The 113603-nt window shown below is 72.7% G+C and carries 100 protein-coding genes (1 of these 100 only partly in view); 35 read left to right on the top strand and 65 right to left on the bottom strand.

Going from position 1 to position 113603, the window contains the following annotated elements:
• The 3 genes from ACIBIW_RS13715 to ACIBIW_RS13705 all read left to right on the top strand — a co-directional run.
• Positions 1–167, top strand: the 3' portion of a protein-coding gene (locus ACIBIW_RS13715) for a lysylphosphatidylglycerol synthase domain-containing protein (RefSeq protein WP_399335439.1). The gene continues 2929 nt to the left of window position 1, outside the view; 167 of the gene's 3096 nt are visible here — the last part of the coding sequence; the start codon falls outside the window, past its left edge; its stop codon occupies positions 165–167.
• Positions 168–383: 216 nt separating this feature from the next.
• Positions 384–1934, top strand: a complete 1551-nt coding sequence (locus tag ACIBIW_RS13710) for an alpha/beta hydrolase (protein WP_399335437.1) — start codon at positions 384–386, stop codon at positions 1932–1934.
• Between the two features lie 149 nt (positions 1935–2083).
• Entirely contained in the window at positions 2084–3631 is a 1548-nt protein-coding gene (locus ACIBIW_RS13705; protein ID WP_399335435.1) for an alpha/beta hydrolase, read from the top strand.
• A gap of 94 nt (positions 3632–3725) precedes the next feature.
• Here ACIBIW_RS13705 and moeZ read toward each other — a convergent pair whose 3' ends face one another.
• From moeZ to ACIBIW_RS13670, 7 genes are all read right to left on the bottom strand, one after another.
• Positions 3726–4904, bottom strand: a complete 1179-nt coding sequence (moeZ, locus tag ACIBIW_RS13700) for an adenylyltransferase/sulfurtransferase MoeZ (protein WP_399335433.1) — start codon at positions 4902–4904, stop codon at positions 3726–3728.
• Positions 4905–4976: 72 nt separating this feature from the next.
• Positions 4977–5723, bottom strand: a complete 747-nt coding sequence (locus tag ACIBIW_RS13695; protein ID WP_399335431.1) for a spherulation-specific family 4 protein — start codon at positions 5721–5723, stop codon at positions 4977–4979.
• Complete coding sequence (locus tag ACIBIW_RS13690) at positions 5711–6670, bottom strand: NAD-dependent epimerase/dehydratase family protein (protein ID WP_399335429.1); 960 nt, start codon at positions 6668–6670, stop codon at positions 5711–5713. Before ACIBIW_RS13690 ends, ACIBIW_RS13695 begins: the two co-directional genes overlap by 13 nt.
• Positions 6671–6767: 97 nt before the next feature.
• Positions 6768–7874 (bottom strand): hypothetical protein, encoded by a 1107-nt coding sequence (locus ACIBIW_RS13685; RefSeq protein ID WP_399335428.1) that lies wholly within the window; start codon positions 7872–7874, stop codon positions 6768–6770.
• The gene (pelF, locus tag ACIBIW_RS13680) at positions 7871–9490 is read right to left on the bottom strand and encodes a GT4 family glycosyltransferase PelF (protein WP_399335426.1); all 1620 of its coding nucleotides are present in this window, start codon (positions 9488–9490) and stop codon (positions 7871–7873) included. The genes ACIBIW_RS13685 and pelF overlap by 4 nt, the downstream gene beginning before the upstream one ends.
• A gap of 314 nt (positions 9491–9804) precedes the next feature.
• Positions 9805–11226: a DUF3152 domain-containing protein gene (locus tag ACIBIW_RS13675; RefSeq protein ID WP_399335424.1), complete on the bottom strand. Its 1422-nt coding sequence runs from the start codon at positions 11224–11226 to the stop codon at positions 9805–9807.
• An 8-nt stretch (positions 11227–11234) separates the two neighbouring features.
• Positions 11235–12212: an alpha/beta fold hydrolase gene (locus ACIBIW_RS13670; protein ID WP_399335422.1), complete on the bottom strand. Its 978-nt coding sequence runs from the start codon at positions 12210–12212 to the stop codon at positions 11235–11237.
• A gap of 400 nt (positions 12213–12612) precedes the next feature.
• Between ACIBIW_RS13670 and ACIBIW_RS13665 the strand changes: the two genes are divergently transcribed.
• The 4 genes from ACIBIW_RS13665 to ACIBIW_RS13650 all read left to right on the top strand — a co-directional run bounded on the left by ACIBIW_RS13665 (position 12613) and on the right by ACIBIW_RS13650 (position 14682).
• Complete coding sequence (locus tag ACIBIW_RS13665; RefSeq protein ID WP_399335420.1) at positions 12613–12921, top strand: hypothetical protein; 309 nt, start codon at positions 12613–12615, stop codon at positions 12919–12921.
• A gap of 249 nt (positions 12922–13170) precedes the next feature.
• Complete coding sequence (locus ACIBIW_RS13660; RefSeq protein WP_399335418.1) at positions 13171–13818, top strand: TetR/AcrR family transcriptional regulator; 648 nt, start codon at positions 13171–13173, stop codon at positions 13816–13818.
• Between the two features lie 140 nt (positions 13819–13958).
• Positions 13959–14186: a DUF3107 domain-containing protein gene (locus ACIBIW_RS13655; RefSeq protein WP_399335416.1), complete on the top strand. Its 228-nt coding sequence runs from the start codon at positions 13959–13961 to the stop codon at positions 14184–14186.
• Positions 14187–14424: 238 nt separating this feature from the next.
• Positions 14425–14682 (top strand): hypothetical protein, encoded by a 258-nt coding sequence (locus ACIBIW_RS13650; protein WP_399335414.1) that lies wholly within the window; start codon positions 14425–14427, stop codon positions 14680–14682.
• Between the two features lie 65 nt (positions 14683–14747).
• Here the strand turns inward: ACIBIW_RS13650 and ACIBIW_RS13645 are convergent, their stop codons facing one another.
• Complete coding sequence (locus tag ACIBIW_RS13645) at positions 14748–15485, bottom strand: ferritin-like fold-containing protein (RefSeq protein ID WP_399335412.1); 738 nt, start codon at positions 15483–15485, stop codon at positions 14748–14750.
• A gap of 489 nt (positions 15486–15974) precedes the next feature.
• On the opposite strand from ACIBIW_RS13645, the gene ACIBIW_RS13640 reads away from it, so the two are divergent.
• The gene (locus ACIBIW_RS13640) at positions 15975–17510 is read left to right on the top strand and encodes a DEAD/DEAH box helicase (protein WP_399335410.1); all 1536 of its coding nucleotides are present in this window, start codon (positions 15975–15977) and stop codon (positions 17508–17510) included.
• Positions 17511–17821: 311 nt separating this feature from the next.
• Positions 17822–18718, top strand: coding sequence for an alpha/beta fold hydrolase (locus ACIBIW_RS13635; protein WP_399335408.1), 897 nt, complete (start codon positions 17822–17824; stop codon positions 18716–18718).
• A gap of 111 nt (positions 18719–18829) precedes the next feature.
• Here the strand turns inward: ACIBIW_RS13635 and ACIBIW_RS13630 are convergent, their stop codons facing one another.
• The gene (locus ACIBIW_RS13630; protein WP_399335406.1) at positions 18830–19741 is read right to left on the bottom strand and encodes an NYN domain-containing protein; all 912 of its coding nucleotides are present in this window, start codon (positions 19739–19741) and stop codon (positions 18830–18832) included.
• 299 nt (positions 19742–20040) lie between these two features.
• Here ACIBIW_RS13630 and ACIBIW_RS13625 point away from each other — a divergent pair, with 299 nt between their 5' ends.
• A complete protein-coding gene (locus ACIBIW_RS13625; protein WP_399335404.1) occupies positions 20041–20193 on the top strand; it encodes a hypothetical protein in 153 nt (50 codons plus the stop codon).
• A gap of 60 nt (positions 20194–20253) precedes the next feature.
• On the opposite strand, the gene ACIBIW_RS13620 is transcribed toward ACIBIW_RS13625, so the two are convergent.
• The 3 genes from ACIBIW_RS13620 to ACIBIW_RS13610 form a co-directional block, all read right to left on the bottom strand.
• Positions 20254–21111 (bottom strand): PHP domain-containing protein, encoded by an 858-nt coding sequence (locus tag ACIBIW_RS13620; RefSeq protein ID WP_399335402.1) that lies wholly within the window; start codon positions 21109–21111, stop codon positions 20254–20256.
• 156 nt (positions 21112–21267) lie between these two features.
• The gene (locus tag ACIBIW_RS13615; protein WP_399335400.1) at positions 21268–21909 is read right to left on the bottom strand and encodes a DUF6758 family protein; all 642 of its coding nucleotides are present in this window, start codon (positions 21907–21909) and stop codon (positions 21268–21270) included.
• 110 nt (positions 21910–22019) lie between these two features.
• A complete protein-coding gene (locus ACIBIW_RS13610) occupies positions 22020–22622 on the bottom strand; it encodes a suppressor of fused domain protein (RefSeq protein WP_399335398.1) in 603 nt (200 codons plus the stop codon).
• Between the two features lie 625 nt (positions 22623–23247).
• Here ACIBIW_RS13610 and ACIBIW_RS13605 point away from each other — a divergent pair.
• Both ACIBIW_RS13605 and ACIBIW_RS13600 read left to right on the top strand, forming a co-directional pair.
• Complete coding sequence (locus ACIBIW_RS13605; RefSeq protein WP_399335396.1) at positions 23248–24384, top strand: magnesium and cobalt transport protein CorA; 1137 nt, start codon at positions 23248–23250, stop codon at positions 24382–24384.
• A gap of 78 nt (positions 24385–24462) precedes the next feature.
• A complete protein-coding gene (locus tag ACIBIW_RS13600; RefSeq protein ID WP_399335395.1) occupies positions 24463–24963 on the top strand; it encodes a hypothetical protein in 501 nt (166 codons plus the stop codon).
• A 33-nt stretch (positions 24964–24996) separates the two neighbouring features.
• On the opposite strand, the gene ACIBIW_RS13595 is transcribed toward ACIBIW_RS13600, so the two are convergent.
• Positions 24997–25743, bottom strand: coding sequence for a hypothetical protein (locus tag ACIBIW_RS13595; protein ID WP_399335393.1), 747 nt, complete (start codon positions 25741–25743; stop codon positions 24997–24999).
• Between the two features lie 483 nt (positions 25744–26226).
• Here ACIBIW_RS13595 and ACIBIW_RS13590 point away from each other — a divergent pair, with 483 nt between their 5' ends.
• The 3 genes from ACIBIW_RS13590 (at position 26227) to ACIBIW_RS13580 (ending at position 29392) form a co-directional block, all read left to right on the top strand.
• Positions 26227–27564, top strand: coding sequence for a magnesium transporter MgtE N-terminal domain-containing protein (locus tag ACIBIW_RS13590; protein ID WP_399335391.1), 1338 nt, complete (start codon positions 26227–26229; stop codon positions 27562–27564).
• Positions 27548–28141, top strand: a complete 594-nt coding sequence (locus ACIBIW_RS13585; RefSeq protein ID WP_399335390.1) for a DUF1003 domain-containing protein — start codon at positions 27548–27550, stop codon at positions 28139–28141. Before ACIBIW_RS13590 ends, ACIBIW_RS13585 begins: the two co-directional genes overlap by 17 nt.
• 117 nt (positions 28142–28258) lie before the next feature.
• A complete protein-coding gene (locus ACIBIW_RS13580) occupies positions 28259–29392 on the top strand; it encodes an Mrp/NBP35 family ATP-binding protein (protein ID WP_399335388.1) in 1134 nt (377 codons plus the stop codon).
• Positions 29393–29497: 105 nt separating this feature from the next.
• Here ACIBIW_RS13580 and ACIBIW_RS13575 read toward each other — a convergent pair whose 3' ends face one another.
• From ACIBIW_RS13575 to sigE, 5 genes are all read right to left on the bottom strand, one after another.
• Entirely contained in the window at positions 29498–30160 is a 663-nt protein-coding gene (locus ACIBIW_RS13575; RefSeq protein ID WP_399335386.1) for a hypothetical protein, read from the bottom strand.
• A gap of 226 nt (positions 30161–30386) precedes the next feature.
• Positions 30387–30824, bottom strand: a complete 438-nt coding sequence (locus tag ACIBIW_RS13570; RefSeq protein ID WP_399335384.1) for a sec-independent translocase — start codon at positions 30822–30824, stop codon at positions 30387–30389.
• Between the two features lie 159 nt (positions 30825–30983).
• Complete coding sequence (locus ACIBIW_RS13565) at positions 30984–33404, bottom strand: trypsin-like peptidase domain-containing protein (RefSeq protein ID WP_399335382.1); 2421 nt, start codon at positions 33402–33404, stop codon at positions 30984–30986.
• A gap of 129 nt (positions 33405–33533) precedes the next feature.
• Positions 33534–34394: an anti-sigma factor family protein gene (locus ACIBIW_RS13560; RefSeq protein WP_399335380.1), complete on the bottom strand. Its 861-nt coding sequence runs from the start codon at positions 34392–34394 to the stop codon at positions 33534–33536.
• The gene (sigE, locus tag ACIBIW_RS13555; RefSeq protein ID WP_399335378.1) at positions 34391–35086 is read right to left on the bottom strand and encodes an RNA polymerase sigma factor SigE; all 696 of its coding nucleotides are present in this window, start codon (positions 35084–35086) and stop codon (positions 34391–34393) included. The genes ACIBIW_RS13560 and sigE overlap by 4 nt, the downstream gene beginning before the upstream one ends.
• A gap of 395 nt (positions 35087–35481) precedes the next feature.
• Between sigE and ACIBIW_RS13550 the strand changes: the two genes are divergently transcribed.
• Complete coding sequence (locus ACIBIW_RS13550; protein ID WP_399335849.1) at positions 35482–36114, top strand: O-methyltransferase; 633 nt, start codon at positions 35482–35484, stop codon at positions 36112–36114.
• Between the two features lie 272 nt (positions 36115–36386).
• Here the strand turns inward: ACIBIW_RS13550 and ACIBIW_RS13545 are convergent, their stop codons facing one another.
• The gene (locus tag ACIBIW_RS13545) at positions 36387–36554 is read right to left on the bottom strand and encodes a DUF3117 domain-containing protein (protein WP_003966491.1); all 168 of its coding nucleotides are present in this window, start codon (positions 36552–36554) and stop codon (positions 36387–36389) included.
• Between the two features lie 336 nt (positions 36555–36890).
• Here ACIBIW_RS13545 and ACIBIW_RS13540 point away from each other — a divergent pair, with 336 nt between their 5' ends.
• The gene (locus ACIBIW_RS13540) at positions 36891–37694 is read left to right on the top strand and encodes an enoyl-CoA hydratase/isomerase family protein (protein WP_399335376.1); all 804 of its coding nucleotides are present in this window, start codon (positions 36891–36893) and stop codon (positions 37692–37694) included.
• 79 nt (positions 37695–37773) lie between these two features.
• Here the strand turns inward: ACIBIW_RS13540 and ACIBIW_RS13535 are convergent, their stop codons facing one another.
• Positions 37774–38352, bottom strand: a complete 579-nt coding sequence (locus ACIBIW_RS13535; RefSeq protein WP_399335374.1) for a DNA-3-methyladenine glycosylase I — start codon at positions 38350–38352, stop codon at positions 37774–37776.
• Entirely contained in the window at positions 38349–38705 is a 357-nt protein-coding gene (locus ACIBIW_RS13530; RefSeq protein WP_399335372.1) for a DivIVA domain-containing protein, read from the bottom strand. Before ACIBIW_RS13530 ends, ACIBIW_RS13535 begins: the two co-directional genes overlap by 4 nt.
• A gap of 181 nt (positions 38706–38886) precedes the next feature.
• Here ACIBIW_RS13530 and folP point away from each other — a divergent pair, with 181 nt between their 5' ends.
• Positions 38887–39747, top strand: coding sequence for a dihydropteroate synthase (folP, locus tag ACIBIW_RS13525; RefSeq protein ID WP_399335370.1), 861 nt, complete (start codon positions 38887–38889; stop codon positions 39745–39747).
• A 79-nt stretch (positions 39748–39826) separates the two neighbouring features.
• Here folP and ACIBIW_RS13520 read toward each other — a convergent pair whose 3' ends face one another.
• Positions 39827–40402 (bottom strand): MarR family winged helix-turn-helix transcriptional regulator, encoded by a 576-nt coding sequence (locus ACIBIW_RS13520; protein WP_399335368.1) that lies wholly within the window; start codon positions 40400–40402, stop codon positions 39827–39829.
• Positions 40403–40531: 129 nt separating this feature from the next.
• Here ACIBIW_RS13520 and ACIBIW_RS13515 point away from each other — a divergent pair, with 129 nt between their 5' ends.
• Positions 40532–41728, top strand: coding sequence for an FAD-dependent monooxygenase (locus ACIBIW_RS13515; RefSeq protein ID WP_399335366.1), 1197 nt, complete (start codon positions 40532–40534; stop codon positions 41726–41728).
• A gap of 77 nt (positions 41729–41805) precedes the next feature.
• Here the strand turns inward: ACIBIW_RS13515 and ACIBIW_RS13510 are convergent, their stop codons facing one another.
• Together ACIBIW_RS13510 and dapE are read right to left on the bottom strand one after the other, a co-directional pair.
• Complete coding sequence (locus ACIBIW_RS13510; protein ID WP_399335364.1) at positions 41806–42558, bottom strand: TIGR00730 family Rossman fold protein; 753 nt, start codon at positions 42556–42558, stop codon at positions 41806–41808.
• Positions 42559–42724: 166 nt separating this feature from the next.
• Positions 42725–43816 (bottom strand): succinyl-diaminopimelate desuccinylase, encoded by a 1092-nt coding sequence (dapE, locus tag ACIBIW_RS13505; RefSeq protein WP_399335362.1) that lies wholly within the window; start codon positions 43814–43816, stop codon positions 42725–42727.
• A gap of 100 nt (positions 43817–43916) precedes the next feature.
• Between dapE and ACIBIW_RS13500 the strand changes: the two genes are divergently transcribed.
• Positions 43917–44933, top strand: coding sequence for a heavy metal transporter (locus tag ACIBIW_RS13500; protein WP_399335360.1), 1017 nt, complete (start codon positions 43917–43919; stop codon positions 44931–44933).
• A gap of 521 nt (positions 44934–45454) precedes the next feature.
• Positions 45455–45904, top strand: coding sequence for an ATP-binding protein (locus tag ACIBIW_RS13495; RefSeq protein WP_399335359.1), 450 nt, complete (start codon positions 45455–45457; stop codon positions 45902–45904).
• 144 nt (positions 45905–46048) lie between these two features.
• Here ACIBIW_RS13495 and dapC read toward each other — a convergent pair whose 3' ends face one another.
• Both dapC and fdxA read right to left on the bottom strand, forming a co-directional pair.
• Positions 46049–47143, bottom strand: coding sequence for a succinyldiaminopimelate transaminase (gene dapC / locus ACIBIW_RS13490; protein WP_399335357.1), 1095 nt, complete (start codon positions 47141–47143; stop codon positions 46049–46051).
• A gap of 136 nt (positions 47144–47279) precedes the next feature.
• The gene (gene fdxA, locus ACIBIW_RS13485; protein WP_399335355.1) at positions 47280–47600 is read right to left on the bottom strand and encodes a ferredoxin; all 321 of its coding nucleotides are present in this window, start codon (positions 47598–47600) and stop codon (positions 47280–47282) included.
• Positions 47601–47740: 140 nt separating this feature from the next.
• On the opposite strand from fdxA, the gene ACIBIW_RS13480 reads away from it, so the two are divergent.
• Entirely contained in the window at positions 47741–48772 is a 1032-nt protein-coding gene (locus ACIBIW_RS13480; protein WP_399335847.1) for a GNAT family N-acetyltransferase, read from the top strand.
• A 306-nt stretch (positions 48773–49078) separates the two neighbouring features.
• Here ACIBIW_RS13480 and ACIBIW_RS13475 read toward each other — a convergent pair whose 3' ends face one another.
• Positions 49079–49948 (bottom strand): IclR family transcriptional regulator, encoded by an 870-nt coding sequence (locus tag ACIBIW_RS13475; protein WP_399335353.1) that lies wholly within the window; start codon positions 49946–49948, stop codon positions 49079–49081.
• Between the two features lie 380 nt (positions 49949–50328).
• Here ACIBIW_RS13475 and ACIBIW_RS13470 point away from each other — a divergent pair, with 380 nt between their 5' ends.
• Entirely contained in the window at positions 50329–51195 is an 867-nt protein-coding gene (locus ACIBIW_RS13470) for a tetratricopeptide repeat protein (protein WP_399335351.1), read from the top strand.
• 115 nt (positions 51196–51310) lie between these two features.
• On the opposite strand, the gene ACIBIW_RS13465 is transcribed toward ACIBIW_RS13470, so the two are convergent.
• The 8 genes from ACIBIW_RS13465 to ACIBIW_RS13430 form a co-directional block, all read right to left on the bottom strand.
• Positions 51311–51925, bottom strand: coding sequence for a DNA-binding response regulator (locus ACIBIW_RS13465; RefSeq protein ID WP_399335350.1), 615 nt, complete (start codon positions 51923–51925; stop codon positions 51311–51313).
• A complete protein-coding gene (locus ACIBIW_RS13460) occupies positions 51922–53091 on the bottom strand; it encodes a sensor histidine kinase (protein ID WP_399335845.1) in 1170 nt (389 codons plus the stop codon). The genes ACIBIW_RS13465 and ACIBIW_RS13460 overlap by 4 nt, the downstream gene beginning before the upstream one ends.
• A 44-nt stretch (positions 53092–53135) precedes the next feature.
• A complete protein-coding gene (locus tag ACIBIW_RS13455; RefSeq protein WP_399335348.1) occupies positions 53136–53873 on the bottom strand; it encodes an ABC transporter permease in 738 nt (245 codons plus the stop codon).
• The gene (locus ACIBIW_RS13450) at positions 53870–54847 is read right to left on the bottom strand and encodes an ABC transporter ATP-binding protein (RefSeq protein ID WP_399335346.1); all 978 of its coding nucleotides are present in this window, start codon (positions 54845–54847) and stop codon (positions 53870–53872) included. Before ACIBIW_RS13450 ends, ACIBIW_RS13455 begins: the two co-directional genes overlap by 4 nt.
• 189 nt (positions 54848–55036) lie before the next feature.
• Positions 55037–57409: a hypothetical protein gene (locus ACIBIW_RS13445; protein ID WP_399335344.1), complete on the bottom strand. Its 2373-nt coding sequence runs from the start codon at positions 57407–57409 to the stop codon at positions 55037–55039.
• A gap of 190 nt (positions 57410–57599) precedes the next feature.
• Positions 57600–58064 carry a DUF6113 family protein gene (locus ACIBIW_RS13440; RefSeq protein WP_399335342.1) on the bottom strand — a complete coding sequence of 155 codons (465 nt, stop codon included), beginning with the start codon at positions 58062–58064 and terminating at the stop codon, positions 57600–57602.
• Positions 58065–58217: 153 nt separating this feature from the next.
• A complete protein-coding gene (gene mshB, locus ACIBIW_RS13435; protein WP_399335340.1) occupies positions 58218–59168 on the bottom strand; it encodes an N-acetyl-1-D-myo-inositol-2-amino-2-deoxy-alpha-D-glucopyranoside deacetylase in 951 nt (316 codons plus the stop codon).
• A gap of 110 nt (positions 59169–59278) precedes the next feature.
• On the bottom strand, positions 59279–59473 hold the full coding sequence (locus ACIBIW_RS13430; protein WP_399335338.1) for a hypothetical protein: 195 nt from the start codon (positions 59471–59473) through the stop codon (positions 59279–59281).
• Positions 59474–60039: 566 nt separating this feature from the next.
• Between ACIBIW_RS13430 and ACIBIW_RS13425 the strand changes: the two genes are divergently transcribed.
• On the top strand, positions 60040–62202 hold the full coding sequence (locus tag ACIBIW_RS13425; protein WP_399335336.1) for a prolyl oligopeptidase family serine peptidase: 2163 nt from the start codon (positions 60040–60042) through the stop codon (positions 62200–62202).
• Positions 62203–62675: 473 nt separating this feature from the next.
• Here the strand turns inward: ACIBIW_RS13425 and ACIBIW_RS13420 are convergent, their stop codons facing one another.
• The 15 genes from ACIBIW_RS13420 to ACIBIW_RS13350 all read right to left on the bottom strand — a co-directional run bounded on the left by ACIBIW_RS13420 (position 62676) and on the right by ACIBIW_RS13350 (position 81348).
• The gene (locus tag ACIBIW_RS13420) at positions 62676–63740 is read right to left on the bottom strand and encodes an ABC transporter ATP-binding protein (RefSeq protein WP_399335334.1); all 1065 of its coding nucleotides are present in this window, start codon (positions 63738–63740) and stop codon (positions 62676–62678) included.
• Positions 63733–64704 carry an ABC transporter ATP-binding protein gene (locus tag ACIBIW_RS13415; RefSeq protein WP_399335844.1) on the bottom strand — a complete coding sequence of 324 codons (972 nt, stop codon included), beginning with the start codon at positions 64702–64704 and terminating at the stop codon, positions 63733–63735. Before ACIBIW_RS13415 ends, ACIBIW_RS13420 begins: the two co-directional genes overlap by 8 nt.
• Before the next feature lie 75 nt (positions 64705–64779).
• A complete protein-coding gene (locus ACIBIW_RS13410) occupies positions 64780–65766 on the bottom strand; it encodes an ABC transporter permease (RefSeq protein WP_399335333.1) in 987 nt (328 codons plus the stop codon).
• Entirely contained in the window at positions 65759–66682 is a 924-nt protein-coding gene (locus ACIBIW_RS13405; RefSeq protein ID WP_399335331.1) for an ABC transporter permease, read from the bottom strand. The genes ACIBIW_RS13410 and ACIBIW_RS13405 overlap by 8 nt, the downstream gene beginning before the upstream one ends.
• A gap of 108 nt (positions 66683–66790) precedes the next feature.
• The gene (locus ACIBIW_RS13400; RefSeq protein WP_399335329.1) at positions 66791–68431 is read right to left on the bottom strand and encodes an ABC transporter substrate-binding protein; all 1641 of its coding nucleotides are present in this window, start codon (positions 68429–68431) and stop codon (positions 66791–66793) included.
• Positions 68432–68539: 108 nt separating this feature from the next.
• The gene (locus ACIBIW_RS13395; RefSeq protein ID WP_399335327.1) at positions 68540–68935 is read right to left on the bottom strand and encodes a hypothetical protein; all 396 of its coding nucleotides are present in this window, start codon (positions 68933–68935) and stop codon (positions 68540–68542) included.
• A gap of 2 nt (positions 68936–68937) precedes the next feature.
• Positions 68938–69522 carry a GNAT family N-acetyltransferase gene (locus tag ACIBIW_RS13390; RefSeq protein WP_399335325.1) on the bottom strand — a complete coding sequence of 195 codons (585 nt, stop codon included), beginning with the start codon at positions 69520–69522 and terminating at the stop codon, positions 68938–68940.
• A complete protein-coding gene (locus tag ACIBIW_RS13385; RefSeq protein ID WP_399335323.1) occupies positions 69519–69917 on the bottom strand; it encodes a VOC family protein in 399 nt (132 codons plus the stop codon). The genes ACIBIW_RS13390 and ACIBIW_RS13385 overlap by 4 nt, the downstream gene beginning before the upstream one ends.
• A 113-nt stretch (positions 69918–70030) precedes the next feature.
• On the bottom strand, positions 70031–71188 hold the full coding sequence (locus tag ACIBIW_RS13380; protein ID WP_399335321.1) for an ABC transporter ATP-binding protein: 1158 nt from the start codon (positions 71186–71188) through the stop codon (positions 70031–70033).
• On the bottom strand, positions 71181–72251 hold the full coding sequence (locus tag ACIBIW_RS13375; protein WP_399335319.1) for an ABC transporter ATP-binding protein: 1071 nt from the start codon (positions 72249–72251) through the stop codon (positions 71181–71183). The genes ACIBIW_RS13380 and ACIBIW_RS13375 overlap by 8 nt, the downstream gene beginning before the upstream one ends.
• Before the next feature lie 69 nt (positions 72252–72320).
• Positions 72321–73247: an ABC transporter permease gene (locus tag ACIBIW_RS13370; RefSeq protein ID WP_399335317.1), complete on the bottom strand. Its 927-nt coding sequence runs from the start codon at positions 73245–73247 to the stop codon at positions 72321–72323.
• 34 nt (positions 73248–73281) lie between these two features.
• The gene (locus ACIBIW_RS13365; RefSeq protein ID WP_399335315.1) at positions 73282–74208 is read right to left on the bottom strand and encodes an ABC transporter permease; all 927 of its coding nucleotides are present in this window, start codon (positions 74206–74208) and stop codon (positions 73282–73284) included.
• A gap of 189 nt (positions 74209–74397) precedes the next feature.
• Positions 74398–76050, bottom strand: coding sequence for an ABC transporter substrate-binding protein (locus tag ACIBIW_RS13360; RefSeq protein ID WP_399335313.1), 1653 nt, complete (start codon positions 76048–76050; stop codon positions 74398–74400).
• Positions 76051–76757: 707 nt separating this feature from the next.
• The gene (gene typA / locus ACIBIW_RS13355) at positions 76758–78674 is read right to left on the bottom strand and encodes a translational GTPase TypA (protein ID WP_399335311.1); all 1917 of its coding nucleotides are present in this window, start codon (positions 78672–78674) and stop codon (positions 76758–76760) included.
• 304 nt (positions 78675–78978) lie between these two features.
• A complete protein-coding gene (locus ACIBIW_RS13350; RefSeq protein WP_399335309.1) occupies positions 78979–81348 on the bottom strand; it encodes an ABC transporter family substrate-binding protein in 2370 nt (789 codons plus the stop codon).
• Between the two features lie 218 nt (positions 81349–81566).
• Here ACIBIW_RS13350 and ACIBIW_RS13345 point away from each other — a divergent pair, with 218 nt between their 5' ends.
• From ACIBIW_RS13345 to ACIBIW_RS13325, 5 genes are all read left to right on the top strand, one after another.
• Positions 81567–82064: a hypothetical protein gene (locus tag ACIBIW_RS13345; RefSeq protein ID WP_399335308.1), complete on the top strand. Its 498-nt coding sequence runs from the start codon at positions 81567–81569 to the stop codon at positions 82062–82064.
• 484 nt (positions 82065–82548) lie between these two features.
• On the top strand, positions 82549–83370 hold the full coding sequence (locus ACIBIW_RS13340) for a hypothetical protein (RefSeq protein WP_399335306.1): 822 nt from the start codon (positions 82549–82551) through the stop codon (positions 83368–83370).
• 75 nt (positions 83371–83445) lie between these two features.
• Entirely contained in the window at positions 83446–85404 is a 1959-nt protein-coding gene (locus ACIBIW_RS13335; protein ID WP_399335304.1) for a fumarate reductase/succinate dehydrogenase flavoprotein subunit, read from the top strand.
• On the top strand, positions 85401–86231 hold the full coding sequence (locus ACIBIW_RS13330; RefSeq protein ID WP_399335302.1) for a succinate dehydrogenase/fumarate reductase iron-sulfur subunit: 831 nt from the start codon (positions 85401–85403) through the stop codon (positions 86229–86231). Before ACIBIW_RS13335 ends, ACIBIW_RS13330 begins: the two co-directional genes overlap by 4 nt.
• 76 nt (positions 86232–86307) lie before the next feature.
• Positions 86308–87243 carry a hypothetical protein gene (locus tag ACIBIW_RS13325; RefSeq protein ID WP_399335301.1) on the top strand — a complete coding sequence of 312 codons (936 nt, stop codon included), beginning with the start codon at positions 86308–86310 and terminating at the stop codon, positions 87241–87243.
• Positions 87244–87277: 34 nt separating this feature from the next.
• On the opposite strand, the gene ACIBIW_RS13320 is transcribed toward ACIBIW_RS13325, so the two are convergent.
• The 7 genes from ACIBIW_RS13320 to ACIBIW_RS13290 form a co-directional block, all read right to left on the bottom strand.
• Positions 87278–88378 carry a hypothetical protein gene (locus tag ACIBIW_RS13320; protein ID WP_399335300.1) on the bottom strand — a complete coding sequence of 367 codons (1101 nt, stop codon included), beginning with the start codon at positions 88376–88378 and terminating at the stop codon, positions 87278–87280.
• A 46-nt stretch (positions 88379–88424) separates the two neighbouring features.
• Complete coding sequence (locus ACIBIW_RS13315; RefSeq protein WP_399335298.1) at positions 88425–91373, bottom strand: SpoIIE family protein phosphatase; 2949 nt, start codon at positions 91371–91373, stop codon at positions 88425–88427.
• 153 nt (positions 91374–91526) lie between these two features.
• On the bottom strand, positions 91527–91928 hold the full coding sequence (locus ACIBIW_RS13310; RefSeq protein WP_399335296.1) for an ATP-binding protein: 402 nt from the start codon (positions 91926–91928) through the stop codon (positions 91527–91529).
• Between the two features lie 177 nt (positions 91929–92105).
• Positions 92106–92606: a (deoxy)nucleoside triphosphate pyrophosphohydrolase gene (locus ACIBIW_RS13305; protein ID WP_399335294.1), complete on the bottom strand. Its 501-nt coding sequence runs from the start codon at positions 92604–92606 to the stop codon at positions 92106–92108.
• 87 nt (positions 92607–92693) lie between these two features.
• Positions 92694–92867, bottom strand: a complete 174-nt coding sequence (locus tag ACIBIW_RS13300; protein WP_399335292.1) for an SPOR domain-containing protein — start codon at positions 92865–92867, stop codon at positions 92694–92696.
• Positions 92868–93248: 381 nt separating this feature from the next.
• Positions 93249–94109: a SigB/SigF/SigG family RNA polymerase sigma factor gene (locus tag ACIBIW_RS13295; RefSeq protein ID WP_399335290.1), complete on the bottom strand. Its 861-nt coding sequence runs from the start codon at positions 94107–94109 to the stop codon at positions 93249–93251.
• Positions 94110–94355: 246 nt separating this feature from the next.
• Entirely contained in the window at positions 94356–95108 is a 753-nt protein-coding gene (locus ACIBIW_RS13290) for a GntR family transcriptional regulator (protein ID WP_399335288.1), read from the bottom strand.
• Positions 95109–95352: 244 nt separating this feature from the next.
• Here ACIBIW_RS13290 and ACIBIW_RS13285 point away from each other — a divergent pair, with 244 nt between their 5' ends.
• Positions 95353–95547, top strand: a complete 195-nt coding sequence (locus ACIBIW_RS13285; RefSeq protein ID WP_399335286.1) for a hypothetical protein — start codon at positions 95353–95355, stop codon at positions 95545–95547.
• A gap of 56 nt (positions 95548–95603) precedes the next feature.
• The gene (locus ACIBIW_RS13280; RefSeq protein ID WP_399335284.1) at positions 95604–96743 is read left to right on the top strand and encodes a pyridoxal-phosphate dependent enzyme; all 1140 of its coding nucleotides are present in this window, start codon (positions 95604–95606) and stop codon (positions 96741–96743) included.
• A gap of 165 nt (positions 96744–96908) precedes the next feature.
• Here ACIBIW_RS13280 and ACIBIW_RS13275 read toward each other — a convergent pair whose 3' ends face one another.
• On the bottom strand, positions 96909–97496 hold the full coding sequence (locus tag ACIBIW_RS13275) for a hypothetical protein (protein WP_399335282.1): 588 nt from the start codon (positions 97494–97496) through the stop codon (positions 96909–96911).
• Positions 97497–97729: 233 nt separating this feature from the next.
• Here ACIBIW_RS13275 and ACIBIW_RS13270 point away from each other — a divergent pair, with 233 nt between their 5' ends.
• Complete coding sequence (locus ACIBIW_RS13270) at positions 97730–98698, top strand: hypothetical protein (RefSeq protein ID WP_399335280.1); 969 nt, start codon at positions 97730–97732, stop codon at positions 98696–98698.
• A 94-nt stretch (positions 98699–98792) separates the two neighbouring features.
• Positions 98793–100118 (top strand): hypothetical protein, encoded by a 1326-nt coding sequence (locus ACIBIW_RS13265; RefSeq protein WP_399335278.1) that lies wholly within the window; start codon positions 98793–98795, stop codon positions 100116–100118.
• Here ACIBIW_RS13265 and ACIBIW_RS13260 read toward each other — a convergent pair.
• The 3 genes from ACIBIW_RS13260 to ACIBIW_RS13250 form a co-directional block, all read right to left on the bottom strand.
• Complete coding sequence (locus ACIBIW_RS13260) at positions 100108–102342, bottom strand: DEAD/DEAH box helicase (protein WP_399335276.1); 2235 nt, start codon at positions 102340–102342, stop codon at positions 100108–100110. The genes ACIBIW_RS13265 and ACIBIW_RS13260 overlap by 11 nt on opposite strands.
• A gap of 143 nt (positions 102343–102485) precedes the next feature.
• On the bottom strand, positions 102486–102881 hold the full coding sequence (locus ACIBIW_RS13255) for a hypothetical protein (protein ID WP_399335274.1): 396 nt from the start codon (positions 102879–102881) through the stop codon (positions 102486–102488).
• A gap of 431 nt (positions 102882–103312) precedes the next feature.
• Entirely contained in the window at positions 103313–106453 is a 3141-nt protein-coding gene (locus ACIBIW_RS13250; protein ID WP_399335272.1) for an AfsR/SARP family transcriptional regulator, read from the bottom strand.
• Positions 106454–107003: 550 nt separating this feature from the next.
• On the opposite strand from ACIBIW_RS13250, the gene ACIBIW_RS13245 reads away from it, so the two are divergent.
• A complete protein-coding gene (locus ACIBIW_RS13245) occupies positions 107004–108425 on the top strand; it encodes a multicopper oxidase family protein (protein ID WP_399335270.1) in 1422 nt (473 codons plus the stop codon).
• A gap of 73 nt (positions 108426–108498) precedes the next feature.
• Here the strand turns inward: ACIBIW_RS13245 and ACIBIW_RS13240 are convergent, their stop codons facing one another.
• The 4 genes from ACIBIW_RS13240 to ACIBIW_RS13225 form a co-directional block, all read right to left on the bottom strand.
• Positions 108499–109194, bottom strand: coding sequence for a response regulator transcription factor (locus ACIBIW_RS13240; RefSeq protein ID WP_399335268.1), 696 nt, complete (start codon positions 109192–109194; stop codon positions 108499–108501).
• A gap of 229 nt (positions 109195–109423) precedes the next feature.
• Entirely contained in the window at positions 109424–110665 is a 1242-nt protein-coding gene (locus tag ACIBIW_RS13235) for a ketosynthase chain-length factor (RefSeq protein ID WP_399335266.1), read from the bottom strand.
• The gene (locus tag ACIBIW_RS13230; protein WP_399335264.1) at positions 110662–111930 is read right to left on the bottom strand and encodes a beta-ketoacyl-[acyl-carrier-protein] synthase family protein; all 1269 of its coding nucleotides are present in this window, start codon (positions 111928–111930) and stop codon (positions 110662–110664) included. Before ACIBIW_RS13230 ends, ACIBIW_RS13235 begins: the two co-directional genes overlap by 4 nt.
• A gap of 64 nt (positions 111931–111994) precedes the next feature.
• Positions 111995–112966 (bottom strand): aldo/keto reductase, encoded by a 972-nt coding sequence (locus ACIBIW_RS13225; RefSeq protein ID WP_399335262.1) that lies wholly within the window; start codon positions 112964–112966, stop codon positions 111995–111997.
• Positions 112967–113249: 283 nt separating this feature from the next.
• Between ACIBIW_RS13225 and ACIBIW_RS13220 the strand changes: the two genes are divergently transcribed.
• Positions 113250–113510, top strand: a complete 261-nt coding sequence (locus ACIBIW_RS13220; protein WP_399335260.1) for an acyl carrier protein — start codon at positions 113250–113252, stop codon at positions 113508–113510.
• The last annotated feature ends 93 nt before the right edge of the window (positions 113511–113603 follow it).

Here is a 113603-nt window from a genome sequence, read left to right as displayed (position 1 = left end):
GGGTGGGCGCCGTGGAGGCCACGCTGACGGTCGGTCTGATCGCGGTCGGGCTGCCGAAGGAGGTCGCGGCGCCCTCGGTGCTGCTGTTCCGGCTGCTGACGCTCTGGCTGCCGGTGCTGCCCGGGTGGCTGTTCTTCAACCACCTGACCCGCAAGGGCGTCCTGTGACCCGCCGCCGGACCGCGCGGCACGCGCGCGTGGAGCCCCACCGGCACTTCACGCGCGCGTGCGGGTCCCGCCGAGGAGCACGCGCGCGTACGGCGCCGCGTTCCGTACGCGCGGGAAGGCGTCCCGGGCACACGTGTGGAGCAGCGGCCGGGGCGCCGGTCACTCGCGCGGACCACGCCCCGAGCGCGCCGGGTGGTGGCGCCGCAGGATGGGGGCATGCCGAACCCGCTGTCGCTGCGCACCGCCGCCCTGGCCGCCACCGCCCTGCTGACCGCCCCCCTCGCGGCCTGCGGCACCGAGGCGGGGGCCACGGCCGCGGCCGACCCCGCGGACCAGAAGCTGAGCTGGAAGAGCTGCCCCGCGCCCTCGCAGGCCCAGGGCGGCGGGAGCACGCCCTCCCCGCTGCCGGGCGGCGCCGAGTGGCAGTGCGCCACCATGCGCGCGCCGCTCGACTGGCACGAGCCGCGCGGCGCCACCATCGGGATCGCCCTGATCAGGGCCAAGGCGAGCGGCTCCGCGAAGAAGCGGATCGGTTCGCTCGTCTTCAACTTCGGCGGCCCCGGCGGCTCCGGCGTGGTGACCCTCCCGTCGTTCGGCAACGAGTACGCCAAGCTGCGCACCCGCTACGACCTGGTCAGCTTCGACCCGCGCGGGGTGGGCCGCAGCGCCGGCGTGAAGTGCGAGGACGACAGGCAGCTCGACACGTACTTCCAGCAGGACTCCACCCCTGACACCGCCGCGGAACGCGCCAAACTGCTCGGCAACACCAAGAAGTTCAACGGCGCCTGCGAGAAGAACTCGGGCAAGGTGCTTCCCCACGTGGGCACCGCGGACGCCGCGCGCGACATGGACCTGATGCGCCAGGTGCTCGGCGACGACAAGCTGCACTACTTCGGCATCTCGTACGGCACGGAACTCGGCGGCGTCTACGCGCGCCTGTTCCCGAAGCGGGTGGGCCGTGCCGTGTTCGACGCCGTCGTCGACCCCACGGAGAGCGGCGAGCAGAGCGCGCTCGGGCAGGCCAGGGGCTTCCAGCGGGCGCTCGACAACTTCGCGAAGGACTGCACGTCCAAGGAGGACCCCTGCCCGGTCGGCGACTCCCCCGCCGATGTCAAGAACCGCATCGCGAAGCTCCTCAAGCGCCTCGACTCCAAGCCGCTGCCGGGCCTCGCCCCGCGCAAGCTCACCCAGACCGCCGCGACCAACGGCATCGCGCAGTCGCTGTACTCGAAGGACTTCTGGGAGTACCTCACCGAGGGCCTTGAGGAGGCGTACCACGGCGACGGGCGGATTCTGATGGCGCTGTCGGACTCCATGAACGGCCGCAACGAGGACGGCCGCTACAGCAACCTCCAGGCCGCCAACGTCTCCGTCAACTGCGCCGACGACAAGGCCCGCTACAGCGAGTCCGACGTGCGCGCCAAGCTGCCCGAGTTCCGCAAGGCGTCGCCGCTGTTCGGCGACTTCCTGGCGTGGGGCATGCTCAGTTGCTCCGACTGGGCGGTGCCGGGCGCCGCCGCGCACCCCGACGTGCACGCGCCGGGCGCTCCGCCGATCCTCGTCGTCGGCAACACCGGCGACCCGGCGACGCCCTACGAGGGCGCGGGCCGTATGGCGCGGGCGCTCGGCAAGGGTGTCGGCGTGGAGATCACGTACAAGGGCCAGGGGCACGGCTCGTACGACAGCGGGAACTCCTGCGTGAAGAAGAACGTGGACGGCTATCTGCTGAACGGCACGGTGCCGAAGGCCGGGACCGTCTGTTCCTGAGCCGGTCTGCTTCTGAGCGGGCGCTCCTGAGCGGGCCCGAGGCCGGAACCGGACATCGTACGGGGCGCTGTCGGTGGCGCCGCCTACGATGACGCCGTGGCCTCCCGCATCGGTGGTGGGGCCCGGGGGACGGGGAGATCGGGGGCGCCATGGGGGGTTTCGCACGCCGGGCGGCGGCGGCCGCTGCCGTGCTGCTGCTGGCCGCCTGCTCCGCCGCCCCGAAGCAGGCCGCGGGGCCCGACGGCACCCCCGCGCGCCCCTCGGCGGCGACGTCCTCGCCCGCCGCATCCGACGGTGGTGGCGCGCGCGTTCCCGCGTCCCTCACCGGGCAGCGGCTGCGCTGGCACGGCTGCGCGGACACCGCAGGCGCCGACGGCACCTGGCAGTGCGCCACCATGAAGACCCCGCTGGACTGGCGGCACCCGGGGGGCGACACGATCGGGGTCGCGCTGATCCGCCGGCGTTCCTCGGGCCCCGCGGGACGGCGCATCGGCTCCCTGGTGTTCAACTTCGGCGGCCCTGGCGGCTCCGGGGTCTCCTCGCTGCCCGCGTTCGCGGCGTCGTACGCGAAGCTGGCCGCGCGCTATGACCTGGTGAGCTTCGACCCGCGCGGGGCGGGCGCGAGCGAGGGGGTGCGCTGCCGCTCCGACAAGGAGACCGCGGCGGCCGAGTCGCTGGACCTCACCCCGGACACGGCGGCCGAGCGCGACGCGTACTTCCGCGACGCCGCCGCCGTCGCCGCGGGCTGCGAGCGCTCCGCGGGCCGCCTCCTCGCGCATCTGTCGACCGAGGACACCGCCCGCGACATGGAGCTGATGCGCCAGGTGCTCGGCGACGACACGCTGCACTACTTCGGCATCTCCTACGGCACAGAACTCGGCGGCACCTACGCGCACCTGTTCCCGCGCCGGGTCGGCCGCATGGTGCTCGACGCGGTGGTCGACCCCGCGGCCGACTCCGTGGGCCACGCGGAGAACCAGGCACGCGGCTTCCAGCGCGCCCTGGACGACTACCTCAAGTCCCGCGGCCAGGACCCGAAGCGGGGCACGGCCGACATCGCCGCCCTGCTCGACCGCCTCGACGCCACACCGCTGCCGACCCGCTCGGGCCGCAAACTCACCGAGTCCCTTGCGGTCACCGGGATCACCGTCTCGCTGTACAGCGAGGCGACCTGGCCCACCCTCACCAGGGCGCTGGCCGCCGCGCGCGACGGCGACGGCACGGCGCTGCTCGCGCTCGCCGACGTCTACGACGAACGGGACTCCTCGGGGCACTACGGCACCACGTCCCAGGCCCAGCGCGCCATATCGTGCCGCGACGACCGCCAGCGGCCCACGCCCGCCCAGGCGCGGCGCCAACTCGCCCACTTCCGGGACATATCGCCCGTCTTCGGCCCGTTCCTCGGCTGGGACACCGCGGGCTGGTGCCATGACTGGCCGGTGCCGGGGCTGCACGACACACCCCAGGTGAGCGCGCCGGGCGCGCCCCCGGTCCTCGTCGTCGGCAACAGGGGCGACCCGGCGACACCGTACGAGGGCGCGGGGCGCATGGCCGAGGCGCTGGGCAGCGGGGTGCTGCTGACCTGGGACGGCGAGGGCCACGGGGCATACGGCGGCGGCAGCGCGTGCGTGGACGGCGACGTGAACACGTATCTGCTGACGGGCAGGGCGCCGAAGAGCGGCACCGAGTGCGCCTGAGCGCACACGCGTGAAGGGGCCCCGGACACTCCGGGACCCCTTCTCCTCTGCACGCGCGCGTGCCGCCCGCCGGGAGCGCCCCCGGCGGCGCGGGTCAGTACACGGGCTTCTCGGGCTCGATCTGGTTGACCCAGCCGATGACACCGCCGCCGACGTGGACGGCGTCGGAGAAGCCTGCCGACTTCAGCACCGCGAGTACTTCCGCACTGCGGACACCCGTCTTGCAGTGCAAGACGATCTTCTTGTCCTGCGGCAGGGACTCCAGCGCGGTCCCCATCAGGAACTCGTTCTTCGGGATGAGCTTGGCGCCCGGGATGGACACGATCTCGTACTCGTTGGGCTCGCGGACATCGATGATCTCGATGTTCTCCTTGTCGTCGATCCACTCCTTGAGCTGCTTGGGAGTGATCGTGGAGCCCGCGGCGGCCTCCTGGGCCTCCTCGGAGACGACACCGCAGAACGCCTCGTAGTCGATCAGCTCGGTGACCGTGGGGTTCTCGCCGCAGACCGCGCAGTCGGGGTCCTTGCGGACCTTCACCTGGCGGTACTGCATCTCCAGCGCGTCATAGATCATCAGCCGGCCGACCAGCGGCTCGCCGATGCCGGTGAGGACCTTGATGGCCTCGTTGACCTGGATGGAGCCGATCGAGGCGCACAGCACGCCGAGGACGCCGCCCTCGGCGCAGGAGGGGACCATGCCCGGCGGCGGGGGCTCGGGGTAGAGGCAGCGGTAGCAGGGGCCGTGCTCGGACCAGAACACGGACGCCTGGCCGTCGAAGCGGTAGATGGAGCCCCAGATGTACGGCTTGTTCAGCAGCACGCAGGCGTCGTTGACCAGGTAACGGGTGGCGAAGTTGTCCGTGCCGTCGATGATCAGGTCGTACTGGCTGAAGATGTCCATCACGTTGTCGGCTTCCAGCCGCTCTTCGTGGAGGACCACCGTGGTGTACGGGTTGATGCCGTTCACGGTGTCACGGGCCGACTCGGCCTTGGAGCGGCCGATGTCCGCCTGGCTGTGGATGATCTGACGCTGGAGGTTCGACTCGTCGACCTCGTCGAACTCCACGATGCCGAGGGTGCCGACACCCGCGGCGGCGAGGTACATCAGCGCGGGGGAGCCGAGGCCGCCGGCGCCCACACAGAGCACCTTCGCGTTCTTGAGCCGTTTCTGCCCGTCCATCCCGACATCCGGGATGATCAGGTGGCGTGAGTACCTGCGGACCTCGTCCACGGTCAGTTCAGGGGCTGGCTCTACCAGGGGTGGTAGCGACACGGTCACCTCGATTGCGGGACTGATGGTTCACATCAAATGTTGACTCTGCGAGTAACAGTGCCACGCGCTTCTTCATTCCGAGACTCCCGTTCCGATGCGCGAGACGAAGTCGTCCCAGTAACCGGGCAGCCGCGACCAGGGCGAACGGCTGTCCCGGGTGACCGTGTGGTCGGTGAGGAAGACGGAGCCCGCGCCCTGCCAGCGCGCGATCCGCAGCGCCTCGTCGAGGTGCCCCCGCGGCACCCCGTACACCAGGTGGCAGAAGCGGCGTACCGGATAGTCGGCGGTCCACGGCTCCACCTGCGACCAGCGGTACGCGCTCCAGGCCCCGGCGAAGGTGACGAGCTGGTCGGCGGTCTCGACGTAGCCGGGGTGCGGGTGGGTGCCCTGCCCGAGGACGAGATGGGCGCCGGAGCGCAGCGCGCGCAGCGTGGTGGTGAGGCGGCGCACCTCGGGCAGGGCGGCGCGGTCGGTGGGGCAGCGCACGAGCAGGAACCCGTCGACCCCGTACCACTCCAGATGGCGGTGCGCGTCGGAAAGGAGCGCGCCGAAGGAGCGGGTGCCCGCGGCGAGGTCGAGCCTGCCGAGGACGAGCCCCCCGGCCCCGGCGACCCTGGCCGCGGCGGCGGCCCGTACGGCGTCGGGTCCGCGGCCAGGACCCGAGCCCGTGCCGAGCGCCGCCCAGTGCAGCGGGACGCCGGGGCGGCAGACGGCGTCCCAGGTGGCGAGGGCGGTCTCGGCGGCGAGCCCGGGCACGGCGGCGCCGAGGTGCACGGTGGTGCCCGCGTCCGTGCAGGCGGGGGCGCTCACATGCGGCATGCGGCCTCCATCCAGATGTCGGCGAGCGACTCCTCCAGGTTGATACGGGGGCGCCAGCCGAGCCGGTCGCGCGCGGTGCGCACATCGGCCTGCTGCCAGCCGCCGCAGCCATCCGGATAGGGGAACGGCGTGGGCACCATGTGGTCGCTGTCGCCGCGCTGGTGGCCGAGGACGGGGCGCACGGGCCCGGGAGGCGCGTCGAGTTCGTGGAGCGCGCCGCCGTATCCGGCGACCCTGGCGAGCACCGCGGCCGCGTCACGCAGCCGTACGGCGCGCCCCGAGCCGATGTTGACGATGCCCTGCGCGGCGGAGAGCGAGGCCGCGTGGACGGCCCTGGCGACGTCGCGGACGTCGACGAAGTCGCGCTGGGCGGCGAGTCCCGCGAGCTTCAGCTCGCCGTCACCCGACTGCATGGCGCGGCGCATGGCCTCGGCGAGACGGCCGAGCGGCGCACCCGCGGGCGTGCCGGGCCCCGTGGGCGAGAACACCCGCAGCACCACGGCGTCGAGCCCGGAGCCCAGCACGAGTTCGGTGGCGGCGAGCTTGCTGACGCCGTAGGGGCCGCCGGGGCGCGGCACTGCGTCCTCCGCGGTGGACGAGCCCTGCTGGCTCGGTCCGTACTCGGCGCCGCAGCCGATGTGGACGAGGCGGGCGCCGCAGTGGCTGCGCCGCAGCGCCTCGCAGATGGTGGCGACGGCGACGGTGTTGTGCCGGATCAGGTCGCGGGCGCCGCCGCGGGTGGAGCCGGCGCAGTTGATGACCACGCCCGGGTGGACCGCGTCCAGGAAGCGGGCGAGGGCGCCGGGGCTGCCGGTCGTGAGGTCGAACCGTACGTCCGCGCCGTCACCCCGGCCGAGCGCGGTGAGCTGGACTGCGGGGTCGGCGAGCAGCCGGTCGGCGACGAAGCGGCCGAGGTATCCACCGGCCCCGATGAGCAGCGCCCTCATGCGGCGGCTCCCGGGGCGTGGCGGGTGGGGGTGGTGATCATGTACGGGTTCTCCTTCGGGTGGTGCGGGGGGCGTGGCGGTCGCGGGGCGAGACGGGTCACGCCGGGTCTCGCGGGGTGTGGGCCGACGCGCGCGGCAGGGTGCGTATGGCGTGTCCGAGCAGGACGAGGGCGGCGGCGCCGCAGACGGCGCCGGGCAGCGCGGCGGTGCCCGCGGCGGCCACGGCCCGCTCGACGGGGGCGTCGAGGGCGTGGCAGCCGGGCAGCCGCGCCGCGAAGACGAGGGCGAGGGCGAGGACTTCCGCGGCGCCGGCGGCGTTGATCATCAGCCCGGGCGCGCGGGTGAAGCCGTGTGCCATGAGCAGCCTGGCGAGCATCAGCAGCGTCCCGAGGGCACCGGCGCCGAGCAGCGGCCGCGGCGCGTGGTAGACGGAGCCCGCGAGGGCGAGCAGGGCCGCGAGGGCGGCGAGGAACAGCGCGCAGACGCAGCAGAGCAGGGGCCGCACCGTGGACGCGAACTCGGCGAGCCCGCGGCCCCCTCCGATACGGCGGGCGGCGAGCCGGTCGAAGAGACGGGCGCAGAGCGCGGCGGGCAGGACGGCGAACGCGAGGCCGACGACGGGGGCCGGGGCCAGCGGCCAGGTGGTGTCGGGCCCGCCGCCGAGCGCGGCGTCCAGGAAGGCGTCACCGAGGGCCGCGTACGCGATGAGCCAGCACGTCCACACGCGCGTGGCGGTCGTCGCGGGCCGCCGGGTGGCGAGCGGCCCGCGCCGCACCGCGGCCCGCAGCGCGAGCGCGGCGGCGACGGGCGCCGCGACGGCGAGCGCCAGGTGGGCACGGCCGTCTGCGGCGCGCAGCGCGGTGACGGCGAGGGCGCACACCAGCCCTGGCGCGAGCGCCCGCAGCGGCCAGTGGGCGCCGGGGCCCGCGAGCGGCGCGGTGGGCGGGGCGGGGGCCACGGGGTGCGGGTGGTCGTGGGACACGCGCGCGTACAGCTCCTCGGCGAGGGAGAAGACGGTGCGGTGCCGGAAGCGGCCTGCGGCGCGGTCGGTGAGGCCCCTGGCCTCAAGTGCGGCCGCGATCTCCAGCGGGTCGACGGCGCCCGCGCACAGGTCGCGGTGGCGCTGGAGCAGGGCCTTGACGGGGTCGCCGACGGCGGCGCGCGTACGGGGCGCGTGGGCGGCGGCGGGGCGGGTGTCGGTCATCGCTGCGCTCCTACGGCCGCCGCGGGGGCCTGGTACGCGCCCGCGGCGGCGAGCGGCGGGCCCGGAGTCCAGTCGACCGGGACGCGTGCCTCCGCGGGCCTGGCGAAGGGGGTGGGCGCGGGCGCGGCGGGGCAGTGCGAGACGAGGTCGAGGTAGAGGGCGTGGAAGGCGGCGACGTTCTGCTCGACGGTGAACAGTTCGAGCGCACGCGCGCGTGCCGCCGCGCCGAGCAGGGCGCGGCGCTCGGGGTCGCCGAGCAGGCCGGCGCAGGCGTCGGCGAGGGCGGCGGGGTCGCGGGGCGGCACCACGAGCCCGGTGCCGCCGATGATCTCGGGGACGGCGCCGGTGTCGGTGGAGACGGTGGCGCAGCCGCAGAACATCGCCTCGACGAGGCTGATGGGGAAGCCCTCGACGGTGCTGGAGAGCACGACGACGGCGCCCGCGGTGTAGGCGTCGGCCAGCTCCGGGGTGGCGGGGTCGTGGATGTCCTCGAAGGTGACGGCGCCCGCGGGGAGGATGCGGGCGGCCAGGGCGCGGCAGTGCGCGAGGTAGCCGTCGGAGGCGCCGTTCGCGCCGTTCGCGCCGTTCGCGCCGTTCGCGCCGATCAGCCTGAGGCGGGCGGCGGGGCGGCGCGCGCGCAGCAGGGCGAAGGCGCGCAGCAGGGTGTCGAGGTCCTTCGCGGGGGCGATCCTGCCGACCCAGACGAGGGTGTCGGGGTCGCCGCCGCTGCCGTTCTCCGCGGCCTCGTCGAAGCGGGCGGCGTCGAGGCCGGGGTGGACGGTGCGGAGCCTGCGGGGGTCGGCCCCGCAGCGCCGCTGCCAGCGCTCGGCGTGCGCGGTGCCCGAGGTGACGAGGGACGCGGTGCGGTACGTCTCGGTGGCGAGGCGGCCGTGGAGGGCGGCGAGCAGGGCGCGCACCGCGGGGGTGCCCGTGTCCCTGCGCAGGTAGTGGGCGCGGAGCTGGACGCCGTACTCGCTGACGAGGAGGGGCACGCCGAAGTAGTGCCGGGCGAGCACGCCGGGGAGGGCCGCGGGCCCGCCCGAGGCGGCGTGGCAGACGTCGGCGGCTGCGAGGGCGTGGTCGTCGTACCAGTCGAGCGAGAGCGGCCGCAGCGCGCGCTCGGTCGCGGCGGCGACCGTGAGCAGGTCGGCGACGTCGGCGCCGCGGGCCGCGCGGGGCGCGCCATGGCGGTGGCAGGCGCGCTCGAGCACCCGCACGGCGGTCTCGGAGCGGAGCAGCCCCGTGAGGACGCCGTGGTCCCAGGCGAGGTCGGCGAGGCCGCGCAGGGCGGCGCCGAAACGGTCCGCCAGGGTGGCTTCGCCCTCAGGTTCCGTGAGGCAGGTGGCCAGTTCGCCGTAGTGCTCCCTGAAGCGGCGGCGCGCGCGCCTGCCGCGGGCCTCGGGGCCCTCGGGCGGCGCCCACAGCGGGCTGGCGAACGTCCGGCGCACCTGGTCGGGCACGGCCATGAGGCCCGCGCGCTGCTGCTCGGGGGTGCGCCCGAGCGCGTAGAGGTCGAACTCGTGCTGGGCGAGGCCGTGCACGAGACGGTCACACCAGAGGGTCGCCTCACCGGACACATACGGGTAGCCACCCTCGGTGAGCAGTCCGATGCGCACGCCAGTACTCCTGATCTCCCGTTGGTGGAGCCGCCGTTGCCCCGGCGGCTCGCGGCGGGACGAACGTAAGCGGACAGACGGGTGGCGCGACGGACGGTTGTCCATCGCGCCATCAAAAGGGGTGAACGGGAGTAACTTTCCCAGCGCGGCGGCGTTCGGTAGCGCTACGGAGGCGGACGGCGGCGGTGCGTCAGCGGCCGCGTGCGGGACGCGCGGGCGCCGTTCGGGCGCCTGCGCGCGCACCCGCGGCGCGGCCCTCCCACGCGCGGGGCGCGGACCGCCCGTCAGACGTTCGGGCGTCAGTTGTTCGGGCGTCAGGCGTGCGGGAAGGGCCAGGGGTTCGCCTTGCAGGTGATGCCGTCGTGGGAGAGGAACTTGGTCTGCTGCTGCATGACGGGCGCGAGGGAGCCGTTGACGCTGCACAGGACGTGGTTGAAGCCGAGCCGGTGGCCCACCTCGTGGTTGATCAGCATCTGCCGGTACGGGTGGAGGCGGTCGCCGTAGGTCTCGGCGCCCTGCGCCCAGCGGTAGGCGTTGATCATGACGCGGTCGGTGGCGGCCGAGTCGCAGGAGACGTTGTCCTCGGTGATGTCGAGACCGGACTTGCGGCACCACACGTCGGTGGTGCCGGGCGAGGCCAGGGTGATCACGAAGTCGGGCTTGCCCGAGGAGACCCGCTCGAAGGCCCGGTCGTCGTGGGCCCAGCTCCGCTTGTCGTTGAGGGTCAACTGCACGGCCTTCGCGAAGAGCTGCCCGTCGAGCCCGAGGCCGCGCTCGACGTCGACCCGGTAGCGGAAGAGCCTCCCCTTGCCCGGCGCCTTGTCCGCGCCGGGCACCGTGTCGAACGTCCCCGAGCCCTTCGCCTTCGGCGCCAGCGGGTACCGCTTCGCCATCTTCTGGTCGTAGGTGAGCGGTGCCGCGGACGGGGCCGCGGGCGAGGGGCGGTTCTCGGAGCGCGAGGCGCTGCCCGCGGTGCTCCTGTCGCCGTCGGTGGCGCCCGCCGCGCTGTCGCCGCCCGAGCCCCTGGTGACCTGCCCGGCCACGACCACCGCGAGCACCGTGGTCACCGCGGCGGCGGCGATCCCGGTGTAGGTGCGGCCCTTCGGGCCCTTGCGGCGCGGCTGGTCGCCGTCGGCGTCGTCGGTGTCGTCGGTGTCGTCGGTGTCGTCACCGCCCCCGCCGTCGGCCGCTCCGGCCCCGCCCGCCGGGGAGCCGTCCGCGGCGCGGCCCGGGCCCGGCCTGCCGCCGGGGCCGCGGGGCGGGGGGACGGCGGGCGCGAGGCCGCGGCGGGGCGAGAAGACGTCCAGCTCGTCGGTGTCGTCAATGCCGTCGATGCCGTCGGCGCCGCGTGCGGCGCCCCCGGCACCCCTTGCTCCTGAGAGGGCTTCAGGGCCGTCGAAGGCGTCCAGGTACTCCTTGCGGGGGCCGGTGCGCGGGCCGGGCAGCAGCGGGGGGCGCCCGCCCGGGCGTACCGCTCCCTGCCCGGGTCCCGGCCGCGGGCCGCGCGGGGCGCCGTCGAGCAGGCCCCAGCCGCCGCCCTCCTCGCGCTGCTCGGGGTGGCCGCCGCGCACACCGCTCCCGTTCGGCCCCTGGCGCTGCTCGCCGCCGTCCGTGACGGCCCGTGGCGTGCCGTGGGCGGGGGTGTCCTCGACGCCTCTGCGTCTGCGGCGGCCCGTGCCCGGGGCCGCGGGTGTGTCGCCGTTGTCGGCCGGTCCCCTGCGGCTGTGCCGTCCCACGCGATCCGTCAGCTCCCCATGCCGGTACGGCCCGGCTCGTCCATGTCGGCCAGGAACTCCCGGACGCCTCTCGCGACCAGGTGCGGGTATTCCATCATCGCGACGTGTCCGGCCTCCGGCAGGGTCAGCAGCCTGGCGTCGCGGAAGCGGCGCAGCGCCTTGCGTGCCATGCGGTAGCTCACGAGCTGGTCCCGGCCGCCGTAGACGAGGAACGTCGGGGCGAGCACGCGCTCCGCCTGCCGCCACAGGTTGTGCTGGCCGCCGATGGTGTACGCGTCGACGATGCCGCGCGCGGTGCGGGTCATCGCGTCCCAGAAGTACGGCTGCGACAGGCGGCGTTCCATCTCCTTGGCGGCCATCCCCAGGCCCTCGGGGGTGACACGCGCGGGATCGCCGTAGTTCAGCGCGAGGACGCCGCGCACCCGCTGCTCGACCGTCCAGTCCCGGGTGAGCCTGTTGAACAGGGCCGCGGCGCCCGGGATCGCGAGCATGCCGGTCGGCAGCGCCGAGCGCTGCGGGGCCAGTTCGGGCAGCGCGGGCGAGATCAGGACCAGGGTGCGGACCAGGTCGGGGCGGGTCGCGGCCACGCGCGTGGCGATCGCGCCGCCCAGGGAGTTGCCGAAGAGGTGCACGGGTCCGTACCCGCGGCTCTCCAGGTAGCGGGTCACCACCCGGGCCTGGCCTGCGACGGAGTACGCGCCGTCGTCCGGCGGCGGTGAGTCGCCGAAGCCCGGCAGGTCGACGGCCTCGCTCGCCACCACCCCGTCGAGCAGGGGCATCAGCGCCGACCAGTTCTGCGAGGAGCCGCCCATCCCGTGCACGTACAGGGCGGGGGGCAGGCCCGCGGTGGCCGCGGGGCGCGACCGTACACACAGGGTGGCGCCCCGGAGCGCCACCGAGCTGACTTCCTCCCCCGCCGCACCGTCCGCGGGGCCCACGACGGGGGTGGCGGTGGCGGTCACGGGCGATGGTTCGGTCCCAGGCATGCCGCAATGTTACGAGGTGATCACGCCACCGGTCGTGTGTTCGCGGTCACAGGATCGCCTGGCAGACGGAAGCGGCGTCTCCTAGGCTCGATAGGCGGGAACGGAACGGGCGAACCGCCCCGAAGCGACCGGGGCGGCGCCGGACGGCCTCCGGACGGGAGGGGCGGCAATTCGGAGGCAGGGATGCCGCGCCAGCGGGCACCCGCAGGGTCCGCGCCCACGCACGGGAGGGCGGCGGCCGGGGCGGTGGACCGCGACCGGCGGAACCCGACCGCGGGCGACAACCGCCGACAGGAGGTGGCCCCTCTATAGACAGCGAGAACCGACCACTGACGAAAGCAGCCGATCGCGACCGGACACCGGCGAGCGGAATCCGACACCAGCCGAGGGAAGCGAGCAGATGACCACGGAACCCATCAAGCGCGACGCGGACCAGGCCCACGAGCACACCGCACACCGCGGCCTCGACGAGCGCGCCGCGGAGCCCGACGGCTACGCCGACCACGACGACTACGCCGAGCGCGGCGCGCGGGGCGACGACGTCGAGCTGGGCGTGGAGGCGCCGGAGGAGGACACCGCGGAGCAGTACGCGGACGCCGCCCCCGCCCCGGCCGACGAGCTGCCCGAGGGCGACCCCGACAACGCCGCGGAGGCGGACCGGGCCGAGCAGGGCCGCGTCGTCGAACTGGACGAGGACGACTACAGGTGACGGCCGCCGCGGCCCGCCGGTGACGCGCGGGACGGCGGCCATACGCGCGTACCGGCCGGCCGCGGCGGGGCCTCACCACGGACCGGCCCGGCGGGAGCGGGTGCGACCTGCCCGTGTTTGGTCGACTCCATCCCGCTATCTGCACCGTCCGGCCTGTGAAATTCTCCGTCCGCACCGAGCGCGGCACGGTTACCGAAAAGTACGATGGCGGGGCGGTCCCCACCGCGTTGGACAACCCTGGGAGGCGGCGTGACAGCGATGGAGCAGACAGAGGCGGTACGCCCACGTGGCACCCGCCTGCCACGTCGCGCCCGCCGCAACCAGCTCCTGGGCGCCGCGCAGGAGGTCTTCGTCGCGCAGGGCTACCACGCCGCCGCGATGGACGACATCGCCGAGCGGGCGGGCGTCAGCAAGCCGGTGCTGTACCAGCACTTCCCCGGCAAGCTCGACCTCTACCTGGCCCTCCTGGACCAGCACTGCGAGTCGCTGCTGCACGCGGTGCGCTCGGCGCTTGCCTCGACCACGGACAACAAGCAGCGGGTCGCGGCCACCATGGACGCGTACTTCGCCTACGTCCAGGACGAGGGCGGCGCCTTCCGGCTCGTGTTCGAGTCCGACCTGACGAACGAGCCCGCGGTGCGCGAGCGGGTCGACCGGGTGAGCCTCCAGTGCGCCGAGGCCATCTCGGAGGTCATCGCCGAGGACACCGGCCTGCCCAAGGACGAGTCCATGCTGCTCGCCGTGGGGCTCGGCGGCGTCTCCCAGGTGGTGGCCAGGTACTGGCTCTCCAGCGAGCGCGGCATCCCGCGCGAGACCGCGGTCGGCCTGCTGACGTCGCTCGCGTGGCGCGGCATCGCCGGCTTCCCGCTGCACGGCACCGAGCAGCAGAACCGCTGACGCGCCGCCCCCGCGGGGCTGTTCGCTACCGGCGTGCCGACAGGCAGCTCACGGTGATCCCCGGCCGGGCTAGTGTGTGCGGGTACGGCGCGGTCGACCGCGCAACTTCGCACCACACCGACCGTCGGAGGGACAAAGCCGTGGAGGTCAAGATCGGCGTGCAGCACGCGCCCCGCGAGATCGTTCTGGAGAGCGGACAGACCGCCGAGGAGGTCGAGTCCGCCGTCTCCGAGGCGCTCTCGGGCAAGGCGCAACTGCTGAGCCTCGTGGACGACCACGGGCGCAAGGTCCTGGTGCCCGCCGAGCGCCTTGCCTATGTGGAGATCGGCGAGCCGACGGCGCGCAAGGTGGGCTTCAGCGCCCTGTGAGGACCCGCGCCCCAGGGGGGGCGCGAGCATCCGGGTCGCGCGCCCTGCGGCGCTCCCGGACAACGGCAGACAGGTGAACGGCCCCGCGGACCAACCGCCGGGCCGTTCACGTGTGTTGGGGGACCCATCCCGGCGCGGCGGGGCCACGGTTCACCCCGCGGGCAGGGTTGCGCGGCAAAGGACACGGGTAAACCGAACGTGATCGAGACGCCACCGACCGCGTGCGGGGAGGATCACCATGATCGTGGAAGCGCTGGGTTCCCTGCTGCTCGGGCTCGTCCTCGCGTCCCTCGCCGCGCTGTGGCTGCCGCACCGCATGCCGCCCCGGCTCGTGCTGCTGCCGACGGGCGCGGCCGGCGCCCTGCTCGGCGCCTTCGTGACGCACTCGGCGCTCGGCCCGGGACACCCGGGGCTCACCCTGCTCGGCGCCCTCGCGCTGGGCGCCGCGGCGCTCTCGCTGCTGCTGCGCCCCAGCCGCGTACCGGCCGCCGTGTAGCAGCCGTCATGCGGCGTCCCGTGCCAGGCGCTGCGCCGCACGCGCGGCGGCCGGTACGCGAGTGCTCAGGCGGCGAGCCCCAGGGCGGCCATCCGCTTGGTGTGCGCCTCGGTGATCCGGGAGAACATCCGTCCGACCTCCGCCAGGTCGAAGCCGTCGGCGACGCCCCCGACCAGCATCGTCGACAGCGCGTCCCGGTCCGCGACCACCCGCTGGGACTGCGAGAGCGCCTCGCCCATCAGCCGCCGCGCCCACAGCGCGAGCCTGCCGCCGACCCTGGGGTCCGCGTCGATCGCCGCACGCACCTTCTCCACGGCGAAGCTGGCGTGGCCTGTGTCGTCCAGCACCGCCAGCACGAGGTCCCGGGTGTCGGAGTCGAGCCGCACCGCGACCTCGCGGTAGAAGTCGCTCGCGATGGAGTCGCCGACGTACGCCTTCACCAGGCCCTCAAGCCAGTCCGAAGGTGCCGTCTGCCGGTGGAAGCCGTCGAGGGCGGCCACAAAGGGCTCCATGGCCCTGGTGGGCTCCTCCCCGATCCCCTCAAGCCGCTCGGCGAGCCGCGCGAAGTGCTGGAACTCGGCCGACGCCATCTTCGCCAGCGCCGCCTTGTCCGAGAGTGTCGGAGCGAGTTTCGCGTCTTCTGCGAGCCGCTCGAAAGCCGCGAGTTCCCCGTAGGCGAGCGCCCCGAGAAGATCCACCACGGCCGCCCTGTACTGCGGGTCGACCGCCGCCTCGTCCCAGGTCCTGGCGGCGATCGCGGTGGTCGGTGCGGGCGCGTCGGCGGCTTTTCCAGGCGTCGTCATACCGGGCACAATAGCCCGCCCCGCGCGCCCCGGAAGGGCCCGGTCGCCCACGGTCCCGACGGGTACGTGACGCATTCGGCCATGGCGCCTGCGTGAATTAGCGGTATGGTGGTATTGGGCCCGGCCATGGTGTTCGAATTTCTCGTGCGGCACGGTCGGCCCGAGTATGAGGATGCCCGGTCGGAGGCCGATCGGCTCCGACCAGACAGCCCTCCGATGCCGCTCCCCACAGCGAGTGCAGAAGAGGGGCCCTCAGCGGAACGAGTGCTCGAAGCGTCGGCAGTGGTCCCGTGCCACCAGGCCAGCCTCACGGGCGGCCGGTCGTCCCGGCACGGTCACGACCCCCGACGTTCGCCTCGCGCCGCACCTCACAGAAGAGGCAACACCCTGACTACGCAACGTACAACTTTCCGAGATCTCGGAATCCTCTCCGAGACCGCCGAGGCCCTTGAGGCCGTCGGCATCGTCACGCCCTTCCCGATCCAGGAGATGACGCTCCCGGTCGCCCTCTCCGGCACCGACGTGATCGGCCAGGCCAAGACCGGCACCGGCAAGACGCTCGGTTTCGGGCTCCCCCTGCTGGAGTGCGTCACCGTCCCCGCGGACGTCGAGGCGGGGCGCGCCGCGCCCGACCGGCTCACCGACGCGCCGCAGGCCCTCGTCGTCGTGCCCACCCGCGAGCTGTGCACCCAGGTCACCAACGACCTGCTCACGGCGGGCAAGGTACGTAACGTGCGCGTCAGCGCCATCTACGGCGGCCGGGCCTACGAACCCCAGGTCGAGGCGCTCCGCAAGGGCGTGGACGTCGTCGTCGGCACCCCCGGGCGGCTGCTCGACCTGGCGGGCCAGAAGAAGCTCAACCTCGGCCACGTCAGGTGCCTGGTGCTCGACGAGGCCGACGAGATGCTGGATCTCGGCTTCCTGCCCGACGTCGAGAAGATCATTGACATGCTCCCGACGCGCCGACAGACGATGCTGTTCTCGGCCACCATGCCGGGCGCCGTCATCGGCCTCGCGCGCCGCTATATGTCGCAGCCCACGCACATCCGCGCGGCGGCCCCCGACGACACCGGCGCCACCGTGGCCAACACCGCGCAGTTCGTCTACCGCGCGCACTCCATGGACAAGCCGGAGATGGTCGCGCGCATCCTCCAGGCCGAGGGCCGCGGCCTCGCGATGATCTTCTGCCGCACCAAGCGGACCGCCGCCGACATCGCCGAACAGCTCCAGCGCCGCGGGTTCGCCGCGGGCGCGGTCCACGGCGACCTCGGGCAGGGCGCCCGCGAGCAGGCGCTGCGCGCCTTCCGCAACGGCAAGGTGGACGTCCTGGTCTGCACCGACGTCGCCGCCCGCGGCATCGACGTCGAGGGCGTCACCCATGTGATCAACTACCAGTCGCCCGAGGACGAGAAGACCTACCTCCACCGCATCGGCCGCACCGGCCGCGCCGGGGCGTCGGGCAACGCCGTCACCCTGGTGGACTGGGACGACATCCCGCGCTGGCAGCTCATCAACAAGGCGCTCGACCTGGCCTTCAGCGACCCGCCCGAGACGTACTCCACCTCCCCGCACTTCTTCGAGGAGCTGAAGATCCCCGAGGGCACCAAGGGCGTGCTCCCCCGCTCGGAGCGCACCCGCGCGGGTCTCGCGGCCGAGGAGGTCGAGGACCTGGGCGAGACCGGCGGCAGGGGGCCGCGCGGGCGCGCGAAGTCCGCGCCCGCCGAGCGCGAGCGCCCGGCGCGTACGCCAAGGCGCCGCCGCAGGACCCGCGGGGGCGCGCCGCTCGGCGACGTGCCCGAGGCCACGGCCGACGCCGACGCGGCACCCGCCGCGGACGCCGTCGCCGACGCGCCCGTCGCCACCGAGCAGCCGCGCACGGTACGGCGCCGTCGGCGCACCCGCGCAGGAGAGGCCGCCGCGGCGGCCTCCGCCACGGAGACGGGCGGGGAGCCGGCCGAGGCGGCACCCGCGCAGGACAAGCCGCGCCGCCGCCGCACCCGTAGGTCCCCCTCCACCGAGGGCTGACCAGGACGACCGTGGCCCGCCGCCCCAGGGCGGCGGGCCACGGCTCTGTCTCCGGAGGCTCCCGGGGCCCGGGGCTCCCGGCTTCCGGGCTTTCCCGTTTTCCGGTCCTCCGGGCTCACCGGTCTCCGTGCCTCCGTGCCTCCGTGCCTCCGTGCCTCCGTGCCTCCGTGCCTCCGTGCCTCCGAGCCTCCGAGCCTCCGAGCCTCCGAACAGCGGGTTTCCCGGGGCTTTCGCGTTTCTTCAGCGGATCGATCTCGAACGTCTGACCGATCTCAGCTCCCCCGCAAGGTGCCCCCGCTAGTCTCGGCCCCATGAGCCGCCCCCTGACCTTCGCGGTGCCGCCGGGCGCCGCGGCCCTGTCGCTGGCCACCCCCCGTGGCACTTTCGCCGCGATCGAGGCGCCCGCCGCCCCCGGTGCCACGCGCGGGAGCGCCCTGCTGCTGCCCGGCATCATGGGCAGCAAGGAGGACTTCACGGCGCTCCTCGCCCCCCTCGCGGCCCGTGGCTACCGCACGGTCGCGGTCGACGGACGGGGGCAGTACGAGTCCCGTGGGCCCGAGTCCGACGAGGGCCCGTACGCACAGGACGAGCTGGCTCGCGACGCCCTCGCCCAGGCGGCCGCCCTCGGTCCGGGGCCCGTACATCTGGTGGGTCACTCCTTCGGCGGCCTGGTGGCGCGCGCCGCGGCGCTGCTCGACCACCGGCCGCTGTGCTCGCTGACGCTGATGGCCTCGGGGCCCGCCGCGGTGGCGCCCTCCCAGCAGGAGCGGCTGCGGCTGCTGCTCGACGCCCTGCCGGTCATGGGCATGGCGCGGGTGTGGGAGCTGAAGCAGCAGCTCGAAGCCGCCGACTCGGCCGCCGGGGACGGCGCCGCGGGCATCGTGGAGCACGACGCCGAGGATCTGCGCCGCCGCTGGATGGCGGGCAGCCCGGCCGAGTTGCTCGCGGCGGCGCGCCAGCTCCGCGAGGAGCCCGACCGGGTCGCACAGCTCGCGGCCGTACCGCTGCCTGTCCATGTGCTGTCGGGCGAGCGTGACGACGCCTGGCCCGTGCCGCTGCTCGACGAGATGGCGCGGCGCCTCGGGGCGCGCAGGACGGTCGTGGCGGGCGCCGAGCACTCCCCCAACACCGACCGGCCCAAGGAGACCGCCGAGGCACTGGCGGACTTCTGGGACCTATGCGGTCACGCCCCGGCGGCAGGGGACTGACCGGAGGGCCGACGCGCGCGGCTCCGCAGAGCCCGCGCCCGCAGAACCGCGCCGTCCGCAACCGCCCCCGCAGAGCCGCCCCCTCTGAAACCACGCCCTCGAAACGCGCCGTCAGAACTGCGCCCGCAGATGCTCCCAGAAGCCGTCCCGCAGCGCCCGCCGCAGCTCCGACTGGCCGCGCAGCGAGTAGCGCAGCAGGCTCTCGGCCTCGACGAGCAGGTCCTGGTCGATGGAGCCGGGCAGATAAGGGTGCCCGGGCAGCAGCTCCTCCAGGCTGCTCCTGCCGCGCTCGGCCAGCCAGGTCGCCGCGATCCTGGCGCCGGTGAACCACACGTCCTCCCGGCTCGGCCGCGGCCCCGCGCCGCCCTCCGGCGGGGCCCCGGTGCGCCGGGTCACGTACGGCTTGAAGAAGTCCAGGTCGAGGGTGCGCTGGCTGTCGACCTCCCACAGCAGCGGCTCGGCCTGGTTGCGGCCCTCGGGGGCCTCGATGCCCCACAGGTGGACGCGGGCGCCGTAGCCCTGGGCGGCCTCGACGGCGGACACCAGGTCCTCGTCGCCGCCGAGGAGTGCGGCGTCACTGATCGCGCGGTGCCGGGCCAGGGACTCCAGATCGCCCCTGATCAGCGAGTCCACGCCCTTCTGCTGGTTGTTCGCGTTCAGATTGCCCAGGCGCACCTTCACGTCGGGCAGCCCGGCGATGGACTGCTGCTCCGCCGTGTGGATGCGGCGGCGCGCGCCGTCGTACCAGTAGACCCGCAGCAGCCTGCTGTCGGCGAAGACCGTACGGGCCCGGTCGATGAGGGCGTCGATCAGGCCCTCGGCGTCCAAGTCGAAGGAGCGCCGGTCCTCGGTGCCCGCGACGAGCCGTCCCGTGGCCGCGTAGAGGTATCCGGCGTCGACGAAGATCGCGTGGGTCGACGGGGTCTTCGCCACCTCCGCGAGCACCCGTTCCAGCAGGTCGTTCGTACGGTCGAGGCGCTCTCGCAGCACGGCCGCCTGGTCGGGTCGCGTGGTGTCGTCCATATCGGCCCCCATTCTCCGGTGGGTGACGGACCGGGCACAACCCGTGGAGAATCGCGTCAGTAATTACTGACTCTAAGAATTTTCCCTGCGCTCGGAATAGTTGCGTGGGACAATCCGTTGTACAGCGATGGAAGGCGGGGCACGCCGGTCACGCACTCCAGTTGCCGCACTGGACCGGGCGCGCCCTGATCCCGCACGGCAGCAGCCGCTCAGTACGCAGCCTCCGCACCCGATACGCAGTCGGGTGCGGATCAGTTCAGTTCTCCTTCAGGAGGATCACCAGACGAAGGGAGAAGCCTGTGCGCTTCGAGATCATGCGCCTGGACGACGCCGACGGTTCCGCCTTGGACAGCACCGTGGTGGACGCCGCCTCCGTCAACCGGATCGTGCAACAGGCCGCCGCCACCGGGCAGCGCTTGTACATCCGGCCCGCCGAATCTCCCGCCTCATAGCGCCTACGGCGCGACATCGGTTTCGGAAGCCCCCGTACGACACGCCGTACGGGGGCTCCGTCATGCCGTGGCGTGTCCCGGCACGGGGGCGGCGCCGGTGGCGCGGCGCGCCAGCTCCTCGTAGACGCCGGGGTCGGTGGTGTGCTCCCCGAGCACACAGGTCTTGCGGCTGCCGTGGTAGTCGCTCGACCCGGTGGCGAGCACGCCGAGGTCGGCCGCCATGGCGTGCAGCCGGGCGCGCGTCGCCTCGTCGTGGTCCATGTGGTCGGCCTCGATGCCGTCGAGGCCCGCGGCGGCCAGCTCGGCGATGACCTCGTCGGGCACGGTGTGGCCCCGGGTCGCGGCGGCGGGGTGCGCGAAGACGGTGACCCCGCCCGCGCCCTTGACCAGGCGGATCGCGTCGAACGGGTCCAGCTCGTGCTTGGGCGCGTACGCCCGGCCGCCGTCGGCGAGCCACTCCTCGGTGAACGCGTCGGAGACCGTCGCCACCACGCCTAGCTCGACCAGCGCGGAGGCGATATGCGGGCGGCCCACGGAGCCGTCGCCCGCGATCCGCTTCACCTGCTCCCAGGTCACCGGGACACCGAGGTCGGCCAGCTTGGCGATCATCGCGTGCGCGCGGGGCACCCGGTCGTCGCGCACCAGCTCGCGCTCGCGCAGCAGCTCGGGCTCCTCGGGGTCGAAGAGGTACGCCAGCATGTGCATGCTGACGCCGCCGACCTGGCAGGACAGCTCGGCGCCCGGCACCAGCGTCACCCCGCTCGGGAGCGCGGCGGCGGCCTCGGCGTGGCCGCGCGTGGTGTCGTGGTCGGTGAGCGCCACGACGTCGAGACCGCTCGCGGCGGCGTTGCGCACCAGTTCGGCGGGGGTGTCCGTACCGTCGGACGCGGTCGAGTGAGTGTGCAGGTCGATGCGCACGGCACGGCTCCCGGCTTGGACGGCGGACAGGCCCGGCCAGGATAGCGGTCGGGAAACCGGCCTGAAGCAGCCCCTCATGGCGCCCTCTTTCGGCCATACGCGCGTATGGCGCGTGTGCCCCTCAGACCCCGTGCTCCTCCGAGCCCCGCGTACGCGTCAGGGCCCCAGGACGCGGGGCGACAGGGCGCCGCAGGGCAGCAGGTCGACCTCGGCGCCGGCGTCCCGCAGATCGGTCAAAACCATGTCGTCGTACATGAGGAGCCCCGACTGCTCGGGCCAGATGACCGCCCACAGCCAGAGGCCGCACGCCTCGCCCGCGAAGACCGCGCGGTCGCCCGGGGCGCCCGCGACGTGCCACAGCGGCGTGGGGCGGCCCGCGGCGAGCACCTTCGTCTGCGGCGGCCGCTCCATGCTCAGGTGCGCGCCGGGGTCGGGGCCCTTGATGCCCGCGTAGCGCGCGCCGAGGCCGACGCCCAGCTCCTCCGCGACCAGGACGAGTTCGCCCGAGCCGCCCAGCGGTCCCGGGCCCGAGCACGCCACCGCGACGGCTCGCCCGCCGCTCCTGTCGTCCCCCGCCGAGGCCACCCCGGTGAACAGCCAGCCGACCGGCAGCGGCCAGGGCATCCACACCGGCACCTGCGCCCTGTGCACCACCACGCCGAGTCCTTCGACGCTGGGCGGGATCACGGGCTGCAACGGGTGCACCGCCCCGTGCGCGTCACACTGCCAGGAGTCCGAGAACAGTCCAGGAGCCCTGACCCGGCCACCGCACTTAGGGCAACTGGGTTCGCCCCTCATAAGGCCCAACGGTCCTCCCCGGCCGACGCCGCGTCAAGGACGATCACGCCACCGGCCGGTGCCGCCGTCAAGAGCGCATACCGGCGGTTACCGGACCGGGGCCAGGACCGTCAGTCCAGCCGCGCGGCGCCCCGCAGCGGGTCGCGCAGATCCGTCCCCTGGGCGAGCCACAGGTCCTGGAGCGCCGCCGGGCCGTGCACCCGCTTCCACGCGGCCTCGGCGGGCGTCATCGGCAGCAGCGGGAAGAAGCGCACGGGGTCGAGCGGGCCGCCGGGCTCCAGGTCGTCGACGAGGCCCCCAGGCTCGCCCACGAGCACGGAGGTGAACGGCGCGCCCTGCCACAGCGGCTCCCCCACGTCGAGCGAGCCGCCGGGGGCCACGACCACCCCCTCGACCTGCGGGGACGCCGCGAGCACGGCGAGGGGCCGCAGCACCTTCGCGGTGTCGGCGCGGCCCGCGCGCACCGAGAGCAGCAGTTCGGCGCGTGGCCCGCGCACCGGGTCGGCCAGCGTCGCGGCCGGGTCGCCCATGGGCCGCGCGGACATGCCCAGGGTCGCGTACCGCACCAGCGCACCGGAGCCGTCGGGCGCCTCGGACCTGAAGCGCAGCACCTCGACGCGGTCGGTGCCGAGGAAGGTCACGGCGGCGCGCGCGTCGGGCTCGCCGAGCGCCGACTTCAACCGGGCCTCCACCAGGGGCAGCACATCGACCATGCGGCGAGCATAGGCGGCTGTACGGGCGCGTGATGTGGCCGGGCGAAGTGGCACGGGGCGTCGGGAAAGAGCAAAGTGGGGCTTGACACCACGGGCGGCTGTTAAGATTGGCCGCTGGTCGGGGCAGGGCGCGGCAGAGTTGCCCGCCGCCCCTCAGCGGGTCCTCAGTGGCCCCGCGTACGTTGGACATCCCCCACGGGGGACCGGCCGGAGGAGGTGAGGCTGCGTGGATCGAAGTCGACCGTGCAGTATCACCCGCTCTTCCGGCCGCTGAGTTCCGTTCTCCCGCATTCTCCGGGAGCTGTCACTCCGCGTTCGCGTGCCGACGGTGTCGGCGTCCCACGCATCACGGAAGAGCGCTTCGTTTCAACCGGTCACGCTGAACCCAGGGTTCTGGGCGGTGTCCGGCGGCCCGGGTCGCTACCCGGTCCCGCTCGGCGTCCTCCCGCTTCCTGAACTCCGCACCCCGGTTCGCTCTGTGTCCGTTCCGCATCAGTGACGAAGCTGCCACCGCGATGGTGCGGTGCTCCCCGCTTTGTGGACGCGTCAAACCTCCGCGTTCAGAACGTCCTCATTCCGGGAAGTTCCAACCGTCGTCGGCGGCCTGCCGTGAAGGAGCCCGCCCATGTCGATGATCCGTGACCTCCGTGCCGCCGTAAGGCCGTCGCAGCGCAAGGAGCGCGCCTCGGCGCACGAGTACGACGCCACCCGGGACCCGCACGCCGTGTCGGCCGTCGTGGACTGCGCGGTCTACCAGGAGGGCCACCGCGTCGCCTGCCTCGACTCCACCTCCCTGACGCCGCACGAGGCGATGCTCCAGGTGCGCCGCGAGGGCGGCTTCGCCTGGATCGGGCTCCACGAGCCCACGGAGGCCGAGTTCGCCGGTATCGCGGCCGAGTTCGGGCTGCACCCGCTGGCCGTCGAGGACGCCGTCCACGCCCACCAGCGGCCCAAGCTGGAGCGGTACGACGACACCCTCTTCACCGTCTTCAAGACCATCCACTACACCGGCGACGAGCGGGACCCGGGCAGCGGGAGCGGGCAGATCGTGGAGAGCGGCGAGGTGATGTGCTTCACGGGCCGGGACTTCTTCATCACGGTGCGGCACGGCGGCCAGGGGTCGCTGCGCGCGCTGCGGCGCCGCCTCCAGGAGCAGCCGGAACTGCTCGCCAAGGGCCCCTCGTCGGTGCTCCACTCCATCGCCGACCACATCGTGGACAGCTATCTCGCCGTCGCCGACACCATGCAGGACGACATCGACGAGGTGGAGACCGAGGTGTTCTCGGCGCCCGGCAGGCGCGGCAGGGGCACGGCGCGCGGTGTCGACGCGAGTCGTATCTACCAACTCAAGCGGGAAGTGCTGGAGTTCAAGCGTGCGGTGGCGCCGCTCGCGCACCCGTTGCAGAAGCTCAGCGAGCGGCCGATGCGGCTGGTCGACCCCGACATCCAGAAGTACTTCCGGGACGTCGCCGACCATCTGACCCGCGTCCAGGAGCAGGTCATCGGCTTCGACGAGCTGCTGAACTCGATCCTCCAGGCGAACCTCGCCCAGGCGTCCGTCGCGCAGAACGAGGACATGCGCAAGATCACGTCCTGGGCGGCCATCATCGCGGTGCCGACGATGGTGTGCGGGGTGTACGGGATGAACTTCAAGCACATGCCGGAGACGCACTGGCGGTTCGGGTACCCGATGGTGCTCCTGGTCACCGTCGGCATCTGCCTGACGATCCACCGCGCGCTGAAGCGCAACGGCTGGCTCTAGCACGCGCGCACGCGTACCGGCCCCGCTGCCGCCAACGCGCGCGTACCGGCCGCGGCCGGGGTCAGTACGCTGCCTGGCATGACACAGGAACCGGCGGCGCTCGTCCTCGTGGCGGAGGCCGCCAAGAAGTCGGGGCTGGTGTGGGCGCGGGGCGGCGAGGGGCGCGAGCGGCCGCTGTGGCACGTCTGGCACGACGAGGCGGTCTGTGTGATCGGCGACGGTCCCGGCGAGCAGCCACTGACCGGGCTCCACGCGGGCGCGCCCGCCGAGGTCGTGATCCGCAGCAAGGACAAGGGCGGCAGGATCGTCGCGTTCACCGCCGCCGTGACGGAGCTGGTGCCCGGCACCGAAGCCTGGGACGCCGCCGCCGATGAGCTGCGCCGCACCCGGCTCAACACCCCGGACGCGGACGGCGTCGTCGCCCGCTGGGGCCGCGAGTGCCGGCTGCTGAGGCTGGCCCCGGGACAGGTGCACGGCGAGGCCCCCACGGGCTCGCTTGCGGCCCCGCCGCCGCACTCCCCCGCGGTGACCCGCGGCGCGCCCACGGGCCTCTTCGGGCGCCGCCGCAGGCGCCGCTGAGCCGCCGCCGGTGGCGGGCGGCGCCCGCGCGCGTCAGGACGAGGGCAGGTTCTTGCCGTAGTCGACGGTGTCGTCCTTCGGGGGCTGCTTCAGCGACAGCGGCTTGTCCCAGTCGGTGAACGTCAGCGAGCCCGCGTCGCCCGCGCGGGTCAGCAGCAGCGGATACGGCTTGCCTTCCAGGGAGACGTCGAGCGTGCCGCCGCCGCCCTTGTCGCCGTTGATCTCGATGCTCTTCACGCCGGACACGTCGCGGTGGTCGCCACGCTCCAGGGCGCCGTGCAGGGTGGCGAGCGAGTCGAGCAGCGAGTCCATGTCGGTGAAGCCACTGAGCTGCTCGTACGCCGGGTCGCCCTGGGGCACGCGCACGTACTTGCCGTCGAGCTTGTCCGCGGCCTCCGAGGAGTCGCCCTCCTTGGCCTCGCCCTCGCTGCCCCAGAAGTCGGCCCCGGCCTTGAGGAACAGCTCGTCGTCGATCCGCAGCAGGTGGAACGTGGCGCTCTTGGAGGTGACGGAGCCGGCGCCGCCGCCGTCCTTGAGCCGCATGTCCAGCTTGTAGGTGCCGCCCTTGCCCGCGAGGGAGCCGGAGAGGCGGACCGTGCGCGCGGCGCGCGCCGCCGCCCGCGTCTTGTTCTGGATGTCCGACGCCGACAGCTTCCCGACGCCGTTGGTGCCCGCGTCGGGGTCGCTTCCGCACCCGGAGAGGACGGCGCCCGCGAGTCCCGCGAAGACCACGCCGAGGAGCGCGGTGCGGCGGAGTCCTGCGGGGGCGATCTCGGTCACGGGCTTACTGCCTCTCGTACGAAAACTGCCGTGGGGCCCGCCGGAGGCCGGGGGGCGCGGGCGCGGCCCACGGCCTGGCCCCGGCGCGGCGCGCGGCGGGCGCCGCCGCGACGCGCACGGCGGCCGGGCGCCAGCGTACCGGTGCCCGGGGGCCGCTCCCGCGCGGGCGGCCCCGCCCGCGTACACGCGGGTGCGCCCGCACGTCGACCTCACGCGCGCGTGCGCCCCGCCGGTTCCACGCACGCGTGTACGGCCGTCGGCGCTTCGCGCGCGTGGGCCGCGCGCCACCGGCCGGGCGGCCCCGTCGCGCGCCATGCGCGCGGGTCGCGCACCGGGCACGACGCCGGGCCGGGCGCGCCCCCTGCGTCCCGCCCCGGCGCCCGGGGGACACTGCCGAGGCGTCGCGGAACGGTACGGGCTAGCCTGAACCCGGTTGCCGACGGACCCACCGGCGGGCCCACCAGCGGGGAAGGAGGCGCGGACATGGCGGCAGGCTTCCCCCGGATCTTCGTCTCGCACCTGTCGGGCATCGCGGTCTTCGATCCGAACGGCGACCAGGTGGGGCGGGTCCGCGACCTGGTGGCGATCCTGCGCCTCCAGGAGGGCCACACCGAGCGCACCCCGGAGGGCACCCGCTGGCGCACCGTCGCCGACCGGCCCCCGAGGGTCCTCGGGCTCGTCGTGGAACTCGGCACCCGCCGCCACGTCTTCCTGCCGATGACCCGGGTCACCGGGATCGAGTCCGGCCAGGTCCTGACCACGGGCGTGCTCAACGTGCGCCGTTTCGAACGGCGGCCGACGGAGCGGCTGGTCGTCGGCGAACTCCTCGACCGTCGGGTGCGCCTGGTCGAGACCGACGAGGAGGTCACCGTCCTGGACGTGTCGGTGCGGCAGTTGCCGACGCGCAGGGACTGGGAGATCGACAAGGTGTTCGTGCGCAAGGGGCCGCGCGGCGGCAGGTTCCGGCGCGGCAGGGGCGAGACGCTGACGGTGGAGTGGTCGGCGGTGACCGGCTTCGCGCTCGACGAGGAGGGCCAGGGCGCCGAGAACCTGCTGGCCACCTTCGAGCGGCTGCGCCCCGCCGACCTGGCGAACGTGCTGCACCACCTGTCGGCGAAGCGGCGGGCGGAGGTCGCCGCCGCCCTCGACGACGAACGGCTCGCGGACGTCCTGGAGGAGCTGCCAGAGGACGACCAGATCGAGATCCTCGGCAAGCTGAAGGACGAGCGGGCCGCGGACGTCCTTGAGGCCATGGACCCCGACGACGCGGCCGACCTGCTCGGCGAGCTGCCCGAGGACGAGAAGGAGCGGCTGCTCGCCCTGATGCGCCCCTCGGACGCGGCCGACGTACGGCGGCTGATGTCCTACGAGGAACGCACGGCGGGCGGTCTGATGACGACGGAGCCGGTGGTGCTGACGCCGGACGCGACGGTGGCGGACGCGCTCGCGCGGGTGCGCAACCCGGACCTCTCCCCCGCGCTGGCCGCGCAGGTCTACGTCTGCCGCCCGCCCGACGAGACCCCGACCGGCACCTACCTGGGCACGGTCCACTTCCAGCGGCTGCTGCGCGATCCCCCGTTCACCCTGGTGGGCTCGCTGCTCAGGGACGACCTCCAGGCGCTCGCGCCCGACACCGCGCTGCCCGACGTCGCCGGCTTCTTCGCGACGTACGACATGGTCGCGGCCCCGGTGGTGGACGACGGCGGCTCGCTCCTCGGCGCCGTGACCGTCGACGACGTCCTCGACCACCTGCTGCCGGAGGACTGGCGCGAGGCGGAGTTCGACCCCGAGCGTGAGGTGGGCGATGGTCTTCGACCGTGAGCGCGAGCGCGACCGCGAGCGGCTGCCCCGGGTCAGACTCGACCAGCCGCTCGCACCGCGCCGCCGGCTGCTGCCCGAGTACGACCCCGACGCGTTCGGGCGGCTCTCGGAGCGGATCGCGCGCTTCCTCGGGACCGGCCGGTTCATCGTCTGGATGACCGTCACCATCGTGGTGTGGGTGCTGTGGAACGTGTTCGCGCCCGAGGCGCTGCGCTTCGACCAGTACCCGTTCATCTTCCTGACGCTGGCGCTGTCCCTCCAGGCGTCGTACGCGGCGCCGCTGATCCTGCTCGCGCAGAACCGGCAGGACGACCGCGACCGGGTCAACCTGGAGCAGGACCGCAAGCAGAACGAGCGCTCCCTGGCCGACACCGAGTACCTGAGCCGGGAGGTCGCGGCGCTGCGCCTGGGGCTCGGCGAGGTGGCGACGCGTGACTGGATGCGGGACGAGCTGACGGAGCTGCTGCGGGAGCTGGAGCGGCGCGGCGCGGCGCCCCCGCCGAACGGGCAGGCCGGCGGGCGGCGGAACCGGTCGGGGGAGCCCTCCTCACCACGGGGCGGTTCGTCCGATACGTAGGCTTTTGTCCGATGGTGTTTCGGCGGAGGAACACGTTCGGGTTGCGGCGTTGTCCACAGCCGCCGGGTTGTCCACAGCCCTTTCGGGCAGCGCGGAGCACGGCCGTACTATCTGTGTATGGCTACGGAAGACGCGGTGCGCGAAGCACTGGCGACGGTGAACGACCCCGAGATCCACCGTCCCATCACCGATCTCGGCATGGTGAAGTCGGTGGAGATCGGGGACGGCGGCAGGGTCGCGGTGACCGTCTACCTGACCGTCTCCGGATGTCCGATGCGCGAGACGATCACCCAGAGCGTGACCGAGGCGGTCTCCCGGGTCGAGGGCGTCACCGGTGTCGACGTCAGCCTCGACGTGATGAGTGACGAACAGCGCCGCGAGCTGGCGACCTCGCTGCGCGGCGGGCAGGCGGAGCGCGAGGTGCCGTTCGCCAAGCCCGGCTCGCTCACCAGGGTGTACGCGGTCGCATCCGGCAAGGGCGGCGTCGGCAAGTCGTCCGTGACGGTCAATCTCGCGGCGTCGATGGCCGCCGACGGCCTGAAGGTCGGCGTGGTGGACGCCGACATCTACGGCCACAGCGTGCCCCGCATGCTGGGCGCCGACGGCCACCCCACCCAGGTGGAGAACATGATCATGCCGCCGTCGGCGAACGGCGTGAAGGTCATCTCCATCGGCATGTTCACCCCGGGCAACGCCCCGGTGGTCTGGCGCGGCCCGATGCTCCACCGCGCGCTCCAGCAGTTCCTCGCCGACGTCTACTGGGGCGACCTCGACGTCCTGCTGCTCGACCTGCCGCCCGGCACCGGCGACATCGCGATCTCCGTCGCCCAGCTCGTGCCCAACGCCGAGATCCTGGTGGTGACCACCCCCCAGCAGGCCGCGGCGGAGGTCGCCGAGCGCGCCGGGTCCATCGCGGTGCAGACCCACCAGCGGATCGTGGGCGTGGTGGAGAACATGTCGGGCCTGCCCTGCCCGCACTGCGGCGAGATGGTCGACGTCTTCGGCACCGGCGGCGGAAAGACGGTCGCCGAGGGCCTGACCAGGACGACCGGCGCGGAGGTCCCGGTGCTCGGCGCCATCCCGATCGACGTACGGCTGCGCGAGGGCGGCGACGAGGGCAAGCCGGTCGTCATCACGGACCCGGACTCCCCCGCGGGCGCGGCCCTGCGCGGCATCGCGGGCCAACTGGCGGGCCGCCAGCGCGGCCTCGCCGGCATGTCCCTGGGGATCACCCCGCGCAACAAGTTCTGAGCCCCGGGGCACGGGTCCCGGGGGCGGGCCTGCGGCCTGCGCGGTCCCGGGCCTTCGCCCGCCGGGCCGATGCGCCCGGCCGGCGCTTCCGCGGGGTGCCGCGGGTCAGGTGTACGTGGCGATGATGTCCCTGATGACGGAGAAGCCGAGGCCGTAGGCGCTCATCCCGCGCCCGTAGGCCCCGATGTGGGCGCCCTCGCGGGTGCTGCCCGCGAGCACCCAGCCGAACTCCGACTCGCGGTAGTGGAACGGCGTGGAGGCGCCGTCCACGGGCAGCGAAAGCTCGCTCCAGGGCTCGGCGCCGAGGTCGTCGGCGAGCACCCACGCGGTCTCGGTCTGCTGCTCCAGCCAGTCGTCGCGCAGCGCGTGGTCCATCTGGATGGGCCAGGTCACCGAGAGCAGCCCGACACCGGCGAGCCAGGCGGCCGAGGAGACCGAGGTGGCCTCCAGCAGCCCGGTGCCGTCCGCGCTGCGCCGCACGGGGCTGGCGGCGACCGTCACCACGACGGTGAAGCGCTCCTTGTCGTCGCCCTCCCTGGCCTCGTTGCGCACCGAGGGCTCGTCGCCGTGGCCGAGGGAGCCGTGTTCCACGGTGCCGTCGGCTCCCCTGCCGACGGTCATGAGTCTGCGTGGCCCCGTGAACGCCTCGTCGAGGCCGTACCAGGGGAAGGGTGCGGACAGAAATCCCTCGACCGGGCGCAGGGCCTTGGGGGCGTCCGAGTCGCCCTCCGTGGACGTCTCGCCGCCCACCTGACTTGTCGCTTCCATGTGCCCTGCCTCCTTGGCTCCGGCGGCTCCGAGCGGCCCGCCCCCCTCGGGCGTCCCTCACCTCGGCTCCGCACATCAACAAGGCAGGATAGCCACAGGGCTTCGCGTAACTCCGAAACCGCCCTGCTGGTGGGTCGCGGGGGACCCGCCATCGGCCTGAAACAACCGGGCCTGGGCGCAGACGAAACCCCCCGGTCAGGTGCCCGGGGGGTGCGGCGGGGTGCGCTCAGGTGGCGTCCATGTCGAACGGCGGATGGTCGGCCGCCGCCGGCTTCTTGGTCATGTCGATCTTCGTCGCGGTGCCGGTGCTGCCGGTGCCCTCGGCCGCGGGGGTGGAGTCGGCCTCGTAGTGGACCGACTCGGCCACGTCCTCGATTTCCTTGCGCAGGTCGAGGCTGCTGCGGATTTCCTTCAGGCCGAGGTCGTCGTTGTCCAACTGTTTGCGGATGAACGTCTTGGGATTCAGGTCCTCGAATTCGAAGTCCTTGAACTCCGGGCCCAGCTCGCTGCGGATGTCCTGCTTGGCGCTCTCCGAGAACTCCCGGATCTTGCGGATCGTGCGGGCCACGTCCTGGATCACCTTCGGCAGCTTGTCGGGCCCGAAGACGATGACGGCGAGGACCACGAGTGTGACCAGCTCAAGTGGGCCTATGTCGTTGAACACCTAGCAGCTCCTCGCGATGTCCTCGGCCGCGCGGCGAGCCCTTACCGGCTCGTCCGCGCAGGTCTTCCGTCGTCAGGACCGCATCCACGGTACCCGGCGGCCCGCCGAAACCGATACCTTCCAGGGCCCGCGGTGGCCGTACCGGCACGGGTTTTGCTTTTAGTTTCCTTTTGCCTCTCCAAGGACAAGCGTGACTTTTTCCTTCTTGCCGTTGCCGCCGTGACGCCGCAGCGTGAGCGCGAGGTGGTCACCCGGGCGGTGGGAGCGGATCTTGACGATCAGTTCGTCACCCGAGTGCACGGGCTTGCCGTCCACCTCGGTGATGACGTCACCGGCGACGATGCCCGCCTTGTCGCCCGGGCCTCCCCTGGTCACCGCGGGGTCCCCGTTCTGGCCCTCCTCGGCGACCTTGGCGCCGTCGCCGAGGTACTGGTTGTCGAGAGTGACCCCGATCACGGGGTGGGAGGCCGTCCCGGTGTCGATCAGTTCCGTGGCGATCCGCTTGGCCTGGTTGATGGGGATCGCGAAGCCGAGCCCTATCGAGCCGCCCTGCTCGCCCTCGGACTCGTCACCGCCGCCGCCGGAGCGGATGGCGCTGTTGATCCCGATCACACGGGCCTTCTCATCCACCAGCGGTCCGCCCGAATTGCCCGGGTTTATGGGGGCGTCGGTCTGGATGGCGTCGACATAGCTGACGTCGCTGTCGTCCTCGCTCTCCCCGCCGGCCGTGATGGGCCGCTCCTTGGCGGAGACGATGCCGGAGGTCACCGTGCCCGGCAGGTCGAACGGGGACCCTATGGCGACGACGGGGTCGCCGACCGCGATGCCGTCGGAGTCGCCGAGGGTCAGCGGCTTGACGTCCGACACCCCGGAGACCTTGACCACGGCGAGGTCGTAGCCGCTGTCGTGGCCCACGACGGTGCCCTTGGCGGTCCTGCCGTCGCTGAAGGTGACGGAGATCTCACCACTGGAGACCGCGGGCTGTATCACGTGATTGTTGGTCAGGATGCGGCCCTGGCCGTCGAGGACGAACCCGGTGCCGGTGTCCTGCTCCTCCGCGCCCTTCACATGGAGCGTCACCACGCTGGGCAGCGCCGTCTTGGCAATCTTGGCAACGCTGTCCGGGGGCATCTCCCGGGCGCCGTCGGAGAGCGCGGGAAGGTCGACGTCGGTGTCGGCGCCGTGCCGCTCTGCATAGGTGCCGACGACCCCGCCGAGCCCGCCCGCGACCAGCGCGACCACGACGAAGAGCACGGTGACGAGCCCGCGCCGCCCCTCCCTGCGGCGCAGCGCGGGCGGTACGGCGCCGTTCTGGTGGAACGGCGCGGCCCAGGGATCGGCGGCCCAGCCGCCGGTTCCGCCCGGGGGCGGCATGAAACTGCCGTGCGGCGGGATGCCGGGCGGCGGGCCCTGCGGGGGCACGCCCCATCCCGGCGGGGCCGCGGGGGCCGCAGGCCGGCCCGGGTGCCCCTGGTAGCCGGGCGGCGGCACGGCGTCGTACGGCGCCGCGGGCGGCGGCGGACCCGCGAGGGTGGCCCCGGTCGTGGGGTAGGGCCCGGGGGTCTGCTGCTGGTACGGGGCGCCGGGCGGCGGGGCGAGAGGCGTACCGGCGGGCGGGGCGAAGCCTTGGGCGTTGCCTGGGTACGGGGCGCCGGGGGCCTGGGCGCCGGGGAACGGCGTGCCTGGGGCGGGGGTGCCCGGGAGCGTCGGTCCGGGCTCGGGGGCGGGCGGCACGACCGGCGGCGTCAGCCCCGTCTCGGCGGCGGGCGGCGCCATTCCGGCGGCGGGCGTGCCCGCGGGCGGGGTGTAGCCAGGGGCGGTGGTACCGCCGGGTGGCGTGTAGCCGGGGGCGGTGGTACCGGTGGGCGGTGTGTAACCGGGAGCGGCGGTACCGCCCGGTGGCGTATAGCCGGGAGCGGCTGTGCCACCGGGCGGTGTGTAGCCGGGCGTGGGGGTGCCGGGGAGTGGGGTGCCGGGGGCCGGTGTTCCACCGGGGGGTGTCAGCTCCGGCGGGGGTGCCATCGCGGGCAGGGTGGTGCCGCCGGGCGGGGTCGTGCCTCCGGGACCCGGGGGCGGCGGGACACGGGTGCCGTGCGGGGGCGTCACGCTCGGGTGCTGGACCGGGGGCGCGGGGGCCCAGGGGCCTGGCTCGCCGTAGGGCGGGGTGCCGTAGGGGTCGGGGTCGTGGAGCGGCTTGGGTTTGCCGGTGCCGGACGCGGGCGTCCCGGCCGGGTCAGCTCCCGCGGGGGCGGTGTCCTGAGGTACGGAGTCCTGGGGTACGGCGTCCGCGGGGGCCGCATCGGTGGGTACGGCGCCGGTGGCGGGGGTTCCCGCGGCGGCGGGGGGCGCATCGGCCGGTGCTGGGACGGCGTCCGCGGGTGTGGCCGTGTGCTGCGCCGCGTCGTTCGGGGCGGCGTCGTAGGGCCCCGTGGCCGCCCGCTCGGCCGCGTCCGCGGGGGCGGTGTCCGCGGGGCGCTGTGCCTCGCCCCCGGCCGGGGCGCTGTTGTGCGCCGCGGCTCCGCCCGTGTCGGCGGGTTCCGTGGAGCGGTTCTTCTCGCCGGGACCCATCGCCTCGTCCATGCTCTCCCCACACCTCGTCCGCGGTGATCACCACGATGCGAGCGTCCGTGCCGCGCCCCGCGCCTTGGCGGGCTCCATGGCCCGCCAAGGAGATTCAATCAGGTTTGCGAACGGCCCCGGGGGACGAGGTCAGTGGATCGGCTGGGCCGAACTGCTCGGGCTCGGCGCCGCCGTGCTCCCTGCCCGGCCGCTTCCCGCTCCGTCGGCGGGGCCCGAGGCGAGTTGCCGTACCGCCGCGGGCAGGGCGTATATCAGCGGGTCGAGCGCCCCGGCGTCGGCGGGGGCCGGGGCCGTCAGCGCGTTCAACTGCTGCGAAGGGGCGGGCCCCGGCACCAGCGGCGCCGACGCCTCCACCCGGGACTGCGGGGTGGCGAGGGGGCCGCCGCCGCGGCCCTTGGTGACGGGCGCTCCGCCGCGGCGCCGCCCCGTCTCGGCGGCGGTGCTGACGGTGGCGCCCGGGGCGCGCACCGGCGTCACATTGCTCCCTGAACCGCCCGAGTCGCCCGCCAGGGTCGGGGCGCCCGCGGTGACACCGCCGAGCGCGATGGCCGCGAGGGACACCGCTCCGGCCGCGGCGAAGGCGAACCTGCGCCCGCGCGAGGCGGAGCGGTCGCTCTCGCCCCTGCCCACCTCGTGGATGCGGAAGCCGCCGTCGTCACCGGGCAGCGCGGGGGTGGTGGGGCGGGGCGCGAGGCTGAACGGGGAGTCCCGGAAGCCGTGGCCGCCGCCGAACGGCTCGTCGTCGTCACCGCCGCAGGCGGCCAGGCCCTGGAGGCGGGCGAGGAAGCTCTCCGTCGGGGGCGGCGGCGCCGCCTCCGCGAACACGCTCTTCAGCCGCCGCTGGGCGTCCGCCTCCGCCTTGCACCTGGCACAGGTCGCCAGATGGGCGAGGACCCGCTCGCGGGCGTCATGGCTCAGCTCCCCGTCGACGAGGGCGGCGAGCCGGTCGCCCAAGTGCTGTTCCGCGGGGGTCGGTCGTGATCCGCTCACGCGCTCGCGCCCCCTCCCCCCAGCACGGGCACGGCCCGGAAGCCGGGGGACGACGCACCGCGCCGCTGCTCCGCCCGCGCCTCGGGGGAGCGGTGCTGGAGCGCCTTGCGGAGCTGGGAACGGCCGCGGTGGATACGGCTGCGCACCGTGCCCAGCTTCACTCCGAGGGTGGCGGCGATCTCCTCGTACGACAGGCCCTCGATGTCGCAGAGCACGACGGCGGCGCGGAACTCCGGCGCGAGTGTGTCGAGCGCCTGCTGGACGTCGGCGTCGAAGTGGGTGTCCTGGAAGACCTGCTGCGGCGAGGGCTCCCTGCTGGGCAGCCGCTCGGCCGCGTCCTCACCGAGGGCGTCGAAGCGGATGCGCTGCTTGCGGCGGACCATGTCGAGGAAGAGGTTCGTGGTGATCCGGTGCAGCCAGCCCTCGAAGGTGCCCGGGGTGTAGGTGGACAGCGAGCGGAAGACACGGACGAAGACCTCCTGGGTGAGGTCCTCCGCGTCGTGCTGGTTGCCCGTGAGGCGATAGGCGAGGCGGTAGACCCTGCCGCTGTGCGTGGCGACGATCTCCTCCCAGGTGGGAGGCGTCCACGACTGCGAGTCCGCATCGGCGGCAAAGGTCGCGGTCTCAGCGGAGTCAGCGGTGTTGGTCACGGATTTCGGCTCACCCGACGGTCTGAGCAGACGCCTCAGCATTCCGCCCCGGTCTTCGGGCTCGGCCGCACCTCCCCTGTCAGCTCTGGTGGTGTCCAGTGGAGCCCCTACCATAGCCACCTCGCCCGTTAGCTCCGGATAAGCGTTTTTACTCGAATTTGGGGCGGGCCCGGGGCCGCGCGTCGCAGGGCGCCCGCCGTCCGGACGATCCTCTCGGTCCATTCGCGCTCCCCCGCGCCCCTTCGTGTGTCCGTCCATCCGCCGTCCTCGTCCCTGCCCCCTTGAGCGGTCCCCGCGCGCGGACCCCGTGGTCCGGGGCGCGATTCTCTTCACCGCTCGCCCACCCGACATTTACTTGAACGCATGGTCCGACCCGCGGGTTCCCGGCGCGGGCGGATACAGTCACGGCCAGGCACCTACGGGGACGGGAGAAGGTCATTAGCGGCAACCGGCTGACGAGCTGGGCGTTCGCCGACGCCTTTGTCGCCGAGGAGGACGCGGTGCGCTGGGCCAGGGACCGGGCCCGGGAATCGGGTCTGCGCTCGGTGTCGCCGGGCACGGGCGCCGCGCTGCGGATGCTCGCCGCCACGGCCGGGGCGAAGGCGGTCGCCGAGATCGGCACCGGTACCGGGGTCTCCGGCATCCACCTGCTGCGCGGAATGCGCCCCGACGGGGTGCTGACGACCGTCGACCCGGAGCCGGAGCGCCAGCAGTTGGCCAGGCAGGCGTTCCGTATCGCGGGTTTCGCCGCCAACCGGGCCCGTATCATCGTGGGCCGGGCGCTGGATGTGCTGCCCCGGCTCGCGGATTCCGGTTACGACCTGGTGTTCTGCGACGGGGACCGGATGGAGTGTCTCGACTGTCTAGCTGAATCGTTGCGCCTGCTGCGGCCCGGCGGCCTGGTCTGCTTCGAGGGCGTCTTCGCCGGGGGCCGCACGGTGGACTCGGGCCCCCAGCCCGCCGAGGTGCTGCGGCTGCGTGAGCTGGTGCGCACGGTGCGCGAGAGCCCCGACCTGGTGCCGACGCTGCTGCCGGTGGGCGACGGGCTGCTCTGCGCGGTCAAGCGCTGACGGACGGTATTGAAAGACGGCCCGCGGGGTACGGACGGCCTCACCCGGGGGGAGTTCGGTGCGCCGCGGCCGGGTGCGTCCGTGCAATCCCGCGCGGGCGGAGGGGCAATGCTGGGGCGCCTGCGGCCCGCCCAGGGGACGGGGACGGCGGTCCGCCGTCCATGCCCAGCCCGGCGGCGGCCGGTCGGGCCGGGTGCGGGCGGCCCCTGACAGGCCGGTGCCCCGGCGGTCAGGGCCGGGGCACCGCAGGCTGGTTCGGGCGGATGCCGCGATCAGCCGACGACCTTCTTGAGCGCATCGCCGAGGGCATCGGCCTCGTCCGGGGTCAGCTCGACGACAAGCCGACCGCCGCCTTCGAGCGGAACGCGCATGACGATGCCCCGCCCCTCCTTGGTCACCTCGAGCGGGCCGTCGCCCGTCCGCGGCTTCATGGCCGCCATGCTCGTTCCCCTTCCTGAAACCAGCTCATTCCAGCCGACGGCCCCTTGAGGGCGCGCGCAGCCCAATCCAGGGCAGGCGTCACCGGCATCGAACACATTGCTTCTTGGCCATTATCCCGCATCTCAGGACCCGATGACCAACATCGGGCGGCATCGCTTGGGCAACGCCCTTCCGCAAAACCACTCAATTCGGGGATGTGGCTGCGATACTGCTGCGTTCTCGGCAGTCACCCCCCGTGGAAATTCTTTGACGCAGGTCACACCTCGCGGTCTCGGCGGCGGCGCCCCGCTGGGCCATGCTGTGCCGCACGGTGCAGTCACGAGAGGGGATGCGTCATGGCGGACACGGTGCTCTACGAGGTGGACGGCGGCCTCGCCACCATCACCCTGAACCGGCCCGGGGCGATGAACGCCGTCAACAACGAGGCGAAGTCCGCCCTGCGGGACGCGGTCCTCGACGCGGCCGGCGACAACTCCATCCGGGCGGTGCTGCTGACGGCGGCCGGGGACCGCGCATTCTGCGTCGGACAGGATCTCAAGGAGCACATCGGATTGCTGAGCGAGGCGCGCGCCTCGGAATCCGGTAACGCGATGAGCACGGTCGGCGAGCACTACAACCCCATTGTTCGCGCTCTGGCCGAAATGCCGAAGCCGGTGGTGGCGGGAATCAACGGCGTGGCGGCGGGCGCGGGCCTGGGGTTCGCGCTCGCCTGCGACTACCGGGTGATGGCCGACACGGCGACGTTCACCACCGCGTTCGCCGGGGTGGGCCTCAGCGCCGACTCCGGTCTCTCCTGGACGCTGCCGCGGTTCGTGGGCCCCGGTACGGCCGCCGAGCTGCTGCTCTTTCCCCGGTCCCACACCGCGGACGAGGCGCGGGCGATGGGCGTGGTGAACCGGGTGGTGCCCGCGGCGCGGCTCGCGGAGACCGCGAGGTCGGTGGCGCGGGAACTGGCCGAGGGCCCGACGCTCGCGTACGCCTCGCTGAAGGAGTCGCTCGCGTACGCCCTCGACCACTCCCTTGAGGAGACCCTGGCCAAGGAGGCGGAGTTGCAGACCAGGGCGGGCGCGTCGGAGGACCATGCGACGGCGGTGCGGGCGTTCACGGAGAAGACCCGGCCGCGCTTCCAGGGCCGCTGAACCCGCGCGGGACCGCTGAACCGCGCGGGTGCCCGGGGGCCGGGGCGCCGCCCGTGCCCGCTCCCCCGGCCGCCCGGCGTCACGAGCGCCGCGCCACGCAGCCCGCGAGATGGTCGTCGACCAGGCCGCACGCCTGCATCAGCGCGTACGCCGTCGTGGGCCCGACGAAGCGCAGGCCGCGCTTCTTCAGGGCCTTCGACAGCGCGGTCGACTCGTCGGTGACGGCCGGTACGTCCCCCAGCTCCTTGGGGGCCGGTCTGGTGGCGGGGTCGGGGGCGTGGGACCAGATCAGGGTGTCCAGCTCGCCCGGTGGCCAGTCGGCGAGCACTTTCGCGTTGGCCACGGTGGCGGCGATCTTGGCGCGGTTGCGGATGATGCCGGCGTCGGCGAGCAGGCGCTTCTCGTCGTCCTCGGTGAAGGCGGCGACCTCGGCGACCCGGAACCCGGCGAACGCGGCGCGGAAGCCCTCGCGGCGGCGCAGGATCGTGATCCACGAGAGCCCGGACTGGAACGCCTCAAGGCTCAGCCGCTCGTAGAGCGCGTCGTCACCGTGGACCGGGCGGCCCCACTCCTTGTCGTGGTACGCGACGTAGTCCTCGGTGGACAGGGCCCAGGGGCAGCGCAGGGCGCCGTCGGGGCCTGCCACGACGCCGCTCATCGGGGGTCCCCGGGGGCGAAACCAGAGCCCTGGCCGGGCGGTGGGGCCATGGCGCGGGCGCCCGCAAGCGCGGACTCCAGATCGGCGATACGCGCGTCACGCTCGGCCAGCTCCGCACTGAGCCTACCGAGCGCGTCGTCCACGTCGGCCATGCGGTAGCCGCGCACCGCGAGGGGGAAGCGCACCGTCTCCACATCCGCGCTGACCACCGGGCGGTCCTGCGGCAGCGGGTCGACGAGCCGCTCGGGCGCGGCGTCGGGCAGGGCCGCGGTGTCACCCCCGCCGACGGCGGCGAGCGTGACCGCGCCCACGACCACCACGAGGGCGACGACCAGGAACAAGAACAACACCATGTGTACGGGCCCCCAGGCTCGGTTGCCGAGAACGATGCCGACCCCGCCGCCGGGCACACGACCGGCGGCAACGTCAGGCTCCGATCGTGCCATGCCGCACTGACAGTTAGGGTCTCAGGCGGTTGGACAGCGAGGACGGGCACGCCGCAACCCGGTGCCGGTCGGTGAGGAGGGCGGGCGGATGCTGCGTCTTGGACGGCGTGAGTTCGAGGCCGGGGAGCCGGTGATCATGGCCATCGTCAACAGGACCCCGGACTCCTTCTACGACCGCGGCGCCACGTTCCGTGACGCGCCCGCGCTCGACCGGGTGGAGCGCGCGGTGGCGGAAGGGGCCGAGGTCATCGACATCGGCGGGGTGAAGGCGGGCCCGGGCGACGAGGTGACGGCCGAGGAGGAGGTGCGCCGCACGGCGGGCTTCGTCGCCGAGGTGCGGCGGCGCTTCCCCGACGTGGTGATCAGCGTGGACACCTGGCGGCACGAGGTCGGCGAGGCGGCGTGCGCGGCCGGCGCCGACCTGCTGAACGACGCGTGGGGCGGGGTCGACCCGAGGCTCGCGGAGGTCGCGGCGCGCCACCGCGTCGGGCTGGTCTGCACCCACGCGGGCGGGGTCGCCCCGCGCACCAGGCCGCACCGGATCGCCTACGACGACGTGATGGCGGACATCCTGCGGGTGACACTCGGCCTGGCCGAACGGGCGGTGGCGCTCGGGGTGCCGCGGGAGTCCGTGCTGATCGACCCGGGGCACGACTTCGGCAAGAACACCCGGCACAGCCTTGAGGCGACGCGGCGGCTCGGCGAGATGGTCGAGACGGGGTGGCCGGTGCTGGTGTCGCTGTCGAACAAGGACTTCGTGGGCGAGACCCTTGACCGCCCTGTGAAGGAACGCCTGGTCGGCACGTTGGCGACGACCGCGGTCTCGGCGTGGCTCGGGGCGCAGATGTACCGGGTGCACGAGGTCGCCGAGACCCGGCAGGTGCTGGAGATGGTGGCCTCCATCGCGGGCCGCAGGGCCCCGGCGGTGGCCCGACGCGGCCTCGCCTAGCCAGGTCACGCCCGCGCCCCCTTCTCCTCGCTCACCCCGGGCTCTCCCCACCTCTCCCCACCTCTCCCCCTTCTCTCCCCTATCCCCTTTCCTCCCCCTCGCCCTTTTCCTCCATGCGGAAGGCCGACGGGTCCCTCCTGGCCGGAGCGGGCGGGGTGTCCTGGAGGCCGGCGAGGCGAGTGGTGACGTCGTCTGCCAGCTTGCCCAGCAGGCGGCCGAGTTCTTCGCGCTCCCCGTCCGGCCAGTCCGCCACGGCGTCCGTGAACCAGCCGATCATGGACGTGGCGTAGCGGTCCGCCGCGTCGGCGCCCTCGGCGGTCGGCTCGATGAGGCTGGCGCGCCGGTCGTGGGGGTCGGCGACGCGACGCACGAGGCCGCGCCGCTCCAGTCCCTGGACCTGCCGGGTGACATGGGGGCCGACGACCTGCATCCGCTCGGCGATGTCCCCGACGCGCATCGCGCCCTGCGCGAGGTGCAGGGTCATCAGGACGTTCACCGCCGGGCGGTCGAGGACGAGGCCGGTCGCCTCGACGGCGCGGTCGCTGAGGCGGCCCCGGGAGATCGCGTTGCTCACCTGCATCAGCCGCCGCAGGACCGCCAGCTCCCCCGCCGTGGGCCGGGCCGCACCCTGCCCCGCCGCCGCTTCGTCGTCCATCCGCACTCCCCCACTTGCATACCTAAGGTAGGTAACTGTATAGTCGAGCCGTGGCCACGCCGAGGGACTCATTGCACCCTCCATGAAGATACCTAAGGTACGCATCTTCTGCTGAAGGAAGGAAGCCCCATGAACAGCTCAGGAAACCGTACGGTCCTCATCTCGGGCGCCAGCATCGCAGGCCCGTCCCTGGCCTACTGGCTCGACCGGTACGGCTTCGAGGTCACCGTGGTCGAGCGGGCCTCCGCGATCCGGGGCGGCGGCTATCCCATCGACATCCGCGGCACGGCCCGCGAGGTCGTCGACCGCATGGGCCTGCTCCCCCGGCTGCGCGAGGCGCACGTCGACACCCGTGCGATCAGCTTCGTGGACATCGAGGGCGATCCGATCAGCACCATGCGCCCCGAGACCCTCACCGGCGGCGTGGAGGGCTTCGACCTCGAAGTGCGCCGGGGCGACCTGGCCGACGCCCTCTACTCCCTGGTGGGCGAGCGGGTCGAGTTCATCTTCGACGACTCCATCGCCACCCTGGACGACCGCGGCGACCGGGTCGACGTGGTCTTCGAGAGCGGCCTGCGCCGCACCTTCGACCTGGTCGTCGGCGCGGACGGACTGCACTCCCGCACCCGCGGCCTCGTCTTCGGACCCGAGGAGCGGTTCCACCACTATCTGGGCGGCGCCTTCGCGGGCTTCAGCCTGCCGAACGACCTGGGCCTCTCCCACGAAGGGGTCGTCTGGAGCGCGCCCGGCCGTGCGGCCGTCCTCTACGCCCAGGAGCCGGGCGACCGGGTGTACGGCTTTCTGAACTTCCGCCAGGAGGTGCCGCCGTACCACGCCTTCCGGGACCCCGGGGCGCAGCGCGAGCTGGTCGCGGCCACGTTCCCCGAGCAGAGCTGGCATGTGCCGCGGCTGGTGAAGGCGATGTGGGAGGCGCCCGACCTGTTCTTCGACGTCATCAGCCAGATCCACATGCCCGCCTGGTCCCGCGGCCGGGTGGCGCTGGCGGGGGACGCGGCGCACGCCACGTCGTTCCTCTCGGGCCAGGGTTCGAGCGTCGCCCTCGTCGGCTCCTACATCCTGGCCGGAGAGCTGGCCCGGCACCCGGACCACGACCAGGCTTTCGCCGCGTACGAACGGAAGGCGCGCGGCTTCGCGGAGCGGAACCAGGCCCTGGCCGGCCATGGCGGCACCCATCTGGCCCCCGCCACCCAGGAGGAACTCGACGCGCGCAACGCGGCCCTGCGCGACCCCAGCACCCTCAAGTCGACCGAGAACCACGAGGCGAGCATCGCGCTGACGCTGCCCGACTACGGGCGGGCGGAGTGAGCGCGCCGCCCCGCCCCCAGGAGAGCGGGCACCGCCCTCGGCGCCCGCAGTGCCCGCGCGGCCCGACGGGCCCGGGTCTAGAGCCCCGTCTCCTTGGTCACCAGGCGCACCGCCTCGTCCACATCGTCCGTCAGATGGAAGAGCAGCAGGTCCTTCTCGGCCGCCTTGCCCTGGGCGACCAGGGTGTTCCGCAGCCAGGACACCAGACCTCCCCAGTACTCGGTGCCGAAGAGGACGATGGGGAAGCGGGTGACCTTCTCCGTCTGGACCAGGGTCAGTGCCTCGAAGAGTTCGTCCAGGGTGCCGAGGCCGCCGGGGAGGACCACGAAGCCCTGCGCGTACTTGACGAACATCATCTTGCGGACGAAGAAGTAGCGGAAGTTCAGCCCGATGTCGACATAGGCGTTGAGGCCCTGCTCGAAGGGCAGCTCGATGCCGAGGCCGACGGAGGTGCCGCCCGCCTCGGAGGCGCCCTTGTTGGCCGCTTCCATGGCGCCGGGGCCACCGCCGGTGATCACGGCGAAGCCCGCGTCCACCAGGGCGTGGCCGAGCCTGACGCCCGCCTCGTACTCCGGGGAGTCGGGCGGGGTGCGGGCCGAGCCGAAGACGCTGATCGCGGCGGGCAGCTCGGCGAGGGTGCCGAAGCCCTCGATGAACTCGGACTGGATGCGCAGCACCCGCCAGGGGTCGGTGTGCACCCACTCCGAGGGGCCGTCCGAGTCGAGCAGCCGCTGATCGGTGGTGCCCGGCTTGATCTGGCCGCGCCGCCGCAGCACAGGCCCGAGCCGCTGTTCGGCCCTGGCCCCCCTGCCGCCTTCGGGATTGCTCATGCATCGCTCCTTTCGCCGGGCCCCCTGGGCGCGCGGCCCCCTGTGGGCACGCCGCCCGGGCCCCGCGTCGTCCGTGCTTGTCCGGCGTCCAGCGTAGATCGGCGCCGAATACTTGCGGGGGACCCGTGGATAACGTGGGGTCAATCCATGGTTGCCGGGTCACGCCTCAGGAGGTGAGCCAGGCGCGCAGACGCTCCTCGGTGGCGAGGATCTTGGCGGTGTCCACATGCTCGTCCCGCTTGTGGGCGAGGTGCGGATTGCCGGGGCCGTAGTTCACCGCCGGGACGCCGAGGGAGCTGAAGCGGGAGACGTCGGTCCAGCCGTACTTGGGCTGGGGGGTGCCGCCGACGGCGGCGACGAAGGCGGCGGCCGCGGGGTGGGACAGCCCGGGGCGGGCGGCACCGCTGTGGTCGTCGACGGTGAACTCCTCGACGGGGCAGTCCGCGAAGACCTCACGGACATGGGCCAGTGCCTCGTCGCCGCTGCGGTCGGGGGCGTAGCGGTAGTTGACGGTGACGGTGCAGACGTCGGGGATGACGTTCCCGGCGACGCCGGCCTCGATACGGACCGCGTTCAGGCCCTCGCGGTACTCCAGGCCGTCGACGACGGGGCGCCGGGGCTCGTAGGCGGCCAGCCGGTCGAGGAGGGGGGCGGCGGCGTGGATGGCGTTGGCGCCCATCCAGCTCCGGGCGGAGTGGGCGCGCTCGCCGCGGGTGCGCAGCAGCACCCGCAGGGTGCCCTGGCAGCCGCCCTCGACCTGGCCGTCGGAGGGTTCGAGGAGGACGGCGAAGTCGCCCGCGAGCCAGTCGGGGTGGGCCTCGGCGAGGCGGCCGAGGCCGTTGAGGTGGGCGGCGACCTCCTCGTTGTCGTAGAAGACGAAGGTGAGGTCGCGCAGTGGCTCGGTGACAATGGCGGCGATCCGCAGTTGGACGGCGACGCCTGACTTCATGTCACAGGTCCCGCAGCCCCACAGCACCCCGTCGGCGTCGAGGCGGGAGGGCACGTTGTCGGCGATGGGCACGGTGTCGATATGCCCGGCGAGGATGACGCGCTCCGGCCTGCCGAGTGCGGTACGGGCGACGATGTTGTTGCCGTACCGGTCGACGGTGAGGTGCGGCAGGGCGCGCAGGGCCGTCTCGATCGCGTCGGCGAGGGGCTTCTCCTCGCCGCTCGGGGAGGCAGTGTCGACGAGTTGGGCGGTCAGCGCGGCGGCGTCCGCGAAGAGGTCGAGAGGAGTGTCGGGAGGGGTGCGGTCCATGGGCCGACGATAGCGGCGCCGGGTGTGCGGGCGCGGCGGGCGGTGCGGGGCGCCGCGAAAAGCGGAAAGAGCGTGGCCGTGGGGCTAGTACCGTGTTCGGGTGCCAGAGAGTTCCTTCTTCCGAGCCGGTCGGCTGCTTCGGGCCGGGGCCGCCTTTGTCGTGCTGATCGCGCTGGCCGGATATCTGGTGGCGCAGTACACCTCGGGGCGCCGGGCCCAGGCACGCTGCCAGGTGGTGTCGGGCGGGGACCGCGGGCCCTCGTACCAGCTCACCGCGGAGCAGGCCGTCAACGCGGCGACGATCTCGGCCGTGGGAACGTCGCGCGGTATGCCGGGCCGGGCGGTGACGATCGCGCTGGCGACGGCGCTCCAGGAGTCGGGGCTGCGCAATCTGCCGCACGGCGACCGTGACTCGCTCGGACTGTTCCAGCAGCGGCCCTCGCAGGGCTGGGGCACCAAGGCACAGATCATGGACCCGGCGTACGCGGCGGGGCAGTTCTACGCGCATCTCGCCAAGGTGCCGCAGTACACGGCGCTGCCGTTGACGGAGGCGGCGCAGCGGGTGCAGCGCAGCGGGTTCCCCGACGCGTACGCGAAGCACGAGCCGGACGCGAGGCTGCTGGCGGCGGCGTTCACCGGGCAGGCCCCCGGGACCCTGAGCTGCCGGGGCGACTACGACGGCACGCCGGGCGATCCGGCGAAGGTGCGCAGGGCGTTGGTCCGCGACTTCGGCAGCGCGGTGCTTGCGCCGGTGGCGGACGCCTCCCCCGCGGGCGGCGCGGCCGGGGCCGCCGGGCACCCCGCGCCCTCGAAGACGCCCTCCGCGACGCCCGTGCCCGGCACGGTGACGGTTCCGGTGGCGCCGGGGAACGGGCAGGAGCAGCGCCGGGGTTGGGAGCTTGCGCACTGGGCGGTGGCGAACTCGTCGGCGCTGGGCATCCGGCGGGTCGACTACGCGGGGCGGCGCTGGAGCGCGGGCCAGGACACCACGGACGTCGCCTGGCCCCGGGTCCCGGCACCGCGCGACACCGGGCAGGGCGCCTCGGGCCCCGGCAAGTCCGCCGGGGGCGGCACCGCCGACTCCTACGGCCAGGTCCGCATCGCCACCGCTCCGTGAGCGGGTCCGCGACTCGCAACTCCCGCCGCTTGCGCGGCCTTGTGACCGGCGCCCCCGTGACCGGCACCACCCTGCGACCGGTGTGAACCGTGAGCCCGTGACCGGCGCGCGCCCCTCCGGAACCCGCACAACCCCGCGGCTACCGCCCCCGCCGAGGCCCGCCGCGCCGTCGACTCCGACAATCGGCCCCATGACGGTCACCGTCCCTTGACCGCAAGTGCGTTCGCGCCTTCCCTCGGGGGAAGGAAGGGTGGGGGTTCGGGGTGGGGCCGTCCGGGGGATGCGGGCCGTGCCGGGGGGTGGGTCCGCTGCCCTTGGGAACAGCGAGGCGTAAGCATTCTGCAAACACGCGGGCGCGGCGGCGTTTGACCGCTTTTATCCGCAGCAGATAATGCGATGCATTGCGAACTCTTTGCGGAACGGCACCGCAACCTTCCCGGTCTTCGAGCGGTAGTCAGTGCGTCCGAGCGCCGATCCCGGCCGGACGCACCGTCAGACGAGTTCCGCCTCGAAGGAGCACCATGTACTTCCCCTCGCCCCGCCGGATCGCCCGTGCCGCGCTGCTCGCCGCGGCGGTCGCGGCGCCCGTGGCCGGCGCCGCGGGCACCGCGAGCGCCGCGCCCGCCACGCAGGACCTGGCCGGTCTCAGCACCCTCGACACGGCGTCTGTCACCGGCACCGTGGACCACACGGCCGCCGGTCTCGCGGGCGCCACGGGCGCCAAGAGCAGCGAGACCGTGGACAAGGCGGTCCCGGCCGCGGGCCACACGCTCGGCAACGGTGTGAAGACCGCGACCCCGGTGGCGCAGCAGGCCGCGGGCGACGTCTCCAAGGCGGCGGGCAAGACCGTCGGCAGCGCGGCGGACTCGGCGACCGGCTCGCACGTGCCGACCGAAGAGGTCGTCGGGCAGGTCGCGCCTGTCGTCGGCAAGGCGGCGCCGGTCGCGGGGAGCCTGCCGCTCGGCGGCTGAGACCGCGCGCGGACTTCCGGGAGCCCGCCCCTCGGGGCCTCCCGGCCTGTACCGCCATCCCCCTCCCCCAGAAAGGGGCCGGGAAGCATTCGCTTCCCGGCCCCTTTCGACGTTCCCGCCCCGGCCCCGCCGTGCGGGGGCGGCTCAGGAGAGCCGGGCGGCGGCCTTGGCGACGCCCTCATCGCTGACGGTCAGGGAGACACGGATGTACCGCTCCCCGCGCGGGCCGTAGAAGTCGCCCGGGGTGGCGAGGACGCCGAGGTCGGCGAGGTGGGAGACGGTGTCCCAGCAGTTCTCGCCGCGGGTCGCCCACAGGTAGAGCCCGGCCTCGCTGTGCTCGATACGGAACCCGTGCTGCTCCAGCGCGCCGCGCAGCAGCGTGCGCCGCGCCGCGTAGCGCTCGCGCTGCGCGTGGACGTGGGTGTCGTCGCCGAGCGCCGCGATGGCGGCGGCCTGCGCGGGCGAGGGCGTCATCATCCCGCCGTGCTTGCGGACCTGGAGGAGTTCCTGGAGCACGGTCTCGTCGCCGACGAGGAACGCGAAGCGGTAGCCCGCCAGGTTGGAGCGCTTGGACAGGGAGTGGACGGCGACCAGGCCCTCGTACGAGCCGCCGCGGACCTCGGGGTCGAGGACCGACACGGGCTCGGTGTCCCAGCCGAGTTCCAGGTAGCACTCGTCGCTGAAGACGAGCACGCCGTGCTCGCGGGCCCAGGCCACGATCCGGACCAGCTCGTCCTTGGGGATCACCTGGCCCGTCGGGTTGGAAGGGGAGTTCAGCCAGAGCAGCTTCAGGCCCGCCGGGTCGAGCGTGGTCGGATCGTCGTACGGCACCGGCTCCGCGCGCGCGAGGCGGGCGCCGATCTCGTACGTCGGGTAGGCGAGGGCGGGGAAGGCGACCCGGTCGCCCGGGCCGAGGCCGAGCTGGGTCGGCAGCCAGGCCACCAGTTCCTTGGAGCCGAGCACGGGCAGGACGTTGCGGTGGGTGAGCCCGGTGGCGCCGAGCCGCCGCTCGCTCCAGGAGGTGAGGGCGTCACGGAGCGCCGGGGTGCCCCACACGGTGGGGTAGCCGGGCGAGTCGGCGGCGGCGGTCAGCGCCTTCTGGACGAGTTCTGGCACCGGGTCGACGGGGGTGCCGACGGTGAGGTCGACGCCACCGTCCGGATGCGCCTGGGCCCGCTCCCAGTACGGCGTCAGATGGTCCCAGGGGAAGTCGGGAAGCAGGGCGGAAACGGGGGGCACGGCACTCACTCTTTCTTGTGCGTGGACGAGCGGTGGAGCGGGGGGCGGGGCGGGCGCCCGCGCAAACGGCAAACGCCTCGGTCCGCACGGCGGGGTGCCGTGCGGACCGAGGCGGCGCTGCTGCGGGTGGCCCCGGTCAGTGCTCCTGCGGCGGCAGGGCGGCGACGAAGGGGTGGTCGCGCTCGATCAGCCCGAGCTTGCTGGCACCGCCGGGCGAGCCGAGTTCGTCGAAGAACTCGACGTTCGCCTTGTAGTAGTCCTTCCACTCCTCCGGGGTGTCGTCCTCGTAGAAGATCGCCTCGACCGGGCAGACCGGTTCGCAGGCGCCACAGTCGACGCACTCATCCGGGTGGATGTAGAGGGAGCGCTGGCCCTCGTAGATGCAGTCGACCGGGCACTCCTCGATGCACGCCTTGTCCTTCAAGTCGACACAAGGCTGCGCGATGACGTAGGTCACGCTGTCGTTCCTCCTCGATAGGGCGCTGGGGGGCTTCCTCGGGCCCCGCAGCCTGGCGCGCGGGGAGCGCGGCGTCGTCGATGCCCGCTCTAGTATCTCCGTTCCGGGACCTGATCCGAACACGAGGGGTGGGCAGAGTGGTGGAATTCCTGGCCCAGGGCCGACTCGAAATCCGCATTACCCCCGCTGACGTGGGGAAACGCGTTTCGGTGCGCCGTCTCAACGACGGGCCCGAGGGCTCGGGGCGGTTCACGGACACGGTAGGTGTTCTCACATCATGGGACGACGGTCACCTGCTCATCACGCGGCGTACCGGCGAGAGTGTACGGATCTGCGAGGCCACGCTGGTGGCGGGCAAGGTGGTGCCGCCCGCACCGGCGCGGCGCCGGGGGCCCGCGGCCTCGTACCGGGAGCTGGCGGAGGTGGCGGCGCGGGCCTGGCAGCCGGTGGAGAGCGAGCCGCTCGGCGAGTGGCTGCTGCGGGCGGCGGGCGGTTTCACCCGGCGGGCGAACTCGGTGCTTCCGGCCGGGGACCCCGGGATGCCGCTCGACGGGGCGTTGTCGGCGGTGCGCGAGTGGTACGGGGCGCGCGGGCTCACGCCGTATGCGCAGGTGGCGACCGGTGGGAAGGGCACCCAGGAGGAGTTGTCGGCGGCGCTGGAACAGCGCGGGTGGCGCCGTGAGGTGACGGCCGGGCTCTGGACCGGGGCGCTGGGGCCGCTCGGCGACGCCGGGGGCGCGGCGGCCGGGGCAGTGCGGCTCTCGCGGTCGCTGGACGAGGCGGGGGCGGGGTGGCTGCGGCGGTACGAGAGGTTCCGGGAGCCGCGGCCCGAGGTGCGGCGGGTGTTGGAGGCGGGGCCCTCGGTGTGGTTCGCCACGGTTCCCGGTGACCTTGATGAAGCGACGGGGGACGCGGTGCCCGCGGCCATCGGGCGGTGCGTGGTGGACGGGCGGTGGGCCGGTTTCATGGCGGTGGAGGTGGCGCCGGAGCGGCGGAGGCAGGGGCTGGCGTCCGCGGTGATGGGGGCGCTCGCGCGGCGGGCCCTTGAGGAGGGCGCGTCGGCGGCGTGGCTCCAGGTCGAGGAGGAGAACACGGGGGCACGCGCCCTCTACGAACGGCTCGGCTTCACCCGCCACCACGAGTACCACCACTACCGGCCGGGGGGCGTCTGAGGGGGCGTTCCGGCGGCGGGGGCCGAGGGGCGCGCGGCGGGTGAGGCGCATGCGGCTTCGCCGCCCCGTGCGCGCCATGGCGGGTGGCTCGGGTGCCATAGGGGTACGGGAGTTACGGGTGTTACGGGTGTTACGCCTGCCTTATTCGGTCCCGGTCCTGGTCGCGGTGCCGCCCTTCCCCGCCGCCGTGTGCGGAACCGGGAGTCCCGGGCGTTACGGGAGTCAACCCGCCGCGCCCACCCGGCCGCTGCGCTCTCTACCGAGCCGCGCGCGCAAGGGAACCGGCCGAGCCGCCGCACGCACCGCTCAGCGGCCGGATGACAGTGCCAGGCTCACCGTCCCCGCCGTCGCCGTCAGGGCGGGGGCGAAGGAGAGCAGGGTCTCGGTGGGGACCAGCAGGGTGAGGGTCGAGATGCTGACGCCGCCGACGGGGGCGCCGGTGTGGTCGAGGACCGGGGCCGCGATACAGCGGATGGTCTGCTCGTTCTCCTCGTTGTCGATGGCGAAGCCGCGCTCCCTGACCGCGGCAAGCTCCTCGTGCAGCCGGGCCGGCTCCGTGAGGGTGGAGGCGGTGCGGGCGGGCAGGCCGACGCGGGCCACGATCTCGTCCACCTCCGTACGCGGCAGATGCGCGAGGACGCACTTGCCGATGCCGGTGCAGTGCAGCGGGATGCCCATGCCGATGCGCGACGCCATCTGGTAGGGCTGGTCCCCGGCCACCTTGTGGGAGTAGACCGCGTGGTCGCCGCTGCGCAGCGCCATGTGGACGGTGTGGCCGACCTTGGCCGAGAGCCGCTCGATGAGGTCGCCGACCCCGGCCTGCGCGATGGACGCCTGGGTGGCGGCGGCGAGGGCCAGGGCGCGGGGTCCAGGACGGTAGGTGCCGGAGCCGCCGTCGAGGACGAACCCCAGCTCGACGAGGGTGCCGAGGATGCGATGGACGCTCGCCTTGGGGATCGCGGTGTCCGTGGCGATGTCCGCGAGGCGGCGCGGTCCCGGGCCCGTCACGGCGGCCTCGAGGATGGTGACCGCCTTGGCCGCCGCGTTGCCCGCCGCGGACGAACGGCCGCCGCGCCGGGCCGGCTTACCGGCGCCCCCGTCGGCGCCCTGCTCGCCGTCCTTGTCGGCGCCCTTCTCGGCGTCCCTCTCCGCGTCCGCAGGCCCGTTCCCGCCCATGAGCACTCCCCCTCGCATCCGTTGACGCTCCTTCAGAGGCCCGAGTACGGTCACAAATGTTCCACAAGGCAGAGCATCGGTCCGCTACGCGGAACGATCTCACCCTAGCGCACGATGAGCGACTTCCGGCCGACTTCCTTTCGGCCGGGGCTCGGCCGGGACTCGGCCGGGGCGACTTCCCGGGACCATCCGGCGGGCCGCCGTTCCGCATGCGCCTCGGCACCTCCCATACGACCCAAGCGCCCCCGGTACGAAGCGGGTTGCCCCAGCCCCGGCCGGTGCCTCGTCGGCGTCGACGACCCGCCCCGCCGTCCGCGTGCCCGCCTCCGACCAGGGCATACCCTGGGCGTTCACCCGTCACCGCCCGGAAGGCACCGCCCATGTCATCCCCCGAGCCGCCGCGCCCGGCAGGGCCCGAGCAGGACGCCGAGTGGCGGCGGCAGTTCGCCGCCGAGGCCCGCTCGGAGCGCCCCGACCTCTCCCGGCTCTGCCTGCTGCTCGGCGCCGTGGCCGACGCGTCGCTCACCGCCGAGGGCATCGACGCGGCCCAGATCGAACTCGACCGGCTCGCCGGCGAGGTGCCCTACCGGCCGGGCGGGCCCGAGGCGTGGGCGCGCGCGGTCGGCACCCTGCTGGGCGGGCGCTACGGGTTCCACGGCACCCCCGCCGACTACCGCTCGGTGGCGTCCTCGCTGCTGCACCGGGTGCTCACCGGCCGCCGGGGGCTGCCGATCCTGCTGTCGGTGGTCTGGGAGGAGGTCGCGCGGCGCGCCGGGGCGCCGGTGTTCGGGGTGGCGCTGCCGGGGCGGTTCCTCGTCGGCTTCGGGGAGCCGGGCGAGGGGGTGTTCGCGGACCCCTTCGAGGGCGGCGGGATCGTCGACAGGGACGGCGCGCGGCGGCTTGTCGCCGAGTCCACCGGGGCCGAGATCCCGCTCGACGCCACGGCGTTCGAGCCCGCGGGGCCGCTCGACGTGGTGCTGCGCGTGCTGAACAACATCCGCGCCTGGGCGGGGGCGCGGCCCGAGCACTCCGCGGTGGCGCTGTGGGCGGTGGAGCTTTCGCTGCTGCTGCCCTCGCACCCGGCGGCCCTGCGCCAGGAGCGCGGCGAAGTCCTCATCGGGCGCGGCGAGTTCCTGACCGGCGCCGCGGAACTCGACGCGTACGCCGAACTGGTCGAGGTCGTCGACGAGGCGGGCGCCGAGCGGGTACGGGCGAAGGCGCGGGAGGCACGGGCGATGCTCAACTGACCCGCGGCGCACCGCACCACACCGCACCGGTCCGCACCACACCGGTCACCACGCGGGCCCGTACCGGCTCGCCCCCGGACCGGGTCCCGGGCCGCCCGCGCCCGCCCCGGCGTCCCTACAGCCAGCCCTTCTCCTCCGCCAGCTTCGCCGCCTCCGCGCGGTTGCGCACGGCGAGCTTCTGGATGGCGGTGGAGAGGTAGTTGCGCACCGTGCCCTGCGACAGGTGGAGGGCGGCGGCGAGTTCGGCGTTGGTGGAGCCGTCGGCGGCGGCGCGCAGCACCTCGCGCTCCCTGCCGGTGAGCGGGTTGGCGCCCTCGGCGAGGGCGGCGGCGGCCAGCGTGGGGTCGATGACCCGCTCGCCGCCGAGCACCGTGCGCACCGCGGCGGCGAGTTCCGCGGCGGGCGCGTCCTTCACGAGGAAGGCGTCCGCGCCCGCCTCCATGGCGCTGCGCAGATAGCCGGGGCGGCCGAAGGTGGTGAGGATGACGACCTTGAGCCCCGGCAGCTCGGCGGTGGCCCGCGCCGCCGCCTCGATACCGGTCATGCCGGGCATCTCGATGTCGAGGAGCGCCACGTCGACCCCGTGCTCGCGGGCGGCGGCCAGCACCTCGTCGCCCCTGGCCACCTGCGCCACCACCTCGATGTCCTCTTCGAGGCCGAGCAGGGCGGCGAGCGCCTCGCGGACCATCGACTGGTCCTCGGCGAGCAGGACTCTGATCGTGCGGCTCATGGGGCGGATCTTACGGCCGGTGCCGCCGCCAGCGGCACCCTGGCACGGAGCGTGAAGCCGCCGCGGCGGCCCGCGGAGAAGGCGACGGTGCCGCCGACCGGGGCCAGCCGCTCCCGCATGCCGGTGAGTCCGTTGCCGGGGACCGCGGTGCCGCCGTTGCCGTCGTCGGCGACCGTGAGGGCGAGAAAGGCGCCGTCCAGGGTCTGCTGTCCCGCGAGGGTGACGGTGCAGCTCCGGGCGCCGCTGTGCCGCACCACGTTGGTGACGGCCTCGCGCAGCGTCCAGGCGAGCGCGGACTCCGCCTCCTCGCCAAGACCGGACGGCAGCGTGAAGCCCTGCACATCGTCGGCGGCCATCGCGGGCACCTCCGAGGCGATCTCGGCGGCGGCGAGGGCGGCCTTGGCCGCCGCCAGCTCCCCGCCGAGCCGTGGCCTTCTGAAGCCGGTGACCGCGGCCCTGACGTCCACCATCGCCTGGCGGCTGACCTTCTCGATGTCGGCGACCTGCTGGGCCGCGCCCTCGGGCCGCTCCGGCAGCATCCGGCCGGCCAGCTCGCTCTTGAGCGTGATCAGCGACAGCGAGTGGCCCAGCAGGTCGTGCAGGTCGCGCGCCATCCGCATGCGCTCCTCGTTGGCGGCCAGTTCGGCCACCTCCGCGCGGGCCCTGCGCAGCTCGATCGTGGTCAGCACCAGGTGCCGTACGCCGGTCATGGCGAGCCCGGCGAGCGCGGCCGGCAGGATCAGATTGCGGTGGAAGGCGCCGTAGAGCGCGCTCAGGGCGGTCGTCGCCAGCACCACCACGACGACCGCGAACCGCGCCATCCGCAGCGGGAGCACCGAGCCCACGGCGGCGCAGACGTACACGAGCAGCACCAGCCACGCGTCGCCCAGGCTCAGGATCAGTGCCAGCGACAGCGCGACAAGCGCCCCCAGCATGCCCCACATCACCGGCCTCGCCACGGGCCTGCCGGTGAACCAGAACAGCAGCGACAGATAGATCGCGACGAAGCAGACGAGTCCTGCCCAGCCCAGTGTGACCACGAGGGCCGAGTGGTCGCCGCCGATGAGGTACTGCACCGGGGCGGTGCAGTACACCAGCCAGATGGAGACCCCGAAGAACCTGGCCACCCGCTGTCGTCGATAGCCGGCCCCGGCGAAGACGCCCATTCCCGACGTCCTTCGCGCGGGGGCCTGTGCCTGGGTCGTGGTGCTCACGCCTTCCGGGTGTCCTTCCGGTACAGCCAGGCGGCGCCGCCCGCGAACAGCAGGAAGTAGACGACGAGCAGCGACAGGTCCTTGCCGCCCGGGGCGTCGCCCCGCTCGATGGCCTGGCCGAGGCCCGCGTACGCGTGCGTGGGCAGCCAACTGGAGATGTGCCGCAGCCAGTCGGGGAAGCTGGTGGCAGGCATCCAGAGCCCGCCGAGCAGGGAGAGGCCGAAGTACAGCAGCATGGTGATCGGGCGCACCGCGTCGCCGGTGGCGATGTAGCCGATGGCGACGCCGAGCGCGGCGAAGACGAGGCTGCCCGCCCAGATGGCGAAGGTCAGCGCCACCCACTGCCAGGCGTCGAGGCGCACGTCCTTGGCGACGGCGGCCACGACGAAGACGACCACGATCGCCGGGAGGCTGACCACGGCGGCGCTGGCGATCTTGGCGAGTACGTAGCCGCGGCCGGGCAGGGTGGTCAGCCGCAGTTGGCGCACCCAGCCATTCTCCCGCTCCTTGGCGATGCGCTCGCTGTTGCCCATGAGCACGGCGGTCAGGGCGCCGAAGGACGCCATCGACACCATGAAGAAGGTGGCGAGGGTGAGCCCGGTGCCCTCGACCTGCTCGGCGCCGCCGCTGTTCACGATGATGATGAACAGCAGGGCCGGGTAGAGCACCGAGAAGAACATGAACTTCCGGTTGCGCAGAGCCCTGGTCAGCTCCAGCCTGATGAGTCCCGTCATGCCGACTTGGCCTCCTCAGCCGAGGTGATGGCGACAAACGCCTGTTCAAGACCGAGGCCGCTGACCTCCAGGTTGCGTGGGTAGACCCCGAGGCCGTACAGCGCGTGCACGGTGGCGTCCGCGTCGCCCGACTGGATGCGCACCGTGTGCCCCGACACGTCGATCGAGGTGAGGAACGGCAGTCCGCGCAGCGCCCGGACCAGGTCGCCGCTCCCGGAGGCCCCCGCCGCCCCCGGGCCGCCGCCCCTGCCCGGTGTCTCCAGGGCGTCGAGGTCGAAGGCGATGCGCCGGGCCCCGGCCTTGGCCTTGATCTCGGCGGAGCTGCCGTCGGCGAGCAGCCTGCCGCGGTGCAGCACCAGGACGCGGTCCGCGATCGCGTCCGCCTCCTCCAGGTAGTGCGTGGCGAACAGGACGGTGCGGCCCTGCTCCGCCTGCTCGCGCATGGTCGACCAGAACGCCTGGCGGGCGGTGACGTCCATGCCGGTGGTGGGCTCGTCGAGGACGATGAGGTCGCTGTCGCCCGCGGTGGCGAGGGCGAACCTGACGCGCTGCTCCTGCCCGCCGGAGAGTTTGTCGACCTTGCGGTCGGCGATCTGTGCGATCCCGGCCCTCGTGAGGACGGCCTCCACCGGGTACGGGCGCGGGTGCAGCGAGCAGGCCAGCTTCACCAGCTCGGCGACGCTCACGCCGTCCATGAGGCCGCCGCTCTGCAACATGGCCCCGACGCGGCCGTGGGTGATGGCCTCGCGTGGCTCCGTGCCGAACAGCCGGACCGTGCCGGCGTCGGGGTTGCGCAGGCCGAGGAGGAGGTCGAGGGCGGTGGACTTGCCCGCGCCGTTCGGCCCGAGCAGGGCGACCGTCTCGCCCGGGTTCAGCCGCAGGCTGAGCCCGTCGACGGCGCGCACCTGCCCGAAGCTCTTGGTGACCCCCTCGAAGGCCACCGCGGTGGTGCGGGTTGCTTGTGCTGTGGTCATACGGACATCTTGCCGAATCCACCCGGGCCGCAGCAGTGTCGGACATCGTCAGTCCTGGATGACAGATGTCATGTCCCGCGCCGTGTACGCCCCTGCCGTACGCCCCGCCGTCCGGCGCCCACGCCCCCGTGCGCCCCGGCTCCCGCGCGGGTGGCGGGAGGCGGGGCGGTCTCTACGGGCGCGGGGCGGTCAGCTCGTCGGGATGACCCCGACGCGCTCGGCGGGCGTCTTGCCGAGCAGCGCCTTGCGCATGGCGACGATCACGTCCTCCGGCTGCACCGCGGTCTTCTGGCCGCTGCCCCTGGTGATGAGGACGCCGTCGAAGGTGTTCCCGATCAGCTCCTTCACCGCGGCCTTGTCGTACGTCTCGACGAGCTTGCCGTCGACCGCCTTCACGCCGAGGATGCGCGGCAGCGACTTGGCGGGGCCGAGCGGGATGGAGGCGTCGCCCGCCTTGACGGTGACGATGCCGGACATGGCGGGCTGTGCGAAGTCCTTCATCATCCGGTCCACCTCGGCCTTGGAGACGGTGGGCTTGCGGGTGCTCACCGGGAGCTTCACCGGCTCGGCCCGCCCGGTCTCCACCTGGGTGCGGTACGCCTCCTCGACCGCCGGGACCGAGCTGCCCACGTCGACCGACGAGCCCTCCTTGCCGTACACGGGAACGGCCTTGTTGGGCTCGAACCTGATGCTGCCCTCGGTGGCGGAGCCCACCTCGCCCGCGGCGCGCTCCAGCGCGGCGTGCAGCTTCTCCTCGTCGACCGGCATCGCGGGCTGCACCTCGCGCTCGCCGCTGAAGAGCGAGCCGATGACGGTGACGGGGTTGTAGTCGCTGCGCGCCGCGGACTGCACGGTGGCGTCCTCGTCGAGGGTCAGGCCCGCCTGCTCGGGGCTGAGGGGGACCTTCTCGTCGCCGACGGTGAGCTGGATCGGCCTGGCCATGTTCTTGCCGAAGGCCGCGTCGAGCTTCTTGACGGCGTCGTCGCGGGTGCCGCCGCCGATGTCGACGCCGAGGACGGTGGTGCCCTTGGGCACGTCGGAGTGGTTCATCACGAGACCGGCGCCGTACGCCACACCGGCGAGCACGATGACCGCGACCAGCAGCAGGGTCAGCTTGCTGCGGCCCTTCTTCTTCGGCGGGGGCGCCGCCGCCTTGGTCTGCCGCTGCGGCGGCTCCGGCAGCTTCGGCGGGGTGTGCGGCTGCGCCGCCTGGCCGGGGGCGCCCGCGCCGGGGGGCGCGGGCGGGATGCCGCTGGTGAGCGTGGAGCCCGAGACGTGGTCGCCGGGGCCGCCCGCCGCGGGGCCGCCCTGCTTGGCGCCGCGCTGCGGGGTGAGGACCGCGGTGTCGTCGCTGAGCCGCGGCGGCAGCCCGTCCTGGCCCTGGCCGCCCGCGCCCGGCACGTTGGGGCCTGGGCGTCCCGGCGTGAGCGTGCTGTCGCCTGTGCCGGACGCGGTGGGGCCGCCCGGGGCGCCAGGGGCGGGGTCGTCGAGCCCCGCGAGGCCGGAGCGCGGCGGCTCCTGCCCGGGGACGCCGAGGCCGCCGGTCGAGGTCTCCTCGAAGGGGCCGCCCTGGCCGCCGGGCGCGGGGAACTGCCCGGTGGCGTCGACGGCGGGGAACTGCGCGGTCTGCTCGGGCGACGGCGCGGCGAACTGGCCGGTCTGCTCCGGCGAGGGCGCGGGGAACTGCCCGGTCTGCTCCAGGGAGGGCGCGGGGAACTGGCCCGTCTGCTCCGGTACGGGGAACTGCCCCGTCTGGTCCTGCACCGCGAACTGCCCCGTGGGGTCCACCGCGGGGAACTGCGCGGTCTGCTCGGCCACCGGGAAGCCCCCGGTGTCGTCCGTGCCGAACGGGCTGCTCGGCCCGTCCCCCGGCAGGTACTGGCCTGCGGTGTCGTCCTGCGGGGCGTAGTGTCCGCCGGTGTCGTCGTGGCCGGCGAACGGGTCGCCGGGGCCGCCGTGCCCCGGGTGCTCGCCGCGGGCGCCCCCGGCCCCGAAGTCGGGGTAGTCGCCGTAGTCGGAGTAGAACGAGCCGGTGTCCCCCGCGGGCCCCGGCGGCAGCTCGGCGCCGCCCTGGCCCGGGTCGTCCTGGCCGCCCTGGGCGCGCGCGCCCGCGCCGAAGCCGGAGCCGGTGGCCGCCCCCGAGGCGCCGGGGGGCGTGGCGTTCTTCGGCTTGCGGGGTGCGAACCAGTCGCTGGTGCGCGGCTGTTCCTCCGGCTCCGGCTCCTCGGCCGCGGGCGGCTCCGCCTTCGCCTCGGCGGCCTCGCCCGGCGCCTGGGCCGCGGCGTTCGCGTCCGACATCGGGGTGCGCATCACGACGGGCGGAATCGGCCGGGAACCCGGGATGTTGATACGGACCCGGGTGGTCAGCGTCGTCTCGGTCCTGCGTTCCTCGCCAGGCTCGCCCGCGGCGCCGCGGCCCTGGGCGCCGTCCGCGCCCGCCGTGGTCTCGGCGCCCTCACCTGGCCCGCCCGCCGGGACGCCGTACGGCGGCGTACCGGAGGGGTATGCGGTTCCTCCACGCCCCTGGGGGCCGGAAGACGGACTGTCATTTTCACGACTCAAGGCAGGTTCTCCTGATTGGTTCCACCGCCCGATCCGAGGTGGCGCTGGGTTTCCCCCCGCGGCGGACAGGAGGAGGCTCGGCGGCGCGCACCACCATACTGGCCACGGCGAGTCGCCCGCCGGGGACCGCCGGGAAAGCCCTGGCGGACAGGGCCCCGGCCATCGCGCGCCCGCACCACGGCCACGCCGCTCATGTCGCCGTACCGCCGCCTGGGCGGGGACGGACGGGCTGCCACAGGGTGGCACAGAGTGCGGCCACCGCGAGAGAGCCGAACAGGAACAGGTATCCGCCCGCCCCTGCCGCGAACAGGAAGTCCCCCTCGGAGCGTGGCGCGGTCAGCAGCAGCATGGTGATGATCCAGCCCGCCTCGGCCGCCAGCGTGCCGCCCCTGCCGCCGGTGAGCACGGCGCCGCCGACGAAGAGCCCGGCGGCGGCGGCCAGCGAGAGCAGCAGGCCGCCGGGGAACCAGGCGCCCTGCAACAGCGCGCCCGCCACCGCGGCCACCGCGCCGAGCAGCAGGAGCAGTACATGGACCGCGACGCGTCCAGGGCCCGGCCGCGGGGCGGTGCCGCGGGGCGGCGTACCGCCCGGGGTGCTCGCGCCCGCGGAGCCGCGTGGGCTCGCGTTCGCGCGTGCCCTCTTCGTGGCGCTCATCGACGGATTCCTTCCCGTTCCTCCACACCGTGACGCGCGCTCGCGCCGGGGTCGGCGCGGCCCGGCGCCACGGCCGTGCTCACTCCAGTTTCCCGCATCCGGGCGCGTGCGGTACGGCCCCGGGTCCCGCGGGGCCCGGCGCACACGTTTCCCTCACGCCGTGTCCGCGCCGCGCGCGGCATCCTGACCCCCAGACACCCCGGGCGCCCCTGGCACCTCGGGCACCTCGGGCGGGAGACCCGCGAACAGGTCGGCCGCGGGGGCCTCGGTGTCCTTGCCGCCCGCCAACTCGTAGTACTCGGTGGCGAACAGCGGCTGCGCGAGCCCGTTGCTGAGCGCGAACCAGCGGCCCACGACCTCGATCTGGGTGGCGTGCGCGGCCATCGCCGCGGCCTTCGCCTCGGCGTACGGCGTCCCGTCGACCGCGGTGGTGATCCGCTCGTCGTCGACGACGCCGGGAAGGTTCTCCAGGCCGCCGGACCCGGCGAAGGGCAGCGCGCCGAGTTCGCCGGGGAGGTCGGCGAAGCGCTCCAGTGCCACGGAGCGCGGCATCCGGGTCCAGAAGACCCGGGCCACGCGGTGCGGTGCGCCCTCGCCGTGCGCCGGGTCGCCCGCGAGTTCGACGGCGCGGGTCGCGACGCGGTGCGCCTTGACGTGGTCGGGGTGCCCGTAGCCGCCGTCCGGGTCGTAGGTGACCAGGACCTGGGGGCGCAGCTCCCTGACCACCGGCACGAGCAGCGCGGCGGCCTCGTCGAGCGGGGCCGACCAGAACGCTCCCGGGGCGCTGTTCTGCGGGGCGCCCGCCATGCCGGAGTCGCGGTAGCGCCCGGGGCCGCCGAGGAAGCGGTGGTCGCGCACGCCCAGCCGGCGCATCGCGGCGGCCAGTTCGGTCTCGCGGTGCGGCCCGAGGGCGTCGTCGCGGTCGGCGGCGAGGTGCCCGAGGCCCGGCGGGATGATCTCGCCCTCCTCGCCCCGGGTGCAGGTGACCAGCGCGACATGGACGCCCGCGGCCGCGTAAGCGGCCATCGTGGCGCCGTTGTTGATCGATTCGTCGTCGGGGTGCGCGTGGACGAGCAGGAGGCGCCGGCCGGGGAGATCCGTCATGCCGCAAGCCTACGAGGCCCGCGGGTCCTGGACGGCTCCCCCGCGGCGGGGGACGGCACCGGCCGATGCCCCGTGCCCGTGCGCCGGAGGGGCGGGAGGCGGGGCGCCTCCTAGAAGTTGATGTCCCCCAGCATGCCCGCCACGTTGGAGGTCAGGTCGCTGATGGTGGGTGCGACCGAGGAGCTGGCGAGGTAGAAGCCCAGCAGCACACACACCAGGGCGTGGACGCCCTTGAGACCTGACTTCCTGATCAGAATGACGACGATGATCGCCAGCAGCACAACCGCCGAAATCGAGAGTGCCACGGCGGTCCACCTCCAAGATCAGTCACAGTGCGGGGACATGACGAGACCGGATGGAGACGCGGCCCACCAGGACCAGCCCACCCTGCGCCACTGATCATAACTTTCCGTTCCCCCGCATGGATCGCACATGCCAGGAGCACGGCAGCACGAGGGGCGCATGAGCGAAAGGTTCCGGGCGGTTTTCTTTCCCTCTCGCCAACACCCCGCAAATCCCCGCGAATTGCCCCCGTACGACACCCAGGACCCAAGGCAACTCCGACGCCCGGGACCCCGGCGGCCGCCGTGGGGCGAGCGGGCACGAGCGGTGCGGGCCGCTCGTTGTCGGGCCCCAGTGACGAGGGGCTCTCGCAAAGAATGGCCACTTTCGATCGGGAGTTCTGAAGGTGCCGGTAGAACCCCCACCCGCGTGGGTATCAAGCCGCCTTCGGAGAACATGCGCGGAACACGCAGAACACATGGAAGATACAGAAAACCCAAAAACCGCGGAAAACAGAGCACTTCTGGCGAACAGCGCAATCCTCCCGACCGCGGGCGCCCGTGCGACCCCCGTCGCATACGCTCGGGGGATGACGCCTTCGCCCCCCGCCACGCCCCCGTCAGCAGCCCCGGCAGCCCAGGCGGCGCCGACCTTCCCCCGGCAGTACGCCCGTACCCAGCGCTTCGGCCTCGGTGCGCCCCGCGCCTTCGGGGTCTCGGCGGACGGCGGCCATGTCGCCTTCCTGCGCACCGCGTCGGGCACGGACAGGACCGGGATGCTCTGGGTGCTGGACACCGCGGACGGCACGGAACGCCCGGTGGCCGACCCCGCCGCGCTGCTCGCCGGCGCCGGGGAGGAGCTGTCCGCCGAGGAGCGCGCCAGGCGCGAGCGCAGCCGCGAGGGCGGCGCCGGGATCGTCGGCTACGCCACGGACGCCGCCGGGGCGCGCGCCGCGTTCACGCTGTCCGGGCGGCTGTTCACCGCGGAACTGCCGGGCGGCGGCGCCCGGGAGCTGCCGGTGCCTGGACCCGTGATCGACCCCAGGCCCGCGCCCGACGGCAGCGCGGTGGCGTACGTCGCCGACGGGGCGCTGCGTGTGGTGGCGGCGGACGGCACGGCGGACCGGGCGCTCGCCGAACCCGAGTCGCCCACGGTGACGTACGGGCTCGCCGAGTTCATCGCGGCGGAGGAGATGGACCGCCAGCGCGGCTTCTGGTGGGCGCCCGACTCCCGGCGGCTGCTGGTGGCGCGCGCCGACGACGCCCCCGTGCGGCGCTGGTGGATCGCCGACCCCGCCCGCCCCGAGAGCGAGCCCGCGCAGGTGGCGTATCCCGCGGCCGGCACGCCCAACGCCGCGGTCGGCCTCTTCGTCCTCGGGCTCGACGGGTCACGTACCGAGGTCGTCTGGGACCGGGACCGCTACCCCTACCTGGCCCGGGTGCACTGGTCGGCGGCAGGGGCGCCGCTGCTGCTCGTCCAGGCCAGGGACCAGCGCGCCCAGCTCTGCCTTGCGGTGGACCAGGACACCGGCGCCACCAGGATGGTGCACGCGGACGAGGACCCGGTCTGGCTCGACCTCTTCCCCGGCGTGCCCTGCTGGTCGCCCGACGGGCGGCTGGTGCGGATCGCCGACGAGGGCGGCGCCCGGGTGCTCACGGTCGGCGACCGGGCCCTGACCGGCGGCCAGTTGCACGTGCGGTCGGTGCTCGACGTGTCGGACGACGACGTCCTGGTCGCGGCGTCCGCGGGCCCCGAGGCCGCGGCGGCCGAGATCGGCGAGATCCATGTGTACCGGGTCAACGAGCTGGGCGTGGAACGGGTCTCCGACGCCCCGGGGGTGCACTCGGCGGTGCGCTCCGGCGGTGTGACGGTCCTCGTCTCGTCCTCCCTCGACGCCCCGGGGCGCACGGCGCGGGTGCTGCGGGACGGCAAGCAGCTCGCCGAGATCGCCTCGCTCGCCCAGCGCCCCGTGCTGACCACCCGTGTCACGCTCGCCGAGGCCGGGGAGGCCCGCATCCCCTGCGCGGTGCTGCTGCCCACAGGACACACCGGGGACGAGGGTCCGCTGCCGGTCCTGCTCGACCCCTACGGCGGGCCGCACGGGCAGCGGGTGGTGGCCGCGGGCGCCGCGTACCTGACCTCCCAGTGGTTCGCCGACCAGGGCTTCGCCGTCGTCGTCGCCGACGGCCGCGGCGCCCCCGGGCACTCCCCCGGCCGGGAGAAGGCCATCAGCCGCGACTTCACGGTCACCCTCGACGACCAGGTCACGGCCCTGCACGCGCTCGCCGAACGGTTCCCGCTCGACCTGGGGCGCGTCGCCATCAGGGGCTGGTCCTACGGCGGCTATCTGTCGGCGCTCGCCGTGCTGCGCCGCCCCGACGTCTTCCACGCCGCCGTCGCGGGCGCCCCCGTCACCGACTGGCGGCTCTACGACACCCACTACACCGAGCGCTACCTCGGCGACCCCGGGCGGGACGCGGCGGCGTACGCGAAGAGTTCGCTGGTGACCGACGAGGGGCTGTCGCAACCCGCGGAGCAGCACCGCCCGTTGATGATCATCCACGGCCTCGCCGACGACAACGTCGTGGCGGCCCACACCCTTCGGCTGTCTTCCGCGCTTCTCGCGGCGGGCCGCGCCCACGAGGTGCTGCCGCTGTCGGGCGTCACCCACATGACGCCGCAGGAACAGGTGGCGGAGAACCTGCTGCTGCTACAGGTGCGGTTCCTCAAGCGGTCGCTGGGGATGGCCTGACGGGCGGCAGACGCGCACGAGGCCCCCGGGAGCAGGACGCCACGCCGTCCGGCTCCCGGAGACCTCTTCGACCGGCCGGGACACAAGCCCCGGCCGGCCCACGGCACCCGCACGGCCGTACGCGAAACAGCGTGCCGCGGGGGTGTGTGGAGAGAGGGTCGGGGGTGTTGCCGGGGAGTAAAAGAACAGGGGCACGGCGGCTTGAAGGTTGTGGCCCGCGACGCACACATGGCACTCCCAACGCAAGGCTTTTCGCAAGGCGCGCGCAGGGCGAGTGAGCCGCCCGCCACGGGTCGGCACGAAACCCTCGGGCTACCGGGGGCACAGGCAGGCGGCGACCCGGGCGCGTCGGTGGCCCGTGTCCTCGCGCGCGGAGCGCAGCGACGAAGGAGCGGAGTGAGCACGGGAGGGCGCGGGCCACCGACTCAGCGCCCCGGCGGCGAACGAGCCTAAAAAAAAGGGGGGGCCGGGTCTCACACCAGCCGCTTCTCCTCCGCGAAGTGGCACGCCGACGGGTGGGCCGCCGGGCCCGGTGGGGTGGTCAGCCATTCGGGGGTGGCCAGGGGCGGGTCCTCGATCTCGCACTTGTGCTGAGCCTTCCAGCAGCGGGTGCGGAAGCGGCAGCCCGAGGGGATGTTCGCCGGGGAGGGTACGTCGCCGGTCAGGATGATGCGTTCGCGGTGCTCCCTGGCGTCCGGGTCGGGGACGGGGACCGCCGACAGCAGGGCCTGGGTGTACGGGTGGGTGGGGTGCTCGTAGATCTGCTCGTCGGTGCCGGTCTCGACGATGCGCCCCAGATACATGACGGCGACCCGGTCGGAGATGTGGCGCACGATGGACAGGTCGTGGGCGATGAAGATGTACGAGAGGTCGAACTCGTGCTGAAGGCGCTCCATCAGATTGATGACCTGCGCCTGCACGGACACGTCGAGCGCGGAGACCGGCTCGTCGGCGACGATGACCTCGGGCCGCAGCGCCAGGCCGCGCGCGATGCCGATGCGCTGGCGCTGGCCGCCGGAGAACTGGTGCGGATAGCGGTTGATGTACTCGGGGTTGAGCCCGACCACGTCGAGGAGTTCCTGTACGCGCCCGCGGCGTGAGCCCCTGGGGGCGACCTCGGGATGGATCTCGTAGGGCTCCCCGATGATGTCGCCGACGGTCATCCGCGGGTTCAGCGAGGTGTACGGGTCCTGGAACACCATCTGGATGTTGCGCCGTACCGCCTTGAGGGCGCGGCCGGTGAGCCGGGTGATGTCCTCGCCCTTGTACCTGATGGCGCCCTCGGTGGGGCGCTCCAGGTTCACCAGCATCTTGGCGACGGTGGACTTGCCGCAGCCGGACTCCCCGACGATGCCCAGGGTCTCGCCCTGGCCGAGTTCGAAGTCGACGCCGTCCACCGCGCGCACCTCGCCGATCCGGCGTCTGAGGACGATGCCCTGGGTGAGCGGGAAGTGCTTGACGAGGCCGCGTACTTCGAGGAGCGGGGGCCCGGCCGCGACGCCCGCGCCGCTCGGCGCCTCGGCGACCTGCTCAGCCATCGATGGTCTCCTTCCAGAAGTGGCAGGCGCTGCGCCGGGTGGCTCCGACCTCGTACAGCGGGGGCACGTCGGTGGCGCACATGGCGCGGGCGATGGGGCAGCGCGGGTGGAAGGCGCAGCCGGGCGGGATGTGCATCAGGTTCGGCGGCAGGCCCTTGATGGCGTACAGCTCCCGGCCCTTGAGGTCGAGCCGCGGAATCGATTCGAGCAGGCCCTTCGTGTACGGGTGCGCGGGGGCCCGGTAGATGTCGTGGACGGGCGCGGTCTCCACGATGCGGCCCGCGTACATGACCGCGATGCGGTCGGCGACGTCGGCGACGACGCCGAGGTCGTGGGTGATGAGGATGAGCCCCATGTGGAGTTCGCGCTGGAGTTCCGCGAGGAGGTCCATGACCTGGGCCTGGACGGTGACGTCGAGCGCGGTGGTGGGCTCGTCGGCGATGATCAGGGAGGGTTCGAGGGCGAGCGCCATCGCGATCATGATGCGCTGGCGCATGCCGCCGGAGAACTGGTGCGGGTAGTCCCCGACGCGCTGTCTCGCGGCGGGGATGCGGACGCGCTCCATGAGTTCGACGGCCTTCGCGCGGGCGTCCTTGCGGGACATCCCGCGGTGCACGACGAACATCTCGCCGAGCTGCTGGCCGACGCTGAGGACGGGGTTCAGCGAGGACAGCGCGTCCTGGAAGATCATGGCCATGTCGTTGCCGCGTACCCTGCGGCGCTGCTCCTCCTTGAGCTTGAGCAGGTCGCGCCCGCGGAAGAGGATCTCGCCGCCGGTGATGCGCCCCGGCGGCATGTCGAGGATGCCCATGACCGCCTGGGCGGTGACGGACTTGCCGGACCCGGACTCGCCGAGGACGGCGAGCGTCTCGCCCGCCGACACCCCGTAGGTGACCCCGTTCACGGCCTTGGTGACGCCGTCCCTGGTGTGGAAGTCGACCCTGAGGCCGCGCACGTCGAGCAGCCTCGGCTCGTCCCCGCCGCGCTCCTGCGGCGCCGTGCCCGGTGCCTCGTACGATGTGCTCACGGGGGGCTCTCCTCAGCGCAGCTTGGGGTCGAGGGCGTCGCGCACGGCGTCGCCGAGCATGATGAACGCCAGGACGGTGAGGGCCAGGGCGCCCGCGGGCCACAGCACCATGTGCGGGGCGTTGCGGATGTTGGGCGAGGCGGCGGAGATGTCGATGCCCCAGCTCACGGTCGGCGGCTTCAGGCCGACGCCGAGGTACGACAGGGTGGCTTCGAGGGCGATGTAGGTGCCCAGCGCGATGGTGGCGACGACGATGACGGGCGCGACCGCGTTGGGCGCGATGTGCCGCACCAGCATCCGTCCGTTGGAGGCGCCGAGGGCCCGCGCGGCCTGTACGTAGTCGTTCTGCTTGGCGGTGATGACGCTGCCGCGCGCGATGCGGTAGATCTGCGGCCAGCCGAGCAGCACGATGAACCCGATCACGGGCCAGACGGTGGTGTTGGTGATGACGGACAGCAGCACCAGGCCGCCGAGGACGACGGGGATGCCGAAGAAGATGTCGGTGAGCCGGGAGAGCACCGCGTCCCAGGCGCCGCCGAAGAAGCCCGCGACGGCGCCGAGCACGGAGCCGAGGATCGCGACCCCGAGGGTGGCGCAGACGCCGACGGTGACGGAGGCGCGGGCGCCGTGCACGGTGCGGGTGTAGACGTCGCAGCCCTGGGTGTCGAAGCCGAAGGGGTGCCCGGGGCTCGGCCCCTGCTGGGCCTTGGACAGGTCGCACTTCAGCGGGTTCCCCGAGGCGATCAGGGACGGCCAGATCGCGATCAGCACCAGAAAGACGATGACGAGTCCCGCGATGATGAAGACCGGGTTGCGTCGCAGGTCGCGCCAGGCGTCCGACCAGAGGCTGCGCGCGGCCTCCCCGGCGGGCCGGCCGCCCTCGGGCCCCGCGCCGCCCGGGGCGAGGGTGCCGCCCTCGGACGCGGCGAGGTCCATCGCGCCGCCGGCCCCGGTGGGCGCGATGGCGTCGTCAGGACCCTGTGGCCCCTGCTCAGGCATAGCGAATCCTCGGGTCGAGTACGGCGTACAGGAGGTCGACGAGCAGGTTCGCGGCCAGGAACACCAGCACAAGCACCGTGACGAAGCCGACCACGGTCTGGGTGTTCTGGCGCAGGATGCCCTGGTAGAGCTGGAATCCGACGCCGTGGATGTTGAAGATCCGCTCGGTGACGATGGCGCCGCCCATCAGGAAGCCGATGTCGGTGCCGATGAAGGTGACCACCGGGATGAGCGAGTTGCGCAGCAGGTGCCTGACGGTGACCCGGCGCCTCGGCAGCCCCTTGGCGACGGCGGTGCGCACGTAGTCGGCGCGCCGGTTCTCCGCGATGGACGTCCTGGTGAGCCGGGTGACGTAGGCGAGGGAGGTGGACGCGAGGACGAGTCCCGGCAGGATCAGTTCGTCGACGTTGGCCTCGGTGGACACCGCGGGCGAGATCCAGCCCCACTTGACGCCGAGGAGCAGTTGCAGCAGCAGTCCTGTCACGAACACCGGCACCGAGATCACCACGAGGGTCAGCAGCAGCACCCCGGTGTCGACGGGGCGGCCGCGGCGCAGCCCCGTGACGACGCCGAGGGTGATGCCGACGACGATCTCGAAGAGGATCGCGATGAGGGTGAGCCTGATCGTGACGGGGAACGCCTCGCCCATCAGCTCGGTGACGTCCTGCCCGTTGAAGGCGGTGCCGAAGTCCCCGGTGAACAGGTGCCCCATATAGGTCAGGTACTGCTGCCACAGCGGCTCGTCGAGGCCGAACTCGTGCTTGAGCTGCGCGGCCGTCTCCGGGTCGCAGGAGCGGTCCCCGCACAGGCCCGCGACGGGGTCGCCCATCACGTTGACCATCAGGAAGATCAGCAGAGTGGTTCCGATGAACACCGGGATCATCTGGAGCAGACGCCGGATCAGATAACGTCCCATGAGCGGCTCCGGGGGTCAGTGCCGCGGAGCGCGCACCGGGGCGGCGGTGGCCGCCGGGGTGCCTGGCGGCCCCGGCACGTGTGGTGCGCCGGGGCCGGGCTCCGCCGCTTAGCTGTTGACCTTGATCTGGTTGTAGACGGGGACGCTGAACGGGTTCAGGGCGACGTTCGAGACCCGGTCCGAGTAGCCTGCGCTGCCGTTCTGGTACCAGAGCGGGATGGCCGCCATCTCGTCCCGCACGACCTCCTCGGCCTGCTGGAACTTCTTGACCGCCGCCGCCGTGTCGCTCTCCGCGTTGGCCTGGTTGACCAGGGAGTCGAACTTCTTGTTGCTCCACTTGCCGTCGTTGGACGAGGCGTTGGTGTAGTAGAGCGGCTGGAGGAAGTTCTGGATGAGCGGGTAGTCCATCTGCCAGCCGGCGCGGAAGGGGCCCGTCATCTTCTTCTGGGTGATCTTGTTGCGGAAGTCGGCGAAGGTGCCGGTGGGGCTGCCGACGCACGCCTTGTCGTTGTCGAGGGCGTTGTTGATGCTGTTGCAGATCGCGTCGACCCAGTCCTTGTGGCTGCCGGTGTCGGCGTTGTAGCCGATCTTGACCTGGCCGCCGGGGATGCCGCCGCCCTCCTTGACGAGCTTCTTCGCCTCGGACGGCTTGTACGCGCAGGCGTCGCCGCAGAGCCCGGCCTTGTAGCCGCCGTCCTTGCCGAGCACCGGTGAGGTCCAGTCGGTGGCGGGGGTCCTGGTCTTCTGGAAGATGGTGTCGGTGATCTGCTTGCGGTTGATCGCCATCGAGAGGCCGGTGCGCACCTTGGCGCCGTCGGCGGTGTTCCACCGCTTGTCGTAGAACGGGAACGCGAGCGTCTGGATGATGCCCGCGGGGGTGTTGAGGTAGCGGCCCTGGAGGTCGTTCTTGACGTTCTTGAGCTGGGACGCGGGCACGTCGTCGACGAGGTCGAGGTTGCCCGCGGTCAGATCGGTGTAGGCGGTGTTGTTGTCGGTGTAGACCTTGAGGTCGACGCCGTCGTTCTGCGCCTTGTCGGAGCCCGGGTACCCGTCCCACTTCCGCAGCGACATCTGGGAGCCCCTGGTGTACGAGTCCACCTTGTACGGGCCGTTGCCGACGGGGCGCTTCAGCCAGTTCGCGTGGTCGGTGTAGAACGCCCGGGGCAGCGGCGCGAAGGCCGCGTAGCCGAGGGTCTTGGGCCAGGTGGAGAACTTCTGGCTGAGCCGCACCGTGAAGGTGCGGGCGCCGGTGACCTTCAGCCCGGAGAGGGTGTTCGCGCTCTGCTTGCCGCTGTCCGGATGGACCTTGTCATAGCCGTCGATGTACTCGAAGAAGTAGGCGTTCTTCTGGTTGTTCTTCAGGCTCGCGCCGTAGTTCCAGGCGTCCACGAAGGACTTGGCGGTGACCTTCTCGCCGTTGGAGAAGGTCCAGCCGTTCTTGACGGTGACGGTGAAGTTCTGCGAGTCCTTGGTGTCGATCTTCTGGGCGAGCATGTCCTTGGCCTCGCCGGTCTTGGGGTCGTAGCGGACGAGCCCGCGGAAGACCATGTCGAGGACCTTGCCGCCCTGCACCTCGTTGGTGTTGGCGGGCTCCAGCGGGTTCTGCGGGTCGCCCCAGGAGGAGCGGACCACTCCCCCGCCCCCTCCGCCGCTGCCGCCCCCGCTGTCCCCGCCCCCGCCGCAGCCCGTCACGGCGAGCGCCAGGGCCGCCGCACCCGCACCGCACCTGACGGCTGTGGCTCCACGCATGGTTCCTCCCAGATACCCGACTAATCCCGAATATCGCGCTGGGTGGCGGAGGGTGCACGCGCTGTGCGGCCGTACGGGTGGGGCCCGCCGCTCAGGGCGGGTGGCCGGTCAGGTGTCCGCGGGCGTGCGGCGACGCCGGTGGCGTACGACCAGCGCGCAGGAGCCGAGCAGCACGACGCCGCAGACGGCGCCGCCGATCCAGGCCAGGCGGCGGGCGTCGCGGAGCTGTATCGCCCGCTGCTGCCCGTAGCTGCGCATGCCCCCGTGCCTGCCGTGGTCCCACAGCGCGCAGGTGTCCCCCGGGCGCATGGGCCCCGGGGTCTCCTCGCCGTCGCGGCCCGAGATCACCTCGCCGGGGCACTGCACCGTGCCGGGGCGCGGGTGCAGCCCGGTGCCGAGCACGAGCAGGCCCACGCAGAAGGCGAGCACCAGCGGTAACGCGGTCAGCAGCAGCCTCCGCGGGAGCGGGCCGCGCGAGGGCCGGGGGGCGGCGCCGGACGCCATCGTCAGACGACCCCGGGCGCCGGGTCGGTGGAGAGCCTGGCGTGCAGATGGGTGTCGTGGCGGACCCCGGGGGTGGAGGTGGGCAGGAAGCCGCGCATGGTGCCCTCCAGGAGGTAGCCGCAGCGCGCGGCGACCCGGCAGGACGCCGTGTTCTCCAGGGCGTGGCCGAGGTCGAGCCGGTGCAGCCCCACGTCGTCGAAGCCCCAGCGGGTGACCAGCTCCACCGCCCGGGTCACCACGCCGCGCCCGCGCGCATCGGGCAGCAGCCAGTAGCCGACGCCGCCGTGGCCCATGCCCCGGTTGACGGTGTGCAGCTCCACGCTGCCGAGGACCGCGTCGCTCCCGGCGTCCGCTATGCAGAACGGGGCGAGGTCGCCCGCGGTCACCCGTTCCGCCCGCTTCTTCAGCATGACCAGCACCCCGGCCAGGTCGGAGGGCTGCACCATGCCCGCCGCCCAGCGCTGCGACTCCGGGTCGCGCAGGCCGCGCAGCGCGTCCCTGGCGTCGTCCTCGCGCCAGGCCCGCAGCCTGAGCCCGTAGCCCGTCAGCTCCCGGAAGGGCAGCGGGCCCGTGTCGCCTGGCCTCACCGCGGCTCCCCCGCGGGGGCGACCAGCTCCACCTCGAAGCCGTCGGCGTCCTCCAGGTACGCGGCGCGGTGCTCGGGGCCGCCCGCGTGCGGGTAGCGCTCGGCGAACAGCGGCGACCAGCCGTGCCCTGGAGCCTCGGCGTACAGGGCGTCGAGGGCGGCCGCGTCCGCCACGTGGAAGGCGAGGTGGTTGAGTCCCGGGCGGGTGCGCTCGTGGGCGCCGGCGCTCAGCGCGGGCGACTGCTCCACCACCAGATAGGTGTCGCCCTCGCGCCAGCTCACCCCGGCCGGCCAGTCCTGGTACTTCTCCCAGCCGAGGCGGGTCAGCAGCCAGCCCCAGGTGGTACGGGCCCGCTCCAGGTCGGGCACCCACAGTTCGATATGGTGCAGCGGCATCCCGCGCCCCCTCTCCTTACGGGCCGGTACCGCGCGCGGGGGCCCGCGTCGTGCTCCGTACGAAGGCCGTACGGGACCGGGCCCGGCGGCGGCGCCGGGCCCGGGACGGTGTGTCACGCCGCGTGGACGACGTCCTTCTCCTCGGCGAAGTGGCACGCCGACTCGTGTGCCGCCGGGGTGTCCTCGCCCTGGAACCGCTCGGGCACGGCGAGCACGGGCACCTCGGTGGCGCAGCGGTCCTGCGCCTTCCAGCAGCGGGTGCGGAAGCGGCAGCCCGAGGGCGGGTTGGCCGGGGAGGGCACGTCGCCCGAGAGGATGATCCGCTCCCGGCCCTCGCGCGCCTCCGGGTCCGGCACCGGCACCGCGGACAGCAGCGCCTGGGTGTACGGGTGGGTGGGGTACTCGTAGATCTGCTCGTCGGTGCCGATCTCCGCCATCTTGCCGAGGTACATGACCCCGACCCGGTCGGAGATGTGGCGCACGATGGACAGGTCGTGGGCGATGAAGATGTACGAGAGGTCGAACTCGTCCTGGAGGCGCTCCATCAGATTGATGACCTGCGCCTGCACGGACACGTCGAGCGCGGAGACCGGCTCGTCGCAGATGATGACCTCGGGGTTGAGCGCGAGGCCGCGCGCGATGCCGATGCGCTGGCGCTGGCCGCCGGAGAACTGGTGCGGATAGCGGTTGATGTACTCGGGGTTGAGCCCGACCACGTCCAGCAGTTCCTGCACGCGTGCGCGCCGGTCGCCCTTCGGGGCGGCCTCGGGGTGGATCTCGAACGGCTCCCCGATGATGTCGCCGACGGTCATCCGCGGGTTGAGGGAGGTGTACGGGTCCTGGAACACCATCTGGATGTTGCGCCGTACCGCCTTGAGGGCGCGGCCCGACAGCTTGGTGATGTCCTGGCCCTTGTAGAACACCTCGCCCGCGGTGGCGCTCTCCAGCGTCATCAGCAGCTTGGCGACGGTGGACTTGCCGCAGCCCGACTCGCCGACGATACCCAGGGTCTCGCCCTGGTGGAGGTCGAAGGAGATCCCGTCGACGGCTTTGACGGCGCCGACGGTCCGCTTGAAGATGATGCCCTGGGTCAGCGGGAAGTGCTTGACCAGGTTGCGCACCTGGAGGATCGGCTCGCCGGTCTCGACGGGCGCCTCGATGGCCTCGACGGCCTCCGCCTCGGTGCCGGCGTCCACGACGTCCACCTCGCTGACGCTCGGGGTCGCGTCGGGGTCGGTCGCGCCCTTGCTCAGGTCGGCCGGCTCAGCCATGGATCGTCTCCTTCCAGAAGTGGCACGCGGAGCCGCGTCCCGGCAGTTCCGTGCCGTCCGGCTCGGTCACGGGGACCAGCGGCGGCACGTCGGTACGGCAGATGTCACGCGCCATCGAGCAGCGCGGGTTGAAGGCGCAGCCCGGCGGGATCTGCTGGAGGTTGGGCGGCAGGCCCTTGATCGCGTACAGCTCCTGGCCCTTGTGGTCGAGCCGGGGGATCGACTCCAGCAGGCCCTTGGTGTACGGGTGCGCGGGCCGCTTGTACAGCTCGTGCACCGGGGCGGTCTCGACGATGCGGCCCGCGTACATCACCGCGATCTTGTCGGCGACGTCCGCGACGACGCCGAGGTCGTGGGTGATCAGGATGAGCCCCATGTTGAACTCCCGCTGGAGTTCGGCGAGGAGGTCCATCACCTGGGCCTGGACGGTGACGTCGAGCGCCGTCGTCGGCTCGTCCGCGATGATCAGGTCCGGTTCGAGGGCGAGCGCCATCGCGATCATGATGCGCTGGCGCATACCGCCGGAGAACTGGTGCGGGTAGTCGTTCACCCGCTGCCGCGCCGCGGGGATGCGCACCCGGTCCATCAGCTCCACGGCCCTGGCCTTGGCGTCCTTGCGGGACATGCCGAGGTGGGCGCGGAACATCTCGCCGAGCTGGAAGCCCACCGTGAGCACCGGGTTCAGCGACGACAGCGCGTCCTGGAAGATCATCGCCATCTTGGCGCCGCGCAGCTTGCGGCGCTCGTTGTCGGACAGGGTCAGGATGTCCCGGCCCTGGAAGAGGATCTCGCCGCCCGCGATGCGTCCGGGCGGGCTGTCCAGGATGCCCATGATGGCCTGGGCGGTCACGGACTTGCCCGACCCCGACTCGCCGAGCACCGCGAGGGTCTCGCCCGCGCTGACGTTGTAAGTGACGCCGTTGACCGCCCTGGTCACCGCGTCCCGCACCTTGAACTCCACGTGCAGGTCGCGCACTTCGAGCAGGGGGGCGGACTGCCCGCCGTCGCCCTTCGCTGCGGCGGTGGCCTCGGCGGCCTGCGCGGTCTTGTCTGGGCTCGTCATGCCCTCACCCTTACTGCTTTCCTTGCCCGGTGTGTCCTTGCCCGGTTTCGTCAGTTCCGTCATGGCCGGTCACCTGAGCTTCGGGTCGAGGGCGTCGCGCAGGCCGTTGCCGAGGAGCACGAAGCCGAGGGCGGTGACCACGATCGCGATGCTGGGGTAGAGCCACATGAAGTCCTTGACGCCCATGAAGTCGCGGCCCGCGGCGATCATGTTGCCCCACTCGGCGACCTCGGGGTCGACGCCGACGCCCAGGTACGACAGGGACGCCTCGGCGACGATGGCGATGCCGACGTTGCTGGTGGCGTACACCAGCACGGCGGAGAGCGAGTTGGGCAGGACGTGCTTGCGGATGATGCGGCCGCCGCTCGCGCCGAGCGCCCGCGCCGCCATCACGTAGTCCATCTCGCGCACGGACAGGATCTGGCTGCGCAGCAGCCGGGCGAAGGTCGCCCAGGAGAAGATGCCGAGCGAGAGGACGACGGGCAGCACGCCGCGGCCCATCAGCAGGATGATGACGATGGCGCCGATCAGCAGCGGGAAGGCGAAGAAGATATCCGCCACGCGCATGATCACCGAGTCGACCCACTTGCCGAAGTAGCCCGCGAGCGAGCCGAGCAGCACGCCGATAACGAGGGCCACCAGGATCGAGGCGAGGCCGACGATGACGGCGATACGGCTGCCGTAGATCAGCCGGGAGAACTGGTCGCGCCCGAGGGAGTCGGTGCCGAGCAGATGGCTGCCGCCGGGCGACTGGAGGGTGTTGGTGAGGTGCTGCTTGAGCGGGTCGTCGGGGGCGATCAGCGGCGCGAAGATCGCGACGACCACCAGCACGGCGAGGATGATCAGGCCGAGGACGGCGAGCTTGTTGGCGAAGAAGCGGTGCCGGATGTCGGCCCACTGGCTGACCCTGACGACGGCGGGCTCCGCGCCCTGCGGGGTCACCTGGGCGGGCCCCGTCTGGTTCGGCGACTCCTGGCCGGTGACGAGTTCGGTCATGGTGATGACTCCTAGTCGGTGACGATCCGGCGCGTCAGGCCAGGCGGATACGCGGATCGAGGGCGGCGTACAGCAGGTCGACGATCAGGTTCAGTACGACGAAGACCGCCACACTGATCGTCACCACCCCCACGATCACGGGGTTGTTGTTCTGCTGGATCGCCTGGATCAGCGCGAGCCCGATGCCGTTCCAGTTGAAGATCGTCTCCGTGATGATGGCGCCGCCGAGGAGCGCGCCGAAGGAGATGCCCAGATAGGTGATGACGGGGATCACCGAGTTGCGCAGGATGTGCCGTACCAGCACGGTGCGCCGTGAGAGGCCCTTGGCCACGGCGGTCTTCACGTAGTCGGCGCGGATCACTTCGAGCATCGTCGAGCGCGCCAACTGCGCGACGAGCGCGGCGTCGATGATCGCCAGGGTGATCGCGGGCAGGATCATGGACTTGAAGCTGCCGTCGGCGATGAGGGGGAACCAGTCGAGCTGGATGACGAAGATGCGCTGCATGATCATGCCGAGCACGATCGACGGGACGCCGATGGCGAGTGTGGTGACGAACGTCACCGAGATATCCCATACCGAATATCTCTTGATCGCGGCGACGATTCCGGCGAACATGCCGATGATGATGTCGAAGATGATCGCGGCGACCGCCAGCTTGGCGGTGTTGACGATCTTCGGGCCCAGGATCTCGGTGACCGGCCTGCGCTGGGTGTAGTCCTCGCCGAGGTCGCCCTTGACCAGCTTGCCGACATAGGTGCCGTACTGGACCACGAGCGGCTTGTCGAGGCCGTACTCCTTGTGCAACTGCTCGATCACCGCGGGGTCTCGCGCCTTGTCACTGCCCGCGATCTGTCCGACCGGGTCGCCCGGCAGCACGAAGAGGCTGGCGAACAGGATCAGCGTCGCGCCGAGCACGACGATGATCAACTGGCCCAGCCTGCGGACCACATACCTTCCCATGACTTGCCTCTTCCTACCTCACTGCCGCGCCCGGCAGCTTGTCCCCCGCGCGTGGGGGTGAGTGGGGAACCGGGAGGCCGGGTGGGTCCCACCCTGCTCCCGAACGATCGTACGGGGGCCGCGGTACGAGCGTGCCTCGCTGTCGTACCGCGGCCCCCGGGGGACGGCTGCCGCGTACGCGGCGACCCCTTACTTCAGGGTGACGTTCTGGAGGTCGGGGTCCTCGTGGAAGTCCATGGTGAGGTTGTCCCACTTCTTGGTGTTCGCCAGGCGGAGCTGGGTCCTGTTGGTGAACGGGATCAGCGCCATGTCGTCGAGGGCGACCTTCTCGGCCTGCTGGTAGATCTTGTTGCGGCCGGCCTGGTCGGAGGTGCCGCGGGCCTGTGCGAGCAGGTCGTCGAACTTCTTGTTGCTGTAGCGGCCGCGGTTGTCACCGGTGACCTTGCCGCTGGAGTCCTTGTTGATGGACGCCGTGTCGAGCAGCGGGTACAGGTAGTTGTCCGGGGTCGGGTAGTCCGCGCCCCAGGAGAAGCGGTACATGCCGGTGGCGGCGGGCTTCTGCTGGTCGGAGAGCAGCTCGGCGAACGGCTTGGCGACGAGCTTGATCTTCAGCCCGAGGACGTCCTGGACCTGCTGCTTGACGGCCTGCACCCACTCCTCGTGCCCTGCGCCCGTGTTGTACGCCAGCTCCAGGGTGGCACCCGCCTTCAGGCCGCCGCTCTTGGCGAGCGACTTGGCCTTGGCCTTGTCCTGCTTGACGCAGGAGGTGCAGAGGTTCTTCTGGTAGACGTCCTTGAAGACCTCGGGGAGGATCGTGGTCGACTTCGTCTGCATGCCCTGGAACACGCCCTTGACGATCGCGTCGCGGTCGATGGCGTACGAGATCGCCTCACGCGCGTCGCGGTTCTTCAGCGGGCCGTTGTCGGTGATCGGCAGCAGGTAGTTCATGCCGTTGGTGTCTTCGTCGATCCACTCGCCCTGCGGGTCGTACTTCGCCTTGGCGGCGGGCAGTTGCGGGGTGGGCATGCGGGCCCAGTCGTACTGTCCCGACTGGAAGCCCTGGTACTCCAGGTTGACACCGTTGGCGGAGTTCAGGATGTCGACGTTGACCTTGTCGAGGTGGGCCTTGGTCAGGCCGTAGTCGTCGTTGCGGACGAGCGTGATCCGCTTGTTGTGCTCCCACTTGCCCGAGATCTTGAACGGGCCGTTGCCGATGGGGGCCTCGTTGAACTTCTGGTTCTTGCCGTCGCCCGCGACCTTCGGGACCGGGCTGAAGACGGTGTGGGTCGTCTTGATGTAGAACTCGAAGTCCGGGGCGGAGAGCTTCACCTGGAGGGTGTTCTCGTCGGGCGCGGACAGGCCCTTCATCTCGTCGGCCTTGCCGGACTGCACGTCGGCGAAGCCGTCGATGCCGGCGAGGTGGTAGGCCACGTCGGAGGCGGACTTCTTCTGGACGACGCGGTTCCAGCCGCGGATGAACGACTCGGCGTTGACCGCCTCGCCGTTGGTGAACTTGGTGCCGGGCTTGATCTTGAACGTCCAGGTCTTGCCGTCCTTGCTGACCGTCTTGGACGTGGCCAGCTCGGGCTTCACCTGACCGTCGGCGGTCGGCGAGTACAGACCCGTGAAGAGGTTGTCGGCGACGAGCATGCCCTCGGACTCCTGGGCGTTGTACGGGTCGATCGCCACCGGCTCCGTGATGCCCATGCTGAAGGTGCCGCCGGACTTGCCGGAACCTCCGTCGCCCTTGCCCGAGTCATCGTCGCTGCTGCCGCAAGCCGTCGCTGACAGCGCGATGATGATCGCCCCCGCGACCCACTTGGCGCTCTTGGCACCACGCATGGGTTCCTCCTCATGAGTCCACTTGTTCACTGCAAGAGAGGGCACGGTTCGCCGCACCGTCACGGTGAACGGCGAGGATCAAGTGCCCCAGAGTGCTCGTGAGCCGCCGCTCCCCACAGCGCGTGACCCAATGACCCGAGCTTCGCGCTCAACTATCTGCCATGGGGTACGACCCGACCACACTCTTTTGGTTTCGGTTCGATCACACCTGCTAGCACTTCTCCCAAAATCCGGACAAACCGATCCGAGATAGATGGCCGCGAAACGGACGTGTTACATATCTATCGGTCATCCGTGTTCGCATTCCGGACGCTCGGAGAAGGAAAAGCAGTTGCGGTCGCGGCGGCGAACCATAAAGCCCGCCGATGGCTTCCGACGGACTCGACGAGCCCTCCCCTGAGCCCGCGACGGATGGCAGCGTAGCGTCAATCCCCGCGCGTAGACAGACCGGCCGGAGAATTGTCACCCGGCTCCCTTATGGGTCAATGCCCGCGCGTTGTACGGGATTTGGTGCGTACGGGGCGAACGGGGCGCACTTCGGGGCGCACACGGCCCCTCGCGAGTGTGGTGAGCGGCACAGGGCGGCATGACGCCCCTGAGCGAATGTTCGACTCCTGAATGCCCTTTACACGGACAAACCGGGCGCCGATGTAGGGGCCGGGCGCCCCGCACCGCGGGAGGCGGTGGCGGGCGGGGCGCCCTCCGGCTCAGCCGTGCTTGGCGCGGGACGCCGCCCTGGCCCTGGTCCTGGCGTCCAGCGCGACCTTGCGGATGCGGACCGCCTCCGGGGTGACCTCCACGCACTCGTCGTCCCGGCAGAACTCAAGCGACTGCTCAAGCGACAGCTTGCGCGGCGGAACGATCGACTCGGTCACATCCGCGGTCGACGACCGCATGTTCGTGAGCTTCTTCTCCTTGGTGATGTTGACGTCCATGTCGTCGGAGCGCGAGTTCTCCCCGACGATCATGCCCTCGTACACCTCGGTGCCCGGCTCCACGAACAGCACCCCGCGCTCCTGGAGGTTGGTCATGGCGAACGCCGTGACCGCGCCCGCGCGGTCCGCGACCAGGGAGCCGTTGTTACGGGTCTTCAGCTCGCCGAACCAGGGCTCGTGCCCCTCGTGGATCGAGTGCGCGATACCGGTGCCGCGGGTGCTGGTCAGGAACTCCGTGCGGAAGCCGATGAGGCCGCGGGAGGGCACGATGAACTCCATGCGGACCCAGCCGGAGCCATGGTTGGACATGTTGTCCATACGGCCCTTGCGGGTGCCCATGAGCTGGGTGACCGCGCCCATGTGCTCCTCGGGCACGTCGATGGTGATCCGCTCGATGGGCTCGTGGAGCTTGCCCTCGATCTCCCTGGTGACGACCTGCGGCTTGCCGATCGTCAGCTCGAAGCCCTCCCGGCGCATCGTCTCGACCAGGATGGCCAGCGCCAGCTCACCGCGGCCCTGCACCTCCCAGGCGTCGGGGCGCTCGCTCTCCAGCACCCGCAGCGACACGTTGCCGACAAGCTCGCGCTCAAGGCGGTCCTTGACCTGACGCGCGGTCACCTTGCGGTCCTTGATCGCCGCCTTGTTGTCGGCGCCCTTGCCGCTGCCGCCGCGGCCGACCAGCGGGGAGGTGTTGGTGCCGATCACCATGGAGATCGCCGGCTCGTCGACGGTGATCAGGGGCAGCGCCACCGGCTTCTCGGTGTCCGCCAGGGTCTCGCCGATCATGATGTCGGGGATGCCGGCCACCGCGCAGATGTCGCCGGGCCCCGCCTTCTCCGCGGGCCCCCGGGTCAGCGCCTCGGTCATCAGCAGCTCGCTGATGCGGACGTTGGACACGGTGCCGTCCCGCTTGATCCAGGCGACCGTCTGGCCCTTCTTCAGCTCGCCCTGCTCCACCCTGAGCAGGGCGATGCGGCCGAGGAAGTTGTCGGCGTCGAGGTTGGTGACGTGGGCCTGGAGCGGGGCGCCCTCCTCGTACGAGGGGGCCGGGACGTGTTCGAGGAGCGTGGTGAAGAACGGCTCCAGATTGGTGCTGTCCTCGGGGACCGTGCCGTCGGCGGGCTTGGTGAGGGAGGCGACCCCGTCGCGGGCGCAGGCGTAGACGATCGGGAACTCGATCTGCTCCTCGTCGGCGTCCAGGTCGAGGAAGAGGTCGTACGTCTCGTTGACGACCTCGTCGATACGGGAGTCGGGGCGGTCCGTCTTGTTGATGCAGAGGATCACGGGCATCCGGGCCTGGAGGGCCTTGCGCAGCACGAAACGGGTCTGGGGCAGCGGGCCCTCGGAGGCGTCCACCAGCAGCACCACCGCGTCCACCATGGACAGGCCGCGCTCGACCTCGCCGCCGAAGTCGGCGTGGCCCGGGGTGTCGATGATGTTGATGGTGATGGGCTCCCCGCCGTCCTTGGGGTGGTACTTCACGGCGGTGTTCTTGGCCAGGATCGTGATGCCCTTCTCACGTTCCAGGTCGTTGGAGTCCATCATCCGGTCGTCGAGGTGCTCGGCGGCGTGCGCGGCGAACGCGCCCGCCTGCTTGAGCATCGCGTCGACCAGGGTGGTCTTGCCGTGGTCGACGTGGGCGACGATGGCGACGTTGCGGATGTCGTGACGCGCGATAGTGCGAGCCATAGTGCGGCGCTTCTCCAGGGATCGAGTGGTGGCTGCGTAACCCTGGTGGGTACGCACGCGGGGCCCGGGCGCGGCGGCCACGGCCGTGTCCATGGTAAGCGGCGCGGCCCCGCGGGGATGACCCGTACCGGCGCGTGCGCCCGTGCCAGGGCCTGCCGCGGGGGCGTCCTCGCAGCTCAGTGACGTTGGCCAGGATCACACGCGCCGTCGCGACGGCCGCCGTGCGGGGCCGCACAACGGCGAGACCCCCGGGAGGGTTCCCCGGGGGTTCGTCCGCAGTCGGCCTTGAGGTCACGGCACGGCGCTACTTCCTGAAGCCGATGTCCTCATAGCGTGGCGCCTCGAAGCCGAAGGCGCCGACGTTGGCGAGGCCCGCGCGGACGGCCACGAGCTGGGGGCGCTGGTAGAGCGGGATGGACCCGGCCTCGGCCCAGATCCGCGCGTCCGCCTTCTTCATGATGTCGCGGGCCTTGGCGCCGTCCAGCTCGGTGGCGGCGCGGTCGAAGAGCTGGTCGATGTGGTCGGTGCCGACCCGGGTGTAGTTCTGCTCCACGTTCAGCGAGCCGTCGGCAGCGGGCACCGGCTTGGCGAAGATCGGCCGGGCGTCGGTCGCGGGGAACGCGGAGCCCGGCCAGGAGTAGAGCGCGAGGTCGTACTGGCCCGAGGCGATGTGGTCGGCGAAGTAGCTGTCGTCGGCGACCTTGGTGATCTCGGTGCGGATGCCGATCTTCTCCAGCATCCTGGAGATGCGCTCGCCCACGGTGCGCAGCGACTCGGAGCCGGTCCCCGAGGGCAGCACGAAGCGCAGCGTGAGCGGCTTGCCGTTCTTGGCGAGCGCCCCAGGACCCGCGTTGGCCGGGGCCGCGGTGCCCTTGGGGGCATACGCGCCGGGCGCCCCGCCCTGGGTCAGGTGCCGGGGGCCGTCCTGGGCCGCGGCCCGCTCCCCCGTGTGCTCGGCGTGCCCGAGCGCGGGGGCGGCCTCCGGGTGCCCTGCGGCGGCGAAGGCGGCCTGCTCCGCCGGGGCGACGACGGGGCGTGCGGCGGGCTGCGCCTGCTGCCTGGCGGGCGGGAGGGCGCCCGGCTTGTCGTCGGTGGAGCGGTCGGCCGACCGCTCGGCGGCGTGCCCGTCCTTCGCCGGGGCGCCCTTGCCGTCGGAGGCGTCCTCGTGCCCGCTGCCCGAGCCGGCCCCGCCCTGCCCCTCGTCGCCCTTCTGGTCCTTCTGGTCCTTCTGGTCCTTCTGCTTGCCTTCCTGCTTGCCCTCCTGCTCGGCGCCCGCCTTCCCGCCCGCGGTGCCGGAGTCGGCCGGGGCCTTCCCCCGTACCCACCCGGCGTCCGCGAGCAGCGCCTCGGCCTCGGCCTTGTCCTGCTTGCCGAGGGCGCCGCTGCCGTCCGTGTAGCCCTCCTGTCCTGCGAGCGCGAGATGGCTGCCGACGGTCTCCGCGGGCAGCCCGAGCGGGCGCAGCACCAGCTTGGCCAGCGCCTTGCGGTCGATGGCGCGGGCCACGGCCCGCCGTACCCGCTCGTCCGCGAGCGGCCCGGAGGAGCCGTTCAGGGCGAGCTGGGTGTACGCGGGCTCAAGCGACTTGCGCACGTCGAACTTGGCGAGCCCGGCCCGCTCGGCCGCCGCCTCCCCCCGGGCCGGCTTCGCGCCGGAGGCGCCGTGGTCCCCGGCGCCGCCGTCGCCCTCCGCCTTCCCGTCGGCATCCTGGCGCCCCTTGTCGGCGGCGGCCGAGGCGGCGGAGGCCGACGCGGCGGAGGCGGCCGAGGCGCCGGGGTGCGGGTGCTGGGGGCCGTGGCCGCCGGAGGCGGCCTCGATACGGCGGGCCTCCGCGGTGTCGACGTCGGCGATGTCGACGGTGCCCGCGGCGAGGGCGGCGGCCCGCTTGCCCGGCGGCACCGCCTTCAGCACGATCCTGGACAGCTTGGCGGGGCGGCCCCACCAGCGGGGGTTGCGTTTGAGGGCGACCTCGCCGCTCTTCTCGTCGACGCCGTCGAACGCGAACGGTCCCGCGGTGACCTTCAGCTTGCGCCGCGCGCCGTCGTTGAAGGCGTCGGGGCTGCCCATGACGTCCTTCGGGTAGAGCGGCGAGAAGAGCGAGCGCCAGTCCGCGTACGGCTTGCCGAACGTGACGCGGACCTCCAGGTCGTCGGCGCCGCGCTCGATCTTCTGGATGCGGTCGTAGCCGGCGTTGCGCGCGGTCCAGTACGCGGTGTCCTTGCCGGAGAGCGCGTGCCACTGGGCGGCGAAGTCGGCGGCGCCGATCTCCCGCCCGTTGCTCCAGACCGCCTTCTGGCTCAGCTTGTAGACGACGACCTGGCGTGGCTTCTTCTCGACGACCTTCGCGGACTCCAGGTAGTCCGCGTCGGTTTTGGGCCGCCCGCGCCCGTCCAGTTCGAACATGGCGGGCAGCACCGCTCCCGCCACCCGGGAGGTGGCGGCGTCCGCGTCGGACTGGAAGGCGTTGAGCGTCCCCGGCACGGCGTCGACGGCCCAGCGGGCCGTCCCCCCGTCCGCGAGGCCGGCCCGCCCGGCGGGCGCGATGTCCTGCGCGGCGGGCTTGCCCGAGTCCTCCCCCGACCCGCATCCGGCGAGCACGGGGACGGTGAGCACCCCCGCCGCCAGGAACGCCGCACCTCTCAGGGCAGACCGCAGTCTGACGCCGTCTTGGGACATCTCAGAAACCTCCTGGCCTGCCCGACCGTCAAGAATGATCAGATGTGTCCGATATGAAAGCTGATCACATCTTTCACCCCACTGAAGGCGACGGCCCTCGCGCAGCGGGGCAGACACGCGAGCCCCGGAGGCCAAGCCCACCCGATCCGCCCAACGCCCGCGGGCCCGCTCCGCCGCCCGGGCGGCGCCCCGGTCGCGGAGGGCGCGATACTGGGCCCATGGGCCCGGCTCCCCGGCGGTTTCACGATCCGCGCAGCACCAAGTACGACTTCCTCGGCTCTGTGCTCGTGCGCTGCCCCCGCTGCGCCGCGGCCGCACGGGTCGTACCGGCGCCCGACGCGCCGCCCGAGGAGCCGGGGCTGTTCGAGCCGCGGCGGCTGGTCTGCACCGGCTGCGGGCTCTCCCGGACGTGGAGCGGCCGGAGTGTGGCGTTCTCCTCCGGTACGTCGCAGCCCGCGACCGACCCCTATTTCGGGCTGCCGCTCTGGCTCCAGACCGAGACCCGGCACGGGTGGCTGTGGGCGTACAACCCCGAACACCTCGACCTGGTACGGCGCTTCGTGGCGGCGTCGCTGCGGGAGCGGGTGCCCTGGTACGACCACGGGCGGAAGATGACGCTGGTGGCCAGGCTCCCCCGCTGGGTCACGCGGGCGCGGAACCGGGACGAGGTACTGCGCGCCGTCGACCGGATACGCGCCACTCTCACCACCGGCTGAGCCCCGCGCCCCGCCCGCACCGGCCGCCCGGAGGGAATCGCACACGTCGGCGAGGGCGGCCCCGCGTGGTCAATTCCTGGCGGCCCTCTTCCCAAGTGGTCATGTGACGCGCAACACTCGCAGGCGCGCGTGGATCTCCGGCGCGGCCGGGGGCACGCGTGTGCTCAACCACCGGCCGAGCACGCACAACGGCGCCGCCGGAAGCCCCCGGCCCCGTCGACAGCGTCCCGCACCGCCAAGAGAACCCGTACCGCCACCAGGAGCACCGCACCGCCACCACGAAGCCGCCCGAGGCACCGCGGAAGTGAGGGCATGTCATGTCCGCATCGAAACCGGCCCCCGACCGCACACGGAACCCCGTGGCGGCACCGGGCACCCGGGCGACAGCCGGGCGCCGAGGCGCCACCTACGGCACTCCTACGGGCAGCAGCAGGCTCGGCGCACGGGACCGTCACGCACCCTGACCCCGTGGAGTGGAGCCCCGTTGGCCACTGACACCGAACCTCCGATCCAGCGCGGCGGTGTGCGCTCCCGCACCCGGGCCGCCATCGCCGCGCCGCATCTGCGCACCGACCGCTGGTGGCTGGCGCCCGCCACGACCGCGGCCGGGCTGCTCGCCTTCATCGCGTACTCGACCTGGCGGGCCTTCGCCAACGCGGACTACTACGCGGCGCCCTATGTCTCACCGTTCTACTCGCCGTGCCTGGCGCACAACTGCCGCCCGATGGACGGCGGGCCCAACTGGGACCTCTTCGGCCCCTGGTGGGGCCTGTCGCCCGCGCTGCTGATCCTGATCTTCCCGCTCGGCTTCCGGCTGACCTGCTACTACTACCGCAAGGCGTACTACCGGGGCTTCTGGGCCTCACCGCCCGCCTGCGCGGTGGCCGAGCCGCACAAGAAGTACTCGGGCGAGACCCGCTTCCCGCTGATCCTCCAGAACATCCACCGGTACGCGTTCTACGCGGCCGTCCTGGTGGCCGGGGTGCTGACGTACGACACCGTGCTCTCGTTCCGCGATGCCGACCACCACTTCGGGCACATGGGCGTGGGCACCCTCGTCTTCCTGGTCAACATCGTGCTGATCTGGGCCTACACCCTCTCCTGCCACTCCTGCCGGCACATCGTCGGCGGCCGTCTGCGGCACTTCTCCAAACACCCCGTGCGCTACCGCATGTGGCAGTGGGTGGGGAGGCTCAACGCCCGGCACATGCTGCTTGCCTGGTCCTCGCTCATCAGCGTGGCCGTCTGCGACCTGTACGTGTACCTGCTGGCGAGCGGCGCCTTCGACGACCCGCGGCTTTTCTAGACCGCGCGGGCGGCGGGGACGAGTCCGGCCGCCCGTCCGGTTCCGCACGACTTCGGATGGGAAGCGACGTACGAAATGTCTTCAGTGGAGCGGCAGCAGTGGGACGTGGTCGTGGTCGGCGCCGGGGGCGCCGGTCTTCGGGCCGCGATCGAGGCCCGCGAGCGTGGTGCGCGCACCGCGGTGATCTGCAAGTCGCTGTTCGGCAAGGCGCACACCGTCATGGCGGAGGGCGGCATCGCCGCGGCCATGGGCAATGTGAACTCGGGCGACAACTGGCAGGTGCACTTCCGCGACACCCTGCGCGGCGGCAAGTTCCTCAACCAGTGGCGGATGGCCGAGTTGCACGCCAAGGAGGCCCCCGACCGGGTGTGGGAGCTGGAGACCTGGGGCGCCCTGTTCGACCGCACAGGCGACGGGCGGATCTCGCAGCGCAACTTCGGCGGGCACGAGTACCCGCGGCTCGCCCATGTCGGAGACCGTACGGGGCTCGAACTGATCCGCACCCTCCAGCAGAAGATCGTCTCGCTCCAGCAGGAGGACGAGCGGGAGACCGGTGACTACGAGTCGCGGCTCAAGGTGTTCCAGGAGTGCACCGTCACCCGGGTGCTCAAGGACGAGGGGGACGGCGGCCGGGTCGCGGGCGTGTTCTGCTACGAGCGCGAGTCGGGCCGCTTCTTCGTCCTCGAAGCGCCCTCCGTGGTGCTGGCGACCGGCGGCATCGGCAAGTCGTTCAAGGTGACCTCCAACTCGTGGGAGTACACCGGCGACGGGCACGCGCTCGCGCTGCTCGCGGGCGCGCCGCTGCTCAACATGGAGTTCGTGCAGTTCCATCCGACGGGCATGGTCTGGCCGCCGTCGGTGAAGGGCATCCTCGTCACCGAGTCGGTGCGCGGCGACGGCGGGGTGCTGCGCAACTCCGAGGGCAAGCGGTTCATGTTCGACTACGTGCCCGATGTCTTCAAGGAGCAGTACGCCCAGTCGGAGGAGGAGGGCGACCGCTGGTACGACGACCCGGACCACAACCGCCGCCCGCCCGAGCTGCTGCCCAGGGACGAGGTGGCGCGCGCCATCAACTCCGAGGTGAAGGCGGGCCGCGGCTCGCCGCACGGCGGGGTGTTCCTCGACGTGTCGACACGGATGCCGCCTGACGTGGTGCGCAGGCGGCTGCCCTCGATGTACCACCAGTTCAAGGAGCTGGCGGACGTCGACATCACCGCGGAGCCCATGGAGGTGGGCCCCACCTGCCACTACGTGATGGGCGGTGTGGCCGTCGACTCGGACACCGCGGCGGCCCGCGGGGTGCCGGGGCTCTTCGCCGCGGGCGAGGTCGCGGGCGGTATGCACGGCTCCAACAGGCTCGGCGGCAACTCCCTCTCCGACCTGCTGGTCTTCGGCCGCAGGGCCGGTCTTTACGCGGCCGAGCACGCCGCGGCGGCGGCCGGAGGACTGCCCGCGGTCGACGAGGCGCAGTTGGACGCGGCGGCGGCCGAGGCGCTGCGGCCGTTCTCCGCGGAGGGCGAGGAGCCGGAGGAGGGCAGGCTCCCGGAGAACCCGTACGCGGTGCACCAGGAGTTGCAGCAGACCATGAACGACCTGGTGGGCATCATCCGCCGGGAGCCCGAGATGGAGCAGGCGCTCCAGCGCCTGGTGGAGCTGCGGGCGCGGGCGAGGCGCGCCGGGGTCGAGGGGCACAGGCAGTTCAACCCCGGCTGGCACCTGGCCCTCGACCTCAGGAACATGCTGCTGGTCAGCGAGTGCGTGGCGCGGGCCGCGCTGACCCGTACCGAGAGCCGCGGCGGCCACACCAGGGAGGACCACTCCGTGATGGACCGCTCCTGGCGGAGCGTCAACCTGCTGTGCCGGCTGGCCGCCGCGGGGGACGCCGCCCCCGGCTCCGTACCGCCCGTGCCGCCGGAGCGCGGGCAGATCGAGCTGACCCGCGAGGAGACAGAACCCGTACGTGACGATCTGCTGGCCCTCTTCGAGAAGGACGAGCTGGCCAAGTACCTCGCCGATGAGGAGCTTCCCGAGTGACGACGACCACCCCATCCCAGGGCCCGGCGGCGGGCCAGGACACCACAGCCCCCGCGGACTCCTCCTCGTACGAGGCGCACTTCCGGGTCTGGCGCGGCGACAGCGACGACGGCGGCCTTGAGGACTTCACGGTCGAGGTCAACGACGGCGAGGTGGTGCTCGACATCATCCACCGCATCCAGGCCACCCAGGCGCCCGATCTGGCGGTGCGCTGGAACTGCAAGGCGGGCAAGTGCGGTTCGTGCAGCGCGGAGGTCAACGGGCGGCCCCGGCTGATGTGCATGACGCGGATGTCCGTCTTCGAGCGCACCGACACCGTCACGGTCACCCCGATGCGGGCGTTCCCGGTGATCAGGGACCTGGTCACGGACGTCGGCTTCAACTACACCAAGGCCCGCGAGGTGCCCGCGTTCGTACCGCCGAAGGACCTCGGGCCCGGCGAGTACCGGATGCAGCAGGAGGACGTGGACCGCTCGCAGGAGTTCCGCAAGTGCATCGAGTGCTTCCTGTGCCAGGACACCTGCCATGTGGTGCGCGACCACGAGGAGAACAAGACGGCGTTCGCCGGGCCGCGCTTCCTGATGCGGGTGGCCGAGCTGGACATGCACCCGCTGGACGGGGCGCCGGACCAGGGCCTCGACCGCAAGCGCACCGCGCAGGAGGAGCACGGCCTCGGCTACTGCAACATCACCAAGTGCTGTACGGAGGTGTGCCCCGAGGGCATCAAGATCACCGACAACGCGCTCATCCCGCTGAAGGAGCGCGCGGTGGACCGCAAGTACGACCCGCTGGTGTGGCTCGGCAACAAGATCCGCAGGCGTGAGTAACGGCGTCGGCGCGGGGCGCACGGGCGGTGTTCGAGCCCCGTAGTGCGCCCCTGGCGGCTGTGCCAGACTTCCGGCCATGCGGATACCTGCCCGGCTGCTCGCCGCCCTCGCCGTCAGCGCCACCCTCGCCGTGTCGGCGACCGCCTGCGGCTCGAACGACTCCAAGGACCCGGCCGACGCGGCGGGCTCCTCAGGCGGTGGCGGCGACACCCCGTTGCGGAGCGCGCTGTCGGGGGTGCCCACGGCGCGCTCGGGGGACGTCGTGATGTTCCAGGACGTGTCGGTGACCAGGGGCCTGACCCGCGGCAAGGACAAGCGCCAGTACTCCGCGCTCGCGGGGCTCAACCTGGCGGAGCTGAACAGTTACTCGTCGGGGCCGCTGAAGAGCTACTGGGGCTTCGACGAGAGCCAGGTCGACACGGCCGTCCTGGTCGGGAACCAGCCGGTGGGGCGGCAGACCGGCACGTTCGACCGGGACGCCGTCGCCGCGGCGCTGAAGAAGCGCGGCTACACGGAGAAGACCGACGGCGGCGTCTCCCGCCTCACCAAGAAGGGCGAGACCACCGTCGAGATCTCCGACTCCGCGCGCGCCACCGTCGCCGACAAGGCGAAGTACGCGGTCTCCGCGCAGGAGCCCGACAAGTCCCTCGCCGACGACCCGGACTTCCGCAAGGTCGCCGACTGCCTGGGCGACACCTACGAGGCGACCCTGTACGGCGAGAGCAGCCGCAACAACAAGGACGTGAAGCTGCTCGGCATCGGCGGCCACCTCGACGGCGGCAGCCGGCCCACCGAGAAGCTGTGCGCGCTGACCGTGTCGGAGAAGGGAGCCGAGGCCACCGCGAAGACCCTGCGCGACAGCTCGCGCAAGCGCTACAAGGGCGCGAAGATCGACGAGGGCTCGGGCGGCACCCCGATGGTGACAATGGGGTGGAAGAACACGAAGGATGTGCCGCCGGGCGAGTACAACGCGAACTTCCAGCTCCCGAACGCCGTGCTGCACTGGCTCTGAGCCACCGCCGGGGCCCGCACGGCGCGGGCGCCGCTCACGGCGCCCAGCCCTCCCGGTACTCGGCCCAGTCCCGCTCCGTGGCCGCGAAGTCCACGTACAGGGCCACGCCGAAGCGCGCACGGTCCCGGTCGGTGCGGCCGAGGCCGAGGCGCACCCCACGCACCGCGGCCGCGACGGTCTCCGCGTAGCCGTGGTGGGACATGTTCTCCTCCTGGTAGAAGGGCAGGCCGAGCAGCAGGTCGGTGCCGCGCGGGGTGGCTTCGAGGGCGAGCGCGGTCTGCTCCGCGACATAGCCGCCGTACAGGCTCCGCAGCGGCATGGCGGTGTCGTACGACATCACCGCGATCTGGTCGACCCGGCGGGCGACCTGCCCGAAGTACCGCTGCGACCACCACTTGGGGTGTCCCGTGAGGGCGCCCGCGACGGCGTGGGTGGCGGGCAGCGGGTCGATCTGGTGGGCGGCGACGGACAGCAGCGCGTGCCCGTGCGCCGTCGCGCGGTGCAGCCGGTCGAGCAGCCGCAGGTAGTCGGCGTCGCCCGAGTGCAGGGGCTCAAGGTCGACATGGACGCCGTCGAAGCCGGTGGCAAGCACCGTGCGCGCGGAGCCGACGACACGGTCGCGGGTGGCCGCGCGCTCCAGGTGGAGCCCGGTGGGCGACTCGCTCGCCAGCGCGTCGCCCAGCCACGCCTGCACCCGCACCCCGGGCAGCAGCCGGTGCACGGCGGCGATGAGCCAGGCGGCCCGCGGGTGCAGCGAGCCGGGGAGCGAGCCGTCGTGCTCCAGGGGCCCGGTGTGGACGTAGAGGTCGCGGATGCCGGTGCCGGAGAGGCGGGCGCCCAGCGCCTCCACGTCGGCCTCGTCCTTGCGGCCGTCCACCCAGGCGTGGCCGAGCCAGAGCGCGTCGCGGCCCCGGGTCCTGGTGCCGGGCGGCGGCTCGCCCGCGTAGCTCAGCCGCAGCGCCGTCCCGGCGGCGGCGACCGGCAGGACGACGAGCACCACGAGGGTGACGGCGCCCCTTCTCAGCCAGATCCGGCGGCGCGAGCGCGGCGGCCGCCCGGTGCGCTCCGGGCCGCGTCTGCGCCCGTACCAGGCCCGCCACCGGGCGCCCCACCCCTGCCGCATCCCCGCACACATGGCCGAAAGAGTAGGGGCGGCGGTGTCGGAGGGGCGTGAGGGGTGGTCAGAAGAGGCTGAGCAGTGCCTCGGGGTCGGGCTCCCCGCTGCTGCCGTCCGGCAGGGACATCTCGAACCACACCGTCTTGCCCGCCGGGGTGCGCCGTGAGCCCCAGGCCGCGCTGAGCAGGCCGACGAGTTGCAGCCCCCGCCCGCCCTCGTCGGTGTCGCGGGCGCGCCGTCTGCGCGGCTGGACGAGGCCCGCGTCCCACACCTCGCACACCAGGGTGCGGTCGAGCAGCAGCCGCAGCCTTATCTCGCCCTCGCCGTAGCGCAGGGCGTTGGTGACCAGCTCGCTGACGAGGAGTTCTGCGGTGTCGGCGAGGGGGTCGAGGTCCCATTCGAGCAGCCGGGCGCGGGCGAGTTCGCGAGCCCGGCCGACGCTCTGCGCCTCCCTGGGCAGCTTCCAGTCGCCGACGCGGTCCTCGGGCAGCCCCTGCACCCGGGCCATCAGCAGCGCGACGTCGTCCTCGCCGTGGTGGGTGTCGAGGGTGCCGAGGACGTGGTCGCAGACGTCCTCAAGGGGCCTGGAGGGCTCGGTGAGGGTGTCGACGAACGCCTGGAGGCCCTCGTCGAGCGGGTGATCCCTGGACTCGACGAGGCCGTCCGTGTAGAGCGCGAGCAGGGCGCCCTCGGCCAGTTCGACCCGTACCTCCTCGAAGGGCTCGCCGCCGACGCCGAGCGGCATGCCGGGGGGCACGTCGAGCATGAGCGCGGGCTCGCCGGGCTCGACCACCACCGGGGGCAGATGGCCGGCGTTGGCGAAGGTGCAGCGCCGGGTGACGGGGTCGTAGACCGCGTAGACGCAGGTGGCGAGGTAGACCTCGGAGAGGTCGGCGTCGCGGTTCTGCCGGGCGGTGCGGGTGGCCTGCTGCACCCCTCCCGGGGTGCCGAGGCCGCGGGCGATCTCGTCGAGCGCTTCGAGGACCTCGGCGGGCTCCAGGTCGAGCAGCGCCAGCGTCCTGACGGCGGTGCGCAGTTCGCCCATGGCGACGGCGGCGCGCAGGCCGCGGCCCATGACGTCGCCGACGACGAGGGCGGTGCGGTGTCCGGGCAGTTCGATGACGTCGAACCAGTCGCCGCCGACCTCGGTGGCCGCGTTGCCCGGCAGGTAGCGGCAGGCGATGTCGAGGCCCGACGCCTCCGGGTCGCCTGGCGGCAGCAGGGAGCGCTGGAGGATCAGGGCGCGCTCGTGCTCGCGGCGGTAGAGGCGGGCGTTGTCGATGCAGACGGCGGCGCGCGCGGCGAGTTCGGAGGCGAGGGCGCGGTCCCGGTCGCCGAACGGCTCGCTGCCCTTGGTGCGGGAGAACTGCGCGAGGCCGACGACGGTGTCGTGGGCGACCATCGGCACCGCGAGCGTGGACTGGATCAGGCCGCTGCCGCCGGTGATGTGGCGCAGCCGCGCGGTGCGCAGCGCGCCCGCGTTCGGCGAGGAGAAGGGGAAGTGGTGCACGGCGCCGACCGCGACGGGGGGCAGCCCGTCGCCGAAGGGGGCGTCGGCGACGGCGCTCGCGTACGCGACCCGGCGCAGCGCGCCGCTGCCCGCGCCGGTCCTGCCGCCGGTCGCGCCCCACTGGCCCTGGGGGGTCTCGTCGCCGAGGAGCAGGCCCTGATAGAGGTCGACCGAGGCGATGTCGCAGAAGCCGGGGACGGTGACGTCGAGGAGTTCCCTCGCGGTGGTCTCCAGGTCCAGGGAGTTGCCGATGCGGGCGCCCGCCTCGTTGAGCAGCGCGAGGTTGCGGCGGGCGAGGGCGGCCTCGCGGGCGGCGGCGTGCCGCCTGGTGACGTCGGTGGCGAGCCCGGCGACACCGATCGGGGTGCCGGAACCGCTGTGCACGCGGTAGAGGTTGACGGACCAGTGGCGGCGCTCGGACGACCGGGGGGTGGGTCCGATGAGCTGCATGTCGTGGACGGTCTCGCCGGTGTCGAGCACCCGGCGCAGCGCGGCCCCGAGGCGGTCGGCCTCGGCGCGCGGCAGGTAGTCATGCACGGTGCGGCCCCGGTGGTCGGCGGCCTTGCCGCCGAAGACGGACGCGAAGCGGCGGTTGGTGCGCAGCACCCGCAGATCGCGGTCGAACAGCAGGAAGCCGAACGGAGACTGACCGAAAATCGCCTGTGAGGCGGCGAGGTCGGTCTCGATGTCGTGCAGCACGCGGACGTCCACCACGATGCAGACGGCGGCATGCTCGCCCCGCTCGGTGCGGGTGGGCATGACGTAGATCTCGGCGATGCCCTCGGTGGGCCGCTCGGCGTCGCCGGTCGCGGGGGCGCTGAAGGGGACGGTGCCGGTCCACTCCCTGCCGTCCAGGATCTCCGTCATCTTCCGCTGGCCGCGGTCGCGCAGCGCGGGCGGTACGAACGCCTCCACCGGGTCCTTGCCGACGGCGTGTTCCGCGTCGATGCCGAACAACTGCTCGGCGCGCAGCGACCACTGGTCGATCAGCCCGTCGGGGCCGAGCGAGAACGAGGCGACGCGCACGTAGTCGTAGAGCGAACCGGGCGGGCTGCTCTGCCACATGTCGCCCGGGGGGACCCCGGCGTCGGCATCGGCGGTACGGTCCTCCGCGCCCCGCGCGGGGGCGGGCGGCGCGGCGGGCGCGGGGCGTGCGGGCTGCGCGGGGGACGCGGCGGCGCGGGGCGGGCCTCCGGCGCGGCGGGGCCGTTCGGGAAGTCGCGGCTGTGCGGGAACCGTCCCCCCCTCGGCGCGCGTCTTGTCGGGTGTGGGAGCCTCGTCGACGTCGCCACGCGGCGGGGCGGGGTCCCCGGGCGGCCCGTCGTCCGCGGGGTCCTGGTCGCCGCCCGTGTGCCCCTCGGCGTGGTCGGAGCCGGCCTGCGCGGCGGCCTGCTTCGGCGTGCGCCCAGTACCGGACGGCGCCTTGGTGCCGCCCGTCGCGTCGTCCGCCGGACCGCCCGATGGTGGCTCGGACGCCGTGGCCTTCGCTGGTATGTCGCTCACGCGATCCGTCCCCTCCAGCTCACCGCGTCCGGTACCGGCCACCGGGTGCGGCTGACCGCAGTATCCAGCACTCCGAGCCCTTCCGACACGGTGTTCACGATCACAGCACGGTCCCAACTCGATTCGGCCAAGCGAAACCGCACTCCCTGACTTCTAACCAGGCAGCGTCAGCTCGAACCACACCGTCTTTCCCGCACCGGCGAGACGGGTGCCCCAGCGCTGCGCGGAACGGGCGAGAAGTTGCAGGCCACGGCCGCCCTCGTCGTCGGGTTCCGCGGTGCGGGCGCGTGGTGGATCGGGGAGTTGGTCGGAGACCTCCACCAACAGGGTGCGGCGGGGGGTGCGGGAGACGGCGAGCCGGATCGGGCCGTCGGCGTGCCGCACGGCGTTGGTGACCAGTTCGCTCACGAGCAGCGCGGTGACGTCCTCGATCTCCCGCGCGCCCCAGTCGGCGAGCCGGGCCCTGACCAGGGTGCGGGCCGTGCGCACCGCTCCCGGGTCCGCCGGGAAGGACCACTCGACGCGGTCCGCGGCGGCGTCGATCACGTGGATCACTCCAGGGGCGCGGAGGGGGTGCCGTCCTTGCCGGTCACCAGTGCCCCACCGACCACATTGGTGACATAGCACGCATACCCGGGGAGGCGCCGCACTATCCCGGTTGCCACCCTTGCCCGCTTTTCCCTGTTTTGTCCGATAGGGGACTTCGGCCCGTCGGGTGTGAGCGGCCGGGAGCTACTGGGCGGGTCCGGCGCCCCGACCGGCCGCCGGGTCGGTGGCGGTCACAGTTGGCGCGGTCGCGGCGGCAGTGGCGGTGGGGGCGGTCGCGGTGGCGGCCGGGTCGGGCAGCCGCAGTACGCGCAGGGTCTCGCGGACCGCCGGGACGTCCCCCGGCAGCCAGTCGACATCCCAGATCGCGTCGGGTTCCAGCCAGCGGACCTCGTCGTGGTCCTGGAGCGGCTCGGGCTTCCCGGCCAGCAGGGAGACGACCCACACCTGGAGCGTGCGCCCCGCGCCGACCGGCCACTGCCCGGGGACCCGGGCCATGGGCAGTGTCTCGATGCCCAGTTCCTCCGTCAGCTCACGCATCAGGGCGCTCTCCGGGGCCTCCCCCGGCTCCACCTTGCCGCCGGGCAGCTCCCAGCGCCCCGCCAGCTCGGGGGGCGCGCTCCGGCGCGCGGCGAGCAGCCGCCCCTCGGCCCATACGGCGCCACCGACCACGAGTCTCTCCGTCACGGCCGTGACCTTACGCCGGGTACCCCGGGGGCCACCGTGCCTATTCGGCCACCCGGCGATCGATGCGCGCGGGGGCGCGGCGGGGTGTCAGCCGATGCGCTCGACGACGTACCGGGGGTGGGGGGCATGGCCGCGCGAGCCCAGTGAGTCGAGGAACTTCCGGGCCTCCTCCTCGGTCGCGTAGCTGCCCACGCGGTAGCTGTTGCCGTTCTCCTCCTGACGGATGACGGACCAGACCAGTGGGGCCGTGGTGTCGCTCATCGTGTGCCCCCGACGGTCCTGGCGCGTGCTCCCGTCCTGCCTCCGACCCCGGTCATCGAGGCGGCCGTTATCCGCATATGCCCGAGCGTACGCCCCGCCTTCACGGAGCGCACACATGGTGGCACGCGGAGATACGCAACCGGCCACGCCCCATGCGCCCCCGGCGTGCGCCGCGGCCCGTCCGGCGCCGTGGTGCGCTGGTCATGGGGGCGGGCGGGGGCATATGACCGCCCCGTACGACGGTGCCCCCGCTCCCGCGGCCGGGCGGGAACGGGGGCGGTCGTACGGGGCGGGCGGCGGGCGCCGTCCTGGGGATGCGGCGGCGCGGGCCGGGCCTCGGCCGTGCGGCACGGCTCGTCGGCCGTGCTGCGGCACGGCTCCTCAGTCGTGCGCCATGACTCCGGCGCGCAGCCGGGCCGTGATGCGGCTGAGGAGTCGGGAGACGTGCATCTGGGAGACACCGAGTTCGGCGCCGATCTCGGCCTGGGTCATCTCCTCGCCGAAGCGGAGCCGCAGGATGGTGCGGTCGCGCTCGCCGAGCTGCTCCACCAGCGGCTTCAACGCCTGGACGTTCTCGACGATCTCCATGTCGTCGTCGGGGCCGCCGATGATGTCGACCAGGGTCTCGCCGCCCTCGTCGCTGCCGCTGTCGAGCGGGGCGTCGAGGGAGGAGGCGCTGTAGGCGTTGGCGGCGACGATGCCCTCGATGATCTCCTCCTCCTCGCGGCCGAGGTGGGCGGCGAGTTCGGCGGGGGTGGGAGAGCGGTCGAGGCGCTGGAACAGGGTCTCGGACGCCTTCGCCAGGTCGATGCGCATCTCCTGGAGGCGCCGCGGCACGTGCACGTCCCAACTGGTGTCGCGGAAGAAGCGCTTGATCTCACCGACGATGCAGGGCATGGCGAACGACGCGAATTCGACCTCCCTGGTCAGCTCGAAGCGGTCGATCGCCTTGATCAGGCCGATGGTGCCGACCTGGACGATGTCCTCCATCTGCTCGCTGCGGCTGCGGAAGCGGGTGGCCGCGAACTTCACCAGGGCCAGGTTCAGTTCGATGAGGGTGTTGCGCACGTCCTGGTACTCGTGCGTGCCCTCCTCCAGCTCGGCGAGGCGGGCGAAGAACAGCTTGGACAGCTCGCGGGCGTCCTTCGGCGCCACGTCCGCCGGGTTCTCCACACGCGGCAAGGCGCGCTCGCGTGGCGGAACTTCGGTCTTCGGGCATTCCGTCACTTCGGTCGTCGCCATGGACACGGTGGCCTCCCCAGGTCCGTCGGTGTGTGTCGCTCCGTCGGTAGAGCGACGCCTACCCGGAACCCGGACTCGCATACGTACCGATTTTCCTACGCCTTGCGCGGCCCCTCGGGAGCCCTCCTCGGGGCGCCCGCGGCGACCTGGCGCACAAGGCTCCGCGGGCCGCGCCGCCTTGCCCGCGAAGGCCCGTCACTTTGTCCGCGGGGCCGTCCTCGGCACGGCGTACCGGAAGCGGCCGGGTCATCGCACCGGCAGGTGGTACGAGAGCCGGTAGCGGTCGGCGGGGATCACCACGTCCGCCGTCTCCACCGGGCGCCCCGAGGCGTAGTACGTCCGCCGGATGTCGATGACGACGTGCCCGGGGACGCCGCCGAGGGTCAGCAGCTCCTCGGCGAGGCCCGGGCGGGCGCCGACGTCCTCCGTCATGTTGTCCACCACGACGTCGATGGCGGCCATCCGCTCCACCACGCCCATGCCGCCGAGCGGGCCCTCCTCGGGGAGCATCACCGGGGTGCGCCCGGTGACCGCAAGGGGCTCCCATGAGGTGGAGATCATCATGGCGTCGGTGGTCTCACGGAAGACGTAGCGCGTGCACATGACGGGGTCGCCCTCGGCGATGTGCAGCCGCCCGGCGACGAGCGGACCCGCCTCGGTGCGCTCGCTCTTCGACTCCCAGGTGCCGCGGACCGCGGACTCGGCCTGCTCCTGGCGGAACGGGGTGGCGCCACTGGCCGGCCGGTACCCGGAGCGCGCGATGCGGCGCGGCACCGGGCGCTCCCTGACATAGGTGCCGGAGCCGGAGCGGCCCTCCACCAGGCCCTCCGCCATGAGCACCTTGCGCGCCTCAAGAGCGACGGTGTCCGAGACGCCGTACTGCTCGCGAATCCTGGCCTGGGAGGGGAGCCGGGTGTGGGGTGGGAGCGAACCGTCGACGATCTTCTTCCGCAGATCTCCTGCCACGCGCAGGTACGCCGGTTGTTCACCGAAAGTCACGGCCGCTCCCATCAGATTGACAGACAGCAACAGCCTCGCAACCGTGGGTGGTTACCGCAAGTAAAGGCCAAGAAATCACCCGATGTGATTACCCCGGGGTGGGGGCCGGCGGCTCCCTCGCAGGTCCGCGCGGGTTTTCCGGTAGCGGTGAATCCGCTTGTGCCGACGCCGAGTTCATGCCGCTTGCAGCCGCGCACCTCCCGGGGGCGCCGCGGGCGCGACGCGCGGTGAGCATGCTGCGTCCTTGACAGGAACCCTCCGTCGCCGCGAAGGGCGCCGCGCGCGTGGCCGAAGCGGGCCCGCGACGGCCCCGGCCGCCGCCCCTTCGTCCACGATGCCGCTGCCGGGCCCCGCGCCACGCGCCTGCCGCGCGCTGCACCTGACGACCACCCCGCTGACGGCGGGCGGCGGCGGGGCGGGCGGCGGCTTCGACGCGTAGCCGCCGCCCCGACGAGCGCCACGGGGCCGCCCCGGCGGGCGCATATCCTACGGATCATGACCGCGCTGCCCGCCACGAACGCCCTGCCGGGACGGTTCTGCCCGGCCGACGGCACCCGGGTGCCCGCCGACTCGCTCGACTGGTGCTGCCCGACCTGCCGGGGCCCGCTCGACCTCGACTTCGCCCCGACCCCGGCCCCGCTGAAGTCGCTCACGGGCCGGGTGAACTCGCTGTGGCGGTACGCGGAGACGCTGCCGCTGCACGGGCCCGCGGTGTCGCTCGGCGAGGGCAGGACCCCGCTGGTGGGCCTGCGCGACGGGATCGACGCCAAGCTGGACTTCCTGATGCCGACCCTCTCCTTCAAGGACCGGGGCGCGGTGATGCTGGCGGAGCTTGCGCTGCGGCTCGGGCCCGCGCGGGTGGTCGCGGACAGCAGCGGCAACGCGGGCACCGCCGTCGCCGCGTACTGCGCGCGGGCCGGGCTCGCCTGCACGGTGTACGTGCCCGAGGGCACCTCGGCGAAGAAGCTGGAGCAGATCGAGGCGCACGGCGCCCGGGTCGTGGTGGTGGCGGGCGGCCGGGAGGCGGCGGCCGGGGAGGCGCGGGCCGCGGCGGACACCCCCGGCACGTTCTACGCGAGCCATGTGCACAACCCGTACTTCCTGCACGGCACCAAGACCTATGTGCACGAGCTGTGGGAGGACCTGGGCGGGCGGCTGCCCGACGTGCTGGTGGTGCCGGTCGGCAATGGCACGCTGCTGCTCGGCGCGGCCCTCGCGGTGGAGGAGCTGCACGGCGCCGGGCTCATCGGCCGCAGGCCCGCGCTGTACGCGGTGCAGGCGGCGGCCGTCGCGCCGCTCGCCGCCGCCTGGCGGGCGGGCGCGGAGGGCCTTCCCGAGGCGCAGGTCACGGTGGCGCCCACCCTCGCCGAGGGCATCGCGATCCCCCGCCCGCCGCGGGCCCGGCAGATTCTGCGCGCGGTACGCGCCTCGGGCGGACGGTTCCTCACGGTGACGGAGGACCAGATCAGGCACGCCCAGCGGGACCTGGCCTCGCGCGGCCTCTACGTGGAGTCCACCGGGGTCGCCTGCTGGGCCGCGGTGCGCGAGGACGCCGCGTTCCGTGCGGACGTCCGCTCGGCGGTGGTGCCGCTGTGCGGGGCGGGCCTGAAGACGGGGATGGCGGCGGCTTCCTAGGCTGCTCTCTCCTCCGAGGGGCGGGCTCCGGGGGGCGCTTCGGGGGCTCCGGGACCCGGGGAGGCTCCGGCCGGGGGACGGGCTCCGTACGCCGGGGGGCTTCTGCGGGCCCGTACATGGCCCCGCAGCTCCGCTCGGCCGCCCCCTGGGCCTTCGGCCCCCGCCCTAGCCCCGTTGCCGAGCCTCCATCGTCACCGCGAGCGCGAAAAGCAACTGCCTGTCGACGGCCTCCTCGTGCACGGTCAGGCGGTACCAGTCGTCGAACACCTTGGGCTTGTCGATGCTGAACACCACCTCGCCGTCCCGCTCGAAGTCGAAGTGGTACTTCACCAGCGCCCCGGCGACCTCTCCCACCGTGTCCAGGAGCGTCAGCAGCCGCCGGGCCCGCGCGGTCGCGACACTGCGCTCGGTGCCGGTGAGCCTGCCGAGGCCGGGCTGCTCGAACTCCCAGGTCGTACGGCTGACGGACTTTTTCGGCAGCACCCCGAACGAGCCGAGCAGCCGGTCCCCGTGGCCGAACGCCTCGTAGCCGGTCAGGGCGGCGAGCCAGCCAGCGGAACTCTCCCTGACGGTCACCAGCCGCTCGCCGCGCCGCTCGTCGGTGTAGATGTCCAGCACGTCGGAGACCTTGAGCTGCTTCTCCGCGTAGCCGAGCTGCTCGCCCGGCCTCCCCTTGCCGTCGTCGGCGGAGATCCGGTACTTGCGCTTGAGCCCCAGCGACGTCTTGCGTACGTGGTAGATCGAGGTCGGCACGCCGCCCAGGATAGGCGGCGCCCGTGACACCGGGCCCGGCGAGAGCGGCCCCCGCCGCGGTGGCGTGCGCGCGCCCCCGGCCCGGGGGTTCGCCGTACGGACGTCGCGCAGTCGGCTCCCGCTCACCGCGGGGACACCCGCACGACAGCCGGGGGCCCTAGGGTCGGCGCGGCCCGCGGCGGGGCGGCGGGCCCATGACCCGGCCCAGCCTTCGGCCCCCTTCGGGAGCGCGTATGCGACACCGCGTCACCACCCTGGCACTGCTGGCCGTCACCGCCTTCCTCGCGGCCTTCCTTCCCCCCTCGGCGGCGCAGGCGGCGGGACTGCCGCTCGGCAAGGCCGACTTCGCGATCGCCGTGGGCGACCTGCGGGCCGACTCCACCCACAACTGGGTGCGGCTCGGCGAGTACACGTTCACCCCCTCAGGCCAGGTCACCGAGCGGCACTGGCACTGGTCCAACGACACACGCGTCAAACGCGCCTCCACGGGCTTCCTCGCCAGCGGCTGCACGACCCGCGACTGCACGGTGCTGACCGCGGGCGGCTACCAGTCCACCGGCGCCTCCTCCACCCTCTCCGGCACCTACACCGTCACGGGCGACAAGCTCCGCGTCACCTGGAGCGGGGGCGACCGGGAGGAGTGGACGCTGACGTCGAAGGCGGACGGCGCGCTCGCCGAGGTGGAGTTCTCCGCGAGCAACTACCACGTCACCCACGGCTTCGGCGCCGGCTCCAACGCCGCCTGGGACGCCCGGGTGCCGGTGGGGTCCCTCGCCTCCCTCGACTGGTCGGCGTACATCCACCGCTACTACCTGTGGAAGACCAGCGAGGCGAGCAGCACCCCGTACATCGACCACGCGGACGGCAACCCCTTCTGGCTGCGGGACTGGAAGACGTGCGACAGCGGCCAGTGCATCGGCGGCGAGACAAGCCCCGGCCGGCCGGGCGCCACCGAGTACTACATCTCCCCCGCCCGCGCCCCCGTCGGGCACCGCCGCGACACCCTGTGGGGCTGGCGGCAGGCGAACGCGGCCGGGAAGAAGTGCTACACGGGCAACTCGCACGTCAAGCCGATGCTTCAAGTCATCGACGAAAACGGGCAGTTCCACGGCTGGGTGGGCGTCGAGGGCTCGATCAGCCAGACCGTTCCCCAGCAGGGCGTCTTCGCGGACGACATCGGGGTCTTCAGGATCGAGGACTGAGCGGCCCCGGCCTCCGGTGGCGGTGCCGGGACCCGTCCCGGGAGCCCTCGTTACGGTGGCCGACAGCCGCGGCGACCGACGGAGGCAGAGACCGATGGACGACCTGGACGGACTGATCGACAGGCTGGAACGCTGGCGCGGCAGCGACACAGGTGTCGAAGGACCGACCCCGAGGGAGCAGGCCGTCGCCGCGCTGCGGGAGCGCGGGCCCGAGGCGGTCACCGCGCTTGTCGCACGGCTCGAAGCCCTCCTCGCCGAGACCAGCGCGTACCGCGAGCGAACCGCGGCCGTGACCAGGGTGTGGGACATCTGGTACGAGGAGAGCGACCGGCTCGGCGACGAGTACGGCTCGATGGACAACATCGAGCCACACCGCACCGTCGCCACCGACAGCCTGCCCGAGCGGCCCGCGCGCGACCACGCCGCCGGGAGACGGAACGACCTCAAGCAGGGCATCGTCGAGGCACTGCACATGCTGGGCGACGGGCAGGCGGGGCCCGTTCTCACCACCGCGCTCTCCGACCCCGCCTGCATCCCCGCGGCGGCCGCCGCGCTGTGCGACATCCACGCGGACGGGGCGGTCCCCGCGCTGCTCGACGCCGTGCCGCTCGTCGACCACCGGGTCAACAGCAGCATCGTGTACGCCCCCCTCCTCAGGGCCGTCAGGCGCTACGGAGTGACCCTGGCGCAGGCCAGAGAGCGGTTCGAGGCCGAGACCGCGCCGCTCGCCCGCGTACGTCTCCTGCACCTCATGGAGGAGTTGCCCGACGACGGCACCGGCAGGCCCGACCCGTCCGAGGTGCGGGACGCGCTGGTCTTCGTGGCGATGGACGACAAGGACACCGGGGCCCAGTGGGGCGCCATCGCGGCGCTCTGCCCCGAGGAGGGGCCCGAGGCGGAGGAGGCGCCCCACCCGTTCGGCCGGGAGGCCGGGCCCCCGGCCCATGTCGTCCGTGCGGCGATCGCGGTTGCGGCGCGGGGCAATCCGCCGGGCCACGGGCGCGAGCTGGCGTACCGGCTCCGCAGGCTCGCCGTCGAGTCCTCCCACGTGGTCCGGGCCGTCGAGACCGTCCTCACCAGGACGTCGCCCGTCCCGGACGACGAGGAGCTGCTGCTCGCCCTGCGCCTCGCCCAGCGTGCCAACACCTCGACCATGGCGCCCGACGCCCCGCTGCGGCTGGTCCGCGCGCTGTACGCCGCCACGTCGCACCCCCGGGTCGGCGAGCGCGCGCTGGCCGTTCTGCACCGCCAGGACTATGACCTGTTCAAGCTGATGACCGACGGCGACCCGGCGGTACGCGCGGAGGCACGCGCCGTCTTCGACGCCGTGGCGGACCCCGAACTGCGCTCCGGGTTCGCCCGGTTCAAGGCACGCCACGGCGGGCTCGGGTCGCGGCTGCTCGGCCTGTTCAGGCGTTAGAGGGGTCGGGACCAGGCGCGTCCTCGGGTTCGCGGGGGCGCAGCGCGAGCCGCCGCTGCTCGTCCTCCACGATGCGGCGGGCGAGCCCGGCGTCGAAGGCGTCGGTCGCGTCGGGGACCGCCTCCGCGGTGGCGCTGCGGCGGGCGTACGCGTCGAAAAGGCGCTCCTTGTCCGCCAGGATGTGCAGCAGCCGCTCGTCCACGCTGTGGGTGGCGAGCAGCCGGTGCACCTGGACCGTCCTGACCTGGCCCATGCGGTGCGCCCGGGACACGGCCTGGTGCTCCAGGGTGGGCTTGACCTGCGGCTCGCAGAGGATGACGACGGACGCGGCCTGGAGGTTGAGGCCGATGCCGCCCGCCTGGATCTGGCAGAGCAGCACGGCGTGCCCGGGGGCCGCGGCGTACTCGTCGACGACGCGCTGTCTGCGGTCCGCGGGCAGCGCGCCCGACAGCGGCCCGTGCGCGCTGCCGCCGAGCGCGTCGGCGACGGCGGCGAGCACCTCCCTGAAGTAGGAGAAGACGACGACCTTGAGGCCGTTGCCCTCGGCGTCGGCGACCAGTTCGCGCAGCCTGGCCAGCTTCGCGGAGGTGGCCGGGCGGGCGTATCCGGCCCGGCGCATGGCCATGAAGTTCCCCTCGGCGACCGCCTTGCGGTACTCCGCGCGGTCGCCGTCGCTGAAGCCCTCCCACTCGTCGACCTGGATCAGCGCGGGCAGCTCCAGCAGGACGTCCTTCTGGTTACGGCGCAGATAGACGGGCGCGACGGCGGTACGGAACACCTGGGAGCCGGCCGCCGCGTCCTCGGCGCGCACCGCGGGCACCAGCCCGGGGTCGAGGTAGCGCACCAGGCTGCGGAATTCCTGGACGCGGTTCTCCATCGGGGTCCCGGTGAGCAGCAGCACGCGCGGGCAGCGCCCCGCCCAGTCGGCGACGGCCTGGGAGCGGCGGGTGACGGGGTTCTTGACGTAGTGCGCCTCGTCGACGACGAGGAGTTCGGGGGCCTGCCCCGGGTCCGGGAGCGCGAGCGCGCGCAGCACGTCGAAGGTGGTGACGGCGACGCCCCCGTCGCGCCGCCAGTCCTCGTACGCGTCGGCGCGGTCCGGCCCGTGCACGGGCACCGCGCGCAGGGTGCTGCGGGAGGTGATCTCCCGGGTCCAGTTGATGAGGACGCTGACCGGGCAGACCACGAGGAAGTGCCGGTGCCCCTCGCCCGCGAGGTGCGCGAGGACGGCGATGGCCTGCACGGTCTTGCCGAGGCCCATCTCGTCGCCGAGGATGATCCGGCGCTGCGCGAGCGCGAAGCGGGCGCCGAACGCCTGGTAGCCGCGGAGCGAGACCCTGCGGTGGGTGTCGTCGAGGTGCTGGGAGCGCGCCCGGGTGACGACGTCGGAGGGCACGAAGCCCTCGGCCGCGCCGAGTTCGCCGCCAGGGGGCAGCTCGGGCACCTCCGCGACCTCGGCGAGCAGGCTGTAGTACTCGGCGGAACGCAGCTCGAAGTCGACCCACGCCTCGGTGTCCGAGGTGGGCTCGCGCAGCAGGTCGACGGAGATCTGGGCGAGCAGCAGGGGCAGTTCGCGCCGGTCGGCGTCGTCGAGGAGGGCGGCGGTGTCGGCGAGCGCGGCGAGCGCGCGGGCCCTGCCCTCGCGGCCGGCGAACAGCATCCGCAGCCGCCCCGCGGCGGGGCGCGCCCGCGGCAGCAGTGTGTCGAGGCGGCCCTGGAGGTCGCGGGCGGCCTCCAGGGCCCTGGGCAGTTGGGGGCCCGCCTCCACGAAGCGGCGCAGCGCGGCGAGCAGCGCGGTGGTGCGCGGCTCGGGGTGCTCGACGTCGAAGCGTACGGCGACCGTGTCGGCGACCGCCTCCGCCAACTGGCGGGCGGCGGCGATGGCCTGGTCGGCGGTCTGGGCGCCGACGCCCGGTATCAGCCGCAGTTCGTAGCGGTGGGCCAGGTACAGGGCGCGTACGGAGGTGAACCCGGCGTCCTCCAGGGCGCCGAGCCGCAGCCGCCCGTGGGTCAGCTCCTTGAGCCGGGAGGCGGGGATGCCGTCCAGCTCGCGCAGCACAAGGTCCTCGCGGAGCGGTGTGAGGGCGGCGCGCACGGCGTCGCGGGCGGCGCCGTGGTCGGCGAGCAGGGTGCGCGCGGTCTCCCCTAGCCGCGCGGCGCGTTCGAGCAGCTCGGCGGGCGCCCGTCGCGGCACCCGCGAGCCCGCCTCGGCCCCGTCCCCCATATGTCCTCCCGCGCCCCCATCCTTCCACGCACGCCCCCGGGGTAAGCGGCCCGGGACGCGGGCGGCCTCGGCGGCCGTGGTCGCCTACGGGTACGGCGCTACCTCCGCCGCCGGGGCCGGGCGAGGCGCGGGACGCCTCCCGTTCAGCCGCCCTCGTCCCCCTCCGCGGTCCGGCTCCCGCCCTCGCTGAGGAAGAACTGCATCCACTCGACACCGGGGACGGCGAAGCGGGCACCGGCGTCGAGGATCGCGCTGCCCTCGAACTCCTCTCCCGGGCCAGGCCCTGGTGGCGCGAGGCTCCAGGGCGTGGCGACCTGCCAGGCGGAGCGCAGGGTGGTGAGCAGCGCGCTCTCCGCGGTGGTGCGGTGCAGCGGTGACACCAGCCACACCTCGGCGAGTTCGGGGATCTTCCAGTACCTCTCGTACCGCTCCATCCGCACCTCCCGCCCCATGACCCGCTCCACCCGCCCCACGACCCGCTCGGCAGCCCGCCGATCCCGCACACGGAGGAAGCAGCGCCAGCGGATGGTTTCGAACATGGGGGGAGAGTACGGCCCCGGGGACGAGCTTGCCTCGGTTCCTGGGGGGGGGGAGCCGAGGCGCGGGATCGCGGGATCGTCGGCTGTCCGACGCGAGCGGGGGTCTCAGGCCGAGCCCTCGGGGACGGAGACGGGCGTGGCGTAGGCCATGCACGTATAGGCCACGGGGAGAGACACCAGGGCGGCCAGGAAAACGGCCAGGACGAATTTCCGGGGATTTTTCACGGGTGGCGCTTTTCCTTAACGGTGTGCGTAACCGGTCTCTGGCAGCCGTACGCCAGTGAACGTCAGGATGGACGATCTGGAGTGTACGGCTCATCGAGCGGCGCGGTTTACACGATCCCCCACAATGTAAAACCTGCAAATTCATCTGGCATATGCATTCAGCATTGCACGCCGATTTGCCCGAGGCGCGTCCTTGATGGCGCTATCTAGCGATCACCGTCGAAATGACCCACGCCGTCGAGTTCGGCGAGGCGGGCCCTTGCGCGGGCCTCGTCGGTGCGGGCGCCGATGCGTGCCGCAATGCCTGCGGCGAGCTGGAGCCGACGCTCCGCGCTCGCGGTCCTGCCGGTCTCCAACTCGGCCAGTGCCATGTCGATCAGGGTGGTGACCTCGTCGCCTGCCGCCTGGAGTCGTCGGACCATGCCGAGCGCCACGGCGTGCCGCGGCAGCGCCTCCTCGCTCCGGCCGAGGTGCCGCAGCGCCACCCCCATGGAGTTCAGCGACAGCGCCTCTCCCCTGACGTCACCCACGGCCCGTAACTCGGGAAGGGCTTTCTCATAGAGGTCGAGCGCTTCCGCCGCTCTGCCGAGCACGGTCATGGTGTTGGCGAGGTTCATGGTAAGGGTCGCCATTTCCCCTTTTTTCCCCAGCACCTCCGCCAGTTGAATCGCCTCGCGCAGCGTGCGTTCCGCCTCCGCATGGTTGCCCATCTTCTGGTGGCGCTCCGATATATTGTTGAGCACCATATACCTGCCGCGTATATCCCCCACGGCCGTAGCGCCCGTATAGGCGAGGCGGAAATACTTGACCGCGGTTTCCTGATGGTCCAGGTGATGGTGGACGACGCCCAGGAGGTTCTGGCTTCTGGCGATGTTGAGACCGTCCCCCGCCTCCGAGGAGAGCCGCAACGACCTCTCAAGCAGCGGCAGTCCCTCCGCATAGCGGGCGGTGAACCAGAAGATCAGCGCCAGCCGGTGGAGCGCCTCGCATTCCAGGCGCACGTCTTCGAGCGACCGTGCGAGCGCGAGGCTTTCGCGCGCCGCCGCCTGTGCCTCCCCGTAGCGCCCCGCCCCGGTGCAGGCCGAGCTGAGGTCGAGCAGGGCCCGCCCCTGCTCAGCGGCCCTGCCGGTGCCACGCCAGTGGGCCACGGCCCGGTGCAGCAGGGGGGCGGCCGTGGGGAAGTGGCCGTCCGCTTCGAGGAATCCGGCCAGGACGTGGACGGCCGTCGAAAGCCGCTGCGAAGTGCTGTTGTTTTCGAGCCACTCCAGGACACCGAGCAGATTGCGCCGTTCGAGCAGGAACCACTGTTCGGCGGCCGAGGCGTCACCGAATCCCGGCCAAGATCCTCCGGTCGACGACACCGGTCCGGAAATTCTGACCCGGTAGGGATAGGCGAGCCGATCGGCGCGGCTCGCGGCCGACACATAGTGGTCCACGAGGCGTTCGAGCGCCCGCCGTGATTCGGCGCCCTGGCCGTTTCCGGACGCACCGTCGGCGCTGTCGTCGGGCTCGGGGATGCCCCGGGCGTACGCCCTCAGCAAGTCGTGCGCCGTAAAGCGACTGGGCGACGGCTCACGTAACAGGCTCCACGAGAGCAGATCCTCAAGAGTGTGCTCGGCCTGGTCCACTGGAACATTGGCCAAAGCGGCGGCGGCGTGAGGATCGAACTCGGAACCGAAATGCAGGGCGACTCTTCTGAACACGAGTTGCTGTACCGGGGTGAGGTCGCGGTAGGACAAGGAGAAGACTCCGGTGAGTGTGCGCTCCCCGTCGCGCATCTCCGACAGACGGCGGTCCTCGTCCCTGACCTGGCGCAGAAGGTGGGAGGTGTGCCAGGACGGATGGGCCAGGAGGCGGCTGGCCAGGATCTCCACGGCGATCGGGAGCAGATCGCCGAGACGCACCAACTGCGCGGTGTCCTCGTCGCGCAGTGAGCGGGCCGCCCTGCGGGCGTCGAACTTGCGGTTGAACAGGGCGATCGCGTCGGCGGGCGGGAGGATGTCCAGAGAGATCAGCCGTGCCCCCGGCAGCCCCGTCAGTCTGCGGCGGCTGGTGATGACCACGGCCGTCGGTGATGCGCCGGGCAGCAGGGGGCGTACCTGGTCCGCTCCCGCGGCGTCGTCGAGGATGATCAGCATGCGCCGGTCGCGGACCGTGGAGCGCCACAGGGCGACCAACTCCTCCTCGTTCTCCGGGAGCCGGGTCGGGCCGTCGACAAGACGGAGCAGATCGGTGAGAGCACGGGTGGTACTGAGGGGCGCGGACTCCAGCGCATGCGCCCTCCGTGGCAGGAAAATGCGTCCGTCGGGGAAGCGGTCGCGCAGCATGTGGGCCGCGTGGATGGCGAGGGCCGTCTTGCCGACGCCGCCCATGCCGTCGATGGCCTCCACCGCCACCCGGTCCGTGGTGCCGCCGGGGGTGTCCTCGGTCAGGGCGCCGGTCAGATGGCGCAGTTCCTCCTCGCGGCCCACCCAGGGGATGTCCCTCGGCAAGTTGTCGACGACGGTCGTCGCGGGAGGGCGGGGCGGCTGCCTGGCCGTCGCGGTGGCGCCACCCTGGGGGCGGGCGTCGTCCGTCTGCTGGAGGAGGGCGGTCGCGGGGACACCGGTGAGGATGCCCTGCTGGATGCGGCGCAGCCGCCCATTCCTGTGCAGGCCCTCGCCCGAGAGCCGCTGGAGGGTGCCGTAGAGCAGTTGGGCCGCCTCGGCGGTGCGGCCGCTGCCGTGGAGGGCCAGCGCGAGACGTTCGACCAGGGCCTCGTCGGCGGGGAAGTCCTCGGCGAGCGCGGTCAGGAGCGCGATGGCCTCGGTGAAACGGCCCGAGCCCAGCAGGATGCCGCTGTGCACGGCGCCCGCCGCCAGCCTCTTCTCGCCGACGACGGTGCGTAAGTGGTCGGCCCAGTCGGCGTTGATCCCGGCCAGCGGCTCCTCGGCGGCGAACGGCTCGGCCTCCCGCAGCAGCCGCAGGGCGCCGGGCTCGTCGCGGCTCTCGGCGAGCGCGCGGGCCCGGTCGACCAGGGCGACGTAACGGCGCAGGTCCACCCGGTCCGGGTCGACCCCGAGGGTGTACGAGCTGCTGCCGCTGGTGAGCGCGGGCGCGTCCGCGCCCAGGCGGCGGAGCATGGCGCGGATGCGGGACATGTGCGCGTGCATGGCGTCGCGCGGTTTGGCGGGGGGCGCGTCGGCCCACACCCGCAGGACGAGCTTGTCGACGCTCACCGGCCGGCCGGCCTCCCAGGCCAGCACCGCGAAGGCGAGACGCGTCTTGGTGGAGGCGGGGGTGTGGGCGCCGCCGTCCGCGGTGTGCACGGTGACCGGTCCTGAGAGTCGGATCTCGAACTCCACCATGCCTCCCCGCCAGTACGGGCGGTCAACATCCGGGAATATCCAGGAAGAGAGAGCGAAGAGAGCGTCGCACACCTGAACCATCCGCGGCTATACGGGATCTGATCGTGTCCAAAGTTGGCCGCTTTCAGCATGGTTCCTTTCGGATGGCCGATTCACGACGCCCGGCTCGGGCGCCTCGGAGAGGAGCGTCGGGGGCGATGCGGTAGATGTCCGGGTGGGAGGGGTGCGTCGGCCGGGAGGAGTGCGCCGAGTGGCAGGGGCGCGTCGGCTGCGAGAGGTGCCTCGGGCCGGAAGGGCGCGTCGGCCGCGAGACATGCCTCGGATGGGTCGGACGGGAGGGTGCGTCCGTTGCGCCGTACGTCCGCTGCGAGCAGCGCGAAAGGGCTTGGTGGTGGGCGGCCCCGTGCCGCGCGCCGGGCGCCGTGCGGCGGCTCTCCAGCCCGGCTCCATGACCGCCCGGCACCCTGTGCGGGACGCGGGCCTGCGCCCGCCCACGCGGCCACGGCGGGTGCGTCGCCCGCCGGGGGCCCAACAGCGAGGGAGACCATGCATGTTGACGAGGAGGAGCGCGATCAGGCTGGGTGCGCTCGGCGGTGCCGGGCTGCTGCTCTCCGGAGGTCGCGCCGCCGCCGGCACGGCACCGGCGGTGACACCCCCCGCCCCCTTCACCGTGCCACTGAGCGTCCCGCCGGTGCTGCGGCCCGTGCGCCGCACCCTGACGAGCGACGTCTACGCGCTGACCATGAAGGAGGCCGACGTCGAGATCCTCCCCGGGGTCACGACCCGGGTCAGGGGGTACGGGGGGCTGTTCCCAGGACCGACGATCAGGGCCAGGGCCGACCGCACCACCGTCGTCACACACACCAACGGCCTGACCGTCCCCGCCTCGGTCCATCTGCACGGAGGACACACCCCGTCGGCCGACGACGGCCAGCCGATGGACATGGTGATGCCGGGCGGCCGACGCACGTACACCTACCCGAACCAGCAGGTCGCCTCGACGCTCTGGTACCACGACCACGCGCACCACACCGAGGCCGAGTCCGTCTTCCTCGGCCTAGCCGGCACCTATCTGCTGAGCGACGCGTGGGAGGACTGCCTGCGGCTGCCGTCCGGGGACCAGGACGTGGTGCTGATGCTGCGCGACGTGAAGCTGGACGAGCAGGGCGGCATCGCGTTCTCGATGCTCGACGGGTCGGCCGAGCGCGACATCCTGCTGGTGAACGGCCGTCCGCAGCCGTATATGAAGGTGAGCGGGCGCAAGTACCGGCTGCGGCTCCTCAACTCCTCGAACGGCCGGCACTATCTGCTCGGTCTCGACAACGGCGACGCGCTGACCCAGATCGCCTCCGACGGCGGGCTGCTGCCCGCCCCGGTGCCCGCCACCACCGTCGCGCTCTCACCGGGTGAACGCGTCGACGTGGTCGTCGACTTCGCCCGGTACGCGGAGGGCACCCGGCTGGTGCTGACCAATACCGACCCCGAGGCGGTGGACCGCACCCGCGACGTCCTGCGCTTCGACGTCGGCGCCCCGGAACCGGACGACAGCCTGCTGCCCGACCGGCTGCGGCCGCTGCCCGCGCTCGGCGCCGCCACTGTCACCCGGGACGTGGTCCTCGACTTCGACCCGGTCAGCGGGGACCCGACCATCGACGGCAAGGTCTACGACCCGGACCGCGTCGACACCCAGGTCGCCTTCGGCGCGGACGAGATCTGGCGGGTGTACAACAAGGACGTGACGTTCCGTCACAACTTCCATGTGCACGGCGTCCACTTCCGGGTCCTCGACCGCGACGGCACCCCCGTCTCGGGACACGAGGCGGGCTGGAAGGACACGGTGGCCATACCCAACGGCTCGACGGTGCGGCTCCAGGCCCGCTTCGACCGGCACACCGGCAGGTACCTGTACCACTGCCACATGCTGGAGCACTCGTCGATGGGGATGATGGCGCAGTACGAAGTGCTGTCCTGACGCCTGCGACATGTAGCCGGGCCCCGGCCAGGGTCCGGCTACACACGGGTACCGGCAGGCCCCTCCGGGCCCGTCACGTTCTGTTCGACGGCTGCGGGCCGGCAGGCATTCCCAGGGGGCTGCGCACGAAATCCGGCACCTCGATAATGGAGGCGGAAACCGCCTTGTTGACGGCGTCCACCCGCGACACGGCGCCAAGTTTGGTGTATGAATTGCGGAGATGGCGTTTCACGGTCGCCTCGGCAATGCACAGTTTCGAGGCGATCTGCCCGTTGCTCAGCCCCTCGGCGACTAACTCCAGCACCATACATTCGCGGTCCGACAGCACTCTGCGTCCCTCCGACTTGAAATGCATGGAGGTAGCAGAAACGATAATGCGGTTTCCGTCCGCCCGTATCGCGCGAATCGCGGCGACCAGCATCAGACGCGTGGTGCTCTTCAGCAGGTACCCGCACACGCTGGTCTGCGCCAGGAGTTGGCGTATCAGGATCGGGTCGTCCCACATGGTCAGCATGATCACGCTGGAGGCCGGGGCCACCTTCTGGATGTCGGCTATCCGGTTCATCACCGAACGGCCGGGCAGCACCGCGTCCATGATGATGATGTCGGGCTGTACGTCCTGAACTTTCTCCGCGACATCCGATGAATACTTGACCGTGCCCACCACAGTGAAGTCCTCTTCCACCTCCAGCGTCGAACGCAGGGCCTCACAAAAGAGGGTATGGTCGTCGATGATGAGAATTTCTATCGAACTGCCGAAACCGGACATGTCGGAAACTCCCCCGTCCCGTATTCATCCGAAAGAACTAGGGGGCGCGCGACCTCCGCGAGCGGCCCTCCAGCCCTTCATGGTGCATAAATCTCCCAATAGTTACCCACCCGTAGGCCAGTCAGTCCATTCAAGATGAATCCCCACTCGATCTGCACGAAGACCCGGACGCGATAATTTACCTCCCGTTTGCGGTTCTTGACCGCTGCTTGGTCTCCTTCTCGTCGGTCTACGCGTTCATATCTGTCGGACAGGTCGCCGGTTCCTGTGCGGCGCCCGTCAGGACCAGCGCGCTGTTGAAGCCGTGGTAGCCCCGTGCGACGACGAGCGCCGTGTTGACGGGCACCGGGCGCGCGGACGTCACCAGGTCGATCGCGTAACCGGGCGCCGCCCGGCCCACGTTGACGGTGGGCGGGATGATGTCGCCCCTGAGGGAGAGCAGCGCGGTGGCGACATCCACGGCGGCGCCGCCCGAGTACATCCGGCCCGTCATCGACTTCGGCGCGGTGACCGGGACCCCCCGCGGCCCGAACACCCGGGCAATGGCCGCCGCCTCGTCCCGGTCCAGATCCGCCACCCCCGCCCCGTCGGCGAAGACGACGTCGACGTCCCGCGGCGACAGCCCGGCGTCCGCCAGCGCGCCCTCGATGGCGGACGCGAGGCGGGTGGGGCCCGCGCGGTCGGCGTCGAACGTGGCGCAGTGCCCGGCGATGTGCGCGTAGATCCTCGCCACGGCACGGGCCCGCGCCGCCCGCTCGTCCTCGACGACGAGCAACGCCCCGCCCTCCCCCGGCACATACCCCCCGGCCTCCTCGTGGAAGGGCCGATAGGCGCGGTCGGGGTCGAGGGCGCGGCTCATCCGGCCGTTCGGCATCTGCGCCGCCATCGCCCACGGGGACAGCGGCGCGTCGAGCCCGCCCGCGATCATCACCTTGGTCCCCTGGCGTATCCGGCGGCGCGCGACGGCGAGGGCGTCGAGCCCGCCGGCCTGCTCGCTCACCACGACATCGCTGGGGCCCCGGGTGTCGTGCCTGATCGACAACTGCCCGGTGTTCACCGCGTAGAACCAGGCGAAGGACTGGTACGCGCTGACATACTGCGGCCCCTGCCCCCACAGCGCCTGCAACTCCCGCTGGCCGAACTCGAACCCGCCCGCCGCGCCCGCCGTCGCCACACCCGTCTCGCCACGGACCAGGTCATCCGATGAAAGACCCGCGTCCGCGAGGGCCAGGTCGCTTGCGAAGAGGGCCAGTTGCGTCATCCGGTCGGTCTGCGGCAGCAGCCTGCCGGGGATGTGCTCGGCCGCGTCGAAGCCGGTGATCTCACCGCACAGCCGCACCGGGTAACTGCTCGCGTCATAGCGGCTGATGGGCCCGATCGCGCTCTTGCCGTCCAGCGTCGCGCTCCAGAACTCCTGAATGCCGAGCCCGGTCGGCGCCGTCACCCCGATGCCCGTGATTACTGCGGTCACTCTGCGGTCCAATCCGCGTCGGCCAGCAGAACAGCGCTCTGGAAACCGCCGAATCCGCTGCCGAGGCTGAGTACGACGTTGAGTTGCTGCTCCCGCGCCACCAAGGGGACGTAGTCGAGGTCGAGTTCGGGATCGGACTCGTTGAGGTTGGCGGTGGGAGGGATCACGTCATGCGTGAGGGCCAGCGCGCAGGCGGCGACCTCGATCGACCCGATGGCCCCCAGCGAGTGGCCGGTGACCGGCTTGATCGAGCTGATCGGGACGCGGTAGGCGTGCTCGCCGAGCGCGCGCTTCACGGCCATCGTCTCGTGCCGGTCGTTCTGCCTCGTCCCGGTGCCGTGGGCGTTGACGTAGTCCACGTCGGCCGCGGTGACCCCGCCCTCGTCGAGCACGGCGGTGACGGCCTGCGCCAGCTCGGCGCCGTCCGGGCGCAGCCCGGTCATGTGGTAGGCGTTGCTGCGCGTGGCGTGCCCCAGGATCTCGCCGTAGACGCGGGCGCCGCGGCGCACCGCGTGCTCGCGCTCCTCCAGCACGAGCACGGCCGCGCCCTCGCCGAGGACGAATCCGTCGCGTGTGCGGTCGAACGCCCTGAGCGCGTGCTCGGGGTCGTCGTTGCGGTGCGAGGTCGCCTTGATCGCGTCGAAGCAGGCGGCGGTGATGGGCGAGAGGGGCGCGTCGGTCCCGCCGCTGACCATGACGTCGGCTGAGCCCTCCCGTATGAGGTCGCAGGCGTGCCCGATCGAGTCGAGGCCCGAGGTGCAGCCCGCCGAGATCACCGCCACCGGGCCGCCCGCGCCGGTCGCCCAGGCGACCTCGGCCGCGAGCGAGCTGGGGATGAAGTAGTCGAACATGTGCGGCGGCGCGTAGTGCGGGTCGACGACCCAGTCCCTGCCGCCGTTGCTCAGGACGTTGTACTCCTGGTCCAGCTTGATGGTGCAGCCGACGGCGCTGCCCAGGCTCACCCCGGTGCGCTCGCCGACGACGCCGCACTCGTCGAGGCCGCTGTCCGCGAGCGCCTCCCTGGCGGAGACCACCGCGAACTGCGCGGCCAGGTCCATCCGGCGCACCTCCTGCGGGGTGAGGCCCGCCTCCTCGGGCGAGAAGTCGCACTCGGCCGCGATCTGCGACCTGAAGGGCGCCGGGTCGAACCTGGTCACCCGCCGGGTCGCCGGGGCGCCCGCGACGACCCGCTCCCAGAACGGCTTGGAGCCCGGTGTCCCCGGGGCCACCACCCCGATACCGGTGATCACCACCCGCCTTCTCATCGCCCGCCCCTCCCCCGGTCCGCCATTTCCCGATGCCGGCATAACGTCATCTCCGTGTCCTGGTTCACGAACCGTGCTGGTCGATCAGGTCGAGAAGGGGCGGCGGGTAGCGCTCTCCCCTCGCGCTCCCCGGCTCGAAGAGCGCGTCGAGCGCGGCGAGTTGATCGGGCGTCAGGCGCGTCGAAAGCGCTGCGGCGTTCTCCCTCAGATGCTCCTCGCGGCGCATCCCCACGACGGGTACGACCCCCTTGTCGGCCAGCCAGGCGAGCGCGAGGCGGGCGGCCGTCGTGCGGTGGGCCGCCGCGAGGCGCCGCAGCCCGTCCGCGAGGCGCGTGTTGTGCGGCAGGTTCGCCGGCTCGAACCTGGGGTCCCTGCGCCGCCAGTCCGCGGGCGGCAGGGTGGCGGGGTCGACGGCGGCGTCGGTGAGCAGGCCGAGGCCGAGGGGGCGGCAGGCGACGAAGCCGATCCCCAACTCGGCGCAGGTGCCGAGGATGTGGTCTTCCACATGGCGCTCCCACAGGGCGTACTCCGACTGGAGCACGGCGATGCGGCCGGTGGTACCGGCCCTGCGCAGGGTCGCGGGGGCCGCCTCGCACAGGCCGATGTGGCGCACCTTGCCCGCGGCGACCAGTTCGGTCATGGCGCCCACCGACTCCTCGACGGGTACGGTCCTGTCCACCCGGGCCAGCAGGTACAGGTCGAGGCGGTCGGTCCGCAGCCGCCGCAGCGAGCCCTCGCAGGCGGCCCTGAGGGCGTCCGGCCGGCCGGTGACCGCCGGGGGCGCCTTGGGCCTGTGCACGATGCCGGTCTTGGTCGCGATCACCGCCCTGTCCCTGAGACCCCGGGAGAGGGCGGTGCCGAGCGCGGTCTCGGACGCGCCCTGCCCGTAGTAGTCGGCGGTGTCGAAGAGGGTGACGCCGTGGTCGAGCGCCCGGGGCACCACGTCCGCCGCGGCGCGCACGTCGGTGAGCGCCATGCAGCCGAAGCCGAGGGCGGAGACCACCGGCCCCGAGACGCCGAGCCTCTTGTCCCGCATGTCCTGCCTCCACCCAGCCGTCGACTCGTGCCGGACTCACGCCCCCTCAAGACCGCCGCGGGACTGAGGGAGTGTGTCGCGGCCCGTTGGAGCGGGGTTCGTCCATCGCTCGAACCACGGGGCCCGCCGTCTCGACCGCCTCGCCAGCGCCTCTCGAAGGCCCCTGACTACGGTGCCGTCCGCACGGGGCGAGAGCCTGCCGTGCGACACAGCGGCCCGGGCGGCCGCGACACCGCGGCCGAGGAAGTTCCGACACAGCGGCTCAGAGACTGGGGAGACGACCGTGTTCACCATCGACGACGTACGCCGCATTCTGCGCAAGTGCGCGGGGGAGAACGATGCCGCCACGCTGGACGGGGACATCCACGACACCACGTTCGACGATCTCGGATACGACTCCCTGGCGCTCCTGGAGTCGCTGAGCGTGATCGAGCGGGAGCTGAGGGTGGAGCTGCCCGACGACCTCTTCGCCAGCGTGAAGACGCCACGGGAGCTGGTCGCCACGGTCCAGGACCGGCTTGCCCGCGGTGACCGTATGGACTAGATTCGGCTGGCCTTCGCTCAGTGAACGCACCAGCAGCGGGCGCGGAAAACCCACGGTGACCAGGGACTTTCACAAGAAGTCCGGCCATCTCCC

It is taken from the genome of Streptomyces sp. NPDC050560, assembly GCF_044457285.1.
Lineage (GTDB): Bacteria > Actinomycetota > Actinomycetes > Streptomycetales > Streptomycetaceae > Streptomyces.
This window is presented reverse-complemented; position numbering and strand designations above follow the sequence as displayed.

Excerpts from the sequence above, each read along its gene's own strand:
- ACIBIW_RS13600 (WP_399335395.1), top strand. The coding sequence starts at position 24,463 with ATGACACAGGAACCGGCGGCGCTCGTCCTCGTGGCGGAGGCCGCCAAG.
- ACIBIW_RS13300 (WP_399335292.1), bottom strand. The coding sequence starts at position 92,867 with ATGAGCGACACCACGGCCCCACTGGTCTGGTCCGTCATCCGTCAGGAG.
- ACIBIW_RS13420 (WP_399335334.1), bottom strand. The coding sequence starts at position 63,740 with ATGGCTGAGCAGGTCGCCGAGGCGCCGAGCGGCGCGGGCGTCGCGGCC.
- sigE (WP_399335378.1), bottom strand. The coding sequence starts at position 35,086 with ATGCTGAGGCGTCTGCTCAGACCGTCGGGTGAGCCGAAATCCGTGACC.
- ACIBIW_RS13645 (WP_399335412.1), bottom strand. The coding sequence starts at position 15,485 with ATGACGACGCCTGGAAAAGCCGCCGACGCGCCCGCACCGACCACCGCG.
- ACIBIW_RS13605 (WP_399335396.1), top strand. The coding sequence starts at position 23,248 with ATGTCGATGATCCGTGACCTCCGTGCCGCCGTAAGGCCGTCGCAGCGC.
- ACIBIW_RS13320 (WP_399335300.1), bottom strand. The coding sequence starts at position 88,378 with ATGTGTGCGGGGATGCGGCAGGGGTGGGGCGCCCGGTGGCGGGCCTGG.
- ACIBIW_RS13255 (WP_399335274.1), bottom strand. The coding sequence starts at position 102,881 with ATGTTCGAAACCATCCGCTGGCGCTGCTTCCTCCGTGTGCGGGATCGG.
- ACIBIW_RS13385 (WP_399335323.1), bottom strand. The coding sequence starts at position 69,917 with ATGCCGCTGCACCATATCGAACTGTGGGTGCCCGACCTGGAGCGGGCC.
- typA (WP_399335311.1), bottom strand. The coding sequence starts at position 78,674 with ATGGCTCGCACTATCGCGCGTCACGACATCCGCAACGTCGCCATCGTC.
- ACIBIW_RS13335 (WP_399335304.1), top strand. The coding sequence starts at position 83,446 with ATGTCTTCAGTGGAGCGGCAGCAGTGGGACGTGGTCGTGGTCGGCGCC.
- ACIBIW_RS13325 (WP_399335301.1), top strand. The coding sequence starts at position 86,308 with ATGCGGATACCTGCCCGGCTGCTCGCCGCCCTCGCCGTCAGCGCCACC.
- ACIBIW_RS13260 (WP_399335276.1), bottom strand. The coding sequence starts at position 102,342 with ATGGGGGACGGGGCCGAGGCGGGCTCGCGGGTGCCGCGACGGGCGCCC.
- ACIBIW_RS13370 (WP_399335317.1), bottom strand. The coding sequence starts at position 73,247 with ATGACCGAACTCGTCACCGGCCAGGAGTCGCCGAACCAGACGGGGCCC.
- ACIBIW_RS13580 (WP_399335388.1), top strand. The coding sequence starts at position 28,259 with ATGGCTACGGAAGACGCGGTGCGCGAAGCACTGGCGACGGTGAACGAC.
- ACIBIW_RS13710 (WP_399335437.1), top strand. The coding sequence starts at position 384 with ATGCCGAACCCGCTGTCGCTGCGCACCGCCGCCCTGGCCGCCACCGCC.
- ACIBIW_RS13690 (WP_399335429.1), bottom strand. The coding sequence starts at position 6,670 with ATGAGGGCGCTGCTCATCGGGGCCGGTGGATACCTCGGCCGCTTCGTC.
- ACIBIW_RS13575 (WP_399335386.1), bottom strand. The coding sequence starts at position 30,160 with ATGGAAGCGACAAGTCAGGTGGGCGGCGAGACGTCCACGGAGGGCGAC.
- ACIBIW_RS13510 (WP_399335364.1), bottom strand. The coding sequence starts at position 42,558 with ATGAGCAATCCCGAAGGCGGCAGGGGGGCCAGGGCCGAACAGCGGCTC.
- ACIBIW_RS13280 (WP_399335284.1), top strand. The coding sequence starts at position 95,604 with ATGACCGCGCTGCCCGCCACGAACGCCCTGCCGGGACGGTTCTGCCCG.
- ACIBIW_RS13295 (WP_399335290.1), bottom strand. The coding sequence starts at position 94,109 with ATGGCGACGACCGAAGTGACGGAATGCCCGAAGACCGAAGTTCCGCCA.
- ACIBIW_RS13425 (WP_399335336.1), top strand. The coding sequence starts at position 60,040 with ATGACGCCTTCGCCCCCCGCCACGCCCCCGTCAGCAGCCCCGGCAGCC.
- ACIBIW_RS13470 (WP_399335351.1), top strand. The coding sequence starts at position 50,329 with ATGTCATCCCCCGAGCCGCCGCGCCCGGCAGGGCCCGAGCAGGACGCC.
- ACIBIW_RS13410 (WP_399335333.1), bottom strand. The coding sequence starts at position 65,766 with ATGCCTGAGCAGGGGCCACAGGGTCCTGACGACGCCATCGCGCCCACC.
- ACIBIW_RS13475 (WP_399335353.1), bottom strand. The coding sequence starts at position 49,948 with ATGGGCGGGAACGGGCCTGCGGACGCGGAGAGGGACGCCGAGAAGGGC.
- ACIBIW_RS13225 (WP_399335262.1), bottom strand. The coding sequence starts at position 112,966 with ATGCGGGACAAGAGGCTCGGCGTCTCGGGGCCGGTGGTCTCCGCCCTC.
- ACIBIW_RS13350 (WP_399335309.1), bottom strand. The coding sequence starts at position 81,348 with ATGTCCCAAGACGGCGTCAGACTGCGGTCTGCCCTGAGAGGTGCGGCG.
- ACIBIW_RS13615 (WP_399335400.1), bottom strand. The coding sequence starts at position 21,909 with ATGAGGGGCGAACCCAGTTGCCCTAAGTGCGGTGGCCGGGTCAGGGCT.
- ACIBIW_RS13635 (WP_399335408.1), top strand. The coding sequence starts at position 17,822 with ATGAGCCGCCCCCTGACCTTCGCGGTGCCGCCGGGCGCCGCGGCCCTG.
- ACIBIW_RS13530 (WP_399335372.1), bottom strand. The coding sequence starts at position 38,705 with ATGGTGTTGTTCTTGTTCCTGGTCGTCGCCCTCGTGGTGGTCGTGGGC.
- ACIBIW_RS13265 (WP_399335278.1), top strand. The coding sequence starts at position 98,793 with ATGGACGACCTGGACGGACTGATCGACAGGCTGGAACGCTGGCGCGGC.
- ACIBIW_RS13405 (WP_399335331.1), bottom strand. The coding sequence starts at position 66,682 with ATGGGACGTTATCTGATCCGGCGTCTGCTCCAGATGATCCCGGTGTTC.
- ACIBIW_RS13240 (WP_399335268.1), bottom strand. The coding sequence starts at position 109,194 with ATGTCCGGTTTCGGCAGTTCGATAGAAATTCTCATCATCGACGACCAT.
- ACIBIW_RS13610 (WP_399335398.1), bottom strand. The coding sequence starts at position 22,622 with ATGGTCGATGTGCTGCCCCTGGTGGAGGCCCGGTTGAAGTCGGCGCTC.
- ACIBIW_RS13540 (WP_399335376.1), top strand. The coding sequence starts at position 36,891 with ATGGCGGACACGGTGCTCTACGAGGTGGACGGCGGCCTCGCCACCATC.
- ACIBIW_RS13395 (WP_399335327.1), bottom strand. The coding sequence starts at position 68,935 with ATGGCGTCCGGCGCCGCCCCCCGGCCCTCGCGCGGCCCGCTCCCGCGG.
- ACIBIW_RS13365 (WP_399335315.1), bottom strand. The coding sequence starts at position 74,208 with ATGGGAAGGTATGTGGTCCGCAGGCTGGGCCAGTTGATCATCGTCGTG.
- ACIBIW_RS13455 (WP_399335348.1), bottom strand. The coding sequence starts at position 53,873 with ATGACGGGACTCATCAGGCTGGAGCTGACCAGGGCTCTGCGCAACCGG.
- ACIBIW_RS13650 (WP_399335414.1), top strand. The coding sequence starts at position 14,425 with ATGATCGTGGAAGCGCTGGGTTCCCTGCTGCTCGGGCTCGTCCTCGCG.
- ACIBIW_RS13515 (WP_399335366.1), top strand. The coding sequence starts at position 40,532 with ATGAACAGCTCAGGAAACCGTACGGTCCTCATCTCGGGCGCCAGCATC.
- ACIBIW_RS13695 (WP_399335431.1), bottom strand. The coding sequence starts at position 5,723 with ATGCCGCATGTGAGCGCCCCCGCCTGCACGGACGCGGGCACCACCGTG.
- ACIBIW_RS13565 (WP_399335382.1), bottom strand. The coding sequence starts at position 33,404 with ATGGACGAGGCGATGGGTCCCGGCGAGAAGAACCGCTCCACGGAACCC.
- ACIBIW_RS13460 (WP_399335845.1), bottom strand. The coding sequence starts at position 53,091 with ATGGGCGTCTTCGCCGGGGCCGGCTATCGACGACAGCGGGTGGCCAGG.
- ACIBIW_RS13535 (WP_399335374.1), bottom strand. The coding sequence starts at position 38,352 with ATGAGCGGCGTCGTGGCAGGCCCCGACGGCGCCCTGCGCTGCCCCTGG.
- ACIBIW_RS13360 (WP_399335313.1), bottom strand. The coding sequence starts at position 76,050 with ATGCGTGGTGCCAAGAGCGCCAAGTGGGTCGCGGGGGCGATCATCATC.
- ACIBIW_RS13465 (WP_399335350.1), bottom strand. The coding sequence starts at position 51,925 with ATGAGCCGCACGATCAGAGTCCTGCTCGCCGAGGACCAGTCGATGGTC.
- ACIBIW_RS13630 (WP_399335406.1), bottom strand. The coding sequence starts at position 19,741 with ATGGACGACACCACGCGACCCGACCAGGCGGCCGTGCTGCGAGAGCGC.
- ACIBIW_RS13380 (WP_399335321.1), bottom strand. The coding sequence starts at position 71,188 with ATGGCTGAGCCGGCCGACCTGAGCAAGGGCGCGACCGACCCCGACGCG.
- ACIBIW_RS13665 (WP_399335420.1), top strand. The coding sequence starts at position 12,613 with ATGACCACGGAACCCATCAAGCGCGACGCGGACCAGGCCCACGAGCAC.
- ACIBIW_RS13450 (WP_399335346.1), bottom strand. The coding sequence starts at position 54,847 with ATGACCACAGCACAAGCAACCCGCACCACCGCGGTGGCCTTCGAGGGG.
- dapE (WP_399335362.1), bottom strand. The coding sequence starts at position 43,816 with ATGGACCGCACCCCTCCCGACACTCCTCTCGACCTCTTCGCGGACGCC.
- ACIBIW_RS13495 (WP_399335359.1), top strand. The coding sequence starts at position 45,455 with ATGTACTTCCCCTCGCCCCGCCGGATCGCCCGTGCCGCGCTGCTCGCC.
- mshB (WP_399335340.1), bottom strand. The coding sequence starts at position 59,168 with ATGACGGATCTCCCCGGCCGGCGCCTCCTGCTCGTCCACGCGCACCCC.
- ACIBIW_RS13590 (WP_399335391.1), top strand. The coding sequence starts at position 26,227 with ATGGCGGCAGGCTTCCCCCGGATCTTCGTCTCGCACCTGTCGGGCATC.
- ACIBIW_RS13705 (WP_399335435.1), top strand. The coding sequence starts at position 2,084 with ATGGGGGGTTTCGCACGCCGGGCGGCGGCGGCCGCTGCCGTGCTGCTG.
- ACIBIW_RS13585 (WP_399335390.1), top strand. The coding sequence starts at position 27,548 with ATGGTCTTCGACCGTGAGCGCGAGCGCGACCGCGAGCGGCTGCCCCGG.
- ACIBIW_RS13270 (WP_399335280.1), top strand. The coding sequence starts at position 97,730 with ATGCGACACCGCGTCACCACCCTGGCACTGCTGGCCGTCACCGCCTTC.
- ACIBIW_RS13400 (WP_399335329.1), bottom strand. The coding sequence starts at position 68,431 with ATGCGTGGAGCCACAGCCGTCAGGTGCGGTGCGGGTGCGGCGGCCCTG.
- ACIBIW_RS13230 (WP_399335264.1), bottom strand. The coding sequence starts at position 111,930 with ATGAGAAGGCGGGTGGTGATCACCGGTATCGGGGTGGTGGCCCCGGGG.
- ACIBIW_RS13685 (WP_399335428.1), bottom strand. The coding sequence starts at position 7,874 with ATGACCGACACCCGCCCCGCCGCCGCCCACGCGCCCCGTACGCGCGCC.
- ACIBIW_RS13640 (WP_399335410.1), top strand. The coding sequence starts at position 15,975 with ATGACGCTCCCGGTCGCCCTCTCCGGCACCGACGTGATCGGCCAGGCC.
- folP (WP_399335370.1), top strand. The coding sequence starts at position 38,887 with ATGCTGCGTCTTGGACGGCGTGAGTTCGAGGCCGGGGAGCCGGTGATC.
- ACIBIW_RS13670 (WP_399335422.1), bottom strand. The coding sequence starts at position 12,212 with ATGCCTGGGACCGAACCATCGCCCGTGACCGCCACCGCCACCCCCGTC.
- ACIBIW_RS13245 (WP_399335270.1), top strand. The coding sequence starts at position 107,004 with ATGTTGACGAGGAGGAGCGCGATCAGGCTGGGTGCGCTCGGCGGTGCC.
- ACIBIW_RS13440 (WP_399335342.1), bottom strand. The coding sequence starts at position 58,064 with ATGAGCGCCACGAAGAGGGCACGCGCGAACGCGAGCCCACGCGGCTCC.
- ACIBIW_RS13250 (WP_399335272.1), bottom strand. The coding sequence starts at position 106,453 with ATGGTGGAGTTCGAGATCCGACTCTCAGGACCGGTCACCGTGCACACC.
- ACIBIW_RS13375 (WP_399335319.1), bottom strand. The coding sequence starts at position 72,251 with ATGACGAGCCCAGACAAGACCGCGCAGGCCGCCGAGGCCACCGCCGCA.
- ACIBIW_RS13345 (WP_399335308.1), top strand. The coding sequence starts at position 81,567 with ATGGGCCCGGCTCCCCGGCGGTTTCACGATCCGCGCAGCACCAAGTAC.
- ACIBIW_RS13545 (WP_003966491.1), bottom strand. The coding sequence starts at position 36,554 with ATGGCGGCCATGAAGCCGCGGACGGGCGACGGCCCGCTCGAGGTGACC.
- ACIBIW_RS13520 (WP_399335368.1), bottom strand. The coding sequence starts at position 40,402 with ATGGACGACGAAGCGGCGGCGGGGCAGGGTGCGGCCCGGCCCACGGCG.